Origin of the sequence: Mesorhizobium sp. B4-1-1, assembly GCF_006439375.1 — a bacterium.
In the GTDB taxonomy this organism is placed as follows: Bacteria; Pseudomonadota; Alphaproteobacteria; order Rhizobiales; family Rhizobiaceae; genus Mesorhizobium.
Genome location: NZ_VFTH01000007.1, coordinates 1 through 110,827, shown reverse-complemented (window position 1 = coordinate 110,827; position 110,827 = coordinate 1). Strand labels below are relative to the sequence as shown.

Sequence of the window (110,827 nt, the reverse complement as noted above, 5' to 3'; positions counted from 1 at the left end):
ATATTTAAGCACAGGCGGCGCGGCGGTCTGATCGACACGGCCGTGGAACGCCGTCAGATATCGGTGCGGGTGACCACCGTGCCGAGCAGCAGGTCGTGCAGCGTGCGCTTGCGGTCGGAGAACAGCGTGACCAGGAGCACCAGCGGCGTTAGGATGACGTTGCCGGCCCAGAACAGCACCGAGTGAACCACGGCGGTCATGCCGTCGATGCGGCTGCCGTCGAGCTTCTCCAGGCGGATGCCCATGATCTTCATGCCGGTCGTCGCCTGGTCGCGGCTGCCCAGCGTGTTCCAGATGTAGAGAATGGCGACCATCGGCACCAGCACCGAAAACAGCGCCCAGCCGAGGCCGAAAGTCAAAAGCCCGAGAATGGCGACCAGGATGGCGAAGGGAATGGTCAGCAGCGCGACGAAGAAATAGTCGAGCAGGAAGGCGAAGATGCGCCTTGTCCGCACGCCGCTATAGGCCCGAGTGTCCTCGAACCTGGTCGTGATGATCTCGCCGTCCAATACGCGTGCGTTCATATTCGTTCCTCGATCGCGGCATCTGCTTGAGGATGCCTGCCGCCCTTTTCAAATGGTGAGGGCGGCTCGGAATTCAAGGAAGGTGCGCGCCGGCGACCGGCGCGATATCAGAAGATGCCGGGGCAGAGCCTGTAGCGAACCCGCCCGAGATAGTCGCGATATTCCTCGGTGAACGCCAGGATACGCTCCTCGCGCAGGATGCGATGGACCTGGAACAGGGTGATGATCGCGTAGACGGTGAAATTGTAGATCGAGAAGCTCGACAGCAGGAACAGGATGTGCCCGGCCAGGTAGCCGGCATAGATCGGGTGCCGCACGAAGCGGTAGGCGCCGCCTGTGACGACGCCGCGATTGGCGGGCAGGATGGCGAAGGAGCGGCCAAGCGACATCTTGCCCCAGATCACGAGCCACAGCGCCAGGAATTGCAGCGGCGCCGCGATATAGAGCGGGATGATGGCGATTCCGTCCTGGAGCGATACGAAACCCGAGCCGAAACCGGCCGTCAGCGAGATGAATACCGTGAAAGGGCTCCAGTCGCGGACAATCGGTCGGCGCGCCAGCAGCAGCCAGGTAAAGGTCAGGACGTCGGAGATCATGAGCAGCAGGATGTTCAGCCGGCCCGGATCGATGACGAGGTGACGCGCGCCGCGATAGACGAAGACCGCGGCGACCGCCAACGCGATGAAACGAAACAGGCCTTCGCGCAGATCGGTAAGAACCGCGCTGCTCTGAAGGCCGTGCCAGAAACCGGTCTCCGCGCCAGGCAGCGCATCGCCTTTGGAAATCGCCAACTCTGCTACCCCGGTGGTCCCCTCGGCAGGGACCATTGCACGTAAGCCTTGCCGTCCAGTTAAGGATTCGCCTGCTTTCGGCTGCATTGGCGGATTCGTCTGCCGAGGGAATGGTGTTGCCTGTTGAACATGACATTCTTCCCGGTCTAGCTTGCTGCGGCGCACAAAGGGGACGGGACATGGACTACGACATGCTGGTCATTGGCAGCGGCCCTTCGGGGCGCCGCGCCGCGGTGCAATCGGCCAAGCTCGGCAAGTCGGTGCTGGTGGTCGACAGGGGGCGGCGCCTGGGCGGCGTCTCGGTGCATACCGGCACCATCCCGTCGAAGACGCTGCGTGAAACGGTGCTCAACCTCTCGGGCTGGCGCGAACGCGGCTTCTACGGGCGTGGCTACCGGGTCAAGCAGGACATTTCGATCTCAGATCTGGTCGACCGGCTGCACAAGACGCTCGACCATGAGGTCGAGGTGCTGCAGCATCAGTTCATGCGCAACATGGTGAAGAGCGCGCGCGCCGCCGTGAAGTTCCTCACGCCGAACAAGGTCAGCCTGACCGCCGACAATGGGAATTACAGCGAAGTTGGCTTCGCCAACGCGCTGATCGCCGTCGGCACCAGGCCGCACCGGCCGGCCGACGTGCCGTTCGACAAAAAGCGCGTCTTCGACAGCGACGAGATGCTGGAACTCCACCATCTGCCGCGCACGCTGACGGTGATCGGCGCCGGCGTCATCGGCGTCGAATACGCCACCATCTTTTCCGCGCTCGACGTGCCGGTGACACTGGTCGAGCCGCGCAACACCATCCTCGACTTCATCGATCGCGAGATCGTCGACGACTTCATTCACCAGATGCGCGACCGCGGCATGACCATCCGCCTCGGCAGCACGGTGAAGGAGATCGCCTCGAAACCCGACCACGCCGAAGTGACGCTGGCCGACGGTCGCACCATCCGCTCCGAGATGGTGCTCTACGCAGCCGGCCGCACAGGCAATGTCGCCAGCCTCGGCCTCGACACGGTCGGCATCGAGGCCGACGCCCGCGGCCGCATCAAGGTCGATCCGCATACCTTCCAGACCACGGTTTCAAACATCTACGCGTCCGGCGACGTCATCGGCTTCCCGAGCCTGGCTTCGACGTCGATGGAGCAGGGCCGGGTGGCGGCTTGCCACGCCTTCGGGGTCCACCTGCCGCCGCCGCCGGAGAGCTTTCCCTATGGCATCTACGCCGTGCCGGAAATTTCCACGGTCGGCCTGTCGGAAGAACAGGTGCGCGACAGCGGCGCAGCCTACGAGGTCGGCCTGGCGCGCTTCCGCGAGACCTCGCGCGGCCACATCATGGGCGTCTCAAGCGGCTTCCTGAAGCTGTTGTTCTCTGTCGAGACGCGCCGCCTGCTCGGCGCCCATATCGTCGGCGAGGGCGCTACCGAACTCATCCATATCGGCCAGGCGGTGATAAATCTCGGCGGCACGGTCGACTTCTTCGTCAACAACACCTTCAACTACCCGACGCTGGCCGAAGCCTACAAGATCGCCGGCCTGGACGCCTGGAACCGGATGGGGCAGGGGTGAGGGGTTCGGCGCTGCGGGATATAGCCAGGTTGGCCGGCTAGCCTTCCATCTGCGACAGCAGCGAAAGCATCACGTCGGCCGAAGGCATCGGCAGCACCGCCTCGATCTCGGCCGGCCGCACGCCGGCGATGGCGTCTGCATCGCCCGCCACGGTACCGAGCGGCCCGCGAAATCCGTGCTTCGACCAGGCGAGTTGCTGTAGCTTCGGGCTGGTCAGCGCTTCGAGCAGCGGATCGACCGCCGGATCGATGACGATCAGCGGATGCGCCGAATAGACCGTGGGGCGCGGATAGAGGATTTCCGGCTTGGCGCCGGCGCCGGCCTGTACGCGCTGCCAGCGCCCCGGATCGGCAAGCGCCCATTCCACCAACTGGTTCTCGTAGCCCACCACCATCGGCTCGGCGCCAAGTCCTCCGGCGATATACTGGTCGAACAGCTTGCCCGACGAGGACGATTTCAGGCCCATGCCGCGGAAGACCGACTTCGCCTCCTCGCCATGCCGGGCAAGCAGTTCCTGTGTCGCCACGTCGCCGCTCATCAGGCTGAGCACGAGCCCTGCGAACATGAAGCCGGAATTGGAGCGGTTGGGGTCGGTGGAGACGATGCGGGCGCGGCCGTAGAGTTCGGAAATGCCGAGATCCGACCAGTTCTTGCCGGCCAGGATGGCATCGAGCAGCGCCTTGAGGTCGAGCTGGTTGTAGCCGCCCTTGGCGGCGACGGTGACCAAGCCGCTCTTCTTCAAGCCTTCGACCACCGGGCCCCAGGTGTAGACGACGATCGGCGAGTTGAGCACGACCTGATCGTTGCGGATCGAGACGCCGCTCTTGCGGGCGAGATCGACCATGATCGACGAGGACGGCCACAGGAATTGCGGCTTCTGCGACAGCAGCGCCGGCTCGCGCACCATCTCGACCGAACCGGCGACACGGGCGTCGAGCTCCAGCCCGTAGCCGCCCAGCGCGCCGACCACATCGGGGTCGGCCAGGAAAGCCTGCTTCTCGCCGCCGATGAAGCCGAACAGATGCGCGCGGTTGCCAAGATAACCGCGGAACTCCGGCCGGTCCTTGAGCGTCAGATAGCCGCCCGTTCCGGCCGCGGCGGCGGCAAGCAGTCCCAGTCCGAAAGCGCGGCGAGAAAGGGCCATCAGCGACCGATATCCTCTTTCAGCGACTCCTGGATGAGTCGAAGGTCAACGTCGAGCGTGCCGAGTTCGGAGTCGGCCAGACTGTCGGAATAATGCACGAAGGCGTCCTGCAGCTTGGTGATGACCGTGCCGACATTCCCGAGCCGTTGCTGGCTCGGCGCCCGCCGGTTGGCCAGCGTCGCATAGCCTTCCGCCACTTCCGCCGCCTGCGGCACATAGTAGGTGAGGAAGCGCCGCACCGAAGGTGCGCTTTCCGGCTTGGCCTCGACCTTGGAGATCACGTCGGCGGCGATATCCGACAGGTTCTTCACCTTGGCCTTCATGTCCTTGTCGGCAATCGAGCCGGCGGCCGCAGCGAGGCGATCGGCGGCCGGCTGCGCCTGCGCCAGGAGTTCGCGGGCAAACGCGACGCGGCTGCCGCTCAGCGTGCTGAGGTCGAGCCCCTCGAACAGCGCGCGCGGCGCCAGCACGAAGATCAGCCCGGCAAAGACCAGCACCGAAATCGCCGCTGAGATCAGGAAGGGAAAATGGGTCAGCGTGCTCAGACCGATCAGCAGCGCGGCCGACACGAGGCCCGCCACGATCCAGTTCCAGTCATTGCCGAACAAGCCGCGCATCGTCCGCCTAGTTATAGCCGCGCGCGGCGCGGAAGGCACCGGCCAGATCGCCGCCGCCGTCGAAGACCCGCGCCGAGGTCGCCTTGGCGAGGCTGTCGAGCTGGCTTTTGTCGGCATCGCCGAAGGTGATGCCGAACACCGGCACGCGCACCGGCGCCTGGCGCCATTGGGCAAGGAACGGCTCGGCGCTGCCGTCGGTGCGGCCGTCCGTCATGATGACGATGGCCGGCAGGTATTTCGACAGGTCGGCGGTCGCGGTGATCTTCTGCAGCGCCTGCTGGGCGCAGGCATACATGTCGGTGCCGCCGCCGGCATGCTGCTGCGCCACGTCGCCGAGCAGCTGGTTCTGGCCCGCCGGATCGCCGGTCGCGTCGAAAATGTCGCGCACTGTGCTGTCGAAAGGCAATACGAAGATGTGGTCGGACGGCGTCCATTGCACCAGCACTTCGCTCGACTTTTCCGGCGTGAACAGGAACTGCGCGGCCTGCTGCAACTGCGTTTCGCCCTCGTTCTCCATCGAACCCGAAAAGTCGAAGCAGAGCGCCGTCAATGACGGTTTGCGCAGCGCCTGCTGGTAGAGATCAAGCGCCTTGCGGATCACCGCGGGTTCCGGCATGCGGATCGACGTCACCAGCTTGCCCGGATCGAAATTCCAGTCGGGCTCGGCCGTCGCCTGGACCGCGGCGCCGCCGAGCGGCAGTCGCCGGCCGGTGCCGGCGATGCGCTTGCGCACCGTGTCCGACTGCAGATAGGCGAGCAGGTCGGTGAAGAACTTTTCGACATCGGCGCCGCGACCGTGATCGATGAAGCCGAGCGGGGAATCGCCGACCGCGACGCCATCGGCCGGATAGACCGCGTAGAGCGGCTCGTCGCCCATCTGCTTCAGGTTGTCGTTGGTCTCTTTCAGCGTCGCCTCGTAATTCCACATCGCGTCATAGAGCGTGCCCTTGCGCGCGGAATCGACATAGAGATCGGCCAGCCAGCCTGAAGACCCGGAAGAGCGCTCGACGCCCTGCAACAGGGCGCCGACCGTGTCGTGCACGGACGGGTTGTCGAGGTCGCCGGGCTGGATCACCTCCTTGCCGCCGAGCGCGCTGGAGAGCATCGCCAGATAGGCGCTGGCGCCGGAGTTGGACTGCGTGGCCGAGGTCATCAGGAATTTGAGCTTGCCGTCCTTCACCGCGGCAAGGATGTCCTTCATGTAGACTTGCCTGCCGATCCAGCCGAGTTCGGCGGCTTTGGATTTGCGCACGCCCAGGATGACCGGCATCTGCGCGATCGAGGTGAGGTTGCGTACCTTGCGGCCGGTATCGAACAGGTCGACCCAGACGCTCGATGCCGGCCAGACCGCGTCCTGATCGAGCCCGCTGGCCTTCTGCAAGCCGAGGCCGATGTCGAGCGAGCCTTGGTAGGAGATGGTGCAGGTCGCGCCCTGCTTGGCGCAGAACTCCTGCACGATCGGCTCCAGCACCGTGTTCTCGGAACCGGAGACGATCGAGAATTTGACGTTGCTCGAATTGCAGGCCGCCAGCAGCAGCGCGGTCGCCAACGCCAGAACGGACGAAAGCTTCATTGGCATCGAGGCCCTCAGCCCTGGGTGAGCGCTTTCTTGAGGTCGGCGGTCATCTGGTCCATCTGCTTTTCGGCGTCGGCTCGCTTCTGCCGGCCTTGCTCCTGCACCTTGAGCACGCCTTGCACCGTGTCGATCAGGTCGCGGTTAGCCTGCGCAAGCGTCTCGACATCGACGATGCCGCGCTGCGCCTGCTCCTCGATGGAGATGGCCTGGTCCTTCATCATCTTCGATGTCTGGCGGATCATCTCGTTGGTGGCGTCTGTCACTGTCTTTTGCAGCTCCAGCGCCGACTTCTGGTTGGTCAGCCCAAGCAGGATGACCATCTTCTGCTTCCAGGCCGGCACGGTCAGCGCCGAGGTGGCCTGCAGGTTTTCGATCAGCGTCTCGTCGCCCGACTGCACGATGCGGATTTGCGGCAATTGCTGGATGCCGAGCTGGCGCGCCTGCACCAGGTAAAAAATGCGCTTTTCCAGCCGGTCGAGCGCCTGCACGGCGTCCTGATAGGTCTGCGCTTCCAGCGCTCCGGCGGAATCGCTGGCCTTGGCGTCGGCCGCCGCCTTCAGCTTCGGCAGTTCGTCGGCGCGGTATTCGTCTACGAACTTCTTGCCGGCCTGCACATAGGCGTCGAGATTGAGGATAGAGTCCTTGGTCTGCTCATGCAGGTCGTCGAGCACGGCGATGTCGCGGCGCAGCGTATCCTTGTGGCGGTCGAGCTCCAGGCCGATACGGTCGATCTGCCCGGCGACGTCCTCGTACTTCTCCTTGAAGCGCTCGAGCCGTGCCTTGAATGAAGAGAACAAATTGCTCAAGAACCCTTCTTCCTTAAGCGAAGCCGGATCGAGGTTCTTGGCCTTCATGATGATGTCGGTGAGCAATGTGCCGGTGTCGCCGAGATCGCGGTTGCGGATCTGCGACAGGATCTTGTCGGCATAATCGCTGACCGCTTGCTGGGCGCGGTCGCCGAAGACCGAAATCGCGGCGCGGTCGCGAATATCGATGCCGCCTTCGATCCTGGCGACCTCGCCCGGGCTGGCGGCAATGGCGGGCAACTTCGAAGTGTCGTCGAGCAGAGTGATGCTGTTCTCGTCGGCCATTGAGACCTCCCCCTGAGTGAACAGTATCACGATAGACAGTATGTGACAGACATATGACAGCAGAGCGTTATGCCGCTTTGGATTGTGGAATGCCTTACCCTGTCAACTCGTGCCGGCACGAGGTGCCGGTGCCCGCGTTGCCCCAGGCGAACGGGCCGCTGTAAGTAGCGGCAGGCAGAGCAGATAAAGGGCTGCGCCAGCGATCAAAACCAGACTGGGAAAGAAACACCGTGTGTGGAAATAAATAGAGCGTTGCGATGACGAGCGGTCCGACCACCGAGACGAGGCCCGTTACCGGGGGTTGGCCACGAGGCGCTGTTCGAGAACGGCCTCAACCTGTTGATCACCGGCGCGGAAGCTCGCATCGCCCGCGCGGTCAGGCGACTGGCGTAGGCGCCGCCAGCCATTGTCGCACGATCGCGGCGTCCGCATCGCCGAATTCATGGCCCGCGGCGACGATGCGCGCGTCGACCTCGGCGCCGCGCTCGCTGAACAGCGTCACCAATGGGGGCGCGAACGGCCCGTAGGTCTGGTCGGCGGCGCCGGCGACGATCAGCACCCGTGTGCCGCTAAGATCTGACGTTGGAGGATTGGCGAGCACCGGCATCGCCCTCAACAGCCCCGCCTGCTTGACCATGCCGGGACAAAGCAGCATCAGGCTGGAGACGACATTGGCGCCGTTCGAATAGCCAAGGAAGGTCGCGCGCGGAAGGTCGAGCCCATGTTGCCGCGCGGCTTCCGTTGCGAACTGGGCATAGGCAGCCGTCTCGGCATGGATGCTGGCCTGCTCGAAACTGGTCGGCGTGATTCGCTCGAACCAGCGAAATCCGTCCTCCTGCCGAATGCGGCCGCGCCCCGCGACGATCACCGAACGCGGCGCGATCTGCATCGCCAGCGGCAGCATCGTCGTCTCGTCCACGCCTGACCCGTGCAGCACGAAGAGGCAGTCGCCGCTGGCGTTTGCCGGCTTCAGCAGACGGTAGGGAAATGTCAGATCCTCGCGCAGGATGCTGTTTTCGTCGCTATATTCGAACACGCTCACATCCATTTGATTCCATGAGAGATTCGTTGATTTGCCGGCTTCAAAACGGAATATTTTCGCGCTCCGCGAAAGTTGATTGAACCAGGCGCAATTCAGGCCGTTTTTCCGCCGATACACTCCCCCTGGGAGGAATCGAAGCGGTGCGCCCCGGGGGTCGCATTGCTGGCTATGAACAACCAGCTTTGAGGCCTTTTGTCGATGACCACCCCTGTTTCCAACGATCGCGACGAGCGTATCAACGATCGCGACAAGCGTATCGTCGAGCGCGATACGCGCATTGACGTGCTGCGCGCGCTCGCGTTGCTCACCATTTTCGTCGACCATGTGCCTGGCACGGTCTTCGAGAACTGGACCTATAAGAATTTCGGCTTTTCCGACGCGGCGGAGGCCTTCGTGCTGATTTCCGGCATCTCGGTGGCGCTGGCTTATGGCACGAAGTTCAAGCCGGGCGGCCGATTGCTCGCGACCTTGAAGATGTGGCGGCGCGCTGGGGTGCTCTACATCTCCCACATCGTCATCACGATGGTGGTGATCGCGCTGTTTTGCGCCGCCGCGCTGTTCGCGCACCGGCCGGAAATGCTGACGATGATCAACATCGAACCCTTGATGAAGAACACGCCGCAGGTGCTGCTCGGCATCGTCACGCTCGGCCACCAACTCGGCTACAACAACATCCTGCCTGTCTATGCGGCGCTGCTTCTGGCGGCACCTGCTTTCGTGCTGTTCGTCAGCTATCGGCCCGTGCCGGCGCTGATCGCGTCCGGTCTGCTGTGGCTCGTCGCCGGCATCTGGCAGGTCGCGCCGCCGAACTATCCGGAGCCGGGCCTTTGGTTCCTCAACCCGCTGTCCTGGCAGTTCCTGTTCAACATCGGCCTTGCCGCCATGCTGCATGTAAAGCGCGGCGGGCGGATCCCGATCAATCCGTGGCTGCTTGGAGCCGCCGGCATCTATGTGATCGGAGCGGCGATCTGGGTGCACAGCCCGCTCTGGGGGCAGATCACCTGGTTCGACCTGCCGGTGGTGATCGGCGGCTTCGATAAGACCTTCCTGTCGCTGCCGCGGCTGCTGCACATCCTGTCGGTCAGCTATCTGATCGTGGCGCTGCCGGCTGTCTCGAACCTGTTCCGCGTCCGGCCCGACAATCCGCTGGCGATCCTGGGCAAACGCTCGCTGCCGGTGTTCATCGCCGGCACGCTGCTTGCCATGGCGGCGCAGGTGCTGAAGCTGATCAATCCGGGCGGCCCGGCCTACGACACGCTGCTGATCGCTGCAGGCATCGCCGTGCAACTCGCGCTTGCACTCTACCTCGAATGGCTTGCGAGCCTCGGCCCCTCCCGCGCCAAGCCGGTTCGCGAGGAGCCTGCGCGGGCGACGTTCGGCGCGCAGCCGCTGCCGGCGAGGGCCGGCGGCTACTGACCGCAGCACAAGGAAAGTGCCGGGTGGTCTATCCGCGCGGAATTACCTGAGCCCGCTCAGGCTTTCGGCGCCGGACCGGTTGAGCCTCTGACGACGAACTCGACGCCCATCGTCTCGCGCCGCACCGCGCCATCATGGTCGAGGATCATGCGCGCGGCGCGGCGGCCGATCTCGATGATCGGCTGGGCGATCGTCGTCAGCGGCGGCGTGGCCAGCGCGCCGTCCGGGACGCCGTCAAAGCCGACAATGGAGACATCGCCGGGAACATTGAGGCCGCGTGCCCTCAGCCAGTCGATGGCGATCAGGGCCATGCGATCCGACATAGCCAGGATGGCGGTCGGCGGCTCCCCCTTGGCAAAGATCGCCTCGAGGCCGGCCCTGGTGCTTTTTTCTTCGTTCTCGGTCTCATAGACCGGGATTTTCGCCGTATCGATGCCGAAGCGGGAAAGCTCCTCGAAGTAGCCGGCAAGGCGATCGCGCGTTCCGGTGTAGACTGCGCTGCGCACCGCTTCCGGCGTCGCGAAGCCGGTGCGATTGTCGGCAAAGCCGAGCGACAGGACGGCGAAGCGGCGATGGCCAAGCTCGGCGAGATGGCGGGCGGCAAGCCTTGCGCCTGCGACATTGTCGACCCCGATGGCCGACACGGTCTCGTCCTGGAAGCCGAGCTCCAGCGCAACGAAGGGCAGCCTGCGCTCGCGCGTCAGGTCGACAAGGCGCGAGCCGCCTTCGATGCAGAACAGCACAAAACCGTCGACAAGCGCGCTCTGGATGTTCCAGGCGAGCTTTTCCTGGTTGGCGGCCGAGACCAGCGCGATGCCCGCGCCGGTGGCGTCGCAGGCTTCGGAAATGCCGGCCATCATCACGCGAGCGAAGGGATCGTCGAAGAAGTAGGAAAGGGGCTCGGTGGTGGCGACGCCGATGGCATTGACCTTGCCGGCGCGTAGCAGGCGGCCTTTCGGGTCCGGGCCGGCATAGCCCATCTGCTCCGCCACCGCCTTCACCCGTTCCCGCACTTCGGCGCGCACGATCTCGGGGCGGCTGAAAACATTCGAGGCCGTGCCATGCGACACGCCGGCGGCCTTGGCGATGTCGGCCAGCCTGATCGGTCTTGCCTGGCCTTCGAGGAGTGATGCCATGTCGTTCCTCCGAATCCGGTCACGCGACGACCATGACCGCTGAATTGTCGCCGGTCATCTAACATTTTTGTTGGATCGATTCAAATTCAGTTGACGTCAGGCAAATAAGGCCTATGATTTGAATCGATCCAAGTTGTCGCTTCATGGTGAAGCGGATTTCGACAGGAGGGTGCCGTGCATCCGGTGAGCTATTTGTTCGAGGACATCTACCGCAACGATTGGGGCATCGCCTCTGTCGTCGTCAGCGAGAAGCGGCGCGGCAGAGTGGGTCCTTGGAAGCGCGCGTCGCGCTTTCTCGTGGAGCGCAAGCGCGGCTGAGCCGCAGCGATTTTCAGCGTCGATAGATTGGATCGGTTCAATTCCAAGGAGAAATGGTCATGCATCCGATTGGTCATCTGTTTCAGGACATCTACCGCAACTATTGGGGCATCACGCCCGGAACCGAGCAGCCTGAACGGCGCCGCGTCGGCGAGTCGCCTGCACGCCAGCGCAAGCGGCGTTTCGGCCAAAGATAGGTCAGGCCAAAGACAGGTCAGGGTCGCGGGCGCCACAGCGCCGAGACGGCGATCGCCACCCAGCCGGCGATCAGAAGGGCGCCGCCGATGGGCGCCGACATCGGGAACAGCCGCGAGCCGAGAAAGTCGCGGGCGAGCAGATCGCCGCAGAACAGTAGCAGGCCCGCGAGCAGGACGAGGCTGGCGATCCTGAAGCAGCGGTTGCCGCCGGCAAGGCCGATGGCCAGGAACACCGGCGCATGCATCAGCAGGAAATTGGCCGCGGTGCCGGTGAAGGCGCCGCCGCGATGCGCGGCGGCAGCCGACAGTGCCACGCCGGCCGCGCCGACGAGGCCGGCTGCCAGCACGAGGACGCGGCTCCCGCCGCCTGATGCTTGGCCCGTAAGGCTCATCTTGGATGCTCCATGCTGCGCTTGGGCGGTGCGCCGGTTCAGGACTCGCCGGCTTCAAGCAGCATATGCCGTGCCCGCCGCGACTGGACAATCCAGTTGTAGGCAGCACCCAGCGCCATCAGCACCGATGTACCCAGAAACACCGAGCGCATGCCGAAATGCCCACCGACGAAACCGCCGGAAAGCGGTCCCGCGACCTGGCCGACATATTGCGCCGAGATCGCCAAGCCAAGCACATTGCCGCCGATCCCGTCAGGGATGTTGTGCCTGATGACGCTGGTGATACAGGGCAACAGTCCGCCCAGCGCCAGCCCCATCAGGAAGCGCAGGCCGATCAATTGCCAGCCATTGGTCACGAAGGCTTGCGGAATGAGCAGCAAGGCCGAGACGGCAAGGGCGCCGACCACGACGTTCCAGTGGCCGACGCGATCGGCGAGTTTTCCCAGCCAGGATGAGGACAGGATGGTGCCGAGCGCCGTCGCCGACATGACGACGCCGGCGACCATGGTCACCTTGCTCTGGTCCTCGACGAGCTGTTGCACATAAACGGTGATGATCGGCTCGATCGACATGGTGGCGAAAGCGAGCAGCATGCCGGTGGTCAGCATGGCGACGATCGGCCGCTTGTCGGGGATCTGCGACCAGCCGCTTTTCGGCTTCGCCATCGAGGCGGGCCTGGGCGCCGGCGGGTTCTCCTTGATCAGGAAAGTCGTCGCCAGGAAGGCCAGGAAGATGACGGCGCCGGACAGCAGGAAGGTCGCGCGGATGCCGATCAGCGGCGGCAGCAGACCGCCTAGCAGCGGTCCGACCAGCGAGCCCGCCGTGATGCCCGCCGCCAGCACGCCCAGCGCCCAGCCCGAGCGCTCCTTCGGCGTCTGCATCGCCACCAGGATCGTCGAACCAGACGAATAGCCGCCGGCAAAACCGATCAGCAGCCGGAGCAGCACCAGCTGCCACACACTCTCAACCATCCCGGTCAGCGACATGCAGATCGCCATGCCGAACGAAGCGCGCACCAGCATCAGCTTGCGGCCGTAGCGGTCGCCCAGCCGTCCCCACAATGGCGCGACCAGCGCGGCCGCGAAGAAGGTCGCGCCATAGGCGATGCCCGACCACTGCACGATCGCCGCGTGGCCTTCGGCGCCGAGTTGCTCGACGTAAAGCGGCAGGAACGGCAGCAGCAGCGTCATGGCAATAAGCGTGCTGAACGAGCCGGCGAAGCAGACGGCAAGGTTGCGCCGCCAATGGATGTTGTAGCCACTCTGTTCGGATTCGTTCGGCGTCATGTCATGCGTGCCACTGCTGGGGTTGTTACGGATACCAATTTGGGATACCAAGTTGGTATCCGTCATGGACCTGACGCTCGCCGCTGTCAATGCGGGGGCGTCAATGCGGCTTTGGAAAGCGGGACGACAATGTCGCAGATGCAAAATGTCGAACGGCAGCTTCGCGAGATGATCCTCGGGTTGGAGATCGGCCCGGGCGAGCGGCTGACCGAGCGCTGGATCGAGAGCCGGTTCGGCGCTTCGCGAACGCCGGTGCGGGCGGCGCTGCTGCGCCTGGAAACGGAAGGGCTGATCGGCCGCGACGGCCGCGGCTGGACGGTCGCGCCGATCAACCTCGCGGAACTCGGGCAGATCGCCGTCTACCGCGAGGCGGTCGAGGTCGCGGCCGTCCGCCTGACGGCGGCGCTCGAAGACCGCGGCGGGGTCGAGGTGATCGCGGCGATGCTTGATTCCTGCGATGCCGAGACGCCGCGCGAGGAGTGGCATCGGGTCGGAATGGATTTCCACATCGAGCTGGCAAGGCTTTCCGGCAATGAGTTTCTGCTCAGGGCCGTTCGCGACGCGATGACCAGGCTGTCGCGGGCGCGCTGGCTGGAGGTGCGCGATGAAAAGGCGCTCGGCCGTGCCTGGGCCGAACATCATGCCATCCTCGCCGCCGTCAGGAGCGGCGATGCCGAGGCAGCGGCGCGGCTGCTTTCCGCTCACATCGCAGGCAGCCGCGATCGGCTGGTCACCTCATTGCATGACGACCGGCGCGCCCTGCGCGCCAGAGGGTTCGCCGTCGTCGCAGCGTAAAGTTCTCGTGGGGCCATTCGCATTAGCAGGCTTGCAACATGGCCGGGAGAATGCTGTAGGAGACAAGGGGGATGAAGGCTGACTACCATTGACCATCTTGCTGAACTCGCGGACGCATGGCTTCACTCTCTCGAACCGCCGCAAAGCTGTTCTACTACGCGCGCAATTTCGCGCGCGACCGCGCACCGCAGTCCCTGTTCCGCGACCGCCTGGCCAGCCGGGTTGAGCAGGCCAGGCTTTCGGGCAAGACGGTTCGCGAGCGACTGACCTATTACAACAAGCTGGAACACTCGTTCGCGCCAAGTCCCGACGCCGTGGCCATCGGCAAGCTGCCGTCCGCTTCCAGCATGTATTATTACGACCTCAAGGAATTCGCCCGCTATTTCGATCCCGGCCTGCGGATCGATTTCGAATTCGGCGACGTCATCGGCGTTCCGGAGGTTCCAAGGATCGTCAAGGACCGGCCCATCGGCGACGACAATGCGAACGGCGTGCTGATGAAGCTGAACAAGTTCCGCCACTTCTACATGCCGCCCGACAACCTGTCTTTTGCGGACAAGCGCCCGATGGTGGTCTGGCGCGGTCATCTCAACAATCCTATCCGCACCCGCTTCGTCGAAATGGCCGCCAACCTGCCGATTTGCGATGCGGGCTCCCACAGGGCCGACGCGCCGGACGGATACCGCAAGCCGTTCCTGAACATCGAGCAGCAGCGACAGTATCGCTACATCGTCTCGCTCGAAGGCAATGATGTCGCGACAAACCTGAAATGGATCATGAGCTCCAATTCGCTCTGCCTGATGCCGGAGCCGACCTACGAAACCTGGTTCGCGGAAGCCCAGGTCGAGCCCAATGTCCACTACGTGCCTCTGCGGCAGGATTTTTCCGACCTGGTCGACAAGGTGGCCTATTTCGAAAAACACCCCGCCGAGGCTGGGCGGATAACCGCCGCCGCCAACGCCTATTGCCGCAAATTCGGCAATGAACAGGACGAGCAGGCGATCTCGCTGCTCGTCCTCTACAAATATTTCGTGCTGAGCGGGCAGATAAAGCCCGACGCGGAAGTCTGGCGCTTCATCGCCGGTTAGGCATGGGAGCGGTCGAACACCCGGTCGGCCGGCCCGAAACGGTCCCTGGCGGTGAACTGCTGGTGCCAGTAAGGATAAAGCACCGGCGGCCGGCTGACGACGTCGAGGCGCTGCCGCTCCTCCTCGGTGAGCGAAAGGCTGGCCGCGGCGAGGTTGTCCTTGAGTTGGGCCTCGTTGCGGGCGCCGATCACCAGCGAACTCACGGCCGGGCGGCCAAGCAGCCAGGCAAGCGCGACCTGCGCCCCTGAGACGCCGCGCGCTTTGCCGATCTCGTTGAGCACGTCGACGATGCGCCACAGGCGGTCCTCGTCGCGGATCGGCGGCTCCGTCCAGCCGCCGACCTGGCGCGCGGTCGGGCTGTCGCGATGGTATTTGCCGGAGAGCAGGCCGCCCGCCAGCGGGCTCCAGACCAGCACGCCCAAGCCCTGGTCGACCGAGATCGGCAGCAATTCATATTCGGCCTCGCGCGCTTCCAGCGTGTAGTGGATCTGCTGGGTGACGAAACGGGCCTGATGGCGGCTGTCGCTGATGGCAAGAGCCTTCATCACCTGCCAGCCCGAATAATTGGAGCAGCCGATATAGCGGATCTTGCCCTGGTTGACCAAGGTGTCGAGCGCCGCGATCGTCTCCTCCAGCGGCGTGAGCCCGTCCCACTGGTGGACGAAGTAAATGTCGATGACGTCGGTCCTGAGCCGCTTCAGGCTCTTCTCGCATTCGCGGATCAGATGGTGGCGCGACAGGCCTTCGTCATTCGGGCCGGTGCCGATGCGCATGCGCGCCTTCGAGGCGATCAGCACGTCATTCTTGCGCTTGCCGCCAAGCGCCTCGCCGATGATCTCTTCCGACAATCCGTTGGAATAGACATTGGCGGTGTCGATGAGATTGATGCCGGCATCGATGCAGGTGTCGATGATGCGTTTGGCTTCCGAAAGATCCGAATTGCCGACGGCGGCGAACGGACCGGCGCCGCCGAAGGTCATGGTGCCAAGCGTCAATGTCGAGACTTTCAAGCCGGATCGGCCCAGCGTGCGGTATTCCATGTCGGTCCTCGCAATTTGTTTGAAGAAGCGCCGTGGAGGGCGCCGGAAGAGGCGAGGGGATTTGTAGGACAATTCCCGCCGCTTGTCGTCCCGCTATCGACACGGATCGATCACATATCTTCGATATCGATGCCTGCTTCCGGTCGATTGCAATAAAACCGTCATTGCGCCTCTGTATCTCAGTCGGCTTATGGAGTTGCGTTCGCGGTCACGGCCGGTACGCATATGGGGCGAAGATGGCTGGCAGGCAGGAGCTGCGCGATGAACGAACTCAAAACAAATTCCGGGGCGAAGGACTGGCTCGAAGCCGAACTCGAGGACACGCTTGACGAGGACTATGAGCTTGAGCTTTCCGAGCCGGCGCTCTCGCTCGAGATCGCCAAGATCTACAAGAAGTCGCATCCGCCCTCCATGGAGCGCATGACCTATTTCCGCGAGCTGCTCAGGCTGCAGTCGGAATTGATCAAGCTGCAGTCCTGGGTCGCCTACCACAAGAAGAAGCTGGTGGTGGTCTTCGAAGGCCGCGATTCCGCCGGCAAGGGCGGCGTCATCAAGCGCATCACGCAGCGGCTCAACCCGCGCATCGCCCGCGTCGTGGCGCTGCCGGCACCGACCGAGCGCGAGAAATCGCAATGGTATTTCCAGCGCTACGTGCCGCATCTCCCCGCGGGCGGCGAGATCGTGCTGTTCGACCGCTCCTGGTACAACCGCTCCGGCGTCGAGCGGGTGATGGGCTTTGCCAATGGGGACCAAGTCGAGGAATTCTTCAACGACGTGCCGGAATTCGAGCGTATGCTGGTCCGTTCCGGCATCACGCTCGTCAAATACTGGTTCTCGATCACCGATGAGGAACAGCAGATGCGCTTCCTGATGCGCATCCACGATCCGATGAAGCAGTGGAAGCTGTCGCCAATGGACCTGCAGTCGCGCGTGCGCTGGGAGCAGTATACCAAGGCCAAGGAAGAGACCTTCGCACGCACCAACATTCCCGAAGCCCCCTGGTTCATCGTCGAGGGCAACGACAAGAAGCGCGCCCGGCTGAACTGCATCGACCATCTGTTGCAGCAGATGCCGTATGAGGAGGTTCCGCACGAGGACATCTCGCTGCCCGACCGCGTCTTCAACCCGTCCTACGAGCGCCAGGTGCTGCCGCGCGAGCTCTACGTGCCTGAGAAGTATTGAGGTCTTTTCCTTCTCCCCTTTTCACGGGGAGGTGAGGTCCGCGCAGCGGGCGAAAAGCCAATTGCTTGGCTTTTCGAACGACGAACGCCCGAAGGGCGGATGAGCGGCAGCGCCGGTCGGCGATTGAGCGCCAATTCGCTGCCGTTGCGAGCTAGCCGCTAATCTCAAAGGTCGCGCCGCCCCTCATTGCCCCGCCGGGCATTTCTCCCCGTATGGTGAAGGGGAGAAAGAGCTGTACTTACGCCCGCCCGATCATCACATGCGTCGCATCGGCAGTGGCCACCTGGCCGGTGCAGCGGTATCCCAGCTTCAGTATGTCGAGGTCGGCGAAGAGGTGCTCGCCGGAGCCGAGCAGCACAGGCGAAATCGCCAGATGCATCTCGTCGATGAGCTTCTCTTGCAGATACTGCCGAACGGTCGAGACGCCGCCGCCGACGCGCACGTCCTTGCCGCCGGCGGTTGCCTTCGCCTGTTCGAGCGCTGAGTGGATGCCGTCGGTGATGAAATAGAAAATCGTGCCGCCTTCCATCTCGATCGCCGCGCGCTTGTGATGCGTCAAAATAAAGGTCGGAACATGATAGGGCGGGTTGTCGCCCCACCAGCCTTTCCAGTTATCGTCCGGCCATTCGCCGCGGCTCGGCGCGAACATGTTGCGGCCGAGGATCCAGGCGCCGACGTTCTCAAAACCGCGCACGGCAAACTCGTCATCGGTATCCGTCGTCCCGCCTTCCTTGCCGATCATCTGGTGGAAGGAGCGGGTCTTGATCATCCATTTGTGCAGATTTTCGCCGCCGACGCCGAGCGGGCTGGCGAGGCTCTGGTCGGGACCTGCGCCGTAGCCGTCGAGCGAGAGCGTAAAGCAATTAACACGGAGCTTGGACACGGTTTTCTCCCGATCGGTTGCAAAATGCAAGCAGTAAGGGAATAGCTTTTCTGATTGCAAAATGTAATTGGTTTTCCGCGATGCGCAGCAGGCTACGGAAGCCTACTGACACCAAGCCCTATGGCGATCGTTCGCAAGACGGAAGATAGCGGCGCTGACACGTCGCGTCGCCGCGCCTTGGCGGCCTCTCGTTGGGGCCTGCGATATCTAGCCCTTCAGCATCTGCGCCACCACAGGCGCAAAATAGGTCAGCACGCCGTCGCAGCCCGCCCGCTTCAGCGAGAGCAGCGATTCCAGCATCGCCTTCTCGCCGTCGATCCAGCCATTGGCGGCGGCTGCCTTGATCATCGAGTATTCGCCCGACACCTGATAGGCGAAGGTCGGCATCTGCAGCTCGTCCTTCAGCCGGCGGATGATGTCGAGATAGGGCAGGCCGGGCTTCACCATCAGCATGTCGGCGCCTTCGGCGAGGTCCTGCTCGGCCTCGCGCACCGCTTCGTCCGAATTGGCGTGGTCGATATAGTAGGTCTTCTTGTCGCCCTTGAGCAGGCCGGCAGTGCCGACCGCCTCGCGATAGGGCCCGTAGAAGGCCGAGGCGAACTTCGTCGCGTAGGACATGATCGCCACGTCCTGGAAACCGTTGGCGTCGAGCGCGTCGCGGATGGCGCCGATGCGGCCGTCCATCATGTCCGACGGCGCGATGATGTCGGCGCCCGCCGCCGCCTGGATCACGGCCGCGGCGGCGACCTGCTCGACCGTCTCGTCGTTGACGATGATGCCGTCGCGCAGGATGCCGTCATGGCCGTGGCTGGTGAACGGGTCGAGCGCGGCATCGGTAATGATGCCGATCTCCGGCACCGCGTCCTTGATGGCGCGCGTGGCGCGATTGATGACATTGTCGGGGTCGAGGATATGCGATCCCGTCTGGTCGCGCAGCGCAAGCTCGACATTGGGGAAGGTGGCGATGGCCGGGATGCCGAGCTTGGCGGCGCGCTCGGCTTCCTTCACCGCGAGGTCGATGGACAGGCGATAGACGTCCGGCATCGCGGCGATCGGCTCGCGCGTGTTCAAGCCGTCGACGACGAAGATCGGCCAGATTAGGTCGTTCACCGAAAGCTGGTTCTCCTGCACCAGCCGGCGCGACCAGTCGGCCTTGCGCATGCGCCGCAGCCGCCGGCTGCCGGTGATCTCGTCGACGCTGCGCGCGCCGGCAGGCTTTGCGGGGGTGAATTTGTTCATCGCCGAAACTCTCTTTTGCGCCGGCTTTTACCACGCGCTTCCGCTGCTGACCAATGCGACACGATTGTGCCAGCGACGTGGCACACGTTCCTCTCCCCCACTTTGTGGGGCGAGGAACCCCCTAGGGCTGCCCGTTCCCCGACAGGATCTGCGCTGTGCCTCTGATCGCAACCCGGAACGCCTCGTCGAAGCTGACGCCGCGGACCTGCCAGCGATACGTCTTGCCGCGATCGGCCAGCCGCCAGTCGGCGATCCAGCCGAGGTCCTTGTCGCTCCACACGATGCTGCCGGCGAGCGCCCGGGCCGCTCCCGCTTTCTTCGCGAGTTTGTCGAGCTTTGCCATATTGGCCGCCGCGATCGCCTTTTCGTCGAGGCCGCCGAACTGCCTGGCCTTTGGAAAGGCAACGCGCATCAGCAGTGGACTTGTGGCGTTGGCGAAGGATTCCCTCATCGTCTTGCCGTGGTCCTCATCCGCCGTCAGCACGAAATGCCGCGAACCCTGCTCAGCGGTCATGAAGACGGCGATAGGCGGCCGCTCGCCGAGCCAGGGCCTGCTGCCGAGCTGGGCCAACAGCTTGTCGACGACGGCCGGCTTGTAGAGGCAGGTGAGATCATGCGGCCGGTCATGCGTGCCTTGCTCGTCATGGATCGGGATGCCCTCGAGCCGGTCGCGATAGCGGAAGGATTGCACGAAGTCGGCCGCTTTGTCGCGCAGGGCCAGCATCTCCGGCTTCTGCGACAGGCGCTGGTCGCCCGAGACCTTGACCAGCACCTTGTCGAGGCAATCCTTGAAACCGATCTGCCGGTTTACGTCTCCAGTGCCGGTGACGATGGTCTGAGACTGATAAAGCTCGTCCGCAGTCGCGGCCTCGGCAGGGCAAGACATCCGTAGGATGGCGATCAGGCCGATCGCTGCAGCCGCGAGGCGGGAAAATCCGGGCATGGCTTGCCGTCCGGTTCAAGATGCCCATTGTCTAGCACCGGGTGCGTGCGGTGGCCAAGGCGGATTGCCGGCTAAACGAAGGAGCCGAGGACCGGCTTCTGGCGCGGCAATTTCCCGACGAATTCCCCGACTATGCGCGCTGCACGAACGCGCTTATCCCATTCGTATGGTAGCCTGCTTGCCGCGAAAGACGCCGCCTTATCCGTGGCACTCGACAATTGACGTTGGCCCGGTCGCCGCTTAGCACTTCTCCTCCCGCAGGCGCGGGGGAGGATTCTCTCATTATGGATTTTGGCGGAGACGACGAGGTCCGCTTCGAGCGGCTGGGCAAGGCGGGTGTGGTCACCTTGACCCGGCCCAAGGCGCTCAACGCCGTCACGCACGACATGGTCAAGGCGCTCGGCAAGGCGCTCGACGCTTGGGAACAGGACCCGGGCATCAATGTCGTCGTCGTCAAGGCCGAGGGCAGGGCGTTTTCCGCCGGCGGCGATATCCTGCACATCTACGAGGCCGGCCGCGCCGGCAAGCCGCCTGTCGACTTCTTCGCCGACGAGTACCGGCTCAACGCCCGCATCGCGCGCTTCAAGAAACCCTATGTCGCGCTGATCGACGGCATTGTCATGGGCGGTGGTGTCGGCATCTCCTTCCACGGCTCGCATCGCGTGCTGACCGAAAACGCGCAGTTCGCCATGCCGGAGGTCGGCATCGGCTTCTTCCCTGATGTCGGCGCCAGCCACTTGCTGCCGGATCTGGGCGGCTCTTTCGGGATGTATCTCGGACTGACGGGAAACCGCATCCGCTATGGCGATGCGCTTTGGTCGGGGCTTGCCACGCACACCATCAAGGCGGAGGACCTTGCAGGGTTGCTCGACGAGTTGGCGACCAGCAACGATCCGAATGCCGAGCTGCGCGATTTCTTCGTGCCGGCAAAACGCGAGACGGAGCGGCAGGACCTGGATTCGATCGCGCGCCATTTCTCAAAAGGCTCGCTGGCCGATATCGTCGCCAGTCTCGAACAAGCCGCCGCTGGCGACGCTTTCGCCGCAAAGACGCTTGCGACCTTGAAAACCCGCTCGCCGACCAGCCTCAACATCGCCTGGCGCCAGATCAGCGCCGGCTCGACGCTGTCGATGGACGAATGCATGAGGATGGAGTTCCGCATCCTGAACCGCATGCTTGCCGGCCACGATTTCTATGAAGGCATCCGCGCCGCCATCATCGACAAGGGCTCGACACCCAAGTGGCGGCCGGCGGGGCTGGATGAGGTCGATGCGGCTGAGATCGATGCCTATTTCGCGCCGCTTGGGGATAAGGAACTCGCGCTGTGAGCGAAGTCACCTCCCGGCGCGTGGTGCTGCAGCCCTCGACCACCGAGGTGATCTTCGCCTGGTTCCAGCGCGTGATCGCCGGCTACTGCCTTTTGTTCGGCATCCTCTATTGGATCCGCCTGATCGGCATCTATCCGGGCGAACTGTGGCGCTTCGACCTGATGCCGGTGCACTGGCAGGTGGCGGCGGCCATGCTCGCCGTCTTCTTCCCCTTCGCCGCCGCCGGCCTCTGGATGCTGGCGTCGTGGGGACCGGTGATCTGGTTCATCTGCGCGGCGACCGAGACGGTGATGTATGCCGGCTTCCCCGATCTCTTCGGCCATCGGCTGCTGATCGTCGTCTCGCATGCCTGCGTGGCCTTGCTCTACATCGTCTTTCGCGTCACCATATGGCTGCAGAAGCGCCAGCTTCGCCAATAGCCGGACTTGCCGGCTTCGGGGCGCTTTCTCAGCCCGTTTTCCCCAAAATCCATTGGCTAAATCTTTAGGTTAATTGTTCTTGCTCGGGTGACCGATCGTTAAGCGTCTTCCGAAACCTCTTACCGGTAAGCTCTTGTTAGCCCTGGCGTTTAAGTCGAATTTTATGAGTATTCGATAGTGTCGCGATCAAGGTGAAAAACAAAAAATCACCAAGGCGACAAACGAGAGGCAAAGACAATGATCAATTCGCGTCCGGCGGCGAAGACCGCAAACGTATCAGACGATCGCCGCGAGGCTATCCGCTCGCTGTACATGGAATCGCTGCAGCTGGTGGAGCGTCTGCACCGCCGCCTGCTCGACGTGATCAAGGACGAGTTCGACCGCAACGGCCGCTCCGACATCAACGCCATCCAGGCGCTGCTGCTCTTCAACATCGGCAATTCGGAGCTGACCGCCGGCGAGCTGCGCTCGCGTGGCTACTATCTCGGCTCGAACGTCTCCTACAATCTCAAGAAGCTGGTCGACCTCGGCTTCATCAATCACCAGCGCTCGCGCATCGACCGCCGTTCGGTCCGCGTCTCGCTGACGCCGAAGGGCAACGAGGTGGCTGACGTCGTCGCCGGTCTCTACGAGCGCCATGTCGGCTCGATCGAGGCGGTCGGCGGCATCAACACCGACGAGTTCAAGCAGATGAACCGCGCGCTGCAGCGGCTCGACCGCTTCTGGAACGATACCATCGCGTATCGTATGTGAGTGCTTCGGAATTGGGACGGGAAAGCCGCGCCGAAGAAGCACGGCCCCCGGGGGAAAAGAATAAGAGGTCGGCGCCGAAGCGCGCCGGCCTTTTTCTTTTTTGCGAAGGCGGGCATCTGCGGGAGCTTGACCGTCGCTCCGCGCGCATGAAAGCTCTGCGCCCGAAGGGCAGGGCACAGATTTCATAACGACGCGCTGGCATCTTGCGATGCAAAAAAGCATCGCTGCCTCTCCCTTCACCTTGCCACCGCAAGCAAATCGCGGGCCGAGGCCACGTTGCCGCCATAATCGCGGGCAATGCGAGTGGTGGGTGATGCTGCGGGCCTGTGCCCTGCGCTCCTTGGAACCTGCGTGGCGGCAGCGCGTCTCTGGCGGCCGAGCGACGTGAGGTCATGGTTGGCGAATTGTTAAGTTTGCCGCCCCTAGAGTGTGGACAAAGCCGCCCGGCAAGCGAGTTGAGCGAGAGCGATAAAGCAAGAATGTCTGCCATGAGAACCAGCCGCCGTTTCTTCCTTACCGGAGCCTCCGCGCTCGCCGCCGCCGTGGTCGCCGGCCATGCGAGCGCCCAGGACGTGATCGGGGACATCCTGAAATCCTCGACCCGCGGCAATTGGGACGACCAGTTCGACGCCCGCGGCACCGACACCAACAAGGTTGCCTCGACGCTGCCGATCTTCAGCCAGCAGACGGTGGCCTTCACCGAGCAGGCGGTGGCGCAGTATCAGAACATCGTCTCCCAAGGCGGCTGGGAACAGGTTCCGGCGACCAAGAAATTGCAGCTCGGCGTCGACGATCCGGATGTCGTTCCGCTGCGCAAGCGCCTGATGGTCTCGGGCGACCTGCCGCAGAGCGCCGGCATCTCGACGGCCTTCGATTCCTACGTCGACTCGGCGGTAAAGCGCTTCCAACTCCGTCACGGCCTGCCGGCCGACGGCGCCATGGGCAAATACACCTATACGGCGATGAACGTCTCGGCGCAGATCCGGCTCGGCCAGTTGCAGGCCAATCTGCAGCGACTGAAGGAAAAGGCCGGCACGCTCGGCAGCCGTTACGTGCTGGTCGACATTCCCGGCGCCCAGGTCGAGGCGGTCGAGAACGACCGCGTTGTGCTGCGCCACACGGCGATCGTCGGCAAGATCGACCGCCAGACGCCGATCGTCAATTCGAAGATCAACGAGATCATCGTCAATCCGTACTGGAACGCGCCGGTCTCGATCGTACGCAAGGACATCATTCCGCTGATGCGGAAGGACCCGAACTACCTCAAGGACAGCCACATCCGCCTGTTCGCGCCAGACGGCAGCGAGGTGGATCCGATGACCATCGACTGGTCGACGGACGATGCCGCGAAATACCGCTTCCGCCAGGATCCGGGCAACAACAACGCTATGGCCTCGGTCAAGATCAACTTCCCGAGCCCGGACGGCGTCTACATGCACGACACGCCGCAGCAGAGCCTGTTCGGCAAGCTGATGCGCTTCGATTCCTCGGGCTGCGTGCGCGTCCAGAACGTGCGCGACCTCGTCACCTGGATCCTGCGCGACACGCCCGGCTGGGACCGCCAGCATTTCGAGGCGGCGATCAAGACCGGCGAGAACACGCCGATCCAGGTCGTCAACCCAGTGCCGGTCCACTTCCTCTATCTGTCGGCATGGTCGACGGCTCCGGGCGTCGTGCAGTTCCGCGATGATATCTACGCCCTTGACGGTGCCGCTGAGCTTCAGATCAGCTCCGCGCAGTAAGTATCTGATCCTTGAAAGAGAAAGGCCGCTCTCAGCGGCCTTTTTTGTTTGGGCGACGCAATGCGCGCCTTACAGTATTCCAGGAAAAGTAGGTGCGATTTTCCGTCCGGAATTGCGTGAAAGTAAAGAGATAGAGCGGTTCGCCGTTTCCGTGAAACGGAGCTTGGGCGTTGGGGGCGGTCGGGCGCATCTTCGGCTTTCCGAGCGGTCCTGGAGCCGCCTGCAGCAAGACAATCGCGTCAGCATGGCAAGGCCTTTGCGGTGCCCGGGCCATGTGGCGCGGCCTCAGATGGCGCCCCGCGGATATCCGGTGGGTTGCTGGAACTCGTCCTGCCGATGACCCTTACAAGAATGACAAGTTCGTCGCCGAGGGTCGAATGTAAGCGCAGCTCACAAAAGTCAGTAAACCACTTTACGCAACCGCTTTACTAGCCAAATTTTATGGGATAGCGTTTGGTTCGTTGCTGGCTGGGGCGAACATGAGCACCATCAATGAAGTCGCGATAATGGCGAGGGTGTCGACCACCACCGTGTCGCGCTATCTTAACAATCGCATCGAGCTTCCGGCGGAGACGGCGGCCCGCATCGACGCGGCCATCGTGGCGCTCGACTATCGCCCGAACATTCTCGCCAAGCGCCTGAGTCTCGGCCGCTCCGAGGCGATCGGCATGATGACGCCTGAAATCGCCAACCCGTTCTTTGCCGAACTGGCCGCCGCCGTCGAGGACGAGGCGGAAAAGCACGGCTATTCCGTCCTGATGAGCAGCACCGGCGGCAACCGGGAGCGCGAGCTCGCCAGTCTCAGGCGGCTGAAGGACGGCCATGTCGACGGGCTGATCATGATGACCAATCGGCCGGACGACGGCTCGCTCGCCGCCACGCTTCACCATTACGGCCATATCGTTCTGATCGACGAGGACATCCCGGGCGTCAACGTTCCGAAAATCTTCGTCGAGAACCGCGAAGGCGCTCGCGCCGCGACGCGCCACCTCATCGAGGCCGGGCACCGGCGCATCGCCCATATCGGCGGCCCGGCGAAGCTGTTCAGCGCCATCGAACGACTGGCCGGGTACCGCGACGCCATGGCCGAGGCGGGGATAGAAGTCGACGACGGCGATATCCGCCAGGGCGAATATTCGCGCGCGTTCGGCCGCGCCGCCATGCTGGACATCCTGGCCGGCGGCCAGCGGCCGACGGCCGTTTTCGCCGGCAGCGATTTCATTGCCATCGGGATCATGGAAGCGGTGCGTTCCAAAGGCCTCAACGTGCCGCAGGATATTTCGCTGGTAGGCTTCGACGACATGCCGTTTGCCGACCTCCTCGCGCCAGGCCTCACCACAATCCGTCAGCCGACCGCCGAACTCGGCCGCATCGGGTTCAGCACGCTCAAGGCGCTGATCGACAAGGCGTCGCCGCCTGAACTCACACGGCTCCCGGTCGCGCTGGTCAAGCGCAACTCGGTAGCGCCGCCACGCTCCTGAGACAGACACTTCGCAACCAAGAAAGGGGAATGAAACAAATGACAAGATCGATCATGAAATCAATAGCATACGCCGCTGCTCTCGGGCTTGGCCTGGTGGCCGGACCGACACTCGCCGCCGACTTCAGCGCTGTCTATGTGATGTCGGACAATCTCGGCGACATGGGCTTCAACGACAACGCCGCGACCGGCTTCGCCCGCGCCGAGAAGGAAGGCGTCAAGACGCGCCTGCTGCAGGCATCGCCGACCGACCCGCAGCTCTGGCGCCAGAATCTCGAGGCAGTATCGAATTCGGGCGAATGGAGCGTCGTCTTCACCGGGCCGAACATGCACGACAATCTGGCCGACGTCGCGCCGCAGCACCCCGACCAGAAATATGTCTTCTTCGACGACGAGTTGAAGCAGCCGAACGTTCTTTCGGTGAAATACGCGCAGAACGAAGGCTCCTATCTCGCCGGCGCGCTGGCCGCGATCGCGGCGACCGACAAGAAGGATTTTCCGCTCACGTCCGGCGATCCGAAGATCGCGGTGGTCGCCGGCATGGACCTGCCGGTCATCCAGGACTTCATCCTCGGATTCAAGCAGGGCGCCAAGACCGTCGTGCCGGACATCGACGTGCAGGTGATCTTCATCGGCAACTTCAACGACGCGCAGAAGGCTTACGACCTGACCAAGACCGCGATCCAGAACGGCGCCAACGTCGTCTTCAACGTCGCCGGCCCAGCCGGTCTCGGTATCCTCAAAGGCGCGGCGGATTCCAAGAAATACGCCATCGGCGTCGATTCCGACCAGAGCGGCCTGCACCCCGATTATGTGATCGCCTCGATGATCAAGCAGATCGGCAACTCGATCTACGACTCCATCAAACAGATCCAGGACGGCAAGGCCGAGTTCGGCAAGCTCAAGGTCTACGGCCTCGCCAATGAGGGCGTCGGCCTGATCTACAACGACAAGCTGGTGCCCGCCGACATCAAGGCCAAGGTCGACGCCGCCAAGGCCAAGGTGGTCAGCGGCGAGATCAAGGTCGACACTGCTTTCAAGTGAGCCTCCCAGGACCTTGAAACGGGACGCTGCTCCGCCAGCGTCCCGCATCCCGACCAGGAAGCGCGCCGATGAGTGACCCAGATATCATTTTGAGCCTTGCAGGCATCGCCAAGTCGTTTGGCGACAAGGCCGCGCTCAGCCATGTCGACCTCGATGTCCGGCGCGGCGAGGTGCATGTCATCTGCGGCGAGAACGGCGCCGGCAAATCGACGCTGATGAACATCCTTGCCGGCATCCACCAGCCGAACGCCGGCTCCATCGTGCTGAACGGCAAGACCGTGACGATCGCCGACCCGATTGCCGCGAGCCGCCTCGGCATCGGCATGGTGCACCAGCACTTCACGCTGGTGCCGTCCATGAGCGTGGCTGAGAACCTGTTTCTCGGCCGCCAGCCACGCAGGCTGGGTATCTTCTCCGACCGCCGGCAGATGGTCGAGCGCGCCCGCGAACTGATCGCGCGCTACAATTTCCGCCTCGATCCGGAAGCGCCGGTGCGCACGCTTTCGGTCGGCCAGCGCCAGCGCGTCGAGATTCTGAAGGCGCTGGCGTTCGACGCGGATCTCTTGATCCTCGACGAGCCGACCGCCGTGCTGACTCCACCGGAAGTCGATGAGCTGATCGGTGTGGTCGACGGCTTGCGCGCCAGGGGCCGCACCATCCTTTTCATCACCCACAAGCTGCGCGAGGTGAAAGCCGTCTCCGACCGCGTGACCGTCATTCGCCATGGCCGCAGCATTTCGACGCGCAATACGGCCGACGTCACCGAAGCCGACATCGCCCGCGACATGGTCGGCCGCGACGTGTTCCTGGTCGGCCGCAAGGGCAGTGGGCAGCGCAGCTTCGGCGCCCCGGTCCTGACGCTCGACAGTGTCAGCATGACCAATCATTCAGGCCGGCGCCTGCTCGACCGTATTTCTCTCCAGGTACGCGCCGGCGAGGTCCTGGGCATCGCCGGCGTCGACGGCAACGGCCAGACCGAACTCGCCGAGGCGATCGCCGGGTTGATGCCGGTGCAGGCGGGCAGGATCCGCTTCAGCGACCGGGATTTGACGAACGCTGACCTATGGGAGCGCCAGCAGGCCGGCCTCGGCTTCGTGCCGGAAGACCGCCTCGACCGTGGCCTGAGCGTCACGATGAGCGTCGCCGAGAACGTCGCGGCGACGAACTACAGCCGCGCCGGATTGCTGTCCGGCGGCCTGATCAGCCGGCAGAAGCTGGACAGCTTCGCGGGCGACAAGATCAAGGAGTTCGACGTGCGCGGCGCGCAACCTGCCACGCAGGCCGGCTGGCTCTCCGGCGGCAACATGCAGAAACTGGTGATTGCCCGCGAAATGGAGCGCGACCCATCGCTGCTCCTGATCTGCCAGCCGACGCGCGGACTGGACATCGGCGCGTCCGAATTCGTTCACGCGCGCATCCTGCAAGCCGCCGACCGAGGCCGCGCCGTGCTCCTGATCTCGTCCGAGCTGTCGGAAATCTTCGCGCTCTCCGACAGGATCGGCGTCATGTATTCGGGGCGCATGATGCGCGTCCTCGACCGCGCCGAGGCCGACGAGGAGACCGTCGGATATCTGATGAACGGCGGATCGAAGGAGGCTGCGTAATGGCGCCGGCGCTGTCCAATTTCCTGCGCGTCATCCGCGCGCCGCTCGCCGCGATCCTGCTCACGCTGGCGCTCGGCTTCATGCTGGTCGCGTCGATCACGGATGAGCCGGTCCGCGCCTATCGCGACCTGCTGCTCGCCAATTTCGATTCGCTCGGCAACTTCGCCCTGTTCCTGAACCGCGCCACGCCGCTCACCCTGATCGCGCTCGGCGTCGTCTTCTCTTTTCGCGCCGGCATCTTCAATGTCGGCGGCGAGGGCCAGCTTTACGCGGGCGCGGTCACCACCACCGTCGTGGCCATCGCCGGCGCTTCGCTGCCGGCCTTTATGTTGATGCCGCTCGCTATCGTCGCCGGTTTTCTTGCCGGCGCGGTGGTCGGCTGGATTCCGGGCGTGCTCAAGGTGCGTCTCGCCGTCGACGAGGTGGTGACGACATTGATGCTCAACATCATCATTCTCCTGATCACCTCCTGGCTGGCCAACCAGGTGATCCGCGACACCACCGCCTATGGCGCGGTGAGCTGGATGGTGCCGAGCTCGATCTGGCTGCCGCCCTTGCCTTTCGTTCCGCGCGCCACCAGCGGCTTCCTTGTCGCTGCCGTGCTTGCCGTCGTCTCATGGGTCGTGCTGTTCCGCACCCAATGGGGCGCCGAGGTTCGCGCGGCCGGTACCAATCTGCGCTTTGCCGAGGCCACGGGCGTGCCGGCGGCGCGGCGGGTGATCTCGGCGATGGTCATTGCCGGTGGATTGGCCGGGCTGGCCGGAGCGCTTTATGTGCTCGGCGTCGGACACCGCTTCGAGCAGAATTTCTCGCCGAGCTACGGACTGGTCGGCCTGACCTGCGCCCTGCTTGCCCGCGTCCATCCGATCGGTTCGCTGGCGACCGCGCTCTTCTACGCCGCGATGCTGAATGGCGCCGCCTACATGCAGATTTCCACAGATGTGCCGCGCTCCCTGGTCAACCTTTTGACGGGCCTGCTCGTGCTGCTGATGACGGCGCGGCTGCGTCGCGCCGCCCAGGCAGCGTGAGGAGGCGCGCATGAACCTGACATCGCTGCTCGCCGCCGTCCTTGAACAGTCGACCCCGATCCTTCTCGCCGCGCTGGCGGCGATGATCACCTTGCGCGCCAACATCCTTAATGTTGCCGTCGAGGGCATGATGCTGGCGGCCGCCTTCGCCGCCGTCGCCGTCGGCGACTGGAGCGGCAGCGCCTGGCCTGCGTTCCTGTCGGCGCTGGTGGCCGCGGTGGTGCTTTCGCAGCTTCTGGCGCTGCTGACCTTGCGCTTCTTCGCTGACTTCATCGTGGCGGGCCTTGGCATCAACCTGCTTGCCGCCGGCGGCACATTGTTCATCCTCGAGCGCTACTACAACAGTCCAGGCGGGCTGAGGCCGGTCGCCTTTCCCGACATCTGGCATGTGCCCGCCGGATCGCTGTCCTGGCTGCCGGTGCTCGGCCCGGCTTTCGAAGGCCAGAGCATCATCGTGCTCATCGCGCTTGTCGCGGTGCCGCTCACCTATGTCTTTCTCTACAAGACGCCGCTCGGCGCCAGCCTGCGGGCCGCGGGGGAGGACGAGCACGCCGCGCGCTCCGCCGGCATCCGCATCGCCGTTATGAAAGCCCTGTCCTTGGCGGTCAGCGGCCTGCTGGCCGGGCTTGCCGGCGCGCAACTTGCCATGGATAAGCTGCATTTCTTCCTGCCGGACATGACCAGCGGTCGCGGCTTCATCGGGCTGGCCGCGACGCTGTTCGGCGGCGGCCAGCCCTGGATGACGGCGGCGGCGTCCTTCCTGTTCGGCGTCTTCGGCGCGCTGGGCGACCGCCTGCAAGTGTTCGCCATCCCCTCGCAGTTCGTGCTGATGCTGCCCTATCTCGCCGCCATAATCGGCCTGACCTTCGCCCGCTGGCGCATCCTGGCGCGCAACCGGCCGGCCAGAATTCAGGACAATCCCCAATGACGAAGCCGATCATCCTCGACTGCGATCCGGGCAATGACGATGCCCTGGGCATCCTGGTCGCCGCCGGCCATAAGGCGCTCGACCTGAAGGCGGTGACGACGGGTGCCGGTCATCTCGCCGGCGATCGCACGGCGCAGAACGGCGCGATTGCCGTTGCTGTTACGGGGCGCAAGGACGTTCCGGTTTCGGCCGGCGCCACGGGGCCATTGGTGCGCGAAAGGCTGATCGCCGGCATCCTCGACCAGGCGAGCGCGCTTGACCCGGAGCGGCCGGATCTCGAAGCGGTCCTCCTCGATCCACGCCACTCCAGCGACCTCATCGCCGAGATGGTCCTTTCGGGCGCCGCCGCTACCGTCGTCACCACCGGTCCGCTGACCAATCTGGCCATGGCGCTGCGGCGCAATCCCGGCCTGGCGGAGGGGATCGGGCGCATCGTCTCGCTCGGCGGGGCCTGGGGGCTCGGCAACAAGACAGCTGCGGCGGAGTGGAACGTTCTGTGCGATCCGGAGGCGGCGGCCATCGTGTTCGGGGCCGGCATTCCTTTGACGCTTCTCCCGATCGACGTGGGACCGCAGGCGATTATCACCGATCGCTTGATCGCGGACGCCGAGGCGATTGGCGGCAAGGTCGGGCTTTTCGCTGCCGAGCTCCTGCGCTCGCTGAACGCGACATTCCGCCCGGGCGTGTTCGGGCCCGGCGCCATGCCGCTCAACGATCCCGTGGCATCGCTCGTAGCGGCCGAACCCTCCCTGGCCAGGACCGTTCCGGCTCGGGTCGAGGTCGAGCTCGCCGGCAAGTTCACCTATGGCCGCACGGTCATCGACTTTGCCGGACGTTCGGGGCCGCCGAACGCCGAAATCACCGTCGAGCTTGACGGGGAGGGCATCCACGCCGCTTTCATCGCCGCGCTGAAGCGGCTGGCCAGCCGGCCTTACAGAACAGGAGAGGAAGTATGACAAAGAGCCGTCGCGTCCTGATCGCGGGCGAATCCTGGACCGTTCATTCGATCCACCAGAAGGGCTTCGATTCCTTCACCACGACGGAGTACGCCGAAGGCGTGCGCTGGCTGCGCGACGCCCTCGAAGGCGGTGGCTGGGACGTTGTTTACCAGCCGGCCCATGTCGCCGCGCGCGACTTCCCCTTCAGCGCCGGCGAGCTGGCGAAGTTCGACTGCGTTATGCTGAGCGACATCGGCGCCAACACCCTGTTGCTCCATCCCGACACGTTCGTGCGGTCGAAGATGCTGCCCAATCGCCTCGAAGCGATACGCGACTATGTCCTCGGCGGCGGCGGACTGGTGATGGTCGGCGGCTATATGACCTTCCAGGGCATCGACGCCAAGGCGCGCTATCGCGACACCGAAGTCGCGGAGGTGCTGGGCGTGGAAATGGAGGCGGGCGATGACCGCGCCGAGCGGCCGCAAGGCGTGAAGCCGCGTGTTGCCGCAGCAAGTCACCCGATCGTCGGCGGGCTGGAAGCGGAGTGGCCGGCGCTGCTCGGCTACAATCGCTTTGCCGCCAGGCAGAAGGCGACGGTGGTCGCGACCGTCGGCAACGATCCCTTGATCGTCGCGGCGGAGTTCGGCAAGGGGCGGTCGGTCGCCTTTGCCTCCGATTGCGGGCCGCATTGGGCGCCGCCCGCTTTTGTCGATTGGCCGGGCTACACGACGCTCTGGCGGCAGATCGTCGGCTGGGCGGCGGGAGCCTGACATGGTGACGCTCAACATCATGCGCTGGGGCGACCGCGGCGCGCCGAAGACGATGGTGGCGCTGCACGGCATCACCGCCAATGCAGGCGCCATGACCGAGCCGGCGCGTGTGCTTGCCGCGCGTGGCTGGCAGGTGATCGCTCCCGACATGCGCGGCCACGGCGAAAGCGCGCGGGGCGACGGCGATTTTTCCTTCGACAGCCTGCTCTCCGATTTCGCCGGGAACCTGCCTGCCGCGCCGGATGTGCTGCTTGGCCATTCCTTCGGTGGCACACTGGCGCAGCTTGGCGTGCTGCGCGGCCTGTTCCGGCCGAAGGCAATGCTTCTGGAAGACCCGGTTTCGCATTTTGCCGACAAGGCGACGCCGAAGGACATGCTGGACTGGGACGAAGCAAATCTGCCCCACGACATCGAGGGGCTGCTGAAACTCAATCCCGGCTGGTCGCGGCGGGACGCTGCCTGGAAAGTCGTGTCGCTCGAGCAGATATCGTTCGATGACGCGCGTTCAGCCTTCGCCGGCAACGCGCCCTGGGATCTGCGGGATGAGGCGGCGCGCCTTGCCCGGATGCTGCCGACGGTTTGGGTCCTGCCGGAAGTGAGCCGGTTCGTCCCGACCGATGACACCGCCCGGCTGCGGGCAGAGGTCGGCGAGCGGTCTGTCGTCGTGATGCCCAATGTCGGCCACAGTATCCATCGCGACGCCACGCAGGCATTCGTCGACATAGTCGAGAAACTGGGAGCCGGCACTTGGTTCGACCGCTGAACGACGGGCACGATTTCGTGTTCCAACTGGGAGGGCATGCGCCGCGGCTTTCCGTCAGGGCTGGCGAGCAATTCACGGTGTTCACCGAGGACTGCTTTTCCGGCAAGCTGACGAGCGTCGACGGCAAGCCGCGCGAGGTCGCGCCCTATCCGAAAGTCAACCCGCTGGTCGGTCCGATCGCCGTCGAAGGGATCAGGGCCGGCGATATCATGGCGATCCGCCTGCATCGCCTGGAGCCCGCTCGTGACTGGGGCGTGGCGACGATTTCGCCGAATTTCGGCTTCCTGTCGGGAACCCGCGCCTCGCCCAACTTGCAGCAGGAGCAGGAGGAGCGGGTGTGGATTTGGCGCCTCTCGCCGGATCGAACGCAATTGAGCACACCGACCTCCTCCGGCCGCACGCTTTCCGCCAGCTATCGGCCGTTCCAAGGCACGTTGGGCGTCGCGCCCGCTCATGGCGAGGTTCGCCTCGGCGTCGTTCCCGGCGACTTCGGCGGCAATTTCGACATCCCGGACCTGAGGGAAGGCGCGACGCTCTACCTGCGGGCCAATGTCGATGGCGGGCACATCTATATCGGTGACGGACATTACGCGCAGGGCGATGGCGAGATCGCGGGCACCGCGGTCGAGGGCGCCTTCTTCACGACCCTGTCCGCCGAGAAGGCGGTGCCGGATGAGAGCTTCGACTGGCCGCGCCTGGAGACCGAAAGCCATATCGGCGTCATCGGCTGCGCGCGGCCGCTGGACGACGCCGCTCGCATCGCGGTCGCCGGGCTGGTGCGCTGGGTGGCGCGCCGTGCAGACCTGGACACGATGGACGCGCATCAACTGGTCAGCCAGACCTGCAGCCTGCGCGTCGGCAATGTCGTGAATCCCGCTTTCACGGCGCTTTGTTCCGTGCCCAAGGCGGTTCTGTCGCCATAGGGCGTTCCATCAAACGCTGAATCGCCCGGGCGGAACGGGACTCCGCCCCATGATACGCCAGGTGACGTCCGGCCGGCTGGACGCGAGGCCGGCAATTGCCCATGGTCGGTCGACTAGCCGGAATCGCGCCATGGACGTCGCCGTCTTCATTCTCGTCGTGCTCGCCTTCGTAACCGTTTCCGGTGCACTGGTGCGGCTGGTGCGCGTGCCGCTGCCGGTACTGCAGATCGCGATCGGCGCCGGCCTGGCCTGGCCGGCACGCGGACTGCATGTCGAGATCGACCCGGAGCTGTTCCTCCTGGTATTCATTCCGCCGCTTCTGTTCGGCGATGCGTTCTCGGCGCCGAAGCGCGAGCTGATAGCGCTGCGCAGCCCGATCCTCGACCTCGCCATCGGGCTCGTCTTCTTCACCATCGTCGGCTTCGGTTACGCCTTGCACTGGCTGGTGCCGAGCATTCCGCTGGTGGTCGCCTTCGCTCTGGCCGCCGTGCTGTCGCCGACCGATGCTGTCGCCGTGTCCTCGATCGTCGACCGCAATGTCGTCCCGGCGCGGCTGATGCACATATTGGAAGGCGAATCCCTGCTCAACGATGCCTCGGGCCTGGTGATGTTCCGCTTCACCGTCGCGGCGGCGCTGACCGGCAGCTTTTCGTTCGCCGCGGCATCCCTGAGTTTCCTCTTGGCAGTGGCGATCGGCATTCTCGCCGGCATCGCGGCGCTGTTCATCGCCGCGAAGTCGTTGCAGATCCTCGGCCGCATCACCAGCACACCGGCCGAGGCGCAGGTGCTGGTCATGGTGCTGTTGCCCTTCGTCGCCTATCTGATCGCCGAGCATTTGAACGCGTCGGGCGTTCTGGCGGCTGTCACCGCCGGCCTGTTGACCGGATATTCCGGCATCGTCCGCCACATGGCGGTCTCGGCGCGCATCCAGACGATCTCGCTCTGGTCGATGCTGATCTTCATGTTCAACGGCTCGCTGTTCATCCTGCTTGGCCTGCAACTGCCCGACATCATCCGCAAGGTGCCGCCGGAACTGACGGCCCGGCATTGGCTGTTCGAGCCGGCATTGACCGTGCTGTTGCTCACGCTCTGCCTGATCGGGTTGCGCTATGTCTGGATCTGGATCGGCGACATGGGCGCCGTGCTTGCCGCGCGGCTCGGCAAGCGCAAGGCCGAACCCTTTGGCTTTCGCGTCAGGCTCGCCGGCTCCATCGCGGGCGTGCGCGGCGCGGTGACGCTGGCCGGCATCCTGTCCCTGCCGCTTACCTTGCAGGACGGCTCGCCCTTTCCGGCCCGCGACCTCGTGATCTTCCTCGCCGCCGGCGTCATCATATGCTCGCTGGCGATTGCGAGCCTTGCCCTCCCTACGGTCGCGCGCGGTCTCGTCGAACCCGGCGAGCATCCAGGTGCGGCCGAAGAGCGCCGGGCCCGTGTCGGCGCCGCCAACGCGGCCATCGCTAGGATCGAAGGCCTCGCCAGCGACGGCAACGAAGGAGAGGCGGCGGACATCAAGCTTGCCATCGCCGAGAGTGTCGCATCCATCTACCGGCGGCGCATCTCGCTCTCCGACGGCGCCGACGACGCGCGTGCCGAGGCTCGCGAATCCGGGCGGATCGAGCTCGGATTCAGACTTGCCGGCATCGAGGCCGAGCGGGCCGAACTGCAGGCGATGCTTCGCCGTGGCGACATCAATGACCATACGGCGCGCAAGCTGCTCACCGAGATCACCTTCTCGGAAGCGATCCTCAAGGGCCGCGAACCGCGGGATTAGAACTGGACGGGTTTGTCTTGGCGCAAACCGGCCAGCAAATTTCGCGCCGCAAACGTGGCGGCCCGAAAACAACTGTGTTAATGCGCGGCGACCTCGCAGACCTCCGGCCCCAAGGGAAAGCAAGCCATGTCAAACGCAGCGGCAGCCTCCAGCAAATTCGAATCCTTCTTCGAGACCACGCTTGCCGACGCCGATCCGGAAATCTTCGGTGCCATCCGCAACGAGCTTGGCCGCCAGCGCCACGAGATCGAGCTGATCGCGTCGGAAAACATCGTGTCGCGCGCCGTGCTCGAAGCGCAGGGCTCGATCATGACCAACAAATATGCCGAGGGTTATCCGGGCAAGCGCTACTATGGCGGCTGCCAGTTCGTCGACGTGGCCGAGGAACTGGCCATCGAGCGCGCGAAAAAGCTCTTTGGCTGTAACTTCGCCAACGTCCAGCCGAATTCGGGCAGCCAGATGAACCAGGCCGTGTTCCTGGCGTTGCTGCAGCCCGGCGACACCTTCATGGGCCTCGACCTGAATTCGGGCGGCCATCTCACCCACGGCTCGCCGGTCAACATGAGCGGCAAGTGGTTCAAGGTCGTCTCCTACGGCGTGCGCAAGGACGATCACCTGCTCGACATGGACGCGATCGAGAAGACCGCGCACGAGACCAAGCCGAAGCTGATCCTGGCCGGCGGCACCGCCTATTCGCGCATCTGGGACTGGAAGCGCTTCCGCGAGATCGCCGATTCGATCGGCGCCTATCTGATGGTCGACATGGCGCATATCGCCGGCCTCGTTGCCGGCGGCATGCATCCGTCGCCGCTGCCTCATGCCCATGTCGTGACCACGACGACCCACAAATCGCTGCGCGGTCCGCGCGGCGGCATGATCCTGTGCAACGACGAGGACATCGCCAAGAAGATGAACTCGGCGGTGTTTCCGGGCCTGCAGGGCGGCCCGCTGATGCATGTCATTGCCGCCAAGGCGGTGGCGCTGGGCGAAGCGCTGAAGCCGAGCTTCAAGACCTATGCCGAAAGCATCGTCGCCAATGCCAAGGCGCTGGCCTCCAGCCTGCAGGAGACCGGCCTCGACATCGTCTCGGGCGGCACCGACAATCATTTGATGCTGGTCGACCTTCGTCCGAAGAACGCCACAGGCAAGCGCGCGGAAGCAGCCCTCGGCCGCGCCAACATCACCTGCAACAAGAACGGCATCCCGTTCGATCCGGAAAAGCCGTTCGTGACGTCGGGCGTACGCCTCGGCACGCCGGCCGGCACCACGCGCGGCTTCGGCCAGGCCGAATTCCGCGAGATCGGCAAGCTGATCGCCGAGGTGCTGGACGGGCTGAAGGTGGCGAATTCCGACGAAGGCAATGCGGCGGTCGAGGCCGCCGTCAAGGCCAAGGTCATGGCGCTTACCGATCGTTTCCCGCTCTACCCCTATCTCGGTTGATCATCGGTCGGTTGCCCTCCGTCGGTTGACCGCGCGACATACGTCATCTTTTATCTCTGCGCTTCGCGCCGCTCCTTGATCCGGCGGCGCGGCCTACCGGAGACCTGATGATGCGCACTTTCCGTTTTGCCGCCCTGGCCCTGTCTGGCTCGCTGGCCGTTTTCGCCCTGTCCGGAGCGGTTGCGCAGGAACAGGCGCAGCCCGGCTCCGACATGCCGGCCACCAATACCTTCGGCAAGTGGACCACCATCATCGATACGCTCGATACCGGGCAGGATGCGCACAAGACCTGCGCCGCCTCGACGGCTTTCCTCGACGGCAACGGCAATGCCGGTTCCCTGACGCTGTCGATCTCGACCGGCGATGCGCTGCCGCCGGACGCGTATCCGGCCATCATGTTCATCATCGACAACGGGAACCTGCCGACCGGCGACAGGATCGCCGCGACCTTCGGCGACCCTGGCGTGAAGGTCGCTGCGACCGTGACCTCCAACGGCGCCGCGGGTGGTCGTCCCAGCTGGATGGTCGACAACCAGGCCAAGACCAGCCTCGCTCTGCTGCGCGCCATGCGCAAGGTCACCTCGCTCGATGTGACCTTCGGCAAGCAGAAGGTCACCAGCATTCCGATGGACGGCTTCACCAAGGCCTATCGCAATCTCGGAACGTCCTGCGGTTTCTCGACCAAGGACGTCGCGCCCTGACACCTGTCGGCCAGCGGGGTGGGGCGCTGGCAATCTTGCTTATGCCTCGCTATCTCTGAGGCATAAAAGGCTCTAAGCCTTTCGCCCACAGAATCGCCAACCCAAGGCTCTCCATGCGCTGCCCCTATTGCCAGTCCGAAGATACGCAGGTGAAGGATTCGCGTCCCGCCGAGGATGGCGCGGCGATCCGCAGGCGGCGGGTGTGCCCCGATTGCGGCGGCCGTTTCACGACTTTCGAGCGCGTCCAACTGCGCGACCTCGTCGTCATCAAGAAGTCCGGCCGCAAGGTGCCTTTCGACCGTGACAAGCTGCTGCGCTCCGTCGAGATCGCCGTGCGCAAGCGCAATGTCGACCCCGAGCGCATCGACCGCGCCGTCACCGGCATCGTGCGCCAGCTCGAAAGCTCCGGCGAAACCGAGGTTGCTTCGGGCGAAGTCGGCCGGCTGGTCATGGATGCGTTGAAATCGCTGGATGACGTCGCCTATGTCCGCTTCGCCTCGGTCTATCGCAATTTCCGCGAGGCCAAGGATTTTCATGAGCTGCTGGGCGAACTGAAGGGCGACGAGGAAAAGACCGAAGAGGACGCTGGCTGATCATGGCTGGACAGCGACTGGACGAGGCCGCGCAGGCGGCTCTGGATCGCCGTTTCATGGCCGCGGCCATCAGGTTGTCGCGCCGCAATGCCGGGCGCACGTCGACCAACCCTTCCGTCGGCACCATCATCGTGCGCGACGACGGCGCTGGCCCAATGATCGTCGGTACCGGCGTGACGGCCGTCGGCGGCCGCCCGCATGCCGAGACCGAAGCTCTGGCCGAGGCCGGCGAGCTTGCGCGTGGTGCTACAGCTTACGTTACTTTGGAGCCTTGCGCCCATCACGGCCGCACGCCGCCTTGCGCCAACGCGCTGGTCAATGCCGGCATCGCGCGCGTCGTCGGCGCGGCGAGCGATCCCGACCCGCGCGTCTCCGGCAAGGGCTACGCCATCCTGCGCGCCGCCGGCGTCGATGTGGTGGAGAAAGTGCTGGCCGCCGAGGCCGCCGATCAGATGGCCGGCTATCTGACTCGCTCTCTGAAGAAGCGCCCGGAAGTAACTCTGAAACTTGCGCTTTCGAGCGACGGCAAGATCGGCCGCAAAGGCGCGGGCCAGGTCGCCATCACCGGCGAGATCGCGCGGCGCGATGTCTATTTGATGCGCGCCGAGTCCGACGCCATCCTCGTCGGCATCGGCACGGCGCTGGAGGACGACCCAGCGCTGACCGTGCGCCTGCCGGGGCTTGAGAACCGCTCGCCGGCGCGCATCATCCTCGATCGGCAGATCCAACTGCCGGAGACATCCAAGCTCGTTTCCGGCGTAGATCGCGTGCCGCTCTATGTCGCCGCGTGTCTGGAAGCCGACCCGCACCGGCGGGCGGCGCTCGAGCGTGCCGGTGTGCGCTTCATCGGCACTGAAACCCATGACGGCGTCGTCGCCTTGCCGGAATTGCTCGAAGACCTTGCCGCGCTTGGCATGGCAAGCGTTTTGGTCGAAGGCGGCGCCAAGGTGGCCAAGGCCTTCCTCGAGGAAGACCTGGTGGACCGCATCGTCCTCTTCCAGGGACCTGAGGCGATCGGCGAGGATGGCATTGCATCGCCCATCGACGCCGACCATATCCCGACAGGTTTTCGCAAACTGCGTGACATGCGCTTCGGCGAAGACAGCTACGCCGAATGGGTGAGGGACCTTTAATGTTCACAGGAATTGTGACCGATGTCGGCACCGTGGCCGCGGTGAAGCCACTTGCCGAGGGCGTCGGCTTGCGCATCGATACGGCCTATGATCCGGAGACCATCGCCATCGGCGCCTCGATCTCATGCGGCGGCGTCTGCCTGACCGTCACGGCGCTCCCGGAACATGGCTCCAACGCACGCTGGTTCGAGGTCGAGGCCTGGGAGGAAGCGCTGAGGCTCACCACGGCATCCAGCTGGAAATCCGGCGCCAGGATCAATCTCGAACGGGCGCTGAAGATCGGCGATGAACTCGGCGGCCACATCGTCTCCGGCCATGTCGACGGCACCGCCGAGATCGTCGAGCGCAAGGAGGAGGGCGATGCCGTGCGCTTCACGCTGGAAGCGCCGCGGCATCTGGCGAAGTTCATCGCGCCGAAAGGGTCGGTCGCACTCGACGGCGCCTCGCTCACCGTCAACAAGGTCGAAGGCGCCCGCTTCGACGTGCTGCTCATCCATCACTCGCTGAGCGTCACCACCTGGGGCGAGCGACAGGCCGGCGACCGCGTCAACATCGAGATCGACACCATGGCCCGTTACGCCGCGCGCCTGGCGGAGGCAGCGAAAGAAGGGCTTTGACTAAAGTCGTGAGGCCGCGCCGTTCAACACTGCGTCCCGCTTCACTTCTGCTCGCGCCCCTCGTAAGCTTTTCACCTGTCCGGAGGGGAAAGCCATGACCAACCCGTCGCAACAAGTCATGAGGCTGGGTTTCGGATTTGCCGTGTCACAGGCGCTGCGCGTCGTCATCGAACTCGGCATTCCCGATCTTCTGGCTTCCGGCGAGCAGTCAGTTGAAGATTTGGCGGCCGCCACGAAGACGGATGCGGAATCGCTCTATCGCGTCATGCGGCTTCTGGCGCCGGAGGGGGTCTTCACTGAAGTTCGCCCTCGTCATTTTACCTTGATGGAGGTGGGCGCGGCGCTTCGTTCCGATCGACCCGGACCACGCGACTTCATCCGGATGGTCAACAGCGAGGCCTATCTTGCGTTCGAGCAGCTTCTGCATTCCGTCCGCACCGGAAAGCCGGCCTTCGACAAGGTGTTCGGAAGTCCGAGGTTCGATTGGCTTTCGGCCCACCCGGAACAGGCTGCCCTGTTTCAGCGAGCTATGATTGCCCAGGGCCAAGGCAGTAACGAGGCGGTCGCCGACGTCTATGATTTCAGCCGATATACGCGGGTCGTCGATGTCGGCGGCGGGCATGGACAGCTTCTCTCGGCCATCCTTGCCCGCAATCCCCATTTGAGCGGGGTTCTTCTCGATCTCGCCTCCGGAGTGGCGGCGGCGCGCCAGGAGGCCGGGAGCGATCCGTCGCGCACCGACTTCGTCGTCGGCGACTTCTTCGACAGCGTCCCCGTCGGCGACGTCTATGTAATCAAGAAGGTGATCCACGATTGGGACGATGAACGCGCGGAGTTGATCTTGCGCCGTTGCCGCGAGGCTATGCAAACGCATGGCAGGGTGCTTGTGGCCGAGACGCTCGTCCCTGCGGGCGACGAACCAGCCCAGATCAAGGCCATCGATGTGGTCATGCTCGCGGTCACCGGCGGCTTCGAGCGGACCGAGGCGCAATACGCCAGGCTGTTCGAGGCCGCAGGGCTGAAGCTCGAGCGAGTGATCGACACCACCGTGCCGATCTCGATCCTTGAGGCTTCGCCTGCCTAGCCAAACAAAGTACCGAAACATCGCGCTGTCCTGGGATCTGAATCCTTCGAGAGATACAGCGTTGGTGTCGGTCCGCCAATCTTCCGCTTGCGATAAACCTGGCTTCGGCCTAAGTCACCGGCAACCCCCCGGAGACTTTTATGGCAGGCACATCCCAACACGGCAAAGCGTTCATTCGCCCGAAGGCGAAGGCGCATCTGCTCATTGTCGAAGCGCGCTTTCACGACGATCTCGCCGATGCGCTCCTCGAAGGTGCGACCGGCGCGCTCGACGAGGCTGGCGCCACCTATGAGGTCGTCACGGTTCCTGGCTCGCTCGAAATACCTGCTGTCATCACCTTCGCGCTCGATGGCGCGGCCGAAGGCGGCACGCATTACGACGGTTTTGTCGCGCTAGGAACCGTCGTCCGCGGCGACACCTACCATTTCGACATCGTCGCAAATGAATCGAGCCGCGCGCTCATGGACCTTTCGGTGCAGGAGGCGATCGCGATCGGCAATGGCATTCTGACCACAGAAAACGACGCGCAGGCATGGGCGCGTGCGCGAAAGACGGAAGGCGACAAGGGCGGCTTCGCCGCGCGCGCGGCGCTGACCATGATCGCGCTCAAAGAGAAATTCGGAGCCCAATCGTGACCGAGCCCGCCTCGACCGGAGCGGTACGCCACGCCAACAAGCGCGGCGCCGCCCGTCTTGCCGCCGTCCAGGCGCTCTATCAGATGGATGTTGCCGGCAGCGGTGTCTTCGAGATCACGGCCGAATACGAGACCTTTCGCCTCGGCAAGGAAGTCGACGGCGCGCTCTATCGCGAGGCCGATGCGCAATGGTTCCGCGCCATCCTGACCGGCGTCGTCGAGAACCAGAAGACCATCGACCCCGTTATCCGCCAGGCGCTGACCGAGGACTGGCCGCTGTCGCGGCTGGATTCGACGCTGCGCGCCATTCTGCGCGCCGGCGTCTATGAACTGATGAAGCGCGAGGATGTGCCGGTGGCCGTCATCGTCTCCGAATATGTCGACATCGCCAAGGCGTTCTACGAGGAAGACGAGCCGAAGCTGGTCAACGCCGTTCTTGATCGCGTCTCGCGCCGGGTTCGCGGCGAGGGCCGTGGCAAGGACGCTTCGTGACAACCGTAACGGCCGCGGTCGCCGAGGCCGGCAGGGAAGGGCGTCGCACCGCGGTGCTGCTTGCCGCCGCGCAGGCGATCGTCGGTTCGGCCGCGCCGATCGCCATTTCGCTCGGCGCGCTGGCCGGGCAATATCTGCTCGGTCCCGACAAATCCCTGGCCACCGCGCCGGTCACCGGCTTCAACATCGGCGTGGCGCTCGGCGCCTTGCCAGCCGCCGCCATCATCCGCAGCCTCGGCCATCGCGGCGGCTTCATGACCGGCACGATCGTCACCGCGCTCGGCGGCCTGATCGCGACGCTCGCGCTCTATCAGTCGAGCTTCTGGCTGTTCGCCTTCGGCCTCTGCGTCATCGGTGTCGGCGGCGCCTTCGTCCAGCAGTTCCGTTTCGCCGCCGCCGACAATGCGCCACCCGAATTCAAGGCGCGCGCCATCTCCTTCGTGCTGGCGGGCGGCGTCATCACCGCCATCCTCGGGCCGCAGATCGTCATCTACACGCGTGAACTGCTGGCTCCGGTGATGTTTGCCGGGTCCTTCATCTCGATCCTGCCCCTGGCGGCGGCCGGCGCGCTCATCCTGTCGTTCCTGCGGGTTTCCTCGCGGACTGACGCCATCTCTGAAACCGCTGCGAGCGACGCCCGCCCCCTGATCGAAATCGTCACCCAGCCGCGTTTCGTCGCCGCGCTGTTCTGCACCGTCGGCAGCTACGCGCTGATGAGCTTCGTCATGACCGGCGCGCCGCTCGCCATGGTCGGCTGCGGCCTGTCGGAAGACAATGCGACGCTTGGCATTTCCTGGCATGTCATGGCGATGTTCGCGCCGAGTTTTTTCACCGGTTCGCTGGTCCACCGCTTCGGCGCCGAACGCATCGTGGCGACCGGCCTTGTCCTGCTGATCGGCTGCGGCGCCGTGGCGCTTTCCGGCCTGGCGCTGTGGCAGTTCTGGACGGCGCTGATCCTTCTGGGACTCGGTTGGAATTTCGGTTTCATCGGTGCCACGGCGATGGTCGCCGCCAGCTACCGGCCTTCAGAGAAGAGCAAGGTCCAGGGCTTCCACGACTTCGTCCTGTTCGGCTCCGTCGCCTTTGCCTCGCTGATGTCGGGCGCGATCTACAACGCCTGGGGCTGGACCATGCTGAACTGGATCGTGTTCCCGGTCGTAGTGCTTTGTTTTGTCGCGCTCGGCACGTTGAAGATGGTGGGCGCCCCCAAACTTTGAAGAAGGCGCTGGATCAGTTCTTCCAGCCCGCTCGAACAGCCTGCCCCTGATGCATGTCGCCCAGAAGTGCGCGGCGGTTCTGGGAGAACGACATGCATCCAAACAAAGACTTAAAAGCGCGTCGCCTGAATCCGTTTCAGCGTGATGCGCTTTAAGCGGCAAGTGTCATGCATCCGGCGGGAGTACCTGCAGGACCCGCGCGATGAACATGTGGAACTCTTGCATGTAGTTGCGCAGGAATGTTTCGGTCGACTCTACCGTCACCTCGCCATCGTCGGTGATCAATCCCGGGGTAAACTGAATATAGGCTTCGGGAGAGTTCATCTGGGGTGCGTTGCAAAAGCTCAAGACACTGCGCAGGCTCTGCTGGGCGACCGCGGTCGCGATCGCGCCGGGTGACGTCCCGATGACGGCAGTCGGTTTGCGGGCAAAGGAGTTCTTGCCGTATGGGCGGCTGGCCCAGTCGATCGCATTCTTCAGGCCGCCGGGGATCGAGCGGTTGTATTCCGGCGTGACGAAAAGCACCGCCTGGACGGACGCGATGGCTTTCTTGAACTCCAGCGCGACCGGTGGAAAGTTGGCGTCATAGTCGTAGCTGTAGAGCGGCAGGTCCCTGAAGGGGATTTCCGTCATTTCAAGTTCCGGCGGCGCCAGTTTTACGAGGGCGTTCGCGAGCCTGCGGTTGATGGAGCCCTTGGCGAGGCTGCCGATGAGGTAGCCGACTTGGTGCTTGGCCATGACATAACTCCCGTGTTGGCCGCCGACCCCGCAGTTCCTAATATTCACCAGAACAGCGCAGGCCGCCAACCGACCTTAGGTCGGCATTGCGTTATGCCGGGTGGTAAGGCTGGGCCCGCCGAACAAAATTATTGCGCGCGTCCCCCTACTTATGAAACCGTGTGCCCCGACTGGCCGTTATAGCCGTGCTCATATGCGGCCACCGGATCCTCGGTTCATAGCAAGGGATTTTCACAATGTTTTCAATCGGAAAGCTCGCCGTTGCGGCCATCGCGCTCGGCCTTGCCACCGCCTCGGCCAACGCCCAGGTGGTCGTCTCCTCGAAGATCGACACGGAAGGCGGGGTGCTGGGCAACATCATCCAGCTCGTGCTTAACGCCAACAACATCAAGACGACGGACCGCATCCAGCTCGGCGCCACGCCAGTGGTGCGCAAGGCGATCACCGCCGGCGAGATCGACATCTATCCCGAATATACCGGCAATGCCGCGTTCTTCTTCCAGAAGGCCGACGATCCGGTCTGGAAGGACGCCGCCAAGGCTTACGAAACCGCCAAGAAGCTGGACTACGACGCCAACAAGATCGTCTGGCTGTCGCCGTCGCCGGCCAACAACACCTGGGCGATCGCGCTGCGCAAGGAAGTGACCGACGAGAACAAGCTCGTCACGCTCTCGGACTTCGGCAAATACGTCGCGGGCGGCGGCAAGGTGGTGCTTGCGGCTTCGGCCGAGTTCGTCAATTCGGCCGCTGCGCTTCCGGCCTTCCAGACGACCTACGGCTTCACGCTGAAGCCCGATCAGTTGATCACCCTCTCCGGTGGCGATACCGCCGCGACCATCGCCGCCGCCGCCAACCAGACCAACGGCGCCAACGCCGCCATGGTCTACGGCACCGATGGCGGCATCCAGCCCTCGGGCCTCGTCGTGCTCGAGGACGACAAGGGCGTTCAGCCCGTCTATCAGCCGGCGCCGATCATCCGCGAAGAGGTCTTGAAGCAGCACCCGGAAATCGAGGCGCTGCTGAAGCCGGTTTTCGCCAAGCTCGATCTGGTCACGCTGCAGGAGCTCAACGGCCGCGTGCAGCTGGGCGGTGAACCAGCGAAGGGCGTGGCGGAGGACTTTTTGAAGAAAAACGGGTTCTTGAAGTAGATCGCGGCATAATTAAGTGCGGGCTGGAGAGGTGCGGTTGGCGGAACTGCTGATCTCCCCCCTTGTGGGGGAGATGTCCGGCAGGACAGAGGGGGGTGCTGTCCCGCCGACCTGTCAGCCAATCAAAGGCAAGCCTTTCGATGGGTTTCCTTTTGAACGAGCTCGTATTCCAAGGTTCCTTCACACCCCTCTCTGGCCTGCCGGCCATCTCCCCCGCAAGGGGGGAGATCGGTTCTCCCGCCGGCTTTCGCCAACCGCCAAGGCCGCAAGGGGGAGGCCATGACCCTGCGTTTCGACAAGCTCGGCGTGGTCATCGCCGCGATCGTCGCCTACGCCGCTTTCCTGGCCCCCTTTGCCACGTTCCGCGCCAACCGCATCGTGCCCGGACAGGCGCGCCCGATCCTCGAAGCGCTGCCGCCGACGCTTGGTATGCTGTTGCTCGCCATCGTCATTGTTGGTGGCATCATTGCCTTGCTGCGGACGCCGCTCATCCTCAGGCTGGCCGCCAGCATCGTCGCGCTGGTCGCTCTTGCAATCCTCATCGGCGTCGCCGGCGGTTTCCTGACACCGGCCGGCAACACGTTCGCCCGCATCGCCCCGGCGTCCGGTTTCTGGCTGCTCGTCTTTGCCTTCACCTTGCTCCTGGCCGATGTGCTGACCAGGCTGAGCCTGTCGCCCTGGTCACGCGTCGGCGTGCTCGTGCTTGCAGCGCTTGCCATTGCTGTGCTGCTTGTCTCGGGAAGCTGGGACAGTCTTTCCATCCTCAAGGAATATACCGGCCGCGCCGACAGTTTCTGGGCCGAAGCTTCCAAGCACGTCACGCTGGCGCTTGGTTCTCTGGCCGGCGCGGTGATCGTCGGCATACCGCTCGGCGTCCTTTGCCATCGCGTCGAGAAACTGCGGGCAGGCGTGCTGAATGTGCTCAACATCATCCAGACTATTCCGTCGATCGCGCTCTTCGGGCTGCTGATCGCTCCGCTCGGCTGGGTTGCCGTGCACGTGCCAGGCGCCGCCGCGATCGGCATCAGGGGCATCGGCACGGCGCCGGCTTTTGTCGCCCTTTTTCTCTATTCCTTGCTGCCGGTGGTGGCCAATACCGTGGTTGGGCTGGCTGGCGTGCCCCGCGCGGCCAACGATGCCGCGCGCGGCATGGGCATGACCGACCGCCAGCGCCTCTTCGATGTCGAGTTCCCGCTCGCCTTTCCGGTGATCCTGACCGGTATTCGTATCGTGCTGGTGCAGAATATCGGCCTCGCCACCATCGCCGCGCTGATCGGCGGCGGCGGCTTCGGCGTGTTCGTTTTCCAGGGTGTCGGCCAGACGGCGATGGATCTCGTGCTGCTCGGCGCGCTGCCGACCGTGGCGCTGGCCTTTGCCGCGGCCATTATCCTCGACGCGGTCATCGAAATGGCCGCCACCAGGCGCAGGGCAGTTGAGACGGCATGATCGAGATCGAAGGCATCACCAAGCGCTATGACCAAACGACGGTGGTCGACAATGTTTCGATGATCATCGAACCCCGAACCATCGCGACCATTGTCGGTACGTCGGGATCCGGCAAGACGACGCTGCTGAGGATGATCAACCGGCTGGTCGAGCCGACCTCCGGGGTCATCAAGCTCGACGGCGCCGACAACCGCTCGGTGCCCGGCTATCAGCTACGCCGCAGCATCGGCTACGCCATCCAGGGGCACGGCCTGTTTCCGCATCGCACGGTGGCGCAGAACATCGCCACCGTGCCTTTGCTGCTCGGCTGGGACAGGGATCGCATCAAGGCGCGTGTCGACGAGTTGATGACACTCTACCAGCTCGACCCCCAGGCCTACGGACCGCGCTATCCGCACGAGCTTTCCGGCGGCCAGCAGCAGCGCGTCGGCGTCGCCCGCGCTTTGGCCGCCGAACCCAACGTGCTTTTGATGGACGAGCCCTTCGGCGCGCTCGACCCGATCATCCGCACCAAGGCGCAAGAGGATCTGCTGGCGATCCAGAAGCGTTTCGGCACCACCATCATCCTCGTCACCCACGACATGGAAGAGGCTGTGCACTTGGGCGACAAGATCGCCGTCATGGATGCCGGCAAGCTGGTGCAATACGCCAAGCCGGCCGAAATCCTGGCGAGGCCCGCAAGCGATTTCGTCGAGACACTGGTCGGCGCCAGCGAAAGGCCGTTCCGGCTGCTGTCGCTTGGGCCGGTGCGCGATGCCGTGGAGCCTGGCGGCGCCGAAGGCGAGGCGATCCCCGGCGAGGCCACGCAGCGCGACGCGCTGGCCGAGCTGTTGTGGTCGGGCCGCCCCGCGCTGCCGGTGAAGGACGCCGACGGCAAGCTCATTGGCCGCGTCACCGTCGAAGGCTTGGTGAAACGCGCGGCGAGGCCGCAATGAAAGCCTGGCTGCCCGCGCTGCTGAGGCTGGCCGTTCTGGTGCTGCTGGTGGTCTTCATCACCAGCCCCAACTGGTTCGAGCCGCTGCTGAAGCCCCTGACCGAGAATGGCGCGCCGGCAATCTACAACCAGGGCAGCCTGCTGACGCTGACCTTGCAGCATCTGCGGACGGTCCTGGTCGCGACGGTGGCCGCGACGATCGTCGCGGTGGCGCTTGCCATCCTGGTCACCAGGCCGGCCGGCGCCGAGTTCCTGCCCTTGTCACGCAGCTTGGTCAATATCGGCCAGACCTTTCCGCCGGTTGCCGTGCTGGCGCTTGCCGTGCCGGCCGTCGGTTTCGGCGAGAAGCCGACGCTGATCGCACTCTTCCTCTACGGATTGCTGCCGATCTTCGAAAACGCGCTGACGGCGCTCACCACGTTGCCCGGCAACGTCATGGAAGCGGCGCGTGGCGCCGGTATGACCGGTTGGCAAAGGCTGATGAAGGTCGAACTGCCGCTGAGCGCCCCGGTGATCCTCGGCGGCATCCGGCTCTCGGTCGTCATCAGCCTCGCCACCGCGACCATCGGATCGACCGTTGCCGCCAAGACGCTTGGCGAGGTGATCATCGCCGGCCTGATCTCGAACAACCTTGCCTTCGTGCTGCAGGGCGGCCTGATCGTCGCGGCGCTTGCCGTGCTGATCTATGACGGCCTGTCGGCGGTTGAGCGCTACGCCGCGCGACGCATGGGGCAGGGGGCGGAATAACGCTACGTCTTAGGATTGGCGAATCTGCCCCAGCGTCATTTCAATCGATCTAATTCCAGGCTTGCGCTGGCACAACAATTCCTGCCCTCTTCTTTTGGGCGAAAGCCGGGCAAAAACCGAACAATATCTTGACGTTCCAAGCCCTGTTTCGCATACACCCCAGCCAAGGGGTGGAATCCGTGCGCGGCATCCATCTCCGTTCCAACGGCCCAGGGAGGGGTTCTTTTGGGCCAACAATCGAGGAAAATCCGGCAATGACCATCATTACCGCCGTCATCGCCTGCGGCTTGCTGTCAGTTCTGTACGCCATCTGGGCGACACGTTCGGTCCTTGCGTCCGATCAGGGCAATCAGCGCATGCAGGAAATCTCCGCCGCCATCCGCGAAGGCGCCCAAGCCTATCTGGCGCGCCAGTACACGACCATCGCGGTCGTCGGTATCGTCGTTCTCCTGCTTGCCTGGTGGCTGCTTTCGATCACCGCCGCTATCGGCTTCCTGATCGGCGCGGTGCTCTCGGGCGCCGCCGGCTTCATCGGCATGCATGTCTCGGTGCGCGCCAATGTGCGGACTGCGCAAGCCGCTTCGAACAGCCTTGCCGCCGGCCTCGACATCGCCTTCAAATCGGGCGCCATCACCGGCATGCTGGTGGCGGGTCTGGCGCTGCTCGGCGTCTCGATCTACTACGCCATATTGACCGGCCCGATGGGCTTGCAGCCGAATGACCGCGTCGTCATCGACTCGCTGGTTTCGCTCGGCTTCGGCGCTTCGCTGATCTCGATCTTCGCCCGTCTCGGCGGCGGCATCTTCACCAAGGGTGCGGACGTCGGCGGCGACCTCGTCGGCAAGGTCGAGGCCGGCATTCCGGAAGACGATCCGCGCAACCCGGCCACCATCGCCGACAACGTGGGCGACAATGTCGGCGACTGCGCCGGCATGGCCGCCGACCTGTTCGAAACCTATGCGGTGACCGTCGTCGCCACCATGGTGCTCGCCGCCATCTTCTTCGGCGGCACGGCCGCGCTGGGTGCGTCGATGCTCTATCCGCTCGCCATCTGCGGCGCCTGCATCCTGACCTCGATCGTTGGCACCTTCTTCGTCAAGCTTGGGTCGAACGGCTCGATCATGGGCGCCCTCTACAAGGGCCTGATCGTCACCGGGCTCTTGTCGATCGTCGGTCTCGCCATCGCCACTTCGGCCACCGTCGGCTGGGGCGAGGTCGGCAATGTCGCCGGCATCGCCATCACCGGCAAGAACCTGTTCATCTGTGGCCTCATCGGTCTCCTGGTGACCGGCCTCATCGTGGTGATCACCGAATACTACACCGGTACCAACAAGCGCCCGGTGAACTCGATCGCCCAGGCTTCCGTGACCGGCCACGGCACCAACGTCATCCAGGGCCTCGCGGTCTCGCTGGAATCGACCGCGCTGCCGGCCATCGTCATCGTCGGCGGCATCATCGCAACCTACCAGCTCGGCGGCCTCTTCGGCACCGCGATCGCCGTCACCACCATGCTCGGCCTTGCCGGCATGATCGTGGCGCTCGACGCCTTCGGCCCTGTCACCGACAATGCCGGCGGCATTGCCGAAATGGCCGGCCTGCCCAAGGAGGTGCGCCACTCCACCGACGCGCTCGACGCTGTCGGCAACACCACCAAGGCCGTCACCAAGGGCTATGCCATCGGCTCCGCCGGTCTCGGTGCGCTGGTGCTGTTCGCGGCCTATTCGAACGACCTGAAGTTCTTTGCCGCCAATGGCGACAAGTATCCTTACTTCCAGGGCATGGGCGAGGTCTCCTTCGACCTCTCCAATCCGTATGTCGTCGCCGGCCTGATCTTCGGCGGCCTGATCCCTTACCTCTTCGGCGGCATCGCGATGACCGCCGTCGGTCGTGCCGCGGGCTCCATCGTCGAGGAAGTGCGCAAGCAGTTCCGCGAGGACAAGGGCATCATGGCCGGCACCTCGAAGCCGAACTATGCGCGCGCCGTCGACATCCTGACCAGGGCGGCGATCCGGGAAATGATCATCCCGTCGCTGCTGCCGGTGTTGGCGCCGCTCGTCGTCTATTTCGGCGTGCTGCTGATCTCGGGCTCCAAGGCCTCGGCCTTCGCGGCGCTCGGCGCCTCGCTGCTCGGCGTCATCGTCAACGGCCTCTTCGTCGCCATCTCGATGACCTCCGGCGGCGGCGCCTGGGACAACGCCAAGAAGTCGTTCGAGGACGGCTTCACCGACAAGGACGGCGTCAAGCACCTGAAGGGCTCCGAGGCGCATAAGGCATCGGTCACCGGCGACACCGTCGGCGATCCCTACAAGGATACCGCCGGCCCGGCCGTCAACCCGGCGATCAAGATCACCAACATCGTCGCGCTGCTTCTGCTCGCCGTGCTCGCGCACGGCTGATTGCGGCGGCTATTCCATGACAAAGCCCGCGGGAGCGATCCCGCGGGCTTTGTTTTTCGGCATGACATCCTTCATGCTTTCCGCCCGGGGGGGCACTCAACCGGCCTCTGGCCTTTCGCTGTCATGGCGATAGCGGGCCAGCAACGCTTCGGCATCCGGTTCGCGTTCGGGCATTGGCGGTAAGCCGCGAGTCTGGCGCAGCATGGCAATGAACGCGCCGTGGCGAAATTGGCGGCGGAAGGAACGCGCTCGCGGATGTATGCCGAGGGCAGCCAGCAGCCTGCGTTTGAGGTAGCGGAAGCGCTTGAGGGGAGCCGGTTCCTCGGCGTTGCCAAGAATCCTGACGCGCAACGCGTCTGGCGAACTCATCGCGTTCATCAGTTCTTCCTGCTCCTGCGCCGTATCACGCGCATAGCTGCCTTCGCGCTTGCCCGAATGAAGCATGAGCACGGTCAGATGCGGCATTGTCGCAATCACCGCACCGTTGCGCCATGCACGGAACAGCCAGTCCTGGGAACTCTCGCAGACGCACTGGCTAGCCGCGCGCCATGGCCCAAGCCTTGGCAGCGACGTTCTCCGGACCATTTGCGCGGAGCCGAAGCCGACTGTGGTGACCGGGTCATAGAAGCCGTGCCGCCCCGTCCCGAGGATCATATGCCTGGAACCTTTGCTCGCGGCCGACTCGATGACCGCACCCCGGGCGATCACCACATCGGCGCCGGTGGCGTCGATCCAGCCGCTCATGGACGTCAGATGGTCGGGAAACCATAGGTCGTCATGGTTCAATATGGCAACGAAACGGCCGCGTGCTCTGGCAAAGCCGATATTGTTAGGCCCCGACTGCTCGCCGAAGTTCACGGGAAGATCGATATAGGAGATGCGGGCGTCGCCGAAAGCGGCAACCGTTGTCGCGGTGTCCGGCCGGCACGCATCACCAATCACCATGGCTTCCCAGTCCTGCAGGGTCTGGCCAACGAGGCTCTTCAGCGTTTGATGCAGCACCGCCGGACGATTGTGCGTCGCTATCACGACCGAGACCAGCGGTTCGATCGGTCCGATCGGCGCGCCTTGACCCGCCTGTTCCACGCTACACCAGTTTGTAGGGGATCTGTTCGGTGTCCGGCGGCAGGCGCCAATGGTCGGGCGCGTCATAGGCGTAGGCCTTGTCGACGAGGTTGAGCACCAAAGCAGTCTCCGCTCCGAGCGCGACGACACCGTGCCAGACGCCGGGCGGAATGATGACGATAGCGGGCCTGACCGCTCCGACAATCTTGTGCCAAACCGTGCCGAATGTCGGCGAGGCCTTGCGCCCGTCGAACAGCGAGATTCGAACGCTGCCCACCGAGCAAAAAAGCCGGTCGGTTGTGACGCCATGGGCGTGCCATCCCGTCACCGCGCCGGGATAAAGCGTGCGCTGAAACACCTGTCCGACCGGAAGTCCGTCGAGATCCCATTCCTCGCGAAAAACCTCGGTGAGGTAGCCGGTCGAAGTCGCGACAGGTCGGATTTCCTTGAGCGCGACGCCGTCGATTGTCGGCGCTTCGACGACAAGCCAGTCAGGTGTCACGGTTTGCCGGTCAGGCGTGCCTGTCGCCATCCAACCTTGCGGCACAGTACGATCGCTGTTGCCCATGACCGGTCCCCATCCCCAGCAAATTGATAGGAGGACGCCGGAATATAAGCAAGTATGCGTCTTGGCCGCACCTAAACAAAACCCGCCGGCGAGGCGGCGGGTTTGATTGTTCCGCAGGCCGTCGAAAGACTTAAGGCGTACCGCCGCTGCCGCCGCCGGGGATGCCGGGCGCCAGCTTGCTGGCGCCGCTGATGATCTGGCTGAGGAAGTTCTGGTCCTTGCCGCCGGTCGGCGTCGTCCTCGAGATGAAGTCGAAGACCTTGCCGTCCTTGAGGCCGTAGTTGGCGATCTGGGTGACGCGGCCGTCGGCGCCGAAATAGACCGCCAGCACATGCTGGTCGATGATGCGGGGGTTGTCGAAGGCGACATAGCGCTTGCGCGTTTGCGAGATGTAGTAGAAGGCCTCGTTGTCGAAGGTCGCCGTCGTCGACGGCGTGCCCAGCGCCAAAAGCACCTGTTCGCGGCTCGACCCGACCGGCACCGAATCGATCGCCTGCTGGTCGATGACGTAGCCTTTCGTCAGGGTTTCGCTCGGATGGAGATCGCCGAACATCTTGGACGAATTGCAGGCGGAAAGCACTGACACCACTACCAGCAGCGAAGCCACGCCCACAGGGGCAGGCGCAAAGAACGACTTGAATTTCAGCGCACCCAACAACAATTCTCCATCACATCCCCGCAACTTGCGCTGGGCCGCAAAACCGGTAAACCAGCTTGCATGCCGATGCAACAAGGCCAAATCAAACAACAGGTCCCCGGGAGACCGCCCTCAATGTTCCAGCGCCTTTTTGGCCGCGAACGCAATGCCAACCGCGCTATCACCGACGCGCTCTACGCACAAATCGTGGCGGCGGCGCGGCAAACGGTGTTTTATTCCGACTGGAATGTGCCCGATACGCCGCTCGGCCGCTTCGAGATGCTGTCGCTGCACATGTATCTCGTCCAGCACCGGCTGCGTGGCGAGCAAGGTGTGGCCGCCGAGGTCGCGCAGGTGCTGATTGATGATTTCTTCCTCGATGTCGAGCATTCGCTGCGCGAACTTGGCATCAGCGATGTCGGCGTGCCCAAACGCATGAAGAAGCTGGCAAAGATGTTTTACGGCCGTACGGCCGCTTATGACGACGCGCTCAAGGAAGACGACCGGGTGGCGCTTGCGGCGGCGCTCGCCCGCAACGTCAGGCCGGACTCCGGCCCCTGGCCGCAGGCGCCGCTGCTTGCGGACTATGTCTGCGAGGCTAGCCAGAAGCTTGCCGCGCAGCCGACCGAATCGATCGTCGCCGGCATCGCCGCGTTCCCGGCCGCCGGGGCCGCGTGAAGGAGGCCGTGATGAAAGACGACGAATTGCGCAGCCCTGTATCCTTTGTCGCCAATGTCGCGCGGCTGCCGCAAAAGGGCCTGCCTGTCCTGATCGAAGCCGATGAGCGCCAGCGTGAGGCGCTTGCCGCCGAATACGAACTGCTTTCGGTCGAGACCTATCGCGCCGAACTGCTTGTGGCCTCCTGGAGGCGCAATGGCGTCAAGGTCACCGGTCGCATCGAGGCCGACATCACGCAGGCCTGCATCGTCACGCTCGATCCGGTGACTGCGCATATCGACGGGCCCGTCGAGGCGCTGTTTCTGCCCGAGCAGTCTAAGCTTGGGCGCGAGGGTTTCGAGGGCGGCGGCGAGATCATCCTCGACGCCGACGGACCGGACAGTCCGGAAACATTTTCCGGCGACACCATCGATGTCGGCGCGCTGGCCGAACAGTTTTTCGGCCTGGCGATCAACCCCTATCCGCGCAAGCCGGGAGCTTCGCTCGACGTCGCCGGCGACGATCAACCCGAAGAAAGCGAATTCCAGAAAGAGCTGCGTTCGCTGCTCGGAAAATCCTGAGAGTGGTCCGGATTTTGGAAAAGTCGGTTGTGCGTAGGCGCAAAACCGCTATTTTCGCCGAACCTTCGCGTGCCCCCTTACCTTGGCAGGCGTCCGCCGCAAGCCAGGCAACCCGTGAGAAAAGCACTACGTGATCAGGATTTCCATCGATGCCATGGGCGGCGATCACGGACCGAGCGTGGTCATCCCGGCGCTGATGACGGTCGCCATCCGCCGCCCTGACATCCGCTTCGTCATCTATGGCCGCGAGGACGTGGTGCGTCTCGAACTCGCCAAGTTCCCGAAACTCGCCGAGATAAGCGAGTTCGTCCATTGCGAGATCGCGGTGCGCATGGACGACAAGCCGAGCCAGGCGCTGCGCCATGGCCGCTGGAAGTCGTCGATGTGGAAGGCCGTCGAGGCGGTCAAGAACGGCGGCGCGCAAGCCTGCATCTCGGCCGGCAATACCGGCGCGCTGATGGCGATGTCGAAATTCTGCCTGCGCACCATGGCCACCATCGACCGCCCGGCGATTGCGGCGCTCTGGCCGACGACCCGCGGCGAAAGCGTGGTGCTCGATGTCGGCGCCACCATCGGCGCGGATGCGCACCAGCTTATCGATTTCGCCATTCTGGGCACCGGCATGGCGCGCTCGGTGTTCGGCATCGAGCGGCCGAGCGTCGGCCTGCTCAATGTCGGCGTCGAGGAGATCAAGGGCCAGGAAGAGGTCAAGGAAGCCGGCCGCATGCTGCGCGAGGCCAACATGGCTTCAATGAATTATCGCGGCTTCGTCGAGGGCGACGATATCGGCAAGGGCACGGTCGACGTGGTGGTTACGGAGGGTTTTGCCGGCAACATCGCGCTCAAGACCGCCGAGGGCACCGCAAGGCAGATCGCCGGCTATCTGCGCGCCGCCATGAGCCGCACGCTCATGGCCAAGATCGGCTACGTCTTCGCCAAGGGCGCCTTCGACAGGCTGCGCGAGAAGATGGATGTCGGGCGCTCCAACGGCGGCGTCTTCCTGGGATTGAACGGCATCGTGGTGAAGAGCCATGGTGGCGCCGATTCGGACGGCTTCGCGGCCGCCATCGAACTCGGTTACGACATGGTGCGCAACAATCTGCTTGACCGGATCGAGGCTGACCTCGATCTGTTCCATGCGCGCAACCCGACCGCGCAGGCAAACAGGAAATCCGGCGTCGCCGACGCCGAGGAATAGGAAAGAGCCTTGATCAGATCAGTCGTGCGCGGCAACGGTGCCGCGCTGCCCCGCCGCATCATGAAGAATGCCGACTTCGAAGGCATGGTCGAAACCTCCGACGAGTGGATCGCCCAGCGCACCGGCATTCGCCAACGCCACGTCGCGGCCGACGACGAGACGACAGCCTCGCTTGGTGAGGCGGCGGCGCGCGCGGCGCTGGACAGCGCCGGCATGACGCCCGCCGATATCGACCTCATCATCCTGGCGACCTCGACGCCCAACAACACGTTCCCGGCGACCGCTGTCGAAATCCAGAATCGGCTCGGCATGCATCACGGCTTTGCCTTCGACATGCAGGCGGTGTGCTCGGGCTTCGTTTATGCGATCGCCACCGCCGACCTTTATATCCGTGGCGGCCTGGCCAAACGCGTCCTGGTGATCGGTTCGGAAACATTCTCGCGCATCCTCGACTGGAGCGACCGCTCGACCTGCGTGCTGTTCGGCGACGGCGCCGGCGCGCTGGTTCTGGAAGCGGAAGACGGAGCCGGCGCGATTACCGATCGCGGCGTGCTGGCGGCGAGCCTGCGTTCCGATGGCGTGCACAAGGACAAACTCTTCGTCGACGGCGGTCCTTCTACCACGGGAACCGTCGGTCATCTGAGGATGGAAGGCCGTGAAGTGTTCAAGCATGCCGTCGGTATGATCACCGATGTCATCGAGGCGACTTTCGGCGAGGCCGGCATAACGGCCGAGGACCTCGATTGGTTCGTGCCGCATCAGGCCAATAAACGGATTATTGACGCTTCCGCCAAGAAGCTCGGGATTGCCGAGCAGAAAGTGGTGGTCACCGTCGATTTACACGGTAACACCTCGGCTGCCTCGGTGCCGCTCGCTTTGTCGGTGGCCGTCGCCGACGGCCGCATCAAGAAGGGCGACCTCGTGCTTCTCGAGGCGATGGGTGGAGGTTTCACCTGGGGCGCGGTATTGCTCCGCTGGTAAGTGCCGAACTCGCCGGTTCGGTTCTTGACCTTGCCGGATCAATTACTTAGGCTCAGCCTTTACCTGTATCGATTTACGTTTTTGCGAGCAGATGGGACGGTCGCATGGGGGCAAAGACACTTACGCGTGCCGACCTTGCTGAAGCCGTTTACCGGAAGGTTGGCTTGTCGCGAACTGAATCGGCGGAGCTGGTCGAGGCCGTCCTCGATGAGATCTGCGAGGCAATCGTCCGCGGCGAGACGGTCAAGCTGTCGTCCTTCGCCACCTTCCATGTCCGTTCCAAGAACGAGCGCATCGGCCGCAACCCCAAGACGGGTGAGGAAGTGCCGATCCTGCCGCGCCGGGTGATGACGTTCAAATCGTCGAACGTGCTCAAGAGCCGGATCCTGCGCTCGCATCAGAACAGCAAGGGCAAGGGCGGCAAATAGTTTGCTGGCGAATGTGGTTGAAAATCGCCGGCCGTTTTGACGTCGGGCTTGAATATCGTTTCATAAATCGCTGAAATAAGGCGCGATTCGGCATTATGAGCCGGATCGCGGTCCAGTGTGGAGGATTGGCCCATGGACAAGAGCCCCGACGCTTTCCGCACCATCAGCGAAGTCGCGGAAGATCTCGATCTGCCGCAGCATGTGCTGCGGTTCTGGGAGACGCGCTTCACCCAGATCAAGCCGATGAAGCGTGGCGGCGGCCGGCGCTACTACCGGCCGCAGGATGTCGAGCTGATCAAGGGCATCAGGCATATGCTCTACGATCAGGGCTATACGATCAAAGGCGTGCAGAAACTGTTGCGCGAAAACGGCAACCATTTCCTGGTCGCCATCGGCAATGGCGACATGGCCGCCGTGGAGGCGATCGCCCAGCGCCGCCAGGCCGAGCAGGTGCCGCTGACGGCCGCCGCGCAGCCGCGCGGCGACGAAGACGCGCTGGTCGGCCAACCGAAGGTGAAGCCCAGCCGCCGTTTCTTCGGCCTCGGCAAGAGCGACGACGAAGGTCCGGTACAACCAGACGCCTCGAAATTGTCGCGTGACAATCGCGCCTTGCTGCAGGAGGCGCTGTTCGATCTGCTGGAATGCAAGCGCCTGCTGGACCAGGTTCGTTGAACGGTCGTCATTCGACTTGATGCCGCGCGCTCGACCTGCCGGAACTGGCTCTGCGTCCATGCGTTAGGCCTTCTCGAAGAGAAGGACAACAAGCATGGCATCGTTTTCGACCCTCTCCGACGTCGATATCGACAAGCAGGTCGCGGCGCTTTCACGACAATTGCACGATCTCAAGAAGGTTTTGGCCAGGCGCGGCGACGCCTATTACGAGGATGGCCGCGAGGCGGCGTCCGACTATTATTCGCAACTTGCCGAGCGCGTCCACGACGCGCTGCCGGCAATAAGGCGCAGGGGCAGGGCTATCGAGCGTACGGCGCGAGATCATCCGGCGGCGGCCGCCGCCGTCGGGCTGGTCGTGGTCGGATTGCTTGCCGGCCTTCTTATCAGCCGGCGCTGATCGATCGACGTGATTGAAACAGAAATGGCGGCCGTCCTCGACGGTCGCCATTTCCGTGCCATTTGGCTACAGCGATCAGTTCGCGAGCTTGATCCGCGTCTTCGGATCGACCTTCATGACCTGGTTGCACTTGCCATAGACGTTGCCGTTCTTGTCGGTGGCATCGGTATAGGTGCCTTTGCAATCCAGCTGCAGCACCAGGCACGAGCCATGGCCCTTACAGACCGCGCCGCCGTCGCCGGTCGGATGCGTGCCGGCAAATGCCGGAGCCGAAACCGAACCGAAAGCCGAAAAGACGAGAGCCGCGGCGAGGCTGATACGCTTGAAGTTGGTCATTTGAGCATTTCCTTCCATTGGTTGTTGGGATCGCCGTCCTGGCGTCCCCGTTGGGATGAGGAGCACCTTCGCGGTGCCCATGACCGCTTAGTGTTGGCTCCAATGGAAAGGTTCATATGCCGCGCGATTTTTTTCGTTTGGTCGGCGACGTCTGCGTTCAGCCGTCAAACTTATCGGTGCCCCGCGTCGCGCATCTGGCACGCAGCGCTTCGGCATAGAAGCGGCTCCTTCCGCGATGCCGTCGCCTGAGATGGCCCGAGTCTTCGCCGCCGGCAAGCAGCCCGGCAGGGATATTTTCGGGATTCCGCCCGGCCCACAGCGTTTCCGCCACCGCATCAGCTCGTTGTAGCGCGTCGGGGCGGTGGGATTTGGCCAATAGCCGAGCTTCACGGCGAAGCGGGCAACGAGAGCCGGATGGCGGAAGCGTGAGGACGACACGGGCGACCGCCGGCACCAAGCAGTGTCTGGCCGAAAGATCGGCGCAGGCCCCCGTTAGACGTAGTCCGGAGCGCGGTTCGACATCACCGGATGTTTAAGCCGAAAAGTCCGATGGGAAGACTGATTCGCTCTGGCGGCGAAGGCCTGCCTTCCCATCGGCAGAAGGGAAGGATCAGGCCTTCTTCGGAGCCATCTTCTTGTGGTGGTGATGATGGTGGTGATGGTGGCGGTGATGATGCCTGTGGTGATGACGATGATGGTGATGCTTCTTCATCGGAGCCGCGTCGGCGCTGGTGGCGCCGAGGATCGGCATGGTCAACGCCAGGGCCAGAGCCAGCCCAAGCGCGGAGAGGAGGGACTTCTTCATGACTTCGTTTCCTTTTTACGCGGGCCTTCCGAGATTCACCGGAGCAAATCGGTGACCCAAGCCTCGCGATAGGGACTATCCTCCTGGTTTTTTTCGACAATTTTTCCCAAATGTAGATTTTTGTTTCTGGATTGTTTCTGAGGAGCCCTCTTGCGCCGCGCGCCCGCCGTGGCCGACGAGATTGCGCGCTCCTCGGAAATCCAAGGATGCGGCCGCCTGGCCTCACATAGGCGGCGCGATACCGTGATTCCCGACCACGACCCGGTTGGCCACGAGCTTGCCGTCGCCGCCGCGCTCGGCGTTGACGAACACCGCGATGCCCGGCGCGAGATCCGCTGGCGTGGCGGTGGCGAATGTCACGATCGGTGTCGTCTGCGGGATTGCGATCTGCTTCTTCTGGCCGTTGTCATAGGTGAGCGTGACCGTGCGGCCTTCGATCTCGGTGACGTCGGCGACGGTGCCGTTGGTCATGCGGCTGTTGGGCCGCAGATCCCGGTCGCGGTCGCCTTCGCCCGTGCCCTTCAGGGCCGCCGGGAAGATCACGACTTCCAGCGCGCCGCTGCCGCCATCGGCCTTGGAAATCGAGGCGATGCCAAGAAAATCGCCTTGCTTGATATCGGCTGCCGATGCCTTGGCGACGCCCGAAATCTTCCAGCCGTCGGCAAGCGCGATCGCATCGGTCTTGCCGTTGCGATCCTTCACCGTCAGCGTCGATCCGGCAACGCTGACGACGGTGCCTCGAACGCGTGTGGCGTCCGCCGCCTGCGCTTCCGTCGAGCCGACGACGCTCGACATGGCGCCAAGCACAATTGCGAACGATTTCAAATTCATGGCATTCGATCCTTCCGTGAAACGCCCGGCGCGCGGGTTTGGCTGCCGGTGACGGGTAAGCTAACGAATCGAGGCGTCGAAAAAGCCGGCGAATCGGGCCGCCGACCTTCAAAAGAACTTGATTGAGCGCCGCGCGGCCTTACATGTACGAAGCCCGAGGCATTCGGCCAAAACGCTTTTCACGATGGCGTGACGCCGCATCGGTGCTCTTGGCAAATCATTTGTTAACGAGCATTCTCCCGCCGTCTCAGGCAACGCCGCTTTTCATCCGACCTGTTTCATCTTTAAGGAGTTGCCATGCCCAACACCGCACGAAACGCTGTTTCAAACGACATCATTGCCGCGCCTGGCCTCAATCCGTTGAAAGCCGCTCGCGAAACGAGGGGATACACGATCGAGGAACTCTCTTTGACCTGCGGTCTGGCCGTGGGCGAGATCGTCGACATCGAGGACGGCAAGGACGTCGACCCCGCCAAGCTCCGGCGCATCGCTTCCGCGCTGCAAGTGCCGGAAGAGGAATTGATCAGGGTGCCGTCCGCAGCGAATCGGCCCACACAGCAATAGAGACGCCAGAAGCGTCCATCCAGGAGCCCGCCGAGGGTTGGCCCGGCGGGCTTTTTAGTGCCTGCGAGGCGCAGGCGCTGGCTCTTGCCAATTACCGCCATGCCATGCGATTCGCCGAGCGCTGCTGTTCGACAGACCTGACGAGGGATTCACCATGAGCTTGGAATCGGTCCGCGCCTTTCTGGCCGAGCACGCGCCCGATGTCGAAGTCATCGTCACCGAAGCAAGTTCCGCAACAGTGGCGCTGGCGGCGGAGGCGCATGGCGTCACGCCGGCGCAGATCGCCAAGACGATCTGCCTGCGCGTCGCTGACGAGACCATGCTGGTCGTGACCAGCGGCATCGCCAGACTCGACAACCGCAAATTCAAGGACAGAATGGGCGGCAAGCCGCGCATGCTGGGCGGCGAAGAGGTGCTGGCAGTCACCAGCCATCCGCCGGGCGGCGTCTGTCCGTTCGGCCTGCCGGCGCCGCTGCCCGTTTATTGCGATCTGTCGCTCAAAGCCTTCGGCGAGGTCGTTCCGGCAGCCGGCGCCACCAATGCCGCGGTGCGCATCACGCCGCAGCGCATGGCCGATCTGGTCGGCGCCGTATGGGTCGACGTTTGCCAGTAACAATTGCCGCCTAGATATCTTTTCATGGTTCGTCGAGGGCCGTAGCGCGGTTTTTGACCGACGTTCGGCCGACCGCTCGCTCCATTTGGTTTGGTACGGGCGCCGCTGCCCGTGCCTTTAGCCGTTGCGCCTCGAGCCATTGGAAAAGCGTCGACCAATGGCCAAATTTTGGACATTAGTCTTGACAGAAATACATATGTTCAATACCGGTCAAGCAACCGAACAGCATGCGATATGGGAGGAATACACGGTATGGCATCCAACATTTCGTTGACGGGCCTTGCCCGCGATCTTGAGGAACGAGCCAAGTCGGGCAAGCCCATCCGCATCGGCCTGATCGGTTCCGGCGAAATGGGCACCGACATCGTCACCCGCGTCGCCCACATGTCCGGCATCGAGATCGGCGCTATTTCGGAACTGAACCTGCCGGCGGCCAGCAAGGCCGTCGATATCGCTTTCCAGGAAACCGGCCATGCGCGCGAGGTTTCCAACGCTTCGGCGATGACCTCGGCCATGGAGGCCGGCAAGATCGCCGTCACCAGCGATTCCAGCCTCGTCATCGGCAATGACCTCATCGACGTCGTCATCGACGCGACCGGTGTTCCGGCCGTCGGCGCCGAGATCGGCCTGCGCGCCATGGAGCATGGCAAGCATCTGGTGATGATGAATGTCGAGGCCGACGTCACCATCGGCGCCTATCTTAAGAGCGAAGCCGACCGCCTCGGCGTCACCTATTCGCTGGGCGCCGGCGACGAGCCGTCTTCCTGCATGGAACTGATCGAGTTCGTCTCCGCCATGGGGCATCCGATCGTTGCCGCGGGCAAGGGCAAGAACAACCCGCTCAACATCGACGCCACGCCTCCGGACTATGAGGAGGAGGCAAAGCGCCGGCATATGAATGTGCGCATGCTGGTCGAATTCGTCGACGGTTCGAAGACCATGGTCGAGATGGCGGCGATCGCCAACGCGACCGGGCTGGTCCCCGACAAGCCCGGCATGCACGGTCCGGCGGCGACGCTGGGCGAATTGTCGAAGGTGCTGGTGCCCGAGAAGGACGGCGGCGTGCTGTCGAGGGTCGGCGTCGTCGACTATTCGATCGGCAAGGGTGTCGCGCCCGGCGTCTTCGTCGTCGCCGACATGTCGCATCCGCGCATCTCGGAGCGCATGGAAGACCTGAAGATGGGCAAGGGCCCGTATTTCACCTTCCATCGACCCTATCACCTGACCTCGCTGGAAGTGCCGCTGACTTGCGCCCGGGTCGTGCTTTACGGCAAGGCAGACATGGTGCCGCTGGCCAAGCCTGTGGCCGAGGTCTGCGCGGTCGCCAAGAAGGATCTGAAGCCCGGCGACAAGCTCGATGCCATCGGTGAGTATTGCTATCGCGCCTGGATCATGACGGCCCCGGAGGCCCATGCGGCGCGCGCCGTTCCCTGCGGCCTGCTGCAGGGCGGCTCCGTCACCCAGCCCATCAAGAAGGGCGAGCTCATCACCTATGCCAACGCGGCGCCCGCGCCGGGCTCGAAGATCGCCGAGCTGCGCGCCCGCCAGGACAAGCTCGTTTACGGCGCTGTGGAGGCGTGATCATGGCTGGAGCCAGCAAAGCCGTCGTGGACAGCCGGGCCAACCTGCCTTTCGTCTATCGCCAGTACAGTCCGGAGCAGCTCAGGGAGGTGCTTCATAAGATGTACCTCATCCGCCGCTTCGAAGAGGGCGCCGAAGAGTGCTACATGCGCGGCCTCATCCATGGCACCATGCACCTGTCGATCGGCCAGGAATCCAGCGCCATGGGCATCTGCATGCCGCTCGCCGAGGATGACCAGATCACCTCGACGCATCGCGGCCATGGCCATTGCATCGCCAAGGGCGCCGAAGTCAGCCGGATGTTCGCCGAGTTCTTCGGCAAGACCACCGGCTACTGCAAGGGCCGCGGCGGCTCCATGCATATCGCCGATGTCGCCAAGGGCAATCTCGGCGCCAACGGCATCGTTGCCGGCGGCATTCCGATCGCGGTCGGTGCCGCACTTTCCGCCAAGAGGATGAAGACCGGCAAGGTCGTTGTCTCCTTCTTCGGCGACGGCGCCAACAACGAGGGCGCCTTTCATGAGGCGCTGAACATGGCGGCGATCTGGAAGCTGCCGGTGATCTTCGTGTGCGAGAACAACGGCTACGGCATGTCGACCTCGACGGCGCGCTCGACCGCGGTGAAGAACATCGCCGAGCGGGCGGCCGCCTATTCGATGCCCGGCGTCATCGTCAACGGCAATATCTTCTCCGAGGTGGCCGAGGCGTCCTTCAAGGCGGTGGAGCGGGCGCGCGCGGGCGAGGGGCCGACGCTGATCGAATCCAAGACCTATCGCCATCGAGGCCATTCCAAGAGCGACCGCAACCGCTACCGCACCAAGGAAGAGATCGAGGATTGGATGGCGAACCGCGATCCGATCACGCTGTTCGAGACCGAACTGCGTGACTTCGGCTTCATCGACGACCAGGGCATCCATGCGATCCGCGACGCGGTCGCCAAGGAGATCGCCGATGGCATCGAGTTCGCCAAGGCGAGCCCGGCGCCCGAGATCGCCGCCCTTGCGGACTACGTTTACACGGAGCATGCGTGATGGACGCCGTGGTGCGTGAACTGAGCTACGCCCAGGCGATCCAGGAAGCCATGGCCATCGCCATGGACATGGACGAGCGCGTCTTCCTGATGGGCGAGGACATCGGCGTCTATGGCGGCGCCTTCCAGGTGACGGGCGATCTTGTCGAGCGCTACGGCAGCGACCGTGTCATCGACACGCCGATCTCGGAACTGGGCGGCGCCGGCGTCGCGGTGGGCGCCGCCGTCACCGGCATGCGGCCGATCTTCGAATTCCAGTTCTCGGATTTCGCCACGCTCGGCATGGAGCAGATCGTCAACCAGGCGGCCAAGATGCGCTTCATGCTCGGCGGCGAGGTCTCGGTGCCCCTGGTGATGCGCTTCCCGGCCGGCTCCGGCACGGGCGCCGCCGCCCAGCATAGCCAGAGCCTCGAGGCCTGGCTCGGCCATGTACCCGGCCTCAAAGTCATCCAGCCGGCAACGCCGTACGATGCCAAGGGCATGCTGCTTGCCGCGGTCGCCGATCCGGACCCGGTCATGATCTTCGAGCACAAGCTGCTCTACAAGGTGAAGGGCCATGTGCCGGAAGGCCATTACACCGTTCCGATCGGCAAGGCCGAGATCCGCCGCGAAGGCCGCGACCTCACCATCGTCGCCACCTCGATCATGGTGCAGAAGGCGCTCGATGCCGCGGCCGTGCTGGAGGGCGAGGGCATCGACATCGAAGTGGTCGATCTGCGCACGATCCGTCCGCTCGACAGGCAGACCGTCATCGACAGTGTGAAGAAGACCTCGCGCCTGCTCTGCGTCTACGAGGCCGTGAAGACGCTCGGCATCGGCGCGGAAGTGAGCGCGCTCGTCGCCGAAAGCGAGGCGTTCGACTATCTCGACGCGCCGATCGTGCGGCTCGGCGGCGCCGAGACGCCGATCCCCTACAATCCGGATCTGGAAAAGGCGACGGTGCCGCAGGTTCCCGACATCATCGCCGCCGCCCGCGACCTCGTGAAAGGGGTCCGCTGAGCGATGCCGACCGAAGTCATTCTTCCCAAGGTCGACATGGACATGGCGACCGGACAGATCTCGCGCTGGTTCGCCGAGGAGGGCGCAAAGGTCAAGAAGGGCGACGTGCTCTTCGAGATCGAGACCGACAAGGCGGCGATGGAGATCGATGCGCCGGCCAGCGGTACGCTGCGCGACGTCACCGGCAAGGAGCGCGTCGACATTCCCGTTGGCGAGCCGGTGGCGTGGATTTATGCTGATGACGAAGTCTACGCGCCAATCTCCCCCCTCGTGGGGGAGATGTCGGCGAAGCCGACAGAGGGGGGCGCTGTCCCGCCAACCTCTCACTCTGTCGCGCCCCCGTCTGGCCTGCCGGCCATCTCCCCCACCAGGGGGGAGATCAGCCAATCGCAAGGGCCCGCCCGAGCCACGCCTTTGGCTCGACGCTTGGCCCGTGAGGCAAATCTGGACCTCTCGGCTATAGCAGGCAGCGGTCCGCGCGGCCGTGTTGTGCGCGCCGACGTTGAGGCCGCGGTTGCCGGCAAAGGCGCGGCCACCCCTGCTCAGACGGCCGCCGAGATTCCGGCGGAACTTCCATCCGCTCCGTCCCCAGCACCCAGGCCGATGCCGGACGACCAGGTGCTGAAGCTGTTCGCCGAAGGCTCCTACGAGCTCGTGCCGCATGACAACATGCGCAAGACGATTGCGCGCCGCCTGGTCGAGGCGAAGTCCACCATCCCGCATTTCTACCTGACGCTCGACTGCGAGCTCGACGCGCTCCTGGCGCTGCGCACGCAGTTGAATGCGGCAGCGCCGATGAGGAAGACCGACAAGGGCGAGGCGCCGGCCTACAAGCTCTCCGTCAACGACATGGTCATCAAGGCGATGGCGATGGCGCTGATGGCGGTGCCGGACGCCAATGCGTCGTGGACCGAGAGCGCCATGGTCAAGCACAAGCACGCCGATGTCGGCGTCGCGGTGTCGATCCCCGGCGGCCTGATCACGCCGATCATCCGGCATGCGGATGAAAAGACGCTGTCGGTGATCTCCAACGAGATGAAGGACCTGGCGAGCCGCGCCAGGAGCCGCAAGCTGAAGCCGGAAGAGTATCAGGGCGGCACGACCGCTGTTTCCAATCTGGGCATGTTCGGCATCAAGGACTTTGCCGCGGTCATCAATCCGCCGCATGCGACGATTTTGGCGGTCGGCGCTGGCGAGGAGCGGGCGGTGGTGAAGAAGGGCGAGATCAGAATAGCCACAGTGATGTCGGTGACGCTGTCGACCGATCATCGTGCGGTCGACGGCGCGCTTGGAGCGGAACTGCTCGGCGCCTTCAAGCGCTTGATCGAAAACCCGATGGGCATGCTGGTGTAAGCCAACCCTGCAGGCCCTTGATCCGGCTTGCTCTTAACGCCGCGGACCCTCCGATCACCGACTTGTCAGGCCGGCAGCTCGTAGGAAACCCGGCCTAGCGCTTGAAGCCGCCGCTATTTCGTTCCACATCGGGCGCTATGAACGGCAAGATGCGGGAATGGTTTCGGAATTGGCGGTGGGCCTTGGCCGCATCGCTATTCCTGCATGCCCTGATCGCAGCGTTCCTGCTTTTTGGCCTGCCGAGACCCGACCAACAGCCGGATCAGCAGGAACAGCCGGTCAATGTCGCGATCGTGCCGCCGCCCGATCAGCCCAAGCCGAAGCCCGCTCCAAAGCCGCCGGAGCCGACGCCTGAAAAGAAGGCTGAAAAGCCGCCTGAGCAGGCCGCGCAAAAGCCGCCGCCTCCGCAGCCACCGAAACCGCAGGACATTCCGGTTCTGAAGCGCGTTTTCCAGTATGGCGAGAAGGATACCGGCCCGGAGAAATCTCTGAACGGAGGCAGCGCTCCAGCCAACGCGCCGTCGCCAGCCCAAAATGAACCAGCGAAGCCGCCGGTCGCACCGAAGCAGGCGCCCGACCAGCCAGCCGCTGCAACGCCGGAGCAGCAGGCCAGCAAGGTCCGAGAGAAGCCGGCAACCGCCCCGCCGGACGAAAAACCCGCGCAAAGCGAGGAGAAGCAGGCGACCGAGGACACTGACAAGCAGCAGCCGGACAAGGCGTCGCAACCCGCCGAGAACCAAGCGGCGGAAGCGCCAAAGCCGTTGACGGCCGAAGCCGGCGACAAGCCCGCACCTCCATCGTCAACCGAAAAAGCAAAGCCTAAACCTTCCAAGGCGATGAAGTTCAAATCGGCAAGAGCCTTGAGATCGCCAAGCGGTAACCCAGGAAAGTCAAACCCCGCCGACGCCGAGGTTGCGGGATCGCCGATCTATTCCGGTCTGCCGGGCGTCAGAAAGCTTTACTCTCCGGGTGCGACCGGCAACGCGCTGGCCACAAGCTCGATGGAGAGCGTGCCGCGCGATCAGCGCGTTGCCAATCTTTGCGCCAACGTTCTGAACCAGGAATTGCAAAGTGCCGATTACTCGCCCAAATGGCTGCCGACTATTCCCCTGAAGCAGGGCAATGTTCTTAACCCTACGCAGGCTGCCTTCAGCACGACAACGCAATGGTACGATCTGAGCTTCCGCTGCGAGGTCGACGCCGATGCAACGAGGGTCCTGTCCTTCAACTTCCGTGTGGGGGGACTGGTCCCGCCCGGCGAGTGGACCCGGCGTCGTTTCCCCAGTCTCCGCTAGAGCATGATCCCGAACCGAAGGTCAGCGAATGCAAAAAGTGGGAACCGGTTTTCGGAGAAGGTCATGCTCCAACAAAGAGTTGCATCAGGCCGGAACACCAAGCCCCGCCAATTGCCGGCCGACTTCGTGCCAGTCGGCGCAGATGAAATCGGCGCCGGCAGCCTTCAGCCGCGCACCGTGCTCGGGATAAGTGTGCCCGCCGCCGGTATAGCCGATCGCGATCATGCCGGCCGCGACCGCGCCCTGGACGCCGAGCGGCGAATCCTCGACCACGATGCAGTCGGCTGGCTTCGCCCCCATTTTCTCGGCGGCGTAGAGGAAGATATCGGGCGCCGGCTTGCCGTTCTTCACCATCGAGGAGGAAAAGATCGCTTCGCCGAAGAAGCGTGACAGCCCGGTCACCGACAGGCTGTGGTTGATGCGTTCGACCGAGGATGACGAGGCGACGCAGCGGTCGCCGGCAAGCGCGCTCAGGAATGGCGCGATGCCCGGCGTCGGCTTCAGTTCCTCGGAAAAGAGCAGCTTGGTCTCGGCCCAGATATCGCCGTCGGCGGCGGCCGGAAACTGATGGCCGGTCAGTTCCCTGATTTTGACGATGATGTCGGACTGCTTCATGCCGATGCATTGGGCGATGATGCCGCCATGGACGCCGGGCATGCCGTGTTTCTCGTAGACGCGCTCATAGGCTTTGGCGGCCAGCGGCTCGCTGTCGACGAGAACGCCGTCGCAATCGAAAATCATCAGTCTAGGTTGCGCCACGCGCTTCTCCCGGCTCCTGTGCCAATGCGCACATCGCTATCGATAAAAAGTCAGATGTTCAATAGTCGGGCGGCTACGTCCCCAACGCTTCAAAGCTGGCGCAGCGCCTCGCTGACCGGCGTGGATCCAAGCGCGCGCTGCATGGCCTGGCGCGACTGCGCGCGGTCGGGCGTGATCCAGTTGGGCTCGGCGCCGAGGAAGCGGTCGAGAAAGGCCACGGCATAAGCGGGCATTTCCGTTGCGTTCTCGCGGTAGGACCACCAGGTTCGCAGGTCGTCGGCGCATTTGTCGATGCTGGGCGCCGTGCCGAACTCCTGCTCGTGCACGGCCAGGATCGCCGATACGCAATAGTTGGTATAAAGGAAGCCTTCCGGCCAGAAGCGCACGATTTCCGCCGTGCCGGCATTGGCCTCGGTCTCGATCATGTCGGTGAGGCCGGAAATCTCCCGCGCCGGCGCCTGCCGGATCAGTTCGCGCAGCACAAGCCCGGCGGCGAAGACGATAAAGTCCGCGCGGTCGACGGCAGCGAATCGCTTCTGCGCTTCCATGACTTCGATCCAGTCGAGGAAAGCGCGCGTCAACTTGGCCTCGTCGATCTCGAAGCGCACGCCGAACGTTTCGGACACCACCTTCGCGCTGCTGCGGAAGGTGGCGCGGAACCAGCGCAGCTGCCGCAGCCGGTGGCGAAGGTCCGGCATAAGCGCGAGTTCGTGCCTGAAAGGCAGGTCCATGTCTCATTTCCCGTTTGACGGCAGGCTAGCACAGGCGTTGCCGATGCCGAAATCGGTCAGCCGCCTGTGGAGCGTTATGACGGCTAATATAATACATGTTGACATTCGAGGAAACAAATGTTCTCACTTTCGGGTCATCTCACCTCCGTCCAATATGCGTCGGAGGAACGAGAGTCGGGAGGAGTACCGAATGGCGATCTGGCAGTGGGCGCTGCTTCTGCTGTTTGTTGTCTGGGCGCTGCAATCGCTGGGCGTCTGGCTGCAGATGCGGCATTATTCGGACGTCTTCAAAGGCGTCACCGGAGAGTTCAAGGACGGCTTCGTCGGCGCCGGCAATTTCCGCGGCCGGCTTGCCAAGGGCACCATCGCGCTGATCGTCGTGACGCCGGATCTGATCGTGCGCCGCATGATGGTCATGAGCGGCCGCTCGGTGCTGACCAAGTTCAAGCGACATGAAGAATTCGAGGGTGTCCCCCTCGATCGACTCCGGTCCAACCCTGCGATCATGGGGGAGGGGGAACCCGGTGTGGCCGAGGCCGTGAAACGGGCGATCGAGCAGATCGACCGCGCGCGGTCGGAGCCGGGGAAGAAGCCGGGCCTGTCCGGCTTGAACGTAGCAAGGGCATAAACGGACGCCGGCAGCCGGCTGGGAATGACCGGCAGGGGTCATAAGGAGGAGAAATGTCTGTAATTTCGTTATTGGCGCAGCATGCCGACCTGGCGGTGCATAACCTGCATGTCGCAGGCACCATGGTCTCGGACGCTGCCTGGCACGGCAAGCTCGGCGCCGAGCATGCCACCGATCACCTTGTTGTCCTGGCGCAGGCGACGACCGACAACGCGCCGGTCACCGCCGATCAGCTGAAGGAACAGCTGAAGAACGTGCAGCAGGAAGAGCAGCTCGGCTGGCTGACCGCGATCGGCAAGTATTTCATCGGCATCTTCCAGAAGGGCGGCGAAGTGTTCGCCGGCTTCGTCACCGGCATCATCCCGACGCTGGTGGTGCTGATGACCGCCTTCTACGCCGTCACCGAACTGGTCGGCGAAGAGCGCGTTCACGGCCTGGCGCGCGGCGCCGGCCGCATCGCGCTGACCCGTTATACGGTGCTGCCGGTCCTGTCGGTGTTCTTCCTCACCAACCCGATGGCTTACACCTTCGGTTCTTTCCTGGAAGAAAAGCACAAGCCCGCCTTCTACGACGCGGCCGTATCCTACGTGCATCCGCCGCTCGGCCTGTTCCCGCATATCAACCCCGGCGAATATTTCGTCTGGGGCGGCATGCTGGTCGCGCTGCTCGACCTCGAGAAGCGAGGCGTCATCGCCAATGGCTACCATGTCAAGGTGGCCATCTGGTACGCCCTCGTCGGCCTCGTCGTCATCCTGCTCAAGGGCATGCTGACCGAGCGCATCACGGCCATCATGGCACGCCGCCAGGGCGTCGAGCTCTAAGGGCGGGAGGACACCATGGCCAAGACATACAAGGCAGTAAAGATCTCGAAGGGGTCCACCGGCTGGGGCGGTCCGCTGGTCATCGAGCCGACCGAACAGCGCAGCAAGGTCGTGTCGGTAACCGGTGGCGGCATTCATCCGGTGGCGCAGCTTATCGCCGATATGACCGGCGCCGAGGCGGTCGACGGCTTCAAGGCGCCGCCGATCGAAAGCGAGATGGCGGTCGTCGTCGTCGACTGCGGCGGCACCGCGCGCTGCGGCGTCTATCCGCGCAAGCGTATCCCGACCGTCAATCTGACGCCGGTCGGCCAGGCGGGTCCGCTCGCCCAGTTCATCACGGAAGACATCTACGTTTCGGGCGTGAAGCCGGCCAATGTCACAATGGCGGACGGATCCGAAGCGGTCACCACTGCGGGGGGAGCAGCATCGATGAGTTCAAGCAACAACACTGCATCCAGGGCGGCCGAGCCGCTGCCGAGCGAGGGCGGGCTTATCGGCCTGATCAGCTCGATCGGCCGCGTCATGGGCCGCGTCGTCGGCATCTTCTTCAATTCCGGCCGCCGCACCATCGATCAGGTTATCCGCAACGTGCTGCCCTTCATGGCCTTCGTGACCATGCTGATCGGCCTGATCCTCTATACCGGCATCGGTGACGTGCTGGCGCAGCCGATGGGTCCGCTGGCCAACAACATCGTCGGCCTGCTGGTCATCTCGGCCATCTGCGGCCTGCCGTTCCTGTCGCCCATCCTGGGACCGGGCGCGGTCATCGCGCAGGTCATCGGCGTCGCCATCATCGGGCCGCAGATCGCCAACGGCACCATCTCGCCCGCGATGGCGCTGCCGGCGCTGTTTGCCTACAACACCCAGGTGGGCTGCGACTTCGTACCTGTCGGTCTGGCGCTCGGTGAGGCCAAGCCGAAGACGATCGAAATCGGCGTGCCGGCGGTGCTCATCAGCCGTCAGATCATGGGCCCGGTCTCCGTGCTGATCGCATGGGTCGTGTCCCTGATCGTGTTCTAAAACACTAGTAAAACGAGGTTCGCCATATGTCGGTTCTTCTCAAGACACGGGTCACGGCAATTGGACCCGAAGTGGCGGACCTCGCCGAGGGCGGCGTGGTCATCCTGTTCGCGGATGGCTCGCCTCCCGAACTGGCCGAGGTCTCCGTGCTGCACAAGACGGAGGAAGGTCCGAGCGACGATGCGCCGGCGACAGGCGCCTCGATCACGCTCGGATCGGTCTCGGCGACGATAACGGCGGTCGGCTCCACCGCGTGGAGCAAGGTTCGCGAGATGGGCCACGTCGTCATCTCCTTCAACGGAGCGACCGAGACCGAAAGGCCTGGCGAAGTCTGCGCATCCGAGGTCGACACCGGAGCGCTCGTGGCCGCCCTGACACCGGGCGCTGTCATCACCATCGCCGCCTGATAATATCCGCGCTGTCTGTCGACGGCGCCCAAACTTAGAGTATTGCCATGGAACGCTCGACCATCGTCAGAGTGCACGAAGGTTTGCACGCCCGTCCCGCCACGCGGTTCGTGAAACTCGCCAAGGGTTTCGAATCCGACGTCGAGCTGGTCAAGGATGGCAAGGCGGTCAGCGCCAAGAGCTCGGTCAAGCTGATGCTGCTGGCGGTCAAGGAAAACCAGGAAGTCACCGTGCGCGCCAACGGCGCCGACGCGATCGAGGCTATCGAGGCGCTGATAGGCTATCTGGAGAACCCGCGCGCCGGCCTCGACGACGAGGGCGAGGCTGCCGAGGGAGGCTCCGAAGCCACAGCCGTCGTGTCCGTCCCGCAGGCTACGCCGCAGACCGCCGCGTCGCCGGATGGAGCACCGAAACTCCAGGGTGTCGCCGCCAGCGAGGGCGTGGCCATCGGGCCGGCCTTTGCCCATTTCCCGCCCGAGATCGAAGGGCCTGGCCGGCGCCTGCAGGCCGATGAGATCGACAGTGAGCTCGAGCGCTTCCGCGGCGCTGTCGCCAGCGTCCAGGCGCGCATGGACCGCACGCTCGCCGAGAACAACCTCTCCGCCGGCGACCGTGGCATCGTCGCGGCGCTGCGCGACATCGCCGCCGACGACAGCCTGACCGGCGAGGTCGAAAGGCTGATCCGTGGCGGTGACGACGCGGTCTCGGCGGTCATTGCGGCCGCGGCCACCATCGCCGCCGATTTCAGCGCGGTCGACGACCATTATCTCAACGCCCGGGCCGACGACGTCCATGCCGTTGGCCGGCAGATATGCCTGGTTCTGCTCGGCCAGGACGAAGTCAGCCTGGAGACGATACCGCAGGGCGCGATCCTCATTGCCGACGACATCGGCGCCTGGGATCTGGCGCGCGCGCCGCTGAAGCGCATCGGCGGCGTGATCTGCGGCCATGGCGGAGCCACCTCGCACATCGCCATCATCGCCCGCTCGCACGGCATTCCGGCCGTGTTGGGTCTGGGGGATAAGATCAACGAGTTGCGTGCGGCCAAGGAGGTCGCCATCGACGGCAATGCGGGGCACGTTCTCGTCGACCCCGACGAGGCCACGCGTACTGATTTCAACAGGCGCATCGAGGCGGCGGCGCAGGAGCGCGCGGGCCTCAAGGTGTTCAAGGGCGTGACCCCGAAGCGCGCCGACGGCACCGTGATCGAGGTCGCGGCCAATATCGGCTCGCTGGAGGAGATCGAGGCGGCGCAGGAAGCCGGCGCCATGGGCGTCGGGCTGTTCCGCACCGAGCTGCTCTTCATGCGCCACATGCATCTGCCGTCGGAGGACATGCAGGCCGAGACCTACAGCGCGCTGGCCAAGGCCTTTGCGCCGCACTCGGTCATCGTGCGCACGCTCGACATCGGCGGCGACAAGCCGATCGCCGGCATCGAATTTCCCGACGAGGAAAATCCCTTCCTCGGCTGGCGCGGCATTCGCATGTGCCTGGACCGGCCCGACATCTTCAAGCGCCAGCTGAGGGCGCTGCTGCGTGCCGCCGTCCACGGCAACATCAAGGTGATGCTGCCGATGGTTTCGGAGATTGCCGAGGTGACGCGCACCCGCGCGCTGGTCGAGGAATGCGCGGCGGAATTGAAGGCCGAGGGCGTGGCGCATGCAAGCTTCGACCTCGGCGTGATGATCGAGACGCCCGCCGCCGTGCTGATCGCGCCGGCGCTGGCAAGGGAAGTGGCGTTCTTCTCGATCGGCACCAACGACCTCACCCAATACATCATGGCCGCCGACCGCCTCAATCCGACGGTCGCCAAGCTCAACGACGTCACCAATCCGGCGGTGATGTCGGCGATCGAGCTGACGGCCAGGGCGGGTGTCGCCGCCGGCATCATGGTGGGCATGTGCGGCGAGGCCGCCGGTCGTCCGGACCTGATCCCGACCTTCATCGGGATGGGCCTGACCGAACTCAGCATGAGCCCGGCCTCGATCCAGCGCGCCAAGAAGACGATCGCGGCCATGGCGGCCGGGCGGTAGCGGATCCCTCGCGGCGGTTACGTCAGATGCGCGAGCAGCATGGCGAGAACCGGTGTCAGTTCCTGGACGGCATTGGCCTGGGCGCAGGCCTGCCGGATGCGATCCTCCCGCACTTCGGCCGCCAGCACCGCGATCTCGAGAATGTCGGGCTCGGGCGTGCCGTCGGCCTTGGTCGCCAGTCCGCAGGCAAGCACCACCGGCGCAAGGCATCTGATGTCGAGAGACCGGTCGCCGGCGATCGCCGGGCCGGTCCCGACCTCCCCAGGCTGAACAGGCCGGTGGTTGAGGCATTCGACGAGGAGAGCCGCGCAGGCCGCCGCGACCTCATCCGTGGATGCCGCGTCGCCCGTCGCGGCAGCCAGAAGATCGGCGTGGCGCTTGCGCATCGCTGCGTGCACGGCGGAAAAGCTCGCCTCGTGAACGCGCGGATTGTCGATGCCGTAGCCGGCGAGAACCGCGCGGGTCAGATAATACATGTCACGCCTGAACTGGCGCTCGCCGCCGATCTGCCGGTCTTCATTGCCTTCCGGGAAATAGCTCCGCAGGCTTTTGACGGTTGTGCCGTCGACCTTGAGCGGCCGGGAGTGCGGAACGAAGGATTCGGCGATCGTCAGCGCCTCGTCGACGGCGCTCGCGGCATGGCCAAGCAGGCTGCGGCCCGGGAAGGGCGGCAAATTGCCGGCGATATCGTGCGACGCTTCGCCGGCGCTGTCGTGGCGGTTCTGGCGGATCGCGTCGCGCAGTTCCCGAAGCCGGTCCTTCAGGTTGGCGCGGACGTCTTCGGAAATTTGTCGCAGCATCGCCAATTGCCTCGAAACGCTGAAGCCGGTCACGGCTTGGGGCGCCAGTCGCCCTCTCTAGATTGTTCGTCTCGATTGGTAGATCAATAGGCGATATTTAACCAGCATGCAGAATCGGCGAGGCAGCATCATCGCCGGGGTTGGAGGGGAAATTGGGCAGGCGGCGGCAGGGCGAATCCGAAAACGGCAGGGCGGCGGCTGAGGCATCCGAGCAGGTCGTTAGCGAAAGCCGGACCGACCGCCTCAGGATCCGCGCTGCCTGGATGTATTTCGTCGAGCAGATGACGCAAAACGAAATTGCCGACGTGCTCGGCGTCGGCCGCGTCACCATCGTGCGCATGCTGGCGGAGGCGAGGGCGCGCAACGAGGTGAAGATCACCATCGAGAGCGAGCTTTTGGAGATCGTGCGGCTGGAGCGGGCGCTGGAGAAGACCTTTGGGCTGCAGCAAGCGCTGGTCGCGCCGCTCACAGATCCCAACGCCGATCCAATCCCAGCAATCGCCGCCAAGACCGGCATGTTCCTGTCGGACGCGATGAAATCCGGCATGCGGGTCGGTGTCGGCTGGGGCGTGACGCTATTCCATACCTTGCCCTTCATCAGCGCCAAATCGCTGACCGATTTCAGCGTGATTTCGCTGCTTGGCGGCGTCGGCGTCGCGCGCCGGGTCAACCCGGCCGAGTTCGCCTGGCGCTTTGCACAGATCTTCCAGGGCGACGGCTATCTGATGCCGACGCCGGCCGTCGTCGACAGCGTCGAGACCAAGATCGCGCTGGTCGAGCGTTGCGGCCTGCAGGAGATCTTTGAGATGGCCGATGCGCTCGATGCCGTTCTGCTGAGCGTCGGCGGCATCGCTTCGGCCACCACCTTCTCGCGCGGCGGCTTTCTCAAGGAAGCGGACCGCGAGGCCCTGCTGGCGCGCGGCGCCGTCGGCGACCTTCTGTTCCATTTCTACGACCGCAACGGCGATTTGGTCGACCATCCCGTCAACAGCCATGTGATGTCGGTGGATGTCGACCGCCTGCGCAAGGCGCCGATCCGCATCCTCACCTCTGGCGGCGAGGAGAAGACCGATGCGTTGCTCGGCGCCATGAACCTGATTGCGCCGACCATCCTGATCACCGACGAGGAAAGCGCGCGCCGCATGCTCGCGGCGCATGGGGTTTGAATCATGCGACGGAAGGGCCCGCCCGCTGCGGAATTGAGGAGCGTAGGAGCTTGCGGGCAGGTTCCTCCACCAGAATGAAGACGACGACCGAGATGATGATCAGCAAAGGCTGATACAAAAGACTTCCGACCCAATCCCATTCTCCGGTGAATATCACCGGAATCCACTTCCGAACCGGAATTTGCAGGATGTAGAGGGCATAGCTTGCATTGCCCAGCAGCACGAGCGGCTTGTACGACAGTGCGAGTCGGGTCTTGCCGTCATTCACGGCGCATGTCGCAATCAGGGCAACAAAGCCGATCACCGCGAACCCTCCTGTCACCGTGTATGTCGAGACAAGCGTGGTTACCGTGAACGCCATGGCCACAAAGGCGGCCAGGTCGCTGCGGAAGCGATGGAAAGCACCGGCGCCGAATAGCAGGGCGCAGACGATGCCGGTCATGAATTCGGGCAGCCTCAGCAGCGGGAGAGGCACCAGCCCCATCCAGTCGAACGCAAGGTAGCCGGTCGGTCCGAGACTCGGCAGACACATAACCATGAAAATCAGCACTGCGATTGCCAGGCTGATCCACAGGGCTCCAGTTGTAAGCCTCGAAAGGACGGGAAGCAGCAACGGGAACATGAGATAGAAAAAGAACTCGATCGAAAGCGTCCAACTCGGAGAATTCCAGAAGAATCCGAGCATTGACGTCGGTGCGCCCCAGGCTTGAATAAGACCAAGTGTCGCCAGTGACGCAAGCGGGAGATCGAAAGGCAGGCTTGACAGCGGCAAAGCCACGACAAGAGCAAGGACATAAACCGGATAAATTCTGGCAAATCTCGCTACGGCAAATCGTCGGACGTCGTCCCAATCGGACATCTTGTCGACGTAGGAATGGGTGAGGATGAACCCGGAAAGCAGAAAGAAGAACGAGACGCCGAGATAGCCATTCTGCACGAAACTAGCGACGAGGTGTGGCGCTCCGTCGATGTTTGCCGAATGATAGGCAAGCACATAGAGAGCGGCGAAAAACCGCAAGCTGGTCAGCTGCGCCAGGTTCGATCCGGCTGAAGAAGGCTTCGGTTTCATGCAGAATGCCGCGGCTGTGAGCGTGAAGCGGTGCTCGGAACTCTCGATGCTGCCCGGAAGATTCTATACGCCGAGCCGCATTAACAAACCTGTTAACACTCTATGCCGGTGGCAGCGCTCGGCGCGCTCGGCGCGCTCGTCCGAGCAGGACCGGCAACCAAAGCCACGGTCGCGTGATGGATACGCCCGGCTTCCGCCGAAGTCGCAGGAACTGCTCTAAATCAAGCGGGGGCTGCTCTTGTCAGTAAGCGGTTGCGTGAAGAGCGGAAGGCTTGGGCTTCAGCCTAAGAACTTGGGGGAAGTCCTTTGTTTCAAATGGTCGGAGTGGCCGGATTCGAACCGACGACCCCTTGACCCCCAGTCAAGTGCGCTACCGGGCTGCGCTACACTCCGGACCGGGAGGCGATGTATCGTGATAAGGCGGTGCGGGTCAACCGAATTCGAAGCCTATCGCGCAGCTGAAATTGCAAGGAGGGGTTCAGGTCGCGCCAGCCGCAATTCCCGCTGGTGCCGGTACTCTAGCGCGATCGCGCCCCAGATCAATCCGAGCAACAGGTAGAGATGGCGCCAGTGGTCGATGTCGATGAAGGTGCCGAGCCCGATATTGCCGAGATAGGCGACATAGGCGCAAAGCAGATAGGGCTGCCACGGCCGGTCGCGCAAAAGGATGCGGAAGCCGGCCCCGATCGTCCATAGCGTGAGCGTCAGGAACGAGACGAAGCCGAGCCAGCCGTAATCCATCAGCGCCTTCAGCCAGATGTCGTGCGTGTCCTCGCCATAGATCGTGCCGAAGACCAGCGGACCGATGCCGAACGGGTGCTCCATCGCCAGCTGGAAGCCGATCGAATAGCGGGCGAAGCGGCCAAGCCGCGCTGAGTCATAGCTCTGCTCCAGCTGCGCGCGTTGGGTGAACATGTCAGACACGCCGGGCAACTGCAGGATGACGATGAAAGCGATGACCAGCAGCGCCACGGCCGCGATCGTCATCACCACGACCCGCAGCCGGAACCTGCCGCTGGCGCTCTGCAGAAAGAGGCACGCGGTGAGCAGCACCGCCGACACGGCGAACATGCCCCAGGCGCCGCGCGAGAAGGAGAAGAAGATGCCGGCGGTGACGATGAGCAGCGGCACCGCCAGAAGCGGCATGCGCGACACCGGGCCGGTCAGGAGCAGATAGAGCAGATAGGTGCCGGGCAGCACCAGGAACGGCCCGAACACGTTCGGATCCTGGAAGGCGCCGGCCGCTCGGTCGTATTTGGTGAACATCTCCGCTCCGGGGAAGGCATGGAAATAGCCGGCGATGCCAAGCAGCGACGTCGCCACCGCCGAGACGACATAGGCGACGAAGATAAGCCGGTAGAGGTTGGCCTGGACCGAGGTCACCGAGGCGAAGAACACCGCGCTGAATGCCAAAAACAGCGAGACGGCGAGATAGAGCGGCGTGTTGGCGAGGTCCGCCATCTGCGTCATGGCGATCATGCCGCCGATGTTCATCGCCACCAGCAGCACCAGCAACGGAGCGATCGCGCGCGAGATTCGAAGGCCGAACAGCGCCCAGACCGCGATCAGCCCGGCCATGTAGATTTCATAGGGCGCCGGCTCGCTGATGACGAAGCCGGAGAGCAGGATGCCGACGCCGATCGCTGCCGACGCGATCAGCGAAATCAGCTTGGCGTTGACCGCCGACGCCGGCAATTTGTTGACAGCCTGCGGCTGCAACGGATGGGCGATTGCGCTCAATAGGCGTTTTCCGTGTTGAGCAGGCGGATCGGCGTCAGGAACAGGATGCGCAGATCGAACAGCATCGACCAGTTCTCGATGTAATAGAGGTCGTATTCGGTGCGCATGCGGATCTTTTCGTTGGTGTCCATCTCGCCGCGCCAGCCATTGATCTGCGCCCAGCCGGTGACGCCGGGCTTGACCTTGTGGCGGGCGAAGTAGCCGTCGACCACCTCGTTATAGAGAAGGTTGTGCGACTGCGCGGCGATGGCATGCGGGCGCGGCCCGACCAGCGACAGCGAGCCGAACAGCGAGTTGAAGAACTGCGGCAGCTCGTCGATCGAGGTCTTGCGGATGAAGCGGCCGACACGGGTAACGCGCGGGTCGTTCTTGGTCACCGTCTGCTTGGCGGTCGGGTCGGACCGGTCGGTGTACATCGAGCGGAACTTGTAGACCTCGATGACCTCGTTGTTGAAGCCGTGCCGCTTCTGTTTGAACAGCACGGGGCCCTTGCTGTCGAGCTTGATGGCGACCGCGGTGGCAAGCATCGCCGGCGAGAAGACGATGATCCCGATGAGTGAAAAGACGATGTCGAAGGCGCGCTTGGCGACCGAATCCCAGTCGTTGATCGGCTTGTCGAAGATGTCGAGCATCGGCACCGAGCCGATATAGGAATAGGCGCGTGGCCGGAACTGCAGCGCGTTCGAATGCGCCGAGAGCCGGATGTCGACCGGCAGCACCCAGAGTTTCTTCAGAAGCTGCAAGACGCGCGATTCGGCGGTCAGCGGCAGCGACACGATCAGCATGTCGATGCGCGCGATGCGGGCGAATTCGATGAGCTCGGAGATGGTGCCGAGCTTCGGATAGCCGGCGACGATCGGCGGCGAACGCTTATCATTGCGGTCGTCGAAGATGCCGCAGATGCGGATGTCGTTGTAGGGCTGCTTCTCGACCGAGCGGATCAGCTGCTCGGCCGCCTTGCCGCCGCCGACGATGAGCGCGCGGCGCTCCATGCGGCCGTCGCGCGCCCAGCGCCGGATGAGGCTGGACATCACGAGTCTCAGGCCGAAGATCAGCATGAAGCCGACCACGAACCAGATGCCGAACAGCAGGCGCGAATAGTCTTCCGACGCCTTGATGGCGAACGCGGTGAGCGCCATCAGCGCGAAGCTGCCGGCCCAGACCAGCAGCACGCGGCCGAAATTGGCCAGCGGGCGCATCAAAGCCACGATCTGGTAGCAGTCGGTCACGTCGAGCAGTACCACGGCCAGGAATGACGTCGCCGCGATCGCCAGCGGATATTGCCAGGCCAGATAGCTGAAGAAGCCGACATAGTAGAAATAGACGCAGAGCCCAGACAGGAACAGCATCGCGAACTCGACCATGCGCAGCACGCCGCTGACCATGATCGGCGACATGGTATCGCGCCGGTATTGTGAGGCGACCTGGCGCGCCACATCGTTGATGCCGCCCGGCTTTTCGCCCCCGGCGGGAGTGTCGTAGTTGCGCACCGCATCCATGGAAAAGCGGTGCGCGGGGTCGATCTCATTCATGGGAACTGTCCGCGAGCTTCGCGCAACTGCATAGCAAAAGAGAGCTAAGAAAGCCTTGAAACAACCGGTGGTTTTGGAGTTGTTGCGGCTCGCGGCCTATTTGTGCAGTGCCGCGAAATAGGCCTTCTCGATATCGGCGGCCATGACGTCGGCGCCGAATCGGGCCTTCAGCTCATCGGCTTGCGGCATCAGTTTTCGATAACCGTCGAAGTCGCTGAGCGCCGTCCCCATTTTGGCGGCGAGCTTGGATGCGTCGGGCCGGATCAGGGCAGGGGAGTTTTCGCCGAAGATTTCCGGAATGCCGCCGACCGCGGTCGCGATCATCGGCATGCCGGCGGCCAAGGCCTCGAGCACGATATAGGGCATCGCCTCCGCGCGGGACGGCACGACGATCAAATCGGCCAGCGCGAAAGCGTCCTTCGCCGGCATCGGCGGCAGGAAACGGACATGGCTCTCCAGGCCGAGCCGCTCGACCCGCGCGTGGTAGCGCGGCAGGTCGTCGCCGTCGCCGACCATAACTGCGCTTAGGGGGCGTCCGACCTCGTTGCCGGCCAAGGCCAGCGCATCGATGAAGATATCCGGACCCTTCAGGTCGCGCATCATCCCGATGTACAGGAAATCGGCGGCATCCGCCGCCGTCGTCACCGGTTCGAATTCGGCGGCGCGCAGGCCGTTATAGACGAGCCGGTTGGGTATCGGCGGCTCGCCGACCTTGCGGCGATAGGTTTTCCGCTCGTAGTCGGAAACGAACAGCAGGCAGTCGGTGAAGCGCGCCATGAAGCGCTCCAGGCCGAAGAACAGCTTTCCCGTCGCCGTCGTTTCGTCATAGTGGAGGGAGCCGCCATGCGGCGAATAGAGGCGGGCAACGCGAAACCTTGATACCCGCAACAGTGAGCCGAACAGCCGGGCATAGGCGCCCCCCTTGGCGCCATGCCCGTGCAGCACGTCCGGCCGCAATTCCTGGATGATTCGATAGGTGCGCCAGGCCGAGGCGAGGTCGCCCGGCCCGACATGGCGCTGCATCGGCGTGCGATGGATGCCGAGCGCGAGGCTGTCCTTCATAGCCTCGAACAAGCGTTCCTCATAGTCGCCGCCGGTGGTCGAGTCGCAGACGATTCCCACCGCATGGCCGGCGGCGACCTGCGCCTCGGTCAGGTCGCGCACGTGCCGGAAGATTCCTCCGACAGGTGAGCGAAAGCAGTGGACGATCCTGAGATTCACCGCCACGACGGGTTTTTCAGAACAGGCGTTCGCGGACGTAGACGGTGTCGCCGGGCAGGAGCGGATCGGATGTCAGAACCCGTCCGGTCATCACCTTGCCGTTGATGTCGCGGGTGATGTCGACGCTCCCCTGATTGGCGCGCGGCGTGAAGCCGCCGGCGATGGCGACCGCCTTTTGCACGGTGAGTCCCGGCACGTAGGAATACTGGCCGGCGGCACCCACTTCGCCCATGACGAAGATCGGCCGGTAGCGGTCGATTTCGACCGAAACGTCGGGATCGCGCAAATAGCCTTGGCGCAGCTTGTCGGCGATCGCCTTTTCCAACTGCTGCGCGGTGTGGCCGCGCGCCGGCACCGCGCCGACCAACGGGAAGGAGAGGTAGCCGGACTGGTCGACGCTGTAGGTGTTGGTCAACCCATCCTGCTCGAACACCGTGACACGGACGCGGTCGCCGGCGCCGAGTCGGTAGGGCTGATCGAGCACTTCATGGAAGGCGGCGGGTGTCGGGCGGTAGCTCGAACAGCCGGTCAGCAGCGACAGGGCAAGCAAAGCGCGAAAGAGGGAAGCAGTGCTTTTCATGACCGGCCAGGAACCTTCATCGCTCTTGCCGCAAGTCGCGGCCAACCCCGGGAAAGTGCGACCGTTATCATCCTGTTAGGGTTAATGGGTGGTAAAGGAGATCGGTCCAGGGGAGCGGAGATCGGCAAAAAGCCCAATCGTTCTATTGCTTTCGCGCAATCTTCTTTGAGTGCTCTCTAATAAGCTCTCGTTCTGATCTTAACGGGTGAGTTACCATAGTTGTTTACGGTCCGTCCTCGACTCAAAGTTCGGAGCAGGATGCATGTCCGTTCAGTCCGCGGCCGCAGACGTCGATGTCGATCTGAGGCAGCTCTTCGCCAGCCTGGCGAGGAACTGGCTGCGCATTCTCTTTGTGACGCTTCTGGCCACCGGGCTGGCCTTCGCTTTCGCCTGGCTCGCGACTCCCTACTATAAGGCGACAGCCAAGCTGGAAATCGGCTCGCGCGAATCGGAATACACCCGGCCGCCCGGCACCAACGACGACGAAAAGCCGATGCTCGACGAACAGGGCGTTGCGACCCAGGTCCAGATCATTTCCTCGCCCGACATCCTCAAGCAGGTGGCGACCAAGCTCAATCTGGACAAGTTGCCGGAGTTCGACGAAACGCTGAAGATGTCGACGCTCGGGCGCATGCTCGTGCTCGTCGGCTTGAAAAGCGATCCCTTCGATATCCCGCCGGAAGAACGCGTGCTGAGTGCCATGCACGACAAGCTCAATGTCTACGCCGTTGAAAAGACGCGTGCGATCGCGATCGAGTTCGCTTCGAAGGATCCCAAGCTCGCCGCCGACATCGCGAACGGCATCGCCAACGCCTATATCGCTTCGAAGGGCGACGCCAAGCTCGAATCGAACGCCGCCGCCACCGACTTCCTGGCGCCGGAAATCGCCGACCTGCAGAATCGCGTCAAGGACGCCGAGGCCAAGGTCGCGGCCTTCCGTGCGCAGTCCGACCTCTTGATGGGCGGCAACAATGCGGTGCTTCCGACGCAGCAGCTCTCTGAACTGTCGAGCGAATTGTCGCGCGTGCGCGCCAGCCGAGCCGCCGCCGAGGCGAGCGCCGAGAGCGTGCGCCGGGCGCTGCAGAATGGCGGTTCGCTGGACAGCGTGCCGGAAGTCCTGTCCTCAGATCTGATCCAGCGCCTGCGCGAGCGCCAGGTGGAGCTCAGGGCCAACATCGCCGATCTTTCCACGACCCTGCTCGACAACCATCCGCGCATCCGGGCGCTGAAATCGCAGCTGGCAGATCTCGACGGTCAGATTCGCAATGAGGCGCAAAAGATCATCCGCGGCCTGTCGGCCCAGGCCCAGACGGCCAAGGCCCGCGAGGATCAGCTAATCGCGGACGTCAACACGCTGAAGGCCGCCTCGGCGCGGGCCGGCGAGCAGCAGGTGCAGCTGGACGCCTTGCAGCGCGACGCGAATGTTCAGCGCCAACAGCTTGAATCCTATATGGCAAGTTACAATGCGGTGGCTTCGCGCAAGGATCGCAGATACTCGCCTGTCGCGGCGAGCCTGATCGCGCAGGCCCAGGTGCCGTCCCAGCCCTATTTCCCGAAGATCGGGCCGATCACCGGCGCCGCCGCCGCCGCTTCGCTGCTGCTGATGGCGATCGGCACGCTGCTTGGCGAGCTGTTCTCGGGCCGCGCCATGCGTCCGGCCGCCGGCGCCCGCTTTGCCGATATCGAGCAGGTGGCGATGCCCGCGGCCAGGGTGGAACCGATGGTCGCTGAAGCACATGGCGAAGGTCGGGCCTTTGCGCCTTACGAGGAAGCTGCGGCGGGGCATTCGATTGCGGAATCGGAACTCCCGAGGCCGGCCGAGCGCGATCTGGCAGAGGTTCGCGCTGCGGCTGTCAAGCAGGCCGAGCCCAGCGAATCGGCCCCGGAGCCAACGCAATCCAGGCTGGGCGAGATCGATGTCGACACGGCCGCGGAGAAGCTGATTGCTTCCGGCGCCGCACGCGCGATCTTCGTGTCGCCGGAAGGCGATGAAGCGGCCGCGTCCGCCGTGCTGGTGGCGCGCGAGGTATCGGATGCCGGCCTGCGTGTGCTGCTGCTCGATCTCACCGCATCGGGCGCGGCGTCGCGGCCGATGCTGGATTCGAGCCTCTTCCCCGGCATCACCAATCTGCTCGCTTCCGAAGCGCAGTTCAGCGACGTCATCCACCCCGATCTCTATTCGGATGCGCATGTCATTCCGGTCGGCACCGCCGACCCTGTCCGCGCCATGCGCGCCGCCGACCGGCTGCCGATCATCATGCAGTCGCTCACCACTGCCTATGATCTCGTCGTGGTCGAATGCGGCCCGGCCGACGCGCAGGGCATCGGCCGCCTGGTCGGCGACGGCACCGAAGTCTTCCTGTCGATGCTGGAGGCCGACGACCAGGTGACACAGGCTGCGGTCAAGCTGATCGAGAACGGCTATCCCAACCTGACGCTGGTCACGCCGGTCGGCCACGAACCGGGAGATCCATTGTCCGGACGCCGGTCGGCTGCATAAGGCTGGCTGTCGTGCGCTGCCGCGGCGCTTGATAAGGATAACCGCGAGGTACTGGAGGCCGAGACCGCAGCGAATCGAGCCCGGCTCAGTCGGGGGCATGACAGTCCTTAGGTGCAAGACCGAGCCGGGGCATTTCTCGGCGGCCCCCGCACTTTACATCGGCGACATAGCACCTAGTTTTGATGTTTCGCGCTGCGCACTTTGGTGCGTGGATGATCAAGAGCGGACCGTGAACCCTAGGCCGGTCCCTCGAAACTCCCAAAGGATAGCTGTTATGACACAGGCCAAGAATGGCGACACTGTACGTATCAACTACACTGGGCGTCTGGTCGACGGCACCCAATTCGATTCTTCCGGCAGTGAACCGTTGCAGTTTACACTGGGCGAAGGACAGGTAATTCCTGGTCTCGAAACGCATGTCGAAGGCATGGAGGTCGGCACGAAAAGCACCGTCACCGTTCCCGCTGACGCCGCTTATGGCCCCCATCGCCCCGAAGCGGTCGTAGTCATCGACCGCGCCAGCGTGCCGGAAAACATCAACGTCGATATTGGCACCCGATTGCAGGCCCGCACCCGCGAGGGACGTCCCATGCAAGTAACGGTCATCGGCGCGGACGACGCCAGCGTCAAGCTCGACGGCAATCATCCGTTGGCCGGAAAGGACCTGGTGTTCGACGTTGAATTGGTCGAGATCGTTCAGGCGGCGTAGTTAGAACTGAACGACTGCCCCAGGATCGCGGTCAAGAGCGCTACGAGAAAGTTATTTCCGCGTGACCCTCCAAGGGAGAGGCAGAGGAATCGCGATTGTCACGGTGCGCGATCGGTCAGGGCGTTGGCCCCTTCCTGCCCGGCGCAATGCGCGCAGCAATAGATGATATCGCCCTGCTCGACGCCATGTCCCATGATCCGCACCCTGCAATGCGGGCAGATCGGCGCAAGCTTCTGGATCGCGCACTCGAAGCTGTCAAACGTGTAGGTTTGCCCGCTCAAGCTCACTAGGAATGCCTTGTCATAGTCGTTGCCGCACTGGTCGCACTTAGCCATGGCCGTTCTCCTTCTGGGTGCGAAAACCTCTCGGCACTCGATAGGTTCCGTCGAGTCCCTCAGGGTCTCGGCCCGCTTGCCGCATCGCCCCGGAACGCGACGGCGACTGTGCGACTCTTACCAGGCCTAGCTGTCGTCCTCGGCTGCGGCAGGGGCAGCGTGTCCGGCAGCCTTGCGGCGCAGCATCTTGGTCAACTTCCAGATCGTCGGGTTGTTCTTGATGAAGGCCTTGGCCCGCGCGCCTTGCCGCATCGTCGTCGCCAATGCGCGGCCTTTCAATGTCAGCGGCGCAAGCACCTCGAAATGCTGGATCTCGAGATCACACCAGAGCCGTTTGTAGGGCTCGTCACCGACCGAGAAGTCGTACACCTTGAAGCCGAGTTCGCAGGCTTCCTGGATGTTGTCGAAGAACAGGAAGTCGCCGGGGCTGGTGAAGGCGAGATCGTCCTCGGCGATGGCGCCGAACTCGCAGATCAGCCGCTTGCCGGAGCGGCTGGAGCCGGTAACCGCGCGCAGTTTCCCCGCCACATCCAGGCCGTGCAACAGGAAGGACGGGTTTTCCTCCGTCAGCGCATCGGCAAACAGCGTCCGGAAGAAGTCGCGCACTTGCCTGTCGCCGAAGACATTGGCGATGCCCATCTTGGCGAAACGCGCTTCCTTCATATCGAGGAAGGCGTCTAGCAATCTGTCGACTTCCTCGCGGGTGCCTGCCTCGATGCGGCGGAAGGTGCCTACCGCCTCGAACTTGCGCGTCTGCGAGCGGTGTTTCTTGCGCTTGCGCTTGCCGCTCGCGCGCGACAAGAGCGCGTCGAACCCGCCGTCGAGATCGACCGCGAGCGCAAGGTTCGGACTTGGAAAGCCGGACAGCGCGGCGAGCGGGTTAGCTACGCCGTCGAGGCCTGGCAGCAGCCTTTCCAGAGAGATCAGGTCGATGTCCGGCCGAGTCTGCGCGATTGCCTTGAACATCGAGCGGATCGCCTGGCCGTCGATAGCAGGCAGGAAACGTGGATCGGCGGCGGCGAAATTGCCGTTGGCATGGCGCCCGCCGGCGAAACAGGCAACCTTGAACGGACCGCGTCGTACGACTTCCAGCGCAAGCGAAAGCGCCGGCCGGCCATCGCAGGACAGCGTTGCGACAACCATGTCGGCGCTGGTCGCGGTTGCCCAGTTGTTTACCCAGGATGCGCTTTGCGCCGGCGCGAACAGCGCCGAGGCGCAGAATTGAACGTAGTCGGCAAGCCCAGCGCCGTCCCTTGCGGTCGCAGTCCACCGACTCTGATCGGCTCGCATGGGGCGCGCGGAAGTCTCGTTGGCCGCGACCCGGTTGCCGTCAAATGACGCGGTGGCGTCAACCATCCCTCAATCCTTAAGACGTATTGGTTCCGACTTGGGGGTTCGCATAGGCGCAATTGGTGCTTGGATGAGCCTAGGCGAAAAAGGTGAAGGAATGATCGACGGGGGCGAGGCAATCCGGAAACTGGCGTTGAACCTTGCCCGCTACTCCGGTCTCGCGCCCCTGGTGCGGCCGTTTGTCGGCGGCATCGGCGCTATCCTGATGCTGCACCGCGTCACCGCGACGCCGGAGAAGCCGAACAGCGTCAACCGGCATCTGAACATCGCTCCCGCCTTCCTCGACAGGTTGATCTCGGACATGAAGGGGCAGGGTTATACCTTTGTTTCCCTTGATGAAGCGATCGAACGCATCAAGACGGGTGGCAAAGGCGGCCAGTTCGCCACGATCACCGCCGACGACGCCTATCGCGACAACATGACCGAGGCGCTTCCGGTGCTGGAAAAGCACGCCGCGCCGATCGCCATCTACGTCGCCCCCGGCCTGATCGACGGCGCCGTCGATCTCTGGTGGGACGTGATCGAGGATATCGTCGACACCAGTTCGCGCCTGACGCTGACTATGGCGGGTAAGCCGACGGTGATCGATTGCTCGACAGCCGGCAGGAAGATCCAGGCCGTCGCGCGGCTGAACGCCTGGCTGACCTTGGACGTCTCCGAGGAAGAGCAGGGCGCCGCGCTGCGCGAGCTCGCCCGTTCCAATGGGTTCAAATTCGGCTCGGGCCGCCCATGCACCTTGATGAACTGGGATGAGCTTCGCATCATGGCCGCCCACCCGCTGGTGACCATCGGCGCCCACACCGTCAATCATCGGAACTTGAAGCGGCTGTCCGAAGCCGATGCGCGACATGAGATCGGCGACGTCCGCCGCATCCTCGCCGAAAGGCTTGGCGAGGAGCCGCGTCATCTGGCTTACCCCTATGGCTATGCCAGCGCCGTCGGTTGCCGCGAGGTTGGCTTTGCCCGCGACGCAGGCTATGCCTCGGCGGTGACCACGCGGCATGGCGTGCTGCGCCCCGAGCATGCCGGCTTCCTGCACGCGCTGCCGCGCATCTCCGTCAATGGCCGCTACCAGAGCGTGGCGCATATCCGCACGATGCTGTCCGGCATCACCACGCCGCTCGCCAATGCGGGCAAGATGGTCGTTACGATATAGGCCTGCGCCTGCCGCCGTGAGCGTCCGAGACATTGATGGTTTCCCCTGTCGCGATCGAAGCGGCGAGCGAGCCGGTCAGAACGATCAGCCCCGCGAACATGGTCATCAGCATGTCGAGCCTACCTGCCGAGCTATGAACGAGGCAGGGTAGGCGCGCACGCGATCGCGTCTGAATCACATTCGTGTTTTGCTTGCCCGGCGCCGGCGATGCTCAGCCCTTCGGGCGCGGCTCGATGATCAGCCATTTGATGATGGCCATGGCCGGCAGAACCCAGAGAAAGCCGCTGAGCAGGAAGAAGAGGAGATGCGCCGTCGGCCCGTATTCGGCGAGCCTGGTGACAGCGACGGCCGACGCGATCAGCGCGTAAATGACGACCAGCGCCACCAGCAAGATGGTTCCGATCAGCTTTTTCAGGCGAATGGGCATGTCGCGGTTCCGTTGACCCGCTCCGCTTAGGCCGAATGAAGAAAGCGCGCAACCGTCGCGGCCCGGCGCGACGGCGTGCCGCGCTGTCCGGTCTTGCCAGTTGGGCGGCCTTGGTCCACCAATCGCGCGTTTCAACCGCCGGGAAAACGAGATGGCTGCCATCACCGCCACGGCCCCCTATGCCGCCCGAGACCGCGACCTCCAGAACCGCGCACTGGTGCGTGGCTGGCTTTACGTCGTGCTGTTCGTGCTGTTCGCGCTGGTGCTCGTCGGCGGCTCCACTCGGCTCACCGGCTCGGGGCTGTCCATCACTGAATGGCAGCCGATTCACGGCGTCATCCCGCCGCTCAACGACGCCGAATGGCAGGAAGAGTTCCAGCGCTACCAGCAGATCCCGCAATATACCGAGATCAACAAGGGCATGAGCGTCGAGGACTTCAAGTCGATCTTCTGGTGGGAGTGGGCACATCGCATCCTGGCGCGCAGCGTTGGCGCGGTCTTTGCCTTACCGTTGCTGTTCTTCTGGGCGACGCGCCGCATCGAACGAGGCCTTGGACTGAAGCTCGTCGGCATCCTTCTGCTGGGCGGACTGCAGGGGGCAATCGGCTGGTGGATGGTGGCTTCCGGTCTGGCCGACCGCGTCTCGGTCAGTCAATACCGGCTGGCGACGCACCTGACGCTTGCCGCGCTGATCTTCACCGCCACCATGGTGGTCGCGCGCGGGCTGGCGCCACACTCCGAACCTGCCGCCGACCGGTCGACGCAGCGGCTCGCCGGCTTCATCGTGCTTCTGGCGCTGATCCAGATCTATCTTGGTGGGTTGGTCGCCGGGCTGCACGCCGGCCTTTCCTACAACACATGGCCGCTGATGGATGGAAAGGTGATCCCGTCCGATCTGCTTCTTCTGAAGCCCGCCTGGCTGAACTTCTTCGAAAATCCGAAGACGGTTCAGTTCGTCCACCGGCTGGGCGCCTATACGGTCTTTGCCGTGGCGCTTTGGCATATGATCGCGACGTGGCGGCGCCAACCCGGCACCACCCATGCTCGCCGGGCTACACTCCTGTTCGCGCTGGTGGTGGTCCAGGCCTCGATCGGCATCGGCATGCTCGTAATGCAGGTGCCGCTGCACATGGCGTTGACGCATCAGGCGATCGCGCTGGTCCTGCTCGGCTTCGCCGCCGCGCATTGGCGAGGCACCAAGGGCGCTTACCCGCTTCCGACCGAGATTACCGTCAAGAGCTGACGGTCACATCGAGAACAAATGCGACTGCGTCGTCGGCTCGTTGTCGAATTCCGCCTGGCGCGCAGCGGCGGCGGACGTCGTCGACTGGTCCTGATCGGCCTTTTTCGCGTCAGCGGCCTTGAGCGTGGCGAGCTTTGCTTCAAGCGCAGCAATCTGCTGCTGCAGCCTGGCGGCGTCGACCTGATCCTGAGCCGCCTTGGCTTGATCTTCCAGAGCCTGGATCTGCTTTTCGAGGTCGGCCTCCTGGGCCTCGCTGTCGGACGAGGCGGACGAAGAGTATTGCACCGCCTGGACGGAGCTGGAGATCGCGCTGACCATGGGAATTCCTTTGAGGAGGGCCGACTCCTCAATAGCCGATCATGGTGAACCGGCGGTTACCGTGGCCGGTCCTGCCTCGGTGATCAGAATTGCGACCGAACCTTTCGAACGGCTTCGGCCACGGCCAACTCGCGGTCCTCGTCAACCGCGTTTTTGTCCTCGCGATGCCACGCAGCCGACAGGCAGCCATAAGCGATCGCATGGTCGAGGATAGCGCGCGGCGACTGTCCGAGCGTTTTGCCAAACACTTCGGCCATATGCGCGATCCGCTGTGGACCGAGGCAGAGATCGTCACGGTCCAGCGGATTGTAGAACATGTTCGCCGCGTCGAAGCCGGGATCGCCAAGCACGCCCTTGGGGTCGATCGCCAGCCAGCCGCGCGGCCCGAACAGGATGTTGTCGTGGTGAAGGTCGCCATGCAGCGGGCGGACTGCGTGCGGAGCGGCAAGCAGCCGCTCGGCGACCGCCGCCGCCTCGACGTAAAGGGTCTCCCGGTTGGCATCGCGGTCGGCCCTTGCCGCCTTGAAAAGGCTTGCGAACCTTTCCCGCAGCGGCTGCAGGTCCGATGGAGGCGCGTGCTCGGAAGGCGAGAAAAGCCTGGTCATGACCTCGGCGGCAATCGCCGTCGCGGCAGCGTCGCCATGCTCCGCAAGATGTTCGGAAAGCAGCCTGTCGCCGGCATATTCGAGCAGCATGCGATTGCCGTCGCGGCCGAGCAGCCGCACCGCGCCTTCGCCGCGCCGCCAGGCGAGGTAATGTTCGCCGCGCAACTCGTCCGCGACGTCGTCGAAGGGTTTCAGATCCTTGACGATTGCCGGCGAACCATCCTCGCGCGTCACCTTCCAGATCCGGCTGGAAAACGTCTCGGCAATGAGTTCGGGAGCGCTGACCTTCCAGCGCCTAGGGAATGCCTGCATGACCGCTCAGTGCTTGATGCCGAGCATCAGGTCGAGATTTTGCACCGCGGCACCCGACGCGCCCTTGCCGAGATTGTCGTAGACGGCCATCAGCAGCGCCTGCGCCCGCTCGTCATTGGCGAAGACGTAGACCTTCATCCGGTTGGTGCCGTTATAGACCTCCGGATCGATTTCCGGCACGCGCTCCATATGCGTGTAGGGCGCGACCTCGACCACGCCGCCGTCAATCGACGCATAGTGATCGGCGATCGCCGCGTGAAGCTCCGCGCCTGTCGGCACGCGGTCGAGACCCCCAAGCTGAAGCGGCACCACCGTGATCATGCCTTGCGCGAAATTGCCGACCGCCGGCTGCATGATCGGGTCGTGCGACAGCTTTGCATAGGTGCGGAGCTCCGGCACATGTTTGTGCTGCAGCGTCAGCCCGTAGGGCAGGAATTCGGGCGCGTCCTCGCCCTTGCCGACATAGTCCTCGATCATCGGCCGGCCGCCGCCGGAATAGCCGGAGATGCCGTTGACGGTGATCGGGAAGTCGGCGGGCAGCAGCCCGGCGGCAACCAGCGGCCGCAGCGTCGCGATCGGCCCTTGCGGCCAGCAGCCCGGATTGGCGATGCGTTTCGCGCTGCCGATCTTCTTCGCCTGGTCCTTGTCCATTTCCGCGAAGCCATATTCCCAGCCCTCGGCCACCCGGTGCGCGGTCGAGGCATCGATCACCTTCGTGGTGCCGTTCGTAATCAGCGACACGCTTTCCTTGGCCGCCGCATCCGGCAGGCAAAGGATCGCGACGTCGGCTGCGTTGAGGAATTCGGCGCGGGCGGCGGCCTCTTTGCGGCGTTCCGTCGGGATGGAGATGATCTCCAGGTCGCCGCGGTCGGCCAGCAGCGCCCTGATCTGCAAACCCGTCGTGCCGTGTTCGCCGTCAATGAAGATTTTCGGTTTCATCGCTTACTAAATTCCCCGCGATTCCAATGTCATATGCCGTGGGCGTGATTTATCGCGGCATGATTGCCGTTGCTCAGTTCGTCGAGCCGTGCCTTTCGTTCCGCCAACAGGCCGAGATAGTGCATGGCGATGATCGATCCGGCGATCGCCGTTATATCGGCATGATCATAGGCCGGCGCAACCTCGACGACGTCGGCGCCGACGATGTCGATCTGGCCGAGCTGGCGCAGCGTCGACAGCATCTTGGCCGAGGAGGGGCCGCCCGCCACCGGCGTTCCGGTGCCCGGCGCGAAGGCCGGATCGAGGCAGTCGATGTCGAAGGTGAGATAGGTCTTCTTGCCGCCGGTGCGCTCGACGATCGCATAGGCGATATCGGAGGCGCGCATTTCCTCGACCTCGTGGCCATAGAGGATTTTTATGCCGAACGTGTCCGGTGCATGAGTGCGGATGCCGATCTGGATCGAGCGATCGGGGTCGATGATGCCTTCATTCACCGCGCGGGCGACGAAGGAGCCGTGGTCGATGCGCTTGCCGTCATCCGGCCAGGTGTCCTGATGCGCGTCGAACTGCACGAGCGCCAGCGGCCCGTGGATCGCGGCATGCGCCTTGAGCAGCGGCCAGGTGATGAAATGGTCGCCGCCGAGCGTCAAAAGGAACGCGCCTGATTTCAGGATCTTGGCCGCCTCGCGCTCGATCGTGCCAGGGGTCTTCTGGTGATTGCCGCTGTCGAGCAGGCAATCGCCATAGTCGACCACCGAGAGGTGCTCGAAGAGATCGCGCGAGAACGGATATTGCGGATCGTTGTCGAGGATCGCCGAGGCGCGGCGGATCGCCTGCGGCCCGAAGCGCGCGCCCGGCCGGTTGGTGACCGCGGCGTCGAAGGGAATGCCCCACACGACGGCGTCCGCGCCCTTCACGTCCTTCGTGTATTTGCGCCGCATGAAAGACAGCGCGCCGGCATAGGTCGGCTCGAACGACGCGCCCGTCTTGGAGCGGGCGGTGAAGGCATGGTCGATCTCTCTATTCACCATTACGGGTCCTCGGTTTTCATCGGGGCAGCCACAACTACAGAACCGGCACGCAACATGCCAGTCACAGCATGCGGAAAGGAAGCGGCGCTCGGCGAGTGCCACGCCAGCACAGGATCTGTATCATTATGGCTGAGACGGCTCTGCTCAACCTTGCGCCCGCGTCCGCGGCGACCCGTGTCGGCACGGCGGCCCGCGAGCGCTTCCTGGTGCTGGATTCCTGGCGCGGCATCTGCGCGCTGCTGGTGGCGCTGTTCCACTTCCCGACGACCTCGATGATTTCGCAGAGCGCTTTTGTCGGCGGCTCCTATCTGTTCGTCGATTTCTTCTTCGTTCTCTCCGGCTTCGTCATCGCCAGCGCCTATGGCGGCCGGCTCGCCGGTCAGGACGACCTTGCACGGTTCGCGCTCGTGCGCATCGGCCGCATCTATCCGCTGCATCTTCTGATGCTTGCCGCTTTCGCCGGCTTCGAGGCGCTGCGGCTCGTCCTGCCGGCGCTGCACGGAACGGGGCCTGCGCCCTTCACCGGAGGCTTCGACCTGAAAAGCCTCGTCGCCAACCTTTTCCTCCTGCAGGGCATGGGCGTTGAGGATCATCTGAGCTGGAATGCGCCGAGCTGGAGCATTTCGGCCGAGTTCTTCACCTATCTGCTGTTTGCCGCCGTCGTCTTCACTGTCGGGCAGCGCGCCTGGATATGGTTCGTTGCCGCCGCGGTGACGGCGCCCCTTTTCCTGCTTGCGGTCTCGACGCGTCATATGGACGTGTCCTTCGATTTTGGCTTCATCCGCTGCCTTTACGGCTTCTCGCTCGGCGCGTTGCTTGCCTGGTTTCAGCACGATTCCATTGCAGAGGCGCGACAGGCCTTGAGCGGCGGGGCAGGGCGCCTCGCCTGGACGCTGGCCGAGCTGGCGATGATCGCGGGGATCGCGCTGTTCGTCTCCATTGCCGGCACCAACGACCTTGGTATTGCGGCGCCGGTCGTCTTCGTGCTGGCGCTTTATCTCTTTGCCCATGAGGGCGGATCGGTCAGCGCCCTGTTGCGCAGCCGGCCGATGTTGCTGCTCGGCTCGCTCTCCTATTCGATCTACATGGTCCACATCTTCGTCCAGGCGCGCATGATCAATGCCGGCGGCCTGATCGAACGCAAGCTCGGGCTCGGCATCGTCGGTGACCTGATGCTGCGCGGCGACCATGCGACGGGCTTCGGCGCCGGCTCGCCCTGGATCGGCTTCGCGGCTTTGATCGCCATGTTGATCGCCGTCATCGTCGCGTCGTGGTTCACCTGGCGCTTCGTCGAGATGCCCGCGCTCGCCTGGTTCCGCCGCCTTTCCAAGCGGATTTGACCCGAGCAATTCCAGGAAAAGTGTGAAGCGGTCAGGTTCGGCGACTTCGCCGTAGCCTTTCCGTCCGGAATTGCGCCAAACAAGGAAACAACTAGCCGGCTTCGTTCACCGGCCTGTCATGGGCGTCGCCTAACCGGGTTCCGACCCGGAACGGAGCGATTCCCCGATGCGAACACTCTGGCTGAGCCTTCTTCTGTCCATCGCGCTTGCCGCAATCTCCGGCGAAGGTTTAGCCGGCGAGACGCGCGCCGCGCAAATCCTCGACCGCTTCGAGCATGCCAACCAGTGGCGCGATCATGTGATGATCGCCGCGCATCGCGCCGGCAGCATGCAGGCCGGCAAGACGCTCTACGCCGAGAATTCGCTGGCCGCGGTCGAGGGCTCGATCGCGATCGGGGCCGAGATCGTCGAGGTCGACGTCCGACGCGCGAGAGACGGCGAGTTCGTCATCATGCATGACAGCTGGCTCGACCGCACGACCACGTGCAAGGGCGAGGTGGTGAAATACACGCTTGCCGAGTTGAAGAAATGCCGGCTGGTGATCGAGGGCACGGGCGCCGTCACCAATGAGCCGGTGTCGACGCTGCGCGAGATGCTGCTCACGACCAGGGACAGGATCCTCATCAACCTCGACAACAAGCTGGAGGTGACCGACCTGCCGGGCATGATCGCCGAGGCGCGCGATCTCGGCATGGCCGATCAGGTGATCGTCAAGGAGAACCTCTGGAATCGGCAGCGCATTGACACCGCGAGCGCAGCGCTTGCCAAGGCCGGCGGCGGCTTCCAGTTCATGCCGATCCTCGCCGACGACGCTGTCCACGATGCAGCTTTCGCCGGCGAGGTCGACAAGGCGTTCGCGCCGCATGCCATCGAGCTGATCAACTGGCGCAACGGTGCCGAGACGCTGACTTCGACCGGCGGTCCGCTGTTCGGCAACCATATGCGGGCGGAAGCGGCCCGCGGCGACTGGCATCTCTGGGCCGATACCTACGCCATCGTCAACAAACCGGGCGGCTTCCTTGCCGGCGGGCGCGGCGACGAACTCGCCGTCGCCGCCAGCCTGCCGCGCGAAGCCTGGGGGTTTTGGGTCGACCGCGGCGCCACCATCATCCAGACCGACGAGCCGAAAGCGGCGATCGGGTGGCTGACGGCGAATGGTTATCGCGTGCCCTATACGACGAACATCAAGCAGGCTGAGCCGGCGCATACGGCGAGTATTAATTAGAGCGCGTTGGCGCTTCACCCCACCCGGCGCTTCGCGCCGACCTCCCCATCGAGGGGAGGTAGAGCGTCGTGCGAACTCCTCTTCGCTACGCCTGCGAAGTCGATGACATTAAGCGGACCTTCGAACGTATGGCTCGGCGCCCTACCTCCCCTTGATGGGGAGGTCGCGCCGCAGGCGCGAGCGGGGTGATAGCGCCGACCTCACGCCGCTTTCGCCACGCCCTCCAACGCCCGCAGCACATCCGCCGACAGCTCCAACTCCGCCGCAGCAAGATTCTCCCGCAGATGCCCGACCGACGATGTGCCCGGGATCAGCAGGATGTTGGGCGACCGCTGCAGCAGCCACGCCAGCGCCACCTGCATCGGCGTCGCGCCAAGCCGTTCTGCGACCCCCGACAGCGCCGACGATTGCAGCGGGCTGAATCCGCCGAGCGGGAAAAACGGCACATAGGCGATGCCGTCGCGCGCCAGTTCATCGATCAGCGCGTCGTCGTCCCGGTGCGCCAGATTGTACTGGTTCTGCACACAGACGATGTCGCAGATCTTGCGGCCTTCCGCTATCTGCGTGCGGGTGACGTTGCTCAGGCCGATATGGCGCACCAAGCCCCGACGCTGAAGCTCGGCAAGCTTGGTGACCTGCGCCTCGATGGAGCCCTCCGCTGGGCCATGCACCCCGAACATGATGCGCAGATTGACGACGTCCATCACCTCGAGGCCAAGATTGCGAAGGTTGTCGTGCACGGCCTGTTCGAGCTCATCGGCTGTGAAGGCCGGCAGCCAAGAGGCGTCTTCGCCACGACGGGCGCCGATCTTGGTGACGATGGTGAGGTCGTCGGGGTAGGGCGACAGCGCCTCGCGGATCAGCTTGTTGGTGACGTACGGACCGTAATAATCGCTGGTGTCGATATGGTTCACGCCTTGCGCCACCGCTTCGCGCAGCACGGCGATGGCCGCGTCATGGTCTTTCGGCGGACCGAACACGCCCTTGCCCGCAAGCTGCATGGCGCCGTAGCCGAGGCGCCGGACCGTGCGGTCGCCGAGTTTATACATGCCGGATTTGTTTACGCTGGACATCGTGGTTCTCCTTCGCTGTCGGCGAGGAGATAGGGCATGGCCGCTGTCCCGATAACCGGGTATAACCAGCACGACCTGTGCGGAACTAAGAACAATGGCGGCTGATCTCAACGATCTCCAGGCATTTATGGCCGTGGCACGCGCCGGCGGCTTTCGCGAAGCGGCCCGCGTGACGGCAGGCAGCGCGTCCGTGCTTAGCGAAGCCGTCCGTCGTCTGGAAACCCAACTTGGTGTGCGGCTCTTCAATCGTACAACGCGCAGTGTCGCCCTGACCGAGGCCGGCGCCAGCCTGCTGGCCCGGCTTGCGCCGGCGCTGGGTGAGGTCGAAGCGGCGCTTGATGTCGTGAACGGTTTTCGCGACCGGCCCGCCGGCACGTTGCGCCTCAATGTCCCGATCAGCGCGTCTCGGCTGGTCCTGCCAAGAATCGTTCCGGGATTTCTCGCAGCCTATCCGGCCATCCGGCTGGAGGTGATTGCGGAGGAGAACTTTGTCGATCTGCTGGCGGCCAGCTGCGATGCCGGCATCCGCTATGACGAGCGGCTGGAGCAGGACATGATCGCCATGCCGATCGGGCCACGCGTCCAGCGCTTCACCACCTCCGCCTCTCCGGCCTATCTTGACCGGCACGGCCGGCCGCAACACCCGCGTGACTTGCTTGGGCATGCGTGCGTGCGCGGTCGCTTTCCGAGCGGGGTCATGACGCCTTGGGAATTCGAGCGGGACGGCGAGGTGGTGCGGGTGGATACCACGGGGCCATTGCTCGTCAGCATCGGTGGCGGCGTCGATCTAGCCATCGATGCGGCGATCGCCGGCGTCGGCATTCTCTGGCTCTTCGAGGACTGGGTGCGCCCGCATTTCGAGAGCGGCGCGCTGGAACCTGTGCTGGAGCCGTGGTGGCAGGAATTCTCCGGGCCGTTTCTGTACTACCCCGGACGCCGGCTGGTGCCGGCGCCGCTGCGCGCCTTCATCGACTATATAAAAACATCCGCCGGACACTGGCAGTAGAAAACAAAAGGCCGCCCGGAGGCGGCCTTTCGACAAACACGTAAGCGTACGATCAGCGCTTCGAGAACTGGAAGCTGCGGCGGGCCTTTGCCTTGCCGTACTTCTTGCGCTCGACCACGCGGCTGTCGCGGGTCAGGAAGCCACCTTTCTTGAGCACCGAGCGCAGGCCCGGCTCGTAGTAGGTCAGCGCCTTGGAGATGCCGTGACGCACAGCACCCGCCTGGCCTGAGAGGCCGCCGCCGATGACGGTGGCGACGATGTCGTACTGGCCGGCGCGGTTGGCTGCGACGATCGGCTGGTTGAGGATCATCTGCAGCACCGGACGCGCGAAATAGCTCGCGAATTCCTTGTCGTTGACGGTGATCTTGCCGGAGCCCGGCTTCACCCAGACCCGCGCGATGGCGTTCTTGCGCTTGCCGGTGGCATAGGCGCGGCCCGACTTGTCGAGCTTCTGGACATGCACGGGCGCGGCCGGCTGCGCGGCGACGGTGCCGAGTTCTGCGAGCGAGGAAAGCTCAGCCATTACGAAGCCCTCTTGTTCTTGGAGTTCAGCTTGGCCACGTCGAGCGTGACGGGCTGCTGGGCGGTGTGCGGATGCTCGGCGCCTGCATAGACGCGGAGATTCTTCATCTGGCGACGGCCGAGCGGACCGCGCGGGATCATGCGCTCGACGGCCTTTTCGACGACGCGCTCGGGGAAACGGCCCTCGAGCAGCTGGCGCGCGGTGCGCTCCTTGATGCCGCCGGGATGGCCGGTGTGCCAGTAGTACACCTTGTCGGTGTACTTCTTGCCGGTGAACACCACCTTGTCTGCATTGATGACGACGACGTTGTCGCCATCATCGACATGCGGGGTGAAGGTGGGCTTGTGCTTGCCGCGCAGATGGTTGGCGATGACAGTGGCCAGACGACCGACGACGAGACCTTCGGCGTCGATCAGCACCCACTTCTTCACCACATCCGCAGGCTTCTGCGAAAAGGTAGCCATGGTTTTGCTCTCAGGTTGACCTTTCCCGTCCACGAGGGACAAGAGAAGGCGTTTCTTGTTGCTTGGATTGACGGGAGAGCCGGAGCCGCCCCGTCAATAACAAAACGGCGGCCGTTACGGGCCGCTGCTTCGGATCGGCTTATAGGCGAGGGCGGCTGATGCGTCAAGGCAATCGAAAACGAGTTGCGCGGATAAAGTAAAGCAAAAACAATAGTTTGGTATAATGGTATTATTTTACCACATCGTTTTCCCGCTTCCTCGGGATTGAATAGGTGCCGGTGGCGTGGGCGACGGTGTGTCCGTCCGGGCCGGCGACGATATCGATGTCGAACACCATCAGGCTCTTGCCGAGCTTCAGGATCCGGCAATGGCCGTCGATCGGACCGGCTTCGGCCTTGCGCATGAAGTTGATGTCGAGGTTGACCGTCACCGAAAGCGCGTCTGGCCCGGCGTGGCTGAGCACGCAGACGTAACCGCCGATGTCGGCCAGCGTAAACAGCGACGGACCCGAGACCGTGCCGCCGGGACGCAGATGCCGCTCGTCGGCGTTCAGCCGCACCGTGCAGCCGCCCGGAAACACATCGATCGCCTCATAGGAGGTGAAATTGTCGTGAGCTGCGGATAGACGCTTGCCATCAGCGCGTTGACTTCCGCCGCGTTGAGCATTGGCTTCAGATTGCTTTGGGCTGGCATCGGCGCGTCCTATATGAATGAGCAGCTCCGGGCGGTGCGCCTGGACCAAACGGTGCGACGGAGAAAACACGTCTCGCGGCTGTTCTTCAACCGGCAGCGTGCTAGTTCTGTTGCTCCATGAGCACGAGGTTTTGAAAGTGGCCGAAGTCGTCGCCATCAAGCCCGCCGTCGCCGACGGCCCCGTTCTTGTCAGCCAGGACAAGGGCATCTTGCGCCTCACGCTCGCCAACCCGCCGGCCAATGCGTTGTCGCTGGCGGCGATGGCGGCGCTGCAGGCTGAGTTCGATCGCGTCAAGGCCGACAGATCCGTGCGCGTCATCATCCTGGCGGCGTCCGGCAAGGTGTTCTGTGCCGGTCATGACCTCAAGGAAATGACGGCGCACCGCGCCGAGCCGGATCGGGGTAAGACCTTCTTCGAAAAGACCTTCGCGGCCTGCGCAACCTTGATGCAGACGATCGTGCGCCTCCCAAAACCGGTGATCGCCGAGGTCGACGGCCTCGCCACAGCCGCCGGCCTGCAGTTGGTCGCCAGCTGCGACCTTGCCATCGCTTCGCACGAGGCGAGTTTCTGCACGCCTGGCGTCAACATCGGCCTGTTCTGCTCGACCCCCATGGTGGCGCTGTCGCGCAACGTCTCGCGCAAGCAGGCGATGGAGATGCTGCTCACCGGCGAAACGATCGACGCCGCGACCGCCAAGGAGTTCGGCCTGATCAATCGCATCGTGCCGCGCGAATATCTGAATCAGGTTGTCAACAAATACGCGCAAACCGTTGCTTCCAAATCGTCCTTGGTGGTCAGGACCGGCAAGGAAGCCTTCTATGCCCAGGCCGAAATGGGGCTCGCCGACGCCTATGCCTATACCGGCCGGGTGATGGTCGAAAACATGCTGGCGCGCGACGCCGAGGAAGGCATCGGCGCCTTCATCGGTAAGCGCAAGCCCGAATGGGTCGACGATTAAGATGGCTCGAATAGAGACTTTTGTCCCTGGGATGCTTCACCGTTTGAGCCTCCACGATCCTATTGATGCGACTTATTATGCATACGAGTTGGATGGTCGAAGGTTGTTGCAAATCAACACCTCAGGAAGAAAACACCGTGAGATTCCCGACAAGGTGAGCCAGTCCATTCAACTGGACCACGATTCCGCGCGCCAACTCTTTTCGATCTTGAAGGATCATTTTGGGTTTAAATGAGTGCTCATTACCCTCGCTCCCGTCCCTGAAGTTTCGACGTGGCTGCCCGCAAGCAACTGACGCGGCTGAAAGCGCCCTATCTCAAGCGCATCCTGCTTGAGCCGTCGCGCGTCTCCGACTGGGAGCAATACCCCTGGAACTTGCCGATATTCCGGGATCGCGAATTCGAGTTCGAATTCACGAGCGCCATCACCGTCATCGTCGGCGAGAACGGCACCGGCAAATCGACGCTGCTTGAAGCCATCGGCGCGCTGGCCGGCTATGACGAGGCGGGCGGCGGAAAAGGTTACATGCCGGTCGACCATTCGCGTGCTGTCGACAAAAGCGGTGCTGCACTCGGCGCCACGCTCCGCGCCCACTGGCTTCCCAAGGTCACTGCTGGCTGGTTCTTTCGCGCCGAATCCTTCTACTCCGTATCGCGTTATCTCGACCGAGCCGCACTGGATGTTGGGGCGGCGCCGCCCGATTTCCTGTCATGGTCGCATGGCGAGGGCTTTATCCGCTTCTTCGAGGAGCGTTGCCGCAGACAGGGCATCTATATCCTCGACGAGCCGGAAAGCGCGCTGTCGCCGACGCGCCAGATCGAACTGCTGAAACTGCTTCGACGCATGGAGCGGTCCGGCACCGCGCAGGTGATCATGGCCACGCACTCGCCGCTGCTGATGGCTTGTCCGAACGCGCGGCTTTTTCGCATCGGCCGCTTCGGCCTCGACCGCATCGATTTTCAGGACACCGATCATTTTCGCATGATGCGCGATTTCTGCAGCGATCCTGGAACCTTTTTGGAGGAGGCGCTGCGGGATGACGATGAGTTGCAGTGAGCAAATGGCACAGGACGATCTCAACTGGCGGATGGAACAGGCGTGTCGCGAGGCATGGCCTTCGGCGCTCGAGATCGTTGCCAATGGCTGGCTGTTACGGCGCTCGGGCGGCCGTATCCGGCGCAGCAATTCCGCCAACCCCTTGCGCGGCACACGCGGCGCGCCGGGGAAGGTAATCGATGCCGCCGAAGCGTTCTATGCCGGCCACGGCCAGACGCCGTTGTTTCGCATCCCCGACATCGCCGCCGAACTGGAGCCCGAGCTTGACCGTCGCGGTTACGGCAGGGAAGGCGGCACGATCCATCTTCATGCCGATATCGACGCGCTCGCGGGAGGCGGCTACGACGACGTCACGGTTTCCCCGGCGCCAAGCGGGCGCTGGTTTGAGGCACGCTTTCGCACGGGCGGTTATGACGGCGCGGAACAGCGGGTTTTTCGCGAGATGACGCGTTTGATTGCGGGCGACAAGGCATTCGTATCGTGCGCGCGCGACGATGAAGTCGTCGCCTTTGCCTTTGGCGTCATCCGCAATGGGCTGCTTGTCGTCGAGGCGGTTGAAACCGACGCCAGATTCAGGCAGCAGGGGTTCGGACGCAGGACGGTTGGCGGGCTGATCGGCTGGGCGAGGCGAGCGGGGGCCAAGGCGGGCTGCCTGCAGGTGGTTGTCGACAATACGCCCGCCCGCGCACTCTATGCTTCTCTCGGCTTCAGCCGGGAACTCTATCGTTACCATTACCGCAGGAAGACCGTCGCAGCATGAACCACGATACCTACGACAACAGCTACATCGCCGGCATCCTGAATTCGGTGAAGACGATCGCCATGGTCGGCGCCTCGCCCAACGATGTGCGGCCAAGCTACTTCGTGCTGAAATATCTTTTGGCCAAAGGCTTTTCGGTAGTGCCGATCAATCCCGGTCATGCCGGTAAGCAGATTCTCGGACAGACGGTCTATGCCAGCTTGGACGGTCTGCCGCATCCGGTCGACATGGTGGATGTTTTTCGGGCTTCGGCGGCAGTGCCGGGCATTATCGACCAGGCGCTGAAGCTCGACCCGCTGCCCAAGGTCGTCTGGATGCAGCTTGGCGTGCGCGACGACGAGGCGGCGGCCCGCGCCGAAGCTGCCGGCATCAAGGTGGTGATGAACCGCTGTCCGAAAATCGAATACGGCAAGCTGTCCGGCGAGATCGGCTGGACCGGCGTCAATTCCGGCGTGCTGTCGTCGAAGAAACCCTTGATGCGCCAGGGTTTCCAGAGCTTCGGCGTGAGGCAGAAATAGGCGCGCCGTAATTCGCGCAAAATTATTCCGGGAAGAATTGGATTTTTCCTGGCGTTCGTCGCAGATCGCACGCCGAAAGGTATTTTCTTCTTTGCATTCATGAGCGCGCTTCGGCATGAATGCCCGGCGATTTTCGAAAGGTAGGAGAGGGAGGTTTCCATGACCCGTACGCCAGGTTTCAGCACTTTAGCCGTTCATGCCGGCGCCAAGCCCGATCCGGCGACCGGCGCGCGCGCCACGCCGATCTACCAGACCACCTCCTTTGTCTTCGACGATGCCGATCATGCCGCCTCGCTGTTCGGGCTGAAGGCCTTCGGCAACATCTACACCCGCATCATGAACCCGACGCAGGCGGTTCTCGAGGAACGCGTCGCGGCGCTGGAAGGCGGCACGGCAGCGCTCGCCGTCGCTTCGGGCCACGCCGCGCAGGTCATCGTCTTCCACAATCTGATGCAGCCGGGCGACAACTTCATCGCCGCCAACAAGCTTTATGGCGGCTCGATCAACCAGTTCGGCCATGCCTTCAAGAACTTCGGCTGGGAAGTTCGCTGGGCAGAAGCAAACGATCCGGCGACTTTCGAGAGCCAGATCGACGACAGGACCAAGGCGATCTTCATCGAGAGCCTTGCCAATCCCGGCGGCGTCTTCGTCGATATCGAGAAGATCGGCGACATCGCCCGCAAGCACGGCCTGCCGTTGATCGTCGACAACACGCTGGCCTCGCCCTATCTGGTCCGGCCCATCGAGCACGGCGCCGACATCGTCGTGCACTCGCTGACCAAGTTCATCGGCGGCCACGGCAATTCGATCGGCGGCGTCATCGTCGATGGCGGTACATTCGACTGGTCGAAATCCGGCAAATACCCGATGCTGTCGGAGCCGCGCCCTGAATATGGCGGCCTCGTCCTGCACGAGACCTTCGGCAACTTCGCCTTCGCGATTGCCGCCCGCGTGCTCGGCCTGCGCGACATTGGCCCGGCGATCTCGCCCTTCAACGCCTTCCTGATCTTGACCGGCCTGGAAACGCTGCCGCTGCGCATGCAGCGTCATTGCGACAATGCCGCGAGCGTTGCCGGCTGGCTGTCGAACCATCCCAAGGTTGCCTGGGTGAACTATCCCGGCCTTCCGGGCGACAAGAACAACGCGCTGCAGAAGAAATATTCGCCGCAGGGCGCAGGCGCGGTGTTCACCTTCGGCCTCAAGGGCGGCTACGAGGCCGGCATCAAATTCGTCGAGGCGCTCGAACTGTTCTCGCACCTCGCCAATGTCGGCGACACCAAGTCGCTGGTTATCCATCCGGCCTCGACCACGCATCGCCAGCTTTCCGACGAGCAGAAGGTCAAGGCCGGCGCCGGACCTGACACCGTCCGCCTTTCGGTCGGCATCGAGGACGTCAACGACATCGTCGCCGATCTCGAGCAAGCGCTCGGCAAGGTCTGATATGTCGGCCTTCCTTGCGGTCAGCACCGATACCGTCGAACCGGAGGCCGGCGCGCCGGCCTCCGATCGGGTGATTTCGGGCGATCCGAAATTTCGCACCTGGAATGTCGAGGAGCGGGACGGTGGCCTCTATGCCGGCATATGGGAAGCGACGCCGGGCAAATGGCGCATTCTCTATGACGAGTGGGAGTTCTGCCACATTCTCTCCGGCGTTTCGGTGATCACCGAGGACGGCGGCGCGGCCCGCACCGTGCGTGCCGGCGACAGCTTTGTGTTGCGCCCCGGCTTCAAAGGCAGCTGGGAAGTGCTTGAGACAACCCGCAAGGAATATGTGATTAGGCTCTAGACAGGCGGCGTGAACGATTTGAGCAGGACCGCGTGGCTGCGATTGTGAAGCCGTTTCAGCAACCGCCGCCTTGTTTGGTTCGCACCATACGAGCGACGCGCTCGCTCTCATACGCGTCACTACAGCCGACCCAAACTAGAGCCGAGCGCCGCCGGTTGCGTCGATCACTTGTCCTGTCGTCCAGCGCGCCTGAGCAGAGGCCAGAAAGGCTATGACGTCGGCAACGTCATTGGGCTGGCCGATGCGCGAGAACACCGACAGAGCTTCCGCCTGGGCCCGCGCTTCTGGGATTGTGATCCACGATGCGTTCATACCGGTCTCCGTAACGCCGGGCATAACCGTGTTCACCGTGATGCCGCGGCGACCAAATTCAGGTGCGAGCGCCAAGGTCAGCGTTTCGACCGTGCCCTTCGATGCGGCGTAGGCTGGATGAGTCGGGGCCGCGACGCGCGTGAAGCCCGTCGAGATGTTGATGATACGGCCGTTGTCGCGAATCTGATTGGCAGCCGCCTGAATGAGAAAGAAAGGGGCTTTCACGTTGACAGCCATGATCTCATCGAAGACAGGCTCGCTGGTTTCCATCAGGGGGACCGCGGGCGAAACGCCTGCAGTGTTGACAAGGATATCCAGTGAAGGCTCGCCAGTGGCGATAATTGCAGCTGCCTTGAACTGTTCCCAAAGACTGTCAACCGCGCTCTTGCCACTGGCAAGGTCCGCTTGGATGGCGACGGATTTTGCGCCAAGCGCCTCGATCTCGCGAACGACGGCCCGGGCTGCCTCCACGTTTCTGGCGTAGTGAACGGCAATGAAAGCTGCGCCCTCCTTTGCAAAGGCAAGTGCTGCCGCACGGCCGATGCCACCCGAACTGCCCGTCACCAAGGCTGTTTTGGCCGACAATTTCCCTGACATAACTCTCTCTCTTGCTATTTTTATAGCGATCGATATATTTTACAGGAAACCTCCTGTCAATGATTTTTATAGGAGTCGATATAAAAATGAATGAACCGGTCCGGAAACGTGGCAGACCAAGAGCGCTGAATCGCGACGTCGGGCTGGGCGTCGCGTCGCGGCTTTTCTGGGAGCATGGCTACGAAGGAACCTCGATCGCCAACCTGACCGAAGCGATGGGGGTCACTCCGCCTTCGCTGTACGCCGCGTTTGGCTCAAAGGAAGAGCTCTATCGGCAGGCACTCGACTACAATATCGAGCATGAAACCAAACGCCGCGCCGAGGCGCTACAGGGGCCGATGTCAGCCTATGACGCACTTGCGTTCTACCTGTACGACGTCGCCGAGGGCGTCTCTAATCCCGACAAGCCGCGCGGCTGTATGGTCTCGACTGCTGTCCTCCAGCATGCCCGGGAGAACGAGGCTGTCGCCCGAGAAGTAGCGGCACGGCGGGACGCTTCGATCCGATTCATGAAGGCGCGCTTCGATCGCGCAGTCGGCGAAGGCGAACTTCCGACGGAAACCGACACGGATAGTCTTGCTCGCTTCTATTCGGCTGTCGTTCAAGGCATGTCCGCGCAGGCCTGTGATGGAGCATGTACGGTGACACTGAAGCGCTTGGTCGATCTGGCGTTGCGGGCTTGGCCTGGAAACCACACGGATCGCAAGGCCATGTGAAGACCCTTGTGAATTGGACCGGCGATCGGATGGGCGGTTCGCGTCAGCAGCGCACGGCCAGCCTCTCCAGTCCGTGGAAATGATACGTATCGCGAAAGCGTGGCTCCTCGGCGAGGCGCAACTTCGGCAGCCGCTCGAACAGCGTCTTCAGCGACACCTGCAATTCCAGTCTGGCCAATGGCGCGCCGATGCAGAAATGGATGCCGGCGCCGAAGGAGACGTTCTTCTGGTCCGCGCGGGCCGGATTGAATGTATCGGGCCCGGCGAGCGCCAACGGGTCGTGATTGGCCATGCCGAGCAGCAGCGCCACCATCTCGCCGGGCTTGACCAATATGCCCGGCGACACTTCGATCTCCTCATAGGCGTAGCGCAGGAACATATGCAGCGGCGCGTCGTAGCGCAGGCATTCCTCGACCACCGCGACATTCGCTTCGGGTGTCGCAAAGAAACGGCGCGGATCGCCGCCTTGCGCCAGGATCGAGCGCACCGCATTGCCGGTCTGGTGCACGGTCGCTTCGTGGCCTGCGTTGAGAAGCAGGATGGCCGAGGACACCAGTTCGTCTTCCGAGAGTTTCTGGCCGTTATCCTGGGCTTCGATAAGCAGCGACAGCAGGTCGTCGCCGGGCTTCTTGCGGCGCTCGGCCACATAGCCGCGCAGGAACGAAGAAAAGTCGCGTGTGGCGCGGTTGGCCGTGTCCTCGACCTCGCGCGTGCGGCCGTGCAGGTACATGGCGACCATCTGGTGCGACCAATCGAGCAGTCGCGGCCCCGTCTCGGCCGGAACGCCGAGCATTTCGGCGATGATGGTGATCGGCAGGGGCGAGGCGTAGGCGGGCAGAAGGTCGACGCCGTTTGGCTCGAAGCGGTCGATCAACTCGTTGGCCAGAACCTCGATGCGCGGCCGCAGCCGCTCGACCTGGCGTGAGACGAAGGCCCGGTTGACCAGCGTTCTGAGCCGCGTATGCACCGGCGGTTCGAGCTCCAGCATGGAATTGGCCTCGATCGCGTCGAAGGCCGCGAGATGCGAGCGGTCGTCGCCGACGCCGCGGCTGTCGGGAATCCCGGCCGGGTTCTGGCGACCGAAACGGCGGTCGCGCAGCAGCCGGTTGACGTCATCGAAGCCGCCAAAGCACCAGAAACCATAGTCCTCCCAGAAGAAGGCGTTCGCGACGCCGTGCAGGAAAGCGTAGGCCTCATAAGGGTTCTGCACGAAGGCTGGTTCGTGCGGATCGAGGCGCAGGCGGCGACCGGCGGGGTCGAAGGCGAGGTAGGCTGGTATCATGGTTGACCATTAGCGCGCGTTGTCAGCTTGATGCCAGACCGTATCTAAGGCGCCCGTGAAGTCGAAGCGTTGAGCCAGGCGAGCCGGGAAGGGTGTTTCGATGAATGTTGTCGTCGTCGGCTGCGCGCCGAAATGATCTAGTTTGATGGCCGGCTAATTGATGGGGTCAGTGGCCCGTCTTGAGCATGCTCGCGACCTTAGCGGCGATCGCCGCGTCGAGCGCCGGCCAGTTCGCCAGCAGCTCGCGCGGAAAACGGTAGGTGAGGCTGAGATCGTCGCCGACCTGAATGTCGCGCTCGCAGGGCGCCAGCGATTCCTCCGCGCTCGGACCGCTCAGGCAACGGGCGACGAACGGATCCTTGCCGGGACGTCCGGCGACGGCCAGCACCTCATTGAGATAGCCTGATTTTTCCGTGAAGGCGTAAACCGTCGTGCCGCCCGGACCGGGCGTGCCCGGCTTTTCGATCAAGGCGCTGTAGATCGGCGCGAAACGGCCGCTCATGTCGCGCGACATCATGCGCGGCTCAAACGACAGGAAGATGATCTTCCTGGTCGTCGCATGGTTGAAGTCGTCGCGCGAGGCTGTGCTGTAGCCGTCCATCTCAGGATAGCGCAGATAGAGATCGAGCCGCGAGGCGATGCCGTCGCGCCTGGCCTGGTCGAAGCGGATGAAGTTTGCCGGCACGCTGATGAGATTGTTGCCCATGACGATCCGGCGCACCGTCATGTCATCCGTATAGCCGGCCATGGCGATCGACCGGCCGAGCCATTTGCCGCCGACGCTGATGGCAATCGAAAGCAGCGCCAGCGCCGCGAAGGCATAGAAGACCCGCTTCATCAAGGTCGAGTTGACGACCTCGAAGTCCGCGCTCTCGGCAACATTTGCCTCGCTCATTTGCTCTTCCCCGATCCGCCCACCTGTCCTTCGGCGGCACAGCCCGCGCGGCATGGCTCTTGCAGCGCATTGGCACGACTGTGCGTTTTCATGGTAAACGGTTGGTAAACATGGATCCCGTTGTGCTTGTTCTTTACGCTTTTGCTGTTGGTCTAACGGCCTGCGGGCTGTCCGGATCGGCCATGGAACTGTTGTCAGGCCGGCGCCTGGCCTTTGCCGAGCCCTATGTTTCGCCCGTCCATATCCTGCGTTCGCTGGCGGCAACGGCTTGCGCCGGACCGTTCATGCTCACCAACGAGGCTTTGGCTGCCCGGCGTGAGGGCCGCATAGGCACGATGGCGCTGTTGTCCTGCGGCTGCACGGCCATCGCCTGGGCGCTGGCGCTCGGCGTCGTGCTCATCGCCATTGCATCCTGGGCGACCGCCAACCTAGGGTCTTTCGAATTCGCTGGTTGAGACGAATCGGAGACGAACGATGCCGGTCTATGCGATCGATGGGAAAGCGCCTGAGTTCGAGGACGCCGATACGAACTGGATCGCGCCCGACGCGACGCTGATCGGCAATATCCGGATCGGCCGCAACGCCGGCTTCTGGTTCGGCACCGTCATCCGCGGCGATGGCGAACTCATTGCGATCGGCGCCGACACCAATGTGCAGGAACATACGATCATGCACACCGACCCCGGCTTTCCGCTGACCATCGGCGAAGGCTGCACGATCGGCCACAGGGCGCTGCTGCATGGCTGCACGATCGGCGACAACAGCCTGATCGGCATGGGCGCCATCGTTCTGAACGGCGCCAGGATCGGCAACAACTCGCTGGTCGGCGCCGGCGCCCTGGTGACGGAAAACAAGGTTTTTCCTGACAATTCGCTGATCGTCGGCTCGCCCGCCAAGGTGATCAGAACACTGGACGAAGCGGCGATCGAAAGGCTGCGCGTCTCGGCGGCCCACTATGTGGCCAATGCCAAACGCTTCAAGGCCAAACTCAAGACGGCGTGACGGCGCGGCGGCCCGCTTCGCGCGTGGTCATCCGCGTCGATTGTTCATCGCTTCACGCAACAGAAGGGCGCCGGCCTCGAAGCCGGCCTGCTCGGCGCCTGCCAGTGCCGTCTCATAGTTGTCGATGCGAGTCCGCAGCGACGGGTCCGCGCCTGAAAGGAGCAACAGACGGATCGCGTCGGCATCACGCCGGGACACCGCATAATGCAGCGGCGTCCAGTCGTTCACGCCGCGCATATCCGGGTCGGCGCCGTGTCCAAGCAGGACGTGGACGACATCCAGCCTGTCCGGCCGGTCCGTCGACAACGCCGCAATGATCGAAGGAAAGCCGGCAGGATCCTCGTAATTCGGATTCGACCCGGCATCGAGCAAGGCGGTGATGAACGCGGCCGGGCTCCAGTAGATCGCATATTCCAGCGGATGACCAAGGCCGAGCTCGAACGGCATCCTCTCGTCGAACCAGCGCGGCGCTCCACCAAGCGTTTTGCCAAGGGTCTCGAAATCACCTGCTTTAAAGGTGTCGTCGATCGCCCTGAACAGCTTGGCGCGCTCGCATCGGTCTTCAGGGATCTCTAACATGATCGCGTTACCCGGATCTGCCCTTTCCTTTCTTCTCGGCAGGTTTGACCCGTATCCGCATGGACCCGCCTTTGGGATTTTCGATGTCGAAGGCGGCCGTTTTCCTTACCAGATCGCTCAGTTTGCTGAAGCCGTAGGTACGCGGGTCGAAATCGGAAAAGAGATTTGAGAGCTGCTTGCCAAAGGTGCCCAGAAGCACCCAACCGTCCTCGCTCTCCATCTGGCCGATGACCTTCTTCAGAATGGGCGTAGCGGCCGTCGGCGCCTGAAGCGGCTTCGTCGCAGGAGCGGCATCTTGAGCGTTCTCCGCGCCTTGGAGAAGGTTTTCGGTATAGACGAAACGGCGACATGCCTGCCGGAAGCTCTCCGGGGTCTTTTGCTCCCCAAATCCGAACACGTCGACGCCTTGCTCGCGTATCCGCGCGGCAAGGCGAGTGAAATCGCTGTCGGAAGACACCAGACAGAAACCGTCGAACCGGCCGCTATGCAGCAAATCCATCGCGTCGATCACCAGTGTGATATCCGAAGCGTTCTTGCCCGTGATGTAAGCGAATTGTTGCTGCGGAATGATGGCGTGCTTCGACAGAACCTCTGCCCAGTTCTTCGACCGGGCGTTCGAGAAATCACCATAGATGCGGCGAACGCTTGCCTCGCCGATCTTCGCGATCTCCTCGAACAGTCCGTCAGCAATCTTCGCGGAGGCGTTGTCGGCGTCGATAAGAACCGCAAGGCGAGGTGATCGGGGTTCGTTCGGCATGCAGAATATTCCACGGTTGGCGCGCAGGCAAACAGGAGAAGAGTTTCGCGCTATCTTCTGTTGTAGCAGAAGGCCCCCCAAACAGAAATTCAGGCCACCGGATCCGTATCATCAAAAACAGCGGAGCCGGCCCCGGGGACAGGGGCCGGCTCCTAAAACCCGGTCGTTGGGGACGGGGAGGG

Annotated in this window: 115 protein-coding genes, 1 tRNA gene and 1 pseudogene; 71 read left to right on the top strand and 46 right to left on the bottom strand. The window is 63.8% G+C overall.

The window, feature by feature from the left end; translation table 11 throughout:
• Positions 1 to 53: 53 nt before the first annotated feature.
• Together FJW10_RS12430 and FJW10_RS12425 are read right to left on the bottom strand one after the other, a co-directional pair.
• On the bottom strand, positions 54 to 524 hold the full coding sequence (locus FJW10_RS12430) for an RDD family protein (protein ID WP_140900313.1): 471 nt from the start codon (positions 522 to 524) through the stop codon (positions 54 to 56).
• Positions 525 to 631: 107 nt separating this feature from the next.
• Positions 632 to 1,315: an isoprenylcysteine carboxylmethyltransferase family protein gene (locus FJW10_RS12425; RefSeq protein ID WP_246674231.1), complete on the bottom strand. Its 684-nt coding sequence runs from the start codon at positions 1,313 to 1,315 to the stop codon at positions 632 to 634.
• A gap of 179 nt (positions 1,316 to 1,494) precedes the next feature.
• Between FJW10_RS12425 and sthA the strand changes: the two genes are divergently transcribed.
• Entirely contained in the window at positions 1,495 to 2,883 is a 1,389-nt protein-coding gene (gene sthA, locus FJW10_RS12420) for a Si-specific NAD(P)(+) transhydrogenase (protein WP_140900311.1), read from the top strand.
• 37 nt (positions 2,884 to 2,920) lie between these two features.
• Here sthA and FJW10_RS12415 read toward each other — a convergent pair whose 3' ends face one another.
• The 5 genes from FJW10_RS12415 to FJW10_RS12395 form a co-directional block, all read right to left on the bottom strand.
• A complete protein-coding gene (locus FJW10_RS12415; protein WP_140900310.1) occupies positions 2,921 to 4,027 on the bottom strand; it encodes a hypothetical protein in 1,107 nt (368 codons plus the stop codon).
• Positions 4,027 to 4,644 (bottom strand): 5-bromo-4-chloroindolyl phosphate hydrolysis family protein, encoded by a 618-nt coding sequence (locus FJW10_RS12410; protein ID WP_140900309.1) that lies wholly within the window; start codon positions 4,642 to 4,644, stop codon positions 4,027 to 4,029. Before FJW10_RS12410 ends, FJW10_RS12415 begins: the two co-directional genes overlap by 1 nt.
• A gap of 7 nt (positions 4,645 to 4,651) precedes the next feature.
• Entirely contained in the window at positions 4,652 to 6,223 is a 1,572-nt protein-coding gene (locus FJW10_RS12405) for a substrate-binding domain-containing protein (RefSeq protein ID WP_140900308.1), read from the bottom strand.
• An 8-nt stretch (positions 6,224 to 6,231) separates the two neighbouring features.
• The gene (locus FJW10_RS12400; protein ID WP_140900307.1) at positions 6,232 to 7,311 is read right to left on the bottom strand and encodes a toxic anion resistance protein; all 1,080 of its coding nucleotides are present in this window, start codon (positions 7,309 to 7,311) and stop codon (positions 6,232 to 6,234) included.
• 376 nt (positions 7,312 to 7,687) lie between these two features.
• The gene (locus FJW10_RS12395) at positions 7,688 to 8,347 is read right to left on the bottom strand and encodes an alpha/beta hydrolase (protein ID WP_246674229.1); all 660 of its coding nucleotides are present in this window, start codon (positions 8,345 to 8,347) and stop codon (positions 7,688 to 7,690) included.
• Between the two features lie 204 nt (positions 8,348 to 8,551).
• Between FJW10_RS12395 and opgC the strand changes: the two genes are divergently transcribed.
• Positions 8,552 to 9,769 (top strand): OpgC domain-containing protein, encoded by a 1,218-nt coding sequence (opgC, locus tag FJW10_RS12390; protein ID WP_140900305.1) that lies wholly within the window; start codon positions 8,552 to 8,554, stop codon positions 9,767 to 9,769.
• A gap of 56 nt (positions 9,770 to 9,825) precedes the next feature.
• On the opposite strand, the gene FJW10_RS12385 is transcribed toward opgC, so the two are convergent.
• On the bottom strand, positions 9,826 to 10,905 hold the full coding sequence (locus tag FJW10_RS12385) for a LacI family DNA-binding transcriptional regulator (RefSeq protein ID WP_140681932.1): 1,080 nt from the start codon (positions 10,903 to 10,905) through the stop codon (positions 9,826 to 9,828).
• 174 nt (positions 10,906 to 11,079) lie between these two features.
• On the opposite strand from FJW10_RS12385, the gene FJW10_RS30390 reads away from it, so the two are divergent.
• Together FJW10_RS30390 and FJW10_RS30385 are read left to right on the top strand one after the other, a co-directional pair.
• Positions 11,080 to 11,223: a hypothetical protein gene (locus tag FJW10_RS30390; RefSeq protein WP_181177508.1), complete on the top strand. Its 144-nt coding sequence runs from the start codon at positions 11,080 to 11,082 to the stop codon at positions 11,221 to 11,223.
• A 59-nt stretch (positions 11,224 to 11,282) separates the two neighbouring features.
• On the top strand, positions 11,283 to 11,420 hold the full coding sequence (locus FJW10_RS30385) for a hypothetical protein (protein ID WP_181177507.1): 138 nt from the start codon (positions 11,283 to 11,285) through the stop codon (positions 11,418 to 11,420).
• A 17-nt stretch (positions 11,421 to 11,437) separates the two neighbouring features.
• Here FJW10_RS30385 and FJW10_RS12380 read toward each other — a convergent pair whose 3' ends face one another.
• On the bottom strand, positions 11,438 to 11,812 hold the full coding sequence (locus tag FJW10_RS12380) for a DUF423 domain-containing protein (RefSeq protein WP_140900304.1): 375 nt from the start codon (positions 11,810 to 11,812) through the stop codon (positions 11,438 to 11,440).
• Between the two features lie 38 nt (positions 11,813 to 11,850).
• Positions 11,851 to 13,098, bottom strand: coding sequence for an MFS transporter (locus tag FJW10_RS12375; protein ID WP_140900303.1), 1,248 nt, complete (start codon positions 13,096 to 13,098; stop codon positions 11,851 to 11,853).
• Positions 13,099 to 13,227: 129 nt separating this feature from the next.
• Between FJW10_RS12375 and FJW10_RS12370 the strand changes: the two genes are divergently transcribed.
• Positions 13,228 to 13,893: a GntR family transcriptional regulator gene (locus tag FJW10_RS12370; protein WP_140900302.1), complete on the top strand. Its 666-nt coding sequence runs from the start codon at positions 13,228 to 13,230 to the stop codon at positions 13,891 to 13,893.
• A gap of 116 nt (positions 13,894 to 14,009) precedes the next feature.
• Complete coding sequence (locus FJW10_RS12365; RefSeq protein ID WP_140900301.1) at positions 14,010 to 14,981, top strand: glycosyl transferase family 90; 972 nt, start codon at positions 14,010 to 14,012, stop codon at positions 14,979 to 14,981.
• Here the strand turns inward: FJW10_RS12365 and FJW10_RS12360 are convergent.
• Positions 14,978 to 16,021 carry an aldo/keto reductase gene (locus tag FJW10_RS12360; protein ID WP_140900300.1) on the bottom strand — a complete coding sequence of 348 codons (1,044 nt, stop codon included), beginning with the start codon at positions 16,019 to 16,021 and terminating at the stop codon, positions 14,978 to 14,980. The two genes, FJW10_RS12365 and FJW10_RS12360, sit on opposite strands and share 4 nt — an antisense overlap.
• 261 nt (positions 16,022 to 16,282) lie before the next feature.
• Here FJW10_RS12360 and ppk2 point away from each other — a divergent pair, with 261 nt between their 5' ends.
• On the top strand, positions 16,283 to 17,203 hold the full coding sequence (gene ppk2, locus FJW10_RS12355) for a polyphosphate kinase 2 (protein ID WP_140835500.1): 921 nt from the start codon (positions 16,283 to 16,285) through the stop codon (positions 17,201 to 17,203).
• 238 nt (positions 17,204 to 17,441) lie between these two features.
• Here ppk2 and FJW10_RS12350 read toward each other — a convergent pair whose 3' ends face one another.
• The 3 genes from FJW10_RS12350 to FJW10_RS12340 all read right to left on the bottom strand — a co-directional run bounded on the left by FJW10_RS12350 (position 17,442) and on the right by FJW10_RS12340 (position 20,268).
• Positions 17,442 to 18,086 (bottom strand): dihydrofolate reductase family protein, encoded by a 645-nt coding sequence (locus FJW10_RS12350; protein ID WP_140835501.1) that lies wholly within the window; start codon positions 18,084 to 18,086, stop codon positions 17,442 to 17,444.
• 207 nt (positions 18,087 to 18,293) lie between these two features.
• Positions 18,294 to 19,325, bottom strand: a complete 1,032-nt coding sequence (hemB, locus tag FJW10_RS12345) for a porphobilinogen synthase (protein ID WP_140835502.1) — start codon at positions 19,323 to 19,325, stop codon at positions 18,294 to 18,296.
• Positions 19,326 to 19,446: 121 nt separating this feature from the next.
• Positions 19,447 to 20,268 (bottom strand): DUF2066 domain-containing protein, encoded by an 822-nt coding sequence (locus FJW10_RS12340; RefSeq protein ID WP_140900299.1) that lies wholly within the window; start codon positions 20,266 to 20,268, stop codon positions 19,447 to 19,449.
• A 284-nt stretch (positions 20,269 to 20,552) separates the two neighbouring features.
• Here FJW10_RS12340 and FJW10_RS12335 point away from each other — a divergent pair, with 284 nt between their 5' ends.
• The 23 genes from FJW10_RS12335 to FJW10_RS12225 all read left to right on the top strand — a co-directional run bounded on the left by FJW10_RS12335 (position 20,553) and on the right by FJW10_RS12225 (position 43,670).
• A complete protein-coding gene (locus FJW10_RS12335; protein WP_140900298.1) occupies positions 20,553 to 21,596 on the top strand; it encodes an enoyl-CoA hydratase/isomerase family protein in 1,044 nt (347 codons plus the stop codon).
• A complete protein-coding gene (locus tag FJW10_RS12330; protein ID WP_140641396.1) occupies positions 21,593 to 22,015 on the top strand; it encodes a DUF6163 family protein in 423 nt (140 codons plus the stop codon). Before FJW10_RS12335 ends, FJW10_RS12330 begins: the two co-directional genes overlap by 4 nt.
• Before the next feature lie 237 nt (positions 22,016 to 22,252).
• Complete coding sequence (locus tag FJW10_RS12325; RefSeq protein WP_040983294.1) at positions 22,253 to 22,768, top strand: MarR family winged helix-turn-helix transcriptional regulator; 516 nt, start codon at positions 22,253 to 22,255, stop codon at positions 22,766 to 22,768.
• Positions 22,769 to 23,256: 488 nt separating this feature from the next.
• The gene (locus FJW10_RS12320; protein ID WP_140900297.1) at positions 23,257 to 24,510 is read left to right on the top strand and encodes a L,D-transpeptidase family protein; all 1,254 of its coding nucleotides are present in this window, start codon (positions 23,257 to 23,259) and stop codon (positions 24,508 to 24,510) included.
• A gap of 479 nt (positions 24,511 to 24,989) precedes the next feature.
• Positions 24,990 to 25,991 (top strand): LacI family DNA-binding transcriptional regulator, encoded by a 1,002-nt coding sequence (locus FJW10_RS12315; RefSeq protein WP_140835507.1) that lies wholly within the window; start codon positions 24,990 to 24,992, stop codon positions 25,989 to 25,991.
• A gap of 53 nt (positions 25,992 to 26,044) precedes the next feature.
• Positions 26,045 to 27,034 (top strand): BMP family ABC transporter substrate-binding protein, encoded by a 990-nt coding sequence (locus tag FJW10_RS12310; protein WP_181177506.1) that lies wholly within the window; start codon positions 26,045 to 26,047, stop codon positions 27,032 to 27,034.
• Positions 27,035 to 27,102: 68 nt separating this feature from the next.
• A complete protein-coding gene (locus FJW10_RS12305; protein ID WP_140900295.1) occupies positions 27,103 to 28,638 on the top strand; it encodes an ABC transporter ATP-binding protein in 1,536 nt (511 codons plus the stop codon).
• Entirely contained in the window at positions 28,638 to 29,666 is a 1,029-nt protein-coding gene (locus FJW10_RS12300; RefSeq protein ID WP_140835510.1) for an ABC transporter permease, read from the top strand. Before FJW10_RS12305 ends, FJW10_RS12300 begins: the two co-directional genes overlap by 1 nt.
• A gap of 10 nt (positions 29,667 to 29,676) precedes the next feature.
• Positions 29,677 to 30,594 (top strand): ABC transporter permease, encoded by a 918-nt coding sequence (locus FJW10_RS12295; RefSeq protein WP_140900294.1) that lies wholly within the window; start codon positions 29,677 to 29,679, stop codon positions 30,592 to 30,594.
• On the top strand, positions 30,591 to 31,550 hold the full coding sequence (locus FJW10_RS12290) for a nucleoside hydrolase (RefSeq protein WP_140900293.1): 960 nt from the start codon (positions 30,591 to 30,593) through the stop codon (positions 31,548 to 31,550). Before FJW10_RS12295 ends, FJW10_RS12290 begins: the two co-directional genes overlap by 4 nt.
• Positions 31,547 to 32,302 carry a glutamine amidotransferase gene (locus FJW10_RS12285; RefSeq protein ID WP_140835513.1) on the top strand — a complete coding sequence of 252 codons (756 nt, stop codon included), beginning with the start codon at positions 31,547 to 31,549 and terminating at the stop codon, positions 32,300 to 32,302. The genes FJW10_RS12290 and FJW10_RS12285 overlap by 4 nt, the downstream gene beginning before the upstream one ends.
• Before the next feature lies 1 nt (position 32,303).
• On the top strand, positions 32,304 to 33,065 hold the full coding sequence (locus FJW10_RS12280; RefSeq protein WP_140900292.1) for an alpha/beta hydrolase: 762 nt from the start codon (positions 32,304 to 32,306) through the stop codon (positions 33,063 to 33,065).
• Positions 33,050 to 33,988 (top strand): acetamidase/formamidase family protein, encoded by a 939-nt coding sequence (locus tag FJW10_RS12275; RefSeq protein ID WP_140900291.1) that lies wholly within the window; start codon positions 33,050 to 33,052, stop codon positions 33,986 to 33,988. Before FJW10_RS12280 ends, FJW10_RS12275 begins: the two co-directional genes overlap by 16 nt.
• Before the next feature lie 130 nt (positions 33,989 to 34,118).
• Positions 34,119 to 35,759, top strand: a complete 1,641-nt coding sequence (locus FJW10_RS12270) for a Na+/H+ antiporter (protein ID WP_140900290.1) — start codon at positions 34,119 to 34,121, stop codon at positions 35,757 to 35,759.
• 126 nt (positions 35,760 to 35,885) lie between these two features.
• On the top strand, positions 35,886 to 37,199 hold the full coding sequence (glyA, locus tag FJW10_RS12265; protein ID WP_140900289.1) for a serine hydroxymethyltransferase: 1,314 nt from the start codon (positions 35,886 to 35,888) through the stop codon (positions 37,197 to 37,199).
• A gap of 110 nt (positions 37,200 to 37,309) precedes the next feature.
• The gene (locus tag FJW10_RS12260; protein WP_140900405.1) at positions 37,310 to 37,900 is read left to right on the top strand and encodes a hypothetical protein; all 591 of its coding nucleotides are present in this window, start codon (positions 37,310 to 37,312) and stop codon (positions 37,898 to 37,900) included.
• A 113-nt stretch (positions 37,901 to 38,013) separates the two neighbouring features.
• Positions 38,014 to 38,493, top strand: coding sequence for a transcriptional regulator NrdR (nrdR, locus tag FJW10_RS12255; RefSeq protein ID WP_140835518.1), 480 nt, complete (start codon positions 38,014 to 38,016; stop codon positions 38,491 to 38,493).
• Positions 38,494 to 38,495: 2 nt separating this feature from the next.
• Complete coding sequence (ribD, locus tag FJW10_RS12250; protein ID WP_181177505.1) at positions 38,496 to 39,626, top strand: bifunctional diaminohydroxyphosphoribosylaminopyrimidine deaminase/5-amino-6-(5-phosphoribosylamino)uracil reductase RibD; 1,131 nt, start codon at positions 38,496 to 38,498, stop codon at positions 39,624 to 39,626.
• Positions 39,626 to 40,243, top strand: coding sequence for a riboflavin synthase (locus tag FJW10_RS12245; protein WP_140900288.1), 618 nt, complete (start codon positions 39,626 to 39,628; stop codon positions 40,241 to 40,243). Before ribD ends, FJW10_RS12245 begins: the two co-directional genes overlap by 1 nt.
• 94 nt (positions 40,244 to 40,337) lie before the next feature.
• On the top strand, positions 40,338 to 41,327 hold the full coding sequence (locus tag FJW10_RS12240) for a methyltransferase (RefSeq protein WP_140900287.1): 990 nt from the start codon (positions 40,338 to 40,340) through the stop codon (positions 41,325 to 41,327).
• 140 nt (positions 41,328 to 41,467) lie between these two features.
• The gene (gene ribH / locus FJW10_RS12235; protein WP_140900286.1) at positions 41,468 to 41,962 is read left to right on the top strand and encodes a 6,7-dimethyl-8-ribityllumazine synthase; all 495 of its coding nucleotides are present in this window, start codon (positions 41,468 to 41,470) and stop codon (positions 41,960 to 41,962) included.
• Positions 41,959 to 42,453 (top strand): transcription antitermination factor NusB, encoded by a 495-nt coding sequence (nusB, locus tag FJW10_RS12230; RefSeq protein WP_140785261.1) that lies wholly within the window; start codon positions 41,959 to 41,961, stop codon positions 42,451 to 42,453. The genes ribH and nusB overlap by 4 nt, the downstream gene beginning before the upstream one ends.
• Positions 42,450 to 43,670, top strand: a complete 1,221-nt coding sequence (locus FJW10_RS12225; RefSeq protein WP_140900285.1) for an MFS transporter — start codon at positions 42,450 to 42,452, stop codon at positions 43,668 to 43,670. Before nusB ends, FJW10_RS12225 begins: the two co-directional genes overlap by 4 nt.
• A 165-nt stretch (positions 43,671 to 43,835) precedes the next feature.
• Here the strand turns inward: FJW10_RS12225 and FJW10_RS12220 are convergent, their stop codons facing one another.
• A complete protein-coding gene (locus FJW10_RS12220) occupies positions 43,836 to 44,408 on the bottom strand; it encodes an NADPH-dependent FMN reductase (RefSeq protein ID WP_140835521.1) in 573 nt (190 codons plus the stop codon).
• Between the two features lie 236 nt (positions 44,409 to 44,644).
• Between FJW10_RS12220 and FJW10_RS12215 the strand changes: the two genes are divergently transcribed.
• The 5 genes from FJW10_RS12215 (at position 44,645) to FJW10_RS12190 (ending at position 51,079) form a co-directional block, all read left to right on the top strand.
• Positions 44,645 to 45,556, top strand: a complete 912-nt coding sequence (locus FJW10_RS12215) for an ABC transporter substrate-binding protein (RefSeq protein ID WP_140900284.1) — start codon at positions 44,645 to 44,647, stop codon at positions 45,554 to 45,556.
• 279 nt (positions 45,557 to 45,835) lie between these two features.
• The gene (locus tag FJW10_RS12205) at positions 45,836 to 47,002 is read left to right on the top strand and encodes an ABC transporter permease (RefSeq protein WP_140900283.1); all 1,167 of its coding nucleotides are present in this window, start codon (positions 45,836 to 45,838) and stop codon (positions 47,000 to 47,002) included.
• Entirely contained in the window at positions 46,999 to 47,937 is a 939-nt protein-coding gene (locus FJW10_RS12200; RefSeq protein ID WP_140900282.1) for an ABC transporter ATP-binding protein, read from the top strand. Before FJW10_RS12205 ends, FJW10_RS12200 begins: the two co-directional genes overlap by 4 nt.
• Positions 47,934 to 48,683 carry an ABC transporter permease gene (locus tag FJW10_RS12195; protein ID WP_140835526.1) on the top strand — a complete coding sequence of 250 codons (750 nt, stop codon included), beginning with the start codon at positions 47,934 to 47,936 and terminating at the stop codon, positions 48,681 to 48,683. The genes FJW10_RS12200 and FJW10_RS12195 overlap by 4 nt, the downstream gene beginning before the upstream one ends.
• A 254-nt stretch (positions 48,684 to 48,937) precedes the next feature.
• Positions 48,938 to 51,079: a sodium-translocating pyrophosphatase gene (locus tag FJW10_RS12190; RefSeq protein WP_140641439.1), complete on the top strand. Its 2,142-nt coding sequence runs from the start codon at positions 48,938 to 48,940 to the stop codon at positions 51,077 to 51,079.
• A 96-nt stretch (positions 51,080 to 51,175) separates the two neighbouring features.
• On the opposite strand, the gene FJW10_RS12185 is transcribed toward FJW10_RS12190, so the two are convergent.
• From FJW10_RS12185 to FJW10_RS12175, 3 genes are all read right to left on the bottom strand, one after another.
• On the bottom strand, positions 51,176 to 52,165 hold the full coding sequence (locus FJW10_RS12185; RefSeq protein ID WP_246674228.1) for a glycosyltransferase family 2 protein: 990 nt from the start codon (positions 52,163 to 52,165) through the stop codon (positions 51,176 to 51,178).
• A gap of 1 nt (position 52,166) precedes the next feature.
• Entirely contained in the window at positions 52,167 to 52,712 is a 546-nt protein-coding gene (locus FJW10_RS12180; protein WP_246674225.1) for a dTDP-4-dehydrorhamnose 3,5-epimerase family protein, read from the bottom strand.
• Between the two features lie 130 nt (positions 52,713 to 52,842).
• Positions 52,843 to 53,367 carry an outer membrane protein assembly factor BamE gene (locus FJW10_RS12175; protein WP_140835529.1) on the bottom strand — a complete coding sequence of 175 codons (525 nt, stop codon included), beginning with the start codon at positions 53,365 to 53,367 and terminating at the stop codon, positions 52,843 to 52,845.
• A 117-nt stretch (positions 53,368 to 53,484) separates the two neighbouring features.
• Here FJW10_RS12175 and FJW10_RS12170 point away from each other — a divergent pair, with 117 nt between their 5' ends.
• From FJW10_RS12170 to FJW10_RS12140, 7 genes are all read left to right on the top strand, one after another.
• Positions 53,485 to 54,027, top strand: coding sequence for a ubiquinol-cytochrome C chaperone family protein (locus tag FJW10_RS12170; RefSeq protein ID WP_140900280.1), 543 nt, complete (start codon positions 53,485 to 53,487; stop codon positions 54,025 to 54,027).
• Positions 54,028 to 54,038: 11 nt separating this feature from the next.
• The gene (locus FJW10_RS12165; protein WP_140900279.1) at positions 54,039 to 54,587 is read left to right on the top strand and encodes a YceD family protein; all 549 of its coding nucleotides are present in this window, start codon (positions 54,039 to 54,041) and stop codon (positions 54,585 to 54,587) included.
• A gap of 130 nt (positions 54,588 to 54,717) precedes the next feature.
• Entirely contained in the window at positions 54,718 to 55,785 is a 1,068-nt protein-coding gene (plsX, locus tag FJW10_RS12160) for a phosphate acyltransferase PlsX (RefSeq protein WP_140900278.1), read from the top strand.
• A gap of 9 nt (positions 55,786 to 55,794) precedes the next feature.
• Complete coding sequence (locus tag FJW10_RS12155; RefSeq protein ID WP_140900277.1) at positions 55,795 to 56,766, top strand: beta-ketoacyl-ACP synthase III; 972 nt, start codon at positions 55,795 to 55,797, stop codon at positions 56,764 to 56,766.
• A gap of 104 nt (positions 56,767 to 56,870) precedes the next feature.
• Positions 56,871 to 57,194 (top strand): integration host factor subunit alpha, encoded by a 324-nt coding sequence (locus FJW10_RS12150; RefSeq protein ID WP_140835533.1) that lies wholly within the window; start codon positions 56,871 to 56,873, stop codon positions 57,192 to 57,194.
• A 132-nt stretch (positions 57,195 to 57,326) separates the two neighbouring features.
• Entirely contained in the window at positions 57,327 to 57,866 is a 540-nt protein-coding gene (locus FJW10_RS12145; RefSeq protein WP_042640150.1) for a MerR family transcriptional regulator, read from the top strand.
• A 94-nt stretch (positions 57,867 to 57,960) separates the two neighbouring features.
• Positions 57,961 to 58,263, top strand: a complete 303-nt coding sequence (locus tag FJW10_RS12140; protein ID WP_140900276.1) for a DUF883 family protein — start codon at positions 57,961 to 57,963, stop codon at positions 58,261 to 58,263.
• Positions 58,264 to 58,338: 75 nt separating this feature from the next.
• Here FJW10_RS12140 and FJW10_RS12135 read toward each other — a convergent pair whose 3' ends face one another.
• The 3 genes from FJW10_RS12135 to FJW10_RS12125 form a co-directional block, all read right to left on the bottom strand.
• Complete coding sequence (locus FJW10_RS12135) at positions 58,339 to 58,599, bottom strand: hypothetical protein (protein WP_140900275.1); 261 nt, start codon at positions 58,597 to 58,599, stop codon at positions 58,339 to 58,341.
• A gap of 610 nt (positions 58,600 to 59,209) precedes the next feature.
• The gene (locus tag FJW10_RS12130; protein WP_140835536.1) at positions 59,210 to 59,404 is read right to left on the bottom strand and encodes a hypothetical protein; all 195 of its coding nucleotides are present in this window, start codon (positions 59,402 to 59,404) and stop codon (positions 59,210 to 59,212) included.
• A 222-nt stretch (positions 59,405 to 59,626) separates the two neighbouring features.
• The gene (locus tag FJW10_RS12125; protein ID WP_140900274.1) at positions 59,627 to 60,235 is read right to left on the bottom strand and encodes a hypothetical protein; all 609 of its coding nucleotides are present in this window, start codon (positions 60,233 to 60,235) and stop codon (positions 59,627 to 59,629) included.
• Positions 60,236 to 60,532: 297 nt separating this feature from the next.
• Here FJW10_RS12125 and FJW10_RS12120 point away from each other — a divergent pair, with 297 nt between their 5' ends.
• From FJW10_RS12120 to FJW10_RS12090, 7 genes are all read left to right on the top strand, one after another.
• A complete protein-coding gene (locus FJW10_RS12120; RefSeq protein WP_140900273.1) occupies positions 60,533 to 60,799 on the top strand; it encodes a helix-turn-helix transcriptional regulator in 267 nt (88 codons plus the stop codon).
• A gap of 154 nt (positions 60,800 to 60,953) precedes the next feature.
• Complete coding sequence (locus FJW10_RS12115) at positions 60,954 to 61,412, top strand: YbaK/EbsC family protein (protein WP_140658582.1); 459 nt, start codon at positions 60,954 to 60,956, stop codon at positions 61,410 to 61,412.
• 252 nt (positions 61,413 to 61,664) lie between these two features.
• Positions 61,665 to 62,993 carry an NAD(P)H-dependent oxidoreductase gene (locus tag FJW10_RS12110; RefSeq protein WP_140900272.1) on the top strand — a complete coding sequence of 443 codons (1,329 nt, stop codon included), beginning with the start codon at positions 61,665 to 61,667 and terminating at the stop codon, positions 62,991 to 62,993.
• A gap of 2 nt (positions 62,994 to 62,995) precedes the next feature.
• Positions 62,996 to 64,024, top strand: coding sequence for a thiamine pyrophosphate-dependent dehydrogenase E1 component subunit alpha (locus FJW10_RS12105; protein WP_140900271.1), 1,029 nt, complete (start codon positions 62,996 to 62,998; stop codon positions 64,022 to 64,024).
• Complete coding sequence (locus FJW10_RS12100) at positions 64,024 to 65,022, top strand: alpha-ketoacid dehydrogenase subunit beta (protein WP_140900403.1); 999 nt, start codon at positions 64,024 to 64,026, stop codon at positions 65,020 to 65,022. The genes FJW10_RS12105 and FJW10_RS12100 overlap by 1 nt, the downstream gene beginning before the upstream one ends.
• Positions 65,023 to 65,025: 3 nt before the next feature.
• Positions 65,026 to 66,375, top strand: a complete 1,350-nt coding sequence (locus FJW10_RS12095; RefSeq protein WP_140900270.1) for a pyruvate dehydrogenase complex dihydrolipoamide acetyltransferase — start codon at positions 65,026 to 65,028, stop codon at positions 66,373 to 66,375.
• A gap of 137 nt (positions 66,376 to 66,512) precedes the next feature.
• A complete protein-coding gene (locus FJW10_RS12090) occupies positions 66,513 to 67,670 on the top strand; it encodes a DUF930 domain-containing protein (protein ID WP_140900269.1) in 1,158 nt (385 codons plus the stop codon).
• 84 nt (positions 67,671 to 67,754) lie between these two features.
• Here the strand turns inward: FJW10_RS12090 and FJW10_RS12085 are convergent, their stop codons facing one another.
• The gene (locus tag FJW10_RS12085; protein WP_140835544.1) at positions 67,755 to 68,429 is read right to left on the bottom strand and encodes an HAD family phosphatase; all 675 of its coding nucleotides are present in this window, start codon (positions 68,427 to 68,429) and stop codon (positions 67,755 to 67,757) included.
• 89 nt (positions 68,430 to 68,518) lie between these two features.
• A complete protein-coding gene (locus tag FJW10_RS12080; protein ID WP_140658570.1) occupies positions 68,519 to 69,160 on the bottom strand; it encodes a hypothetical protein in 642 nt (213 codons plus the stop codon).
• A 190-nt stretch (positions 69,161 to 69,350) separates the two neighbouring features.
• Between FJW10_RS12080 and FJW10_RS12075 the strand changes: the two genes are divergently transcribed.
• From FJW10_RS12075 to ptsP, 5 genes are read left to right on the top strand one after another with little or no spacing between them, the layout of a single operon-like run.
• Positions 69,351 to 69,788 carry a transcriptional regulator GutM gene (locus FJW10_RS12075; RefSeq protein WP_140641475.1) on the top strand — a complete coding sequence of 146 codons (438 nt, stop codon included), beginning with the start codon at positions 69,351 to 69,353 and terminating at the stop codon, positions 69,786 to 69,788.
• 53 nt (positions 69,789 to 69,841) lie between these two features.
• Positions 69,842 to 70,609 carry a PTS glucitol/sorbitol transporter subunit IIC gene (locus tag FJW10_RS12070; protein WP_140900268.1) on the top strand — a complete coding sequence of 256 codons (768 nt, stop codon included), beginning with the start codon at positions 69,842 to 69,844 and terminating at the stop codon, positions 70,607 to 70,609.
• A gap of 15 nt (positions 70,610 to 70,624) precedes the next feature.
• Positions 70,625 to 71,629 carry a PTS glucitol/sorbitol transporter subunit IIB gene (locus tag FJW10_RS12065; RefSeq protein WP_140641477.1) on the top strand — a complete coding sequence of 335 codons (1,005 nt, stop codon included), beginning with the start codon at positions 70,625 to 70,627 and terminating at the stop codon, positions 71,627 to 71,629.
• A 26-nt stretch (positions 71,630 to 71,655) separates the two neighbouring features.
• Positions 71,656 to 72,036 carry a PTS glucitol/sorbitol transporter subunit IIA gene (locus tag FJW10_RS12060; protein WP_140900267.1) on the top strand — a complete coding sequence of 127 codons (381 nt, stop codon included), beginning with the start codon at positions 71,656 to 71,658 and terminating at the stop codon, positions 72,034 to 72,036.
• A gap of 47 nt (positions 72,037 to 72,083) precedes the next feature.
• Positions 72,084 to 74,069, top strand: coding sequence for a phosphoenolpyruvate--protein phosphotransferase (gene ptsP, locus FJW10_RS12055; protein WP_140900266.1), 1,986 nt, complete (start codon positions 72,084 to 72,086; stop codon positions 74,067 to 74,069).
• Positions 74,070 to 74,086: 17 nt separating this feature from the next.
• Here the strand turns inward: ptsP and FJW10_RS12050 are convergent, their stop codons facing one another.
• Positions 74,087 to 74,869 (bottom strand): hypothetical protein, encoded by a 783-nt coding sequence (locus tag FJW10_RS12050; protein WP_140900265.1) that lies wholly within the window; start codon positions 74,867 to 74,869, stop codon positions 74,087 to 74,089.
• 152 nt (positions 74,870 to 75,021) lie between these two features.
• On the opposite strand from FJW10_RS12050, the gene FJW10_RS12045 reads away from it, so the two are divergent.
• Positions 75,022 to 76,035, top strand: a complete 1,014-nt coding sequence (locus tag FJW10_RS12045; protein WP_140900264.1) for a sugar-binding transcriptional regulator — start codon at positions 75,022 to 75,024, stop codon at positions 76,033 to 76,035.
• 1 nt (position 76,036) lies between these two features.
• On the opposite strand, the gene FJW10_RS12040 is transcribed toward FJW10_RS12045, so the two are convergent.
• From FJW10_RS12040 to FJW10_RS12015, 6 genes are all read right to left on the bottom strand, one after another.
• Positions 76,037 to 77,104, bottom strand: coding sequence for an acyltransferase (locus FJW10_RS12040; RefSeq protein WP_140900263.1), 1,068 nt, complete (start codon positions 77,102 to 77,104; stop codon positions 76,037 to 76,039).
• 316 nt (positions 77,105 to 77,420) lie between these two features.
• Positions 77,421 to 77,497, bottom strand: a tRNA-Pro gene (locus tag FJW10_RS12035).
• A 54-nt stretch (positions 77,498 to 77,551) separates the two neighbouring features.
• Positions 77,552 to 78,844: an O-antigen ligase family protein gene (locus tag FJW10_RS12030; protein ID WP_140900262.1), complete on the bottom strand. Its 1,293-nt coding sequence runs from the start codon at positions 78,842 to 78,844 to the stop codon at positions 77,552 to 77,554.
• Positions 78,841 to 80,376: an undecaprenyl-phosphate glucose phosphotransferase gene (locus tag FJW10_RS12025; protein ID WP_140900261.1), complete on the bottom strand. Its 1,536-nt coding sequence runs from the start codon at positions 80,374 to 80,376 to the stop codon at positions 78,841 to 78,843. The genes FJW10_RS12030 and FJW10_RS12025 overlap by 4 nt, the downstream gene beginning before the upstream one ends.
• A 96-nt stretch (positions 80,377 to 80,472) precedes the next feature.
• On the bottom strand, positions 80,473 to 81,603 hold the full coding sequence (locus tag FJW10_RS12020; RefSeq protein WP_140835552.1) for a glycosyltransferase: 1,131 nt from the start codon (positions 81,601 to 81,603) through the stop codon (positions 80,473 to 80,475).
• A 10-nt stretch (positions 81,604 to 81,613) separates the two neighbouring features.
• Positions 81,614 to 82,177: a polysaccharide biosynthesis/export family protein gene (locus FJW10_RS12015; RefSeq protein ID WP_140541319.1), complete on the bottom strand. Its 564-nt coding sequence runs from the start codon at positions 82,175 to 82,177 to the stop codon at positions 81,614 to 81,616.
• 262 nt (positions 82,178 to 82,439) lie between these two features.
• Between FJW10_RS12015 and FJW10_RS12010 the strand changes: the two genes are divergently transcribed.
• Together FJW10_RS12010 and FJW10_RS12005 are read left to right on the top strand one after the other, a co-directional pair.
• Positions 82,440 to 84,677 carry an exopolysaccharide transport family protein gene (locus FJW10_RS12010; protein ID WP_140835553.1) on the top strand — a complete coding sequence of 746 codons (2,238 nt, stop codon included), beginning with the start codon at positions 82,440 to 82,442 and terminating at the stop codon, positions 84,675 to 84,677.
• Between the two features lie 274 nt (positions 84,678 to 84,951).
• Positions 84,952 to 85,386 (top strand): peptidylprolyl isomerase, encoded by a 435-nt coding sequence (locus tag FJW10_RS12005; protein ID WP_140641495.1) that lies wholly within the window; start codon positions 84,952 to 84,954, stop codon positions 85,384 to 85,386.
• A gap of 98 nt (positions 85,387 to 85,484) precedes the next feature.
• Here FJW10_RS12005 and FJW10_RS12000 read toward each other — a convergent pair whose 3' ends face one another.
• Positions 85,485 to 85,721 carry a hypothetical protein gene (locus FJW10_RS12000; RefSeq protein ID WP_140641497.1) on the bottom strand — a complete coding sequence of 79 codons (237 nt, stop codon included), beginning with the start codon at positions 85,719 to 85,721 and terminating at the stop codon, positions 85,485 to 85,487.
• Between the two features lie 126 nt (positions 85,722 to 85,847).
• Positions 85,848 to 87,077, bottom strand: a complete 1,230-nt coding sequence (locus FJW10_RS11995) for a GNAT family N-acetyltransferase (RefSeq protein ID WP_140900260.1) — start codon at positions 87,075 to 87,077, stop codon at positions 85,848 to 85,850.
• A 91-nt stretch (positions 87,078 to 87,168) separates the two neighbouring features.
• Between FJW10_RS11995 and FJW10_RS11990 the strand changes: the two genes are divergently transcribed.
• Positions 87,169 to 88,227 (top strand): polysaccharide deacetylase family protein, encoded by a 1,059-nt coding sequence (locus FJW10_RS11990; protein ID WP_140900259.1) that lies wholly within the window; start codon positions 87,169 to 87,171, stop codon positions 88,225 to 88,227.
• A gap of 211 nt (positions 88,228 to 88,438) precedes the next feature.
• Here the strand turns inward: FJW10_RS11990 and FJW10_RS11985 are convergent, their stop codons facing one another.
• Positions 88,439 to 88,654: a DUF2842 domain-containing protein gene (locus FJW10_RS11985; protein WP_040999884.1), complete on the bottom strand. Its 216-nt coding sequence runs from the start codon at positions 88,652 to 88,654 to the stop codon at positions 88,439 to 88,441.
• Positions 88,655 to 88,805: 151 nt separating this feature from the next.
• On the opposite strand from FJW10_RS11985, the gene FJW10_RS11980 reads away from it, so the two are divergent.
• Positions 88,806 to 89,897, top strand: coding sequence for a COX15/CtaA family protein (locus FJW10_RS11980; protein WP_140900258.1), 1,092 nt, complete (start codon positions 88,806 to 88,808; stop codon positions 89,895 to 89,897).
• Positions 89,898 to 89,900: 3 nt separating this feature from the next.
• On the opposite strand, the gene FJW10_RS11975 is transcribed toward FJW10_RS11980, so the two are convergent.
• From FJW10_RS11975 to speB, 4 genes are all read right to left on the bottom strand, one after another.
• Complete coding sequence (locus FJW10_RS11975; RefSeq protein ID WP_140900257.1) at positions 89,901 to 90,215, bottom strand: hypothetical protein; 315 nt, start codon at positions 90,213 to 90,215, stop codon at positions 89,901 to 89,903.
• 83 nt (positions 90,216 to 90,298) lie between these two features.
• Positions 90,299 to 91,132 (bottom strand): aminoglycoside phosphotransferase family protein, encoded by an 834-nt coding sequence (locus tag FJW10_RS11970; protein WP_140900256.1) that lies wholly within the window; start codon positions 91,130 to 91,132, stop codon positions 90,299 to 90,301.
• 6 nt (positions 91,133 to 91,138) lie between these two features.
• Entirely contained in the window at positions 91,139 to 92,071 is a 933-nt protein-coding gene (gene argC, locus FJW10_RS11965; protein ID WP_140900255.1) for an N-acetyl-gamma-glutamyl-phosphate reductase, read from the bottom strand.
• A 29-nt stretch (positions 92,072 to 92,100) separates the two neighbouring features.
• Positions 92,101 to 93,102, bottom strand: a complete 1,002-nt coding sequence (gene speB, locus FJW10_RS11960; protein ID WP_140900254.1) for an agmatinase — start codon at positions 93,100 to 93,102, stop codon at positions 92,101 to 92,103.
• A gap of 125 nt (positions 93,103 to 93,227) precedes the next feature.
• On the opposite strand from speB, the gene FJW10_RS11955 reads away from it, so the two are divergent.
• Both FJW10_RS11955 and FJW10_RS11950 read left to right on the top strand, forming a co-directional pair.
• On the top strand, positions 93,228 to 94,442 hold the full coding sequence (locus FJW10_RS11955; protein ID WP_140900253.1) for an acyltransferase: 1,215 nt from the start codon (positions 93,228 to 93,230) through the stop codon (positions 94,440 to 94,442).
• 166 nt (positions 94,443 to 94,608) lie between these two features.
• Positions 94,609 to 95,667, top strand: coding sequence for a glycerophosphodiester phosphodiesterase family protein (locus tag FJW10_RS11950; protein WP_140900252.1), 1,059 nt, complete (start codon positions 94,609 to 94,611; stop codon positions 95,665 to 95,667).
• A 200-nt stretch (positions 95,668 to 95,867) separates the two neighbouring features.
• Here FJW10_RS11950 and FJW10_RS11945 read toward each other — a convergent pair whose 3' ends face one another.
• Positions 95,868 to 96,740: an aldo/keto reductase family oxidoreductase gene (locus FJW10_RS11945; protein WP_140900251.1), complete on the bottom strand. Its 873-nt coding sequence runs from the start codon at positions 96,738 to 96,740 to the stop codon at positions 95,868 to 95,870.
• Positions 96,741 to 96,834: 94 nt separating this feature from the next.
• On the opposite strand from FJW10_RS11945, the gene FJW10_RS11940 reads away from it, so the two are divergent.
• The gene (locus FJW10_RS11940; protein ID WP_140900250.1) at positions 96,835 to 97,746 is read left to right on the top strand and encodes a LysR family transcriptional regulator; all 912 of its coding nucleotides are present in this window, start codon (positions 96,835 to 96,837) and stop codon (positions 97,744 to 97,746) included.
• A 52-nt stretch (positions 97,747 to 97,798) separates the two neighbouring features.
• On the opposite strand, the gene rpsI is transcribed toward FJW10_RS11940, so the two are convergent.
• The 3 genes and pseudogenes from rpsI to FJW10_RS11925 form a co-directional block, all read right to left on the bottom strand.
• On the bottom strand, positions 97,799 to 98,269 hold the full coding sequence (gene rpsI / locus FJW10_RS11935; protein WP_040983171.1) for a 30S ribosomal protein S9: 471 nt from the start codon (positions 98,267 to 98,269) through the stop codon (positions 97,799 to 97,801).
• On the bottom strand, positions 98,269 to 98,733 hold the full coding sequence (gene rplM, locus FJW10_RS11930; RefSeq protein ID WP_140641527.1) for a 50S ribosomal protein L13: 465 nt from the start codon (positions 98,731 to 98,733) through the stop codon (positions 98,269 to 98,271). Before rplM ends, rpsI begins: the two co-directional genes overlap by 1 nt.
• 229 nt (positions 98,734 to 98,962) lie before the next feature.
• Positions 98,963 to 99,426 (bottom strand): annotated as a pseudogene (locus FJW10_RS11925) (PaaI family thioesterase).
• A gap of 137 nt (positions 99,427 to 99,563) precedes the next feature.
• Here FJW10_RS11925 and FJW10_RS11920 point away from each other — a divergent pair.
• The 6 genes from FJW10_RS11920 (at position 99,564) to FJW10_RS11890 (ending at position 104,505) form a co-directional block, all read left to right on the top strand.
• Complete coding sequence (locus FJW10_RS11920; RefSeq protein ID WP_140900249.1) at positions 99,564 to 100,385, top strand: enoyl-CoA hydratase; 822 nt, start codon at positions 99,564 to 99,566, stop codon at positions 100,383 to 100,385.
• 273 nt (positions 100,386 to 100,658) lie between these two features.
• On the top strand, positions 100,659 to 101,441 hold the full coding sequence (locus FJW10_RS11910) for an AAA family ATPase (protein ID WP_140707577.1): 783 nt from the start codon (positions 100,659 to 100,661) through the stop codon (positions 101,439 to 101,441).
• Entirely contained in the window at positions 101,422 to 102,201 is a 780-nt protein-coding gene (locus FJW10_RS11905; protein ID WP_246674223.1) for a GNAT family N-acetyltransferase, read from the top strand. Before FJW10_RS11910 ends, FJW10_RS11905 begins: the two co-directional genes overlap by 20 nt.
• Entirely contained in the window at positions 102,198 to 102,719 is a 522-nt protein-coding gene (locus tag FJW10_RS11900) for a CoA-binding protein (RefSeq protein ID WP_140900248.1), read from the top strand. Before FJW10_RS11905 ends, FJW10_RS11900 begins: the two co-directional genes overlap by 4 nt.
• A 159-nt stretch (positions 102,720 to 102,878) precedes the next feature.
• Positions 102,879 to 104,159 carry an O-acetylhomoserine aminocarboxypropyltransferase gene (locus FJW10_RS11895; protein ID WP_095767629.1) on the top strand — a complete coding sequence of 427 codons (1,281 nt, stop codon included), beginning with the start codon at positions 102,879 to 102,881 and terminating at the stop codon, positions 104,157 to 104,159.
• A gap of 1 nt (position 104,160) precedes the next feature.
• Positions 104,161 to 104,505: a cupin domain-containing protein gene (locus tag FJW10_RS11890; RefSeq protein ID WP_140900247.1), complete on the top strand. Its 345-nt coding sequence runs from the start codon at positions 104,161 to 104,163 to the stop codon at positions 104,503 to 104,505.
• A gap of 135 nt (positions 104,506 to 104,640) precedes the next feature.
• Here the strand turns inward: FJW10_RS11890 and FJW10_RS11885 are convergent, their stop codons facing one another.
• Positions 104,641 to 105,414 carry an SDR family oxidoreductase gene (locus FJW10_RS11885; protein ID WP_140900246.1) on the bottom strand — a complete coding sequence of 258 codons (774 nt, stop codon included), beginning with the start codon at positions 105,412 to 105,414 and terminating at the stop codon, positions 104,641 to 104,643.
• Between the two features lie 86 nt (positions 105,415 to 105,500).
• On the opposite strand from FJW10_RS11885, the gene FJW10_RS11880 reads away from it, so the two are divergent.
• The gene (locus FJW10_RS11880) at positions 105,501 to 106,130 is read left to right on the top strand and encodes a TetR/AcrR family transcriptional regulator (RefSeq protein ID WP_140900245.1); all 630 of its coding nucleotides are present in this window, start codon (positions 105,501 to 105,503) and stop codon (positions 106,128 to 106,130) included.
• Positions 106,131 to 106,173: 43 nt separating this feature from the next.
• Here the strand turns inward: FJW10_RS11880 and FJW10_RS11875 are convergent, their stop codons facing one another.
• Together FJW10_RS11875 and FJW10_RS11870 are read right to left on the bottom strand one after the other, a co-directional pair.
• Positions 106,174 to 107,412 carry a cytochrome P450 gene (locus FJW10_RS11875; protein WP_140900244.1) on the bottom strand — a complete coding sequence of 413 codons (1,239 nt, stop codon included), beginning with the start codon at positions 107,410 to 107,412 and terminating at the stop codon, positions 106,174 to 106,176.
• A 166-nt stretch (positions 107,413 to 107,578) separates the two neighbouring features.
• Entirely contained in the window at positions 107,579 to 108,307 is a 729-nt protein-coding gene (locus FJW10_RS11870; protein ID WP_140900243.1) for a hypothetical protein, read from the bottom strand.
• Between the two features lie 110 nt (positions 108,308 to 108,417).
• Between FJW10_RS11870 and FJW10_RS11865 the strand changes: the two genes are divergently transcribed.
• Positions 108,418 to 108,762, top strand: a complete 345-nt coding sequence (locus FJW10_RS11865) for a hypothetical protein (RefSeq protein WP_140900401.1) — start codon at positions 108,418 to 108,420, stop codon at positions 108,760 to 108,762.
• 19 nt (positions 108,763 to 108,781) lie between these two features.
• Positions 108,782 to 109,309: a gamma carbonic anhydrase family protein gene (locus FJW10_RS11860; protein ID WP_140900242.1), complete on the top strand. Its 528-nt coding sequence runs from the start codon at positions 108,782 to 108,784 to the stop codon at positions 109,307 to 109,309.
• Positions 109,310 to 109,336: 27 nt separating this feature from the next.
• Here the strand turns inward: FJW10_RS11860 and FJW10_RS11855 are convergent, their stop codons facing one another.
• Together FJW10_RS11855 and FJW10_RS11850 are read right to left on the bottom strand one after the other, a co-directional pair.
• Positions 109,337 to 109,888 carry an ankyrin repeat domain-containing protein gene (locus FJW10_RS11855; RefSeq protein ID WP_140900241.1) on the bottom strand — a complete coding sequence of 184 codons (552 nt, stop codon included), beginning with the start codon at positions 109,886 to 109,888 and terminating at the stop codon, positions 109,337 to 109,339.
• Between the two features lie 7 nt (positions 109,889 to 109,895).
• Complete coding sequence (locus FJW10_RS11850) at positions 109,896 to 110,645, bottom strand: NYN domain-containing protein (protein WP_140829624.1); 750 nt, start codon at positions 110,643 to 110,645, stop codon at positions 109,896 to 109,898.
• Positions 110,646 to 110,827 lie beyond the last annotated feature (182 nt).

Coding starts and splice junctions, on each gene's coding strand:
- ribD (WP_181177505.1), top strand. CDS start 38,496: ATGGCTGGACAGCGACTGGACGAGGCCGCGCAGGCGGCTCTGGATCGC.
- FJW10_RS12415 (WP_140900310.1), bottom strand. CDS start 4,027: ATGGCCCTTTCTCGCCGCGCTTTCGGACTGGGACTGCTTGCCGCCGCC.
- FJW10_RS12190 (WP_140641439.1), top strand. CDS start 48,938: ATGACCATCATTACCGCCGTCATCGCCTGCGGCTTGCTGTCAGTTCTG.
- FJW10_RS12060 (WP_140900267.1), top strand. CDS start 71,656: ATGTCGGTTCTTCTCAAGACACGGGTCACGGCAATTGGACCCGAAGTG.
- FJW10_RS11975 (WP_140900257.1), bottom strand. CDS start 90,215: ATGGTCAGCGCGATCTCCAGCTCCGTCCAGGCGGTGCAATACTCTTCG.
- FJW10_RS12220 (WP_140835521.1), bottom strand. CDS start 44,408: ATGGCCAAGCACCAAGTCGGCTACCTCATCGGCAGCCTCGCCAAGGGC.
- FJW10_RS12080 (WP_140658570.1), bottom strand. CDS start 69,160: ATGGACCTGCCTTTCAGGCACGAACTCGCGCTTATGCCGGACCTTCGC.
- FJW10_RS11890 (WP_140900247.1), top strand. CDS start 104,161: ATGTCGGCCTTCCTTGCGGTCAGCACCGATACCGTCGAACCGGAGGCC.
- FJW10_RS12075 (WP_140641475.1), top strand. CDS start 69,351: ATGGCGATCTGGCAGTGGGCGCTGCTTCTGCTGTTTGTTGTCTGGGCG.
- FJW10_RS12050 (WP_140900265.1), bottom strand. CDS start 74,869: ATGCTGCGACAAATTTCCGAAGACGTCCGCGCCAACCTGAAGGACCGG.
- FJW10_RS12385 (WP_140681932.1), bottom strand. CDS start 10,905: ATGGCATCACTCCTCGAAGGCCAGGCAAGACCGATCAGGCTGGCCGAC.
- FJW10_RS11995 (WP_140900260.1), bottom strand. CDS start 87,077: ATGGTTGACGCCACCGCGTCATTTGACGGCAACCGGGTCGCGGCCAAC.
- FJW10_RS12180 (WP_246674225.1), bottom strand. CDS start 52,712: ATGGGCAACAGCGATCGTACTGTGCCGCAAGGTTGGATGGCGACAGGC.
- FJW10_RS12335 (WP_140900298.1), top strand. CDS start 20,553: ATGGATTTTGGCGGAGACGACGAGGTCCGCTTCGAGCGGCTGGGCAAG.
- FJW10_RS12380 (WP_140900304.1), bottom strand. CDS start 11,812: ATGAGCCTTACGGGCCAAGCATCAGGCGGCGGGAGCCGCGTCCTCGTG.
- FJW10_RS11985 (WP_040999884.1), bottom strand. CDS start 88,654: ATGCCCATTCGCCTGAAAAAGCTGATCGGAACCATCTTGCTGGTGGCG.
- FJW10_RS12305 (WP_140900295.1), top strand. CDS start 27,103: ATGAGTGACCCAGATATCATTTTGAGCCTTGCAGGCATCGCCAAGTCG.
- FJW10_RS12280 (WP_140900292.1), top strand. CDS start 32,304: ATGGTGACGCTCAACATCATGCGCTGGGGCGACCGCGGCGCGCCGAAG.
- FJW10_RS12125 (WP_140900274.1), bottom strand. CDS start 60,235: ATGAATTTGAAATCGTTCGCAATTGTGCTTGGCGCCATGTCGAGCGTC.
- FJW10_RS12370 (WP_140900302.1), top strand. CDS start 13,228: ATGTCGCAGATGCAAAATGTCGAACGGCAGCTTCGCGAGATGATCCTC.
- glyA (WP_140900289.1), top strand. CDS start 35,886: ATGTCAAACGCAGCGGCAGCCTCCAGCAAATTCGAATCCTTCTTCGAG.
- FJW10_RS12285 (WP_140835513.1), top strand. CDS start 31,547: ATGACAAAGAGCCGTCGCGTCCTGATCGCGGGCGAATCCTGGACCGTT.
- FJW10_RS12430 (WP_140900313.1), bottom strand. CDS start 524: ATGAACGCACGCGTATTGGACGGCGAGATCATCACGACCAGGTTCGAG.
- rplM (WP_140641527.1), bottom strand. CDS start 98,733: ATGGCTACCTTTTCGCAGAAGCCTGCGGATGTGGTGAAGAAGTGGGTG.
- FJW10_RS12365 (WP_140900301.1), top strand. CDS start 14,010: ATGGCTTCACTCTCTCGAACCGCCGCAAAGCTGTTCTACTACGCGCGC.
- FJW10_RS12135 (WP_140900275.1), bottom strand. CDS start 58,599: ATGACCAACTTCAAGCGTATCAGCCTCGCCGCGGCTCTCGTCTTTTCG.
- FJW10_RS12025 (WP_140900261.1), bottom strand. CDS start 80,376: ATGAATGAGATCGACCCCGCGCACCGCTTTTCCATGGATGCGGTGCGC.
- FJW10_RS12320 (WP_140900297.1), top strand. CDS start 23,257: ATGAGAACCAGCCGCCGTTTCTTCCTTACCGGAGCCTCCGCGCTCGCC.
- FJW10_RS12270 (WP_140900290.1), top strand. CDS start 34,119: ATGGACGTCGCCGTCTTCATTCTCGTCGTGCTCGCCTTCGTAACCGTT.
- nrdR (WP_140835518.1), top strand. CDS start 38,014: ATGCGCTGCCCCTATTGCCAGTCCGAAGATACGCAGGTGAAGGATTCG.
- FJW10_RS11980 (WP_140900258.1), top strand. CDS start 88,806: ATGGCTGCCATCACCGCCACGGCCCCCTATGCCGCCCGAGACCGCGAC.
- FJW10_RS12315 (WP_140835507.1), top strand. CDS start 24,990: ATGAGCACCATCAATGAAGTCGCGATAATGGCGAGGGTGTCGACCACC.
- FJW10_RS12110 (WP_140900272.1), top strand. CDS start 61,665: ATGGCATCCAACATTTCGTTGACGGGCCTTGCCCGCGATCTTGAGGAA.
- FJW10_RS11940 (WP_140900250.1), top strand. CDS start 96,835: ATGGCGGCTGATCTCAACGATCTCCAGGCATTTATGGCCGTGGCACGC.
- FJW10_RS11895 (WP_095767629.1), top strand. CDS start 102,879: ATGACCCGTACGCCAGGTTTCAGCACTTTAGCCGTTCATGCCGGCGCC.
- FJW10_RS12010 (WP_140835553.1), top strand. CDS start 82,440: ATGTCCGTTCAGTCCGCGGCCGCAGACGTCGATGTCGATCTGAGGCAG.
- FJW10_RS12095 (WP_140900270.1), top strand. CDS start 65,026: ATGCCGACCGAAGTCATTCTTCCCAAGGTCGACATGGACATGGCGACC.
- FJW10_RS11855 (WP_140900241.1), bottom strand. CDS start 109,888: ATGTTAGAGATCCCTGAAGACCGATGCGAGCGCGCCAAGCTGTTCAGG.
- argC (WP_140900255.1), bottom strand. CDS start 92,071: ATGAAACCGAAAATCTTCATTGACGGCGAACACGGCACGACGGGTTTG.
- FJW10_RS12090 (WP_140900269.1), top strand. CDS start 66,513: ATGAACGGCAAGATGCGGGAATGGTTTCGGAATTGGCGGTGGGCCTTG.
- FJW10_RS11860 (WP_140900242.1), top strand. CDS start 108,782: ATGCCGGTCTATGCGATCGATGGGAAAGCGCCTGAGTTCGAGGACGCC.
- FJW10_RS11955 (WP_140900253.1), top strand. CDS start 93,228: ATGGCTGAGACGGCTCTGCTCAACCTTGCGCCCGCGTCCGCGGCGACC.
- FJW10_RS12105 (WP_140900271.1), top strand. CDS start 62,996: ATGGCTGGAGCCAGCAAAGCCGTCGTGGACAGCCGGGCCAACCTGCCT.
- FJW10_RS12000 (WP_140641497.1), bottom strand. CDS start 85,721: ATGGCTAAGTGCGACCAGTGCGGCAACGACTATGACAAGGCATTCCTA.
- FJW10_RS11875 (WP_140900244.1), bottom strand. CDS start 107,412: ATGATACCAGCCTACCTCGCCTTCGACCCCGCCGGTCGCCGCCTGCGC.
- FJW10_RS12295 (WP_140900294.1), top strand. CDS start 29,677: ATGAACCTGACATCGCTGCTCGCCGCCGTCCTTGAACAGTCGACCCCG.
- ptsP (WP_140900266.1), top strand. CDS start 72,084: ATGGAACGCTCGACCATCGTCAGAGTGCACGAAGGTTTGCACGCCCGT.
- FJW10_RS12200 (WP_140900282.1), top strand. CDS start 46,999: ATGATCGAGATCGAAGGCATCACCAAGCGCTATGACCAAACGACGGTG.
- ribH (WP_140900286.1), top strand. CDS start 41,468: ATGGCAGGCACATCCCAACACGGCAAAGCGTTCATTCGCCCGAAGGCG.
- FJW10_RS12410 (WP_140900309.1), bottom strand. CDS start 4,644: ATGCGCGGCTTGTTCGGCAATGACTGGAACTGGATCGTGGCGGGCCTC.
- FJW10_RS11900 (WP_140900248.1), top strand. CDS start 102,198: ATGAACCACGATACCTACGACAACAGCTACATCGCCGGCATCCTGAAT.
- FJW10_RS12325 (WP_040983294.1), top strand. CDS start 22,253: ATGATCAATTCGCGTCCGGCGGCGAAGACCGCAAACGTATCAGACGAT.
- FJW10_RS11870 (WP_140900243.1), bottom strand. CDS start 108,307: ATGAGCGAGGCAAATGTTGCCGAGAGCGCGGACTTCGAGGTCGTCAAC.
- FJW10_RS12405 (WP_140900308.1), bottom strand. CDS start 6,223: ATGCCAATGAAGCTTTCGTCCGTTCTGGCGTTGGCGACCGCGCTGCTG.
- FJW10_RS12140 (WP_140900276.1), top strand. CDS start 57,961: ATGGCATCGTTTTCGACCCTCTCCGACGTCGATATCGACAAGCAGGTC.
- FJW10_RS12240 (WP_140900287.1), top strand. CDS start 40,338: ATGACCAACCCGTCGCAACAAGTCATGAGGCTGGGTTTCGGATTTGCC.
- rpsI (WP_040983171.1), bottom strand. CDS start 98,269: ATGGCTGAGCTTTCCTCGCTCGCAGAACTCGGCACCGTCGCCGCGCAG.
- FJW10_RS12375 (WP_140900303.1), bottom strand. CDS start 13,098: ATGACGCCGAACGAATCCGAACAGAGTGGCTACAACATCCATTGGCGG.
- FJW10_RS11850 (WP_140829624.1), bottom strand. CDS start 110,645: ATGCCGAACGAACCCCGATCACCTCGCCTTGCGGTTCTTATCGACGCC.
- FJW10_RS11885 (WP_140900246.1), bottom strand. CDS start 105,414: ATGTCAGGGAAATTGTCGGCCAAAACAGCCTTGGTGACGGGCAGTTCG.
- FJW10_RS12340 (WP_140900299.1), bottom strand. CDS start 20,268: ATGCCCGGATTTTCCCGCCTCGCGGCTGCAGCGATCGGCCTGATCGCC.
- ppk2 (WP_140835500.1), top strand. CDS start 16,283: ATGAACGAACTCAAAACAAATTCCGGGGCGAAGGACTGGCTCGAAGCC.
- FJW10_RS12005 (WP_140641495.1), top strand. CDS start 84,952: ATGACACAGGCCAAGAATGGCGACACTGTACGTATCAACTACACTGGG.
- FJW10_RS12400 (WP_140900307.1), bottom strand. CDS start 7,311: ATGGCCGACGAGAACAGCATCACTCTGCTCGACGACACTTCGAAGTTG.
- FJW10_RS12130 (WP_140835536.1), bottom strand. CDS start 59,404: ATGAAGAAGTCCCTCCTCTCCGCGCTTGGGCTGGCTCTGGCCCTGGCG.
- hemB (WP_140835502.1), bottom strand. CDS start 19,325: ATGAACAAATTCACCCCCGCAAAGCCTGCCGGCGCGCGCAGCGTCGAC.
- FJW10_RS12115 (WP_140658582.1), top strand. CDS start 60,954: ATGAGCTTGGAATCGGTCCGCGCCTTTCTGGCCGAGCACGCGCCCGAT.
- FJW10_RS12015 (WP_140541319.1), bottom strand. CDS start 82,177: ATGAAAAGCACTGCTTCCCTCTTTCGCGCTTTGCTTGCCCTGTCGCTG.
- FJW10_RS12065 (WP_140641477.1), top strand. CDS start 70,625: ATGGCCAAGACATACAAGGCAGTAAAGATCTCGAAGGGGTCCACCGGC.
- FJW10_RS12360 (WP_140900300.1), bottom strand. CDS start 16,021: ATGGAATACCGCACGCTGGGCCGATCCGGCTTGAAAGTCTCGACATTG.
- FJW10_RS11950 (WP_140900252.1), top strand. CDS start 94,609: ATGCGAACACTCTGGCTGAGCCTTCTTCTGTCCATCGCGCTTGCCGCA.
- speB (WP_140900254.1), bottom strand. CDS start 93,102: ATGGTGAATAGAGAGATCGACCATGCCTTCACCGCCCGCTCCAAGACG.
- FJW10_RS11905 (WP_246674223.1), top strand. CDS start 101,422: ATGACGATGAGTTGCAGTGAGCAAATGGCACAGGACGATCTCAACTGG.
- FJW10_RS12215 (WP_140900284.1), top strand. CDS start 44,645: ATGTTTTCAATCGGAAAGCTCGCCGTTGCGGCCATCGCGCTCGGCCTT.
- FJW10_RS11945 (WP_140900251.1), bottom strand. CDS start 96,740: ATGTCCAGCGTAAACAAATCCGGCATGTATAAACTCGGCGACCGCACG.
- FJW10_RS11865 (WP_140900401.1), top strand. CDS start 108,418: ATGGATCCCGTTGTGCTTGTTCTTTACGCTTTTGCTGTTGGTCTAACG.
- FJW10_RS12100 (WP_140900403.1), top strand. CDS start 64,024: ATGGACGCCGTGGTGCGTGAACTGAGCTACGCCCAGGCGATCCAGGAA.
- FJW10_RS12290 (WP_140900293.1), top strand. CDS start 30,591: ATGACGAAGCCGATCATCCTCGACTGCGATCCGGGCAATGACGATGCC.
- FJW10_RS12165 (WP_140900279.1), top strand. CDS start 54,039: ATGAAAGACGACGAATTGCGCAGCCCTGTATCCTTTGTCGCCAATGTC.
- FJW10_RS12300 (WP_140835510.1), top strand. CDS start 28,638: ATGGCGCCGGCGCTGTCCAATTTCCTGCGCGTCATCCGCGCGCCGCTC.
- FJW10_RS12260 (WP_140900405.1), top strand. CDS start 37,310: ATGCGCACTTTCCGTTTTGCCGCCCTGGCCCTGTCTGGCTCGCTGGCC.
- FJW10_RS12150 (WP_140835533.1), top strand. CDS start 56,871: ATGGGGGCAAAGACACTTACGCGTGCCGACCTTGCTGAAGCCGTTTAC.
- FJW10_RS12145 (WP_042640150.1), top strand. CDS start 57,327: ATGGACAAGAGCCCCGACGCTTTCCGCACCATCAGCGAAGTCGCGGAA.
- FJW10_RS12195 (WP_140835526.1), top strand. CDS start 47,934: ATGAAAGCCTGGCTGCCCGCGCTGCTGAGGCTGGCCGTTCTGGTGCTG.
- FJW10_RS12310 (WP_181177506.1), top strand. CDS start 26,045: ATGAAATCAATAGCATACGCCGCTGCTCTCGGGCTTGGCCTGGTGGCC.
- FJW10_RS12205 (WP_140900283.1), top strand. CDS start 45,836: ATGACCCTGCGTTTCGACAAGCTCGGCGTGGTCATCGCCGCGATCGTC.
- opgC (WP_140900305.1), top strand. CDS start 8,552: ATGACCACCCCTGTTTCCAACGATCGCGACGAGCGTATCAACGATCGC.
- FJW10_RS12040 (WP_140900263.1), bottom strand. CDS start 77,104: ATGAAACCGAAGCCTTCTTCAGCCGGATCGAACCTGGCGCAGCTGACC.
- sthA (WP_140900311.1), top strand. CDS start 1,495: ATGGACTACGACATGCTGGTCATTGGCAGCGGCCCTTCGGGGCGCCGC.
- FJW10_RS11990 (WP_140900259.1), top strand. CDS start 87,169: ATGATCGACGGGGGCGAGGCAATCCGGAAACTGGCGTTGAACCTTGCC.
- FJW10_RS11970 (WP_140900256.1), bottom strand. CDS start 91,132: ATGCAGGCATTCCCTAGGCGCTGGAAGGTCAGCGCTCCCGAACTCATT.
- FJW10_RS12070 (WP_140900268.1), top strand. CDS start 69,842: ATGTCTGTAATTTCGTTATTGGCGCAGCATGCCGACCTGGCGGTGCAT.
- FJW10_RS12170 (WP_140900280.1), top strand. CDS start 53,485: ATGTTCCAGCGCCTTTTTGGCCGCGAACGCAATGCCAACCGCGCTATC.
- FJW10_RS11880 (WP_140900245.1), top strand. CDS start 105,501: ATGAATGAACCGGTCCGGAAACGTGGCAGACCAAGAGCGCTGAATCGC.
- FJW10_RS12245 (WP_140900288.1), top strand. CDS start 39,626: ATGTTCACAGGAATTGTGACCGATGTCGGCACCGTGGCCGCGGTGAAG.
- FJW10_RS12120 (WP_140900273.1), top strand. CDS start 60,533: ATGCCCAACACCGCACGAAACGCTGTTTCAAACGACATCATTGCCGCG.
- FJW10_RS30385 (WP_181177507.1), top strand. CDS start 11,283: ATGCATCCGATTGGTCATCTGTTTCAGGACATCTACCGCAACTATTGG.